The organism is Streptosporangium sp. G12, from assembly GCF_052983175.1.
This window is the reverse complement of the sequence record NZ_JBRIQO010000032.1, coordinates 1-106,005: the sequence shown is the minus strand read 5'-3', so window position 1 is coordinate 106,005 and position 106,005 is coordinate 1. Positions and strand designations below refer to the sequence as shown.

Here is a 106,005-nt window from a genome sequence, read left to right as displayed (position 1 = left end):
GCGAAGGCCGCCGAGAGGTCGCCGGGTGCCGGGCGGGGGTATGGCGTTTGTGCCCATGCCTGAGCCTCCATAACTGCGTCACGGGAAAGCGGGAACGCGGGGGACGGCCCCGCGAACTCGACGCCGCGCCCATTGCCGGGGAGGCACACCACCGGGGCGTCGCAGACGACGGCCCTGCTGCGTACCACCGGCCCGGCCGTAGGAGGACGCCTTGGGGACTCAGTGTGGAAACCTCCCCGAAATACGTCAAGGTCGCCCAGAAACTTTCGGTTGACCTATCGGGGCACGCAAACCCGGCACATGTCCCAACCTTTGTCCCTGCCTCCTGAAACCTTGCGGGATCATCGCACCGGGGCGAGCCATGCCCGATGTAAGTTTCAGCACCGTGCCCGCACCGATCAGGGGGTGGGGATCCCGACGGCACCGGATGGGCCGTGCTCGGCCGAACGCACTCTCAGCGTCCCGGGCGCCGGAGCCCTGACGGCACCCGCCGCCTCACAGCGGATCGGGAGAGGCGGGTCAGGAGCGGGTGCCGGCGAGCAGCCGTTCACAGGAGTCGAGCAGGCGCTGCCGCAGCGGCCTCGCCCGCTCGGCGAACCCCCGCTGCTCGGCGGCGTACTCGGCCCGCCCCTCGGGCGTCTCGATCCGGATCGCCCGTTGACCGAGCGAGCTCAGGTCGTACGGGCTGGCTCGCATGTCCACGGCACGGATGTCGCGGGCCAGCGTGAAGCAGTCGGCGACCAGCTCACCGCTCACCAGCGGTGACAGCTTGTACGCCCACTTGTACAGGTCCATGTTGGCGTGCAGGCAACCCGGCTGTTCCAGCTCCGGCTGCCGCTCCCGCGTCGGCTGCAGCACGTTGAGCGGGCGCGCCTCGGGGGTGAAGAAGCGGAACGCGTCGAAATGGCCGCATCGCACCCCCCGCTGCTCCACGACCTCCGCGATCTCCTCCCCGCTGAGCCGCAGCGGCCAGGCCTCGTGCCGCACCTCCTCGGCCTTGTAGACCATCGCCCACTCGTGCAGGCCGAAGCAGCCGAAATATCCCGGCCGTGCCGCGGTGGCGGCCAGCAACCGCATGATCCACTCGATGGAGGACCCGCGCCTGTCCAACAGCGCCGCGGTGTCGAGCGTGGCCCCCTCCGGAGTGTCGAGGTAGTCGCGGCCGAAGTCGCGCGCCCCTTTCAAGGTCACTCCGGCCCCCGGATGCCACTTCCGCAGCCGCGCCGGCCGGTGCCCGTAGTAGGTGAACAGGAAGTCCTCGATGGGGTGGGCCTCGCCCCGCGCCCTGCGCGCCAGGTGCGGCTCCGCCCACACCTCGACCCGGCGCCGGTGGGCCTCCGCCCGCGCCCGCCACTCCTCCGGTTCCAGAACCTCCACCGCTGAATGGTACGCGCGGGCCGGTGGTGCCCGGCGGGCGGCCCGCACGCCCGCTCCCGGAGGATCGCCTCGGTCCCGCCGCCCTCGGAGGGCCGTCGCCGGATGAGGAAAGGCCGTCGCCGGGCGGGAGGAGGTGAGAGAGCCGTCGGCGAATGTCGAGAACCCGGCGAGGGCTCCGACTCCCGGGTGACAGCGCGCTCCGAGAGCGCGAGAGATCCATAGAGACGGGACGTCATCATGGGCGAGCTCATCCACTTCGTACACCAGTCCCTTGACGGTTTCATCGAGGGGCCGAACGGCGAGTTCGACTGGCCGCGGATGAGTCCGGAGCTGTCCGCCTACTCGCGGGAGCTGACCGGCGGCGACACGGTTTTCCTCTACGGACGTGTGGTGTGGGAGATGATGTCGGACTTCTGGCCGCAGGCCGAGCAGCACACGACGCACGAGCATGACCTGGCCTTCGCCCCGGTATGGCGTGAGGCGTCCAAGATCGTGGTCTCCCGCACGGTGGAGAAGGCCGGCTGGAACACCCGGGTGATCTCCGAGAACGTCGTCGAGGAGCTGACCGCGCTCAAGGAGTCCGGCGCCACGCTGCTGCTGTTCGGCGGGTCCGTGCTGGCCTCCCACCTCACCGAGCACGGCGTGATCGACGAGTACCGGGTCTTCGTCCACCCTGTGATCCTGGGCGGCGGCAAGCCGCTCTTCCAGGAGCAGAGCCACCGGGTCGGTCTCGAACTCGTCGAGTCGCGGACGTTCGACTCCCAGGTTGTGCTGCTCCGGCACCGGCGCGCGGACGCGCGGGGGTGATCGCCGCCCGGCGCGGACGCGGGAAAATCCCCGCGCGTTCGCGGGAGAACTTTCGCGTCGCCTCCGGACCGGCCTCGACGGGTTCCCACCTGGGAGAACGGCGTTCCGGCCGGGCGGAGGACCGGGTCCTCGGGGTCTCCGAACGAACTGGGCGCTTGACTGCACCTTTCTCCGGGCGTAAAAGTGCGAAAAGAGTTGGATAGCGCTTTCCCACCCTTCGTCCCAGAGCGTCGTGACGGGTCTGCTCGGCGTACTCCGCCGCAGGTCAGCCATGCCCACAGTCCCCAGCCAGGGGATCGTGGGCGGGCTCGCACGCCGCCCGACGGACATCGTTCGCCGGGACCCCGGCGACGTCGGCGCGTGACCGCGGAACGCGGCACGCTCGCGTCGCCGGTCCGGTCCCGGCGCGAGGCCATGGCCGACCGGACCGGGAGCACGGCCGGTCGGTACTGACGGAACTTGGAGGTTCCACGGTGCGAAGAAGGAAAGGGCTCGGCGGCTCGCCGTTCACCGCGCTCGCGACGACGCTCGCTCTCGCGGTGATCGGGGCGCTGGTGCTCGTGGCGATGCCCAGCGCGCTCGCCGCGTCGTTGTTCGGCGACAACTTCGAGGACGGCAACTCCAACGGCTGGTCGAAGTCCGGGGGAAGCTGGTCGGTGGTGGCCGACGGCTCCCAGGTGTACCGGCAGTCCGGCACCGGCGCGGACGCCAGGACGGTGGCCGGTACCGGCTGGTCGGGCCAGGCGGTGCAGGCGCGGGTGAAGCCGATCGCGTTCAACGGCGGCGGGCGGTACGTCGCGGTGCTGGCCAGGGCGCAGAGCACCAGCAACTACTACTTCCTCGGGCTGAGCAACTCGGGCTCGGTCGTCCTGGGCAAGCGGACCGGCGGCGCCCCCACGACCCTCGGCTCGGCCGCGGCGACGGTGACCCCGGGCACCTGGTACACCCTCAGGCTCGAGGCGTTCGGCACGACGCTGCGCGGCTTCGTGAACAACGTGGAGGTCGTGTCGGCGACGGACTCCACCTTCTCCTCCGGCAAAGTGGGCCTCGCCGGTTACTACGCGAGCGCGTCGTTCGACGACGTGCAGGTGACCGACGTCGGCGGGCCGAGCGAGCCGCCGGTCACGCCCACGGTCACCCCCACCGTGTCACCGCCCCCGGGCTCCTGCCCCACCTCGGGGACGCCCGTCGGGTTCGCCTCGGTGAACGCCTGGGGCCGTAACGGGACCACGGGCGGGGCGGGCGGGCCGACCGTCGAGGTCGACACCGCGAGCGAGCTGATCTCCGCCATCGGCCAGAGCGGGCCCCTGAACATCTGCGTACGCGGGATGATCACGGTTCCGGCCGGTATGCACAACGTCACCTCGAACAAGTCGATCGTGGGCATCGGCTCCACCGGCGGCATCAGCGGCGGCGGCCTCAACATCGGCCTCCCCCTCGACAACTCGGTCACCTCGCCGCCCGCGAACGCCGTGAACAACGTCATCATCCGCAACCTGTCGTTCCGGAACGCCAGCGACGACTCGATCAACGTGCAGATGTTCTCCCACCACGTCTGGATCGACCACAACGACCTGGCCGACGGGTACGACGGGCTCATCGACATCAAGCGCGGCTCGTCGTACGTCACCGTGTCGTGGAACCACACGCACGACCACACCAAGAACATGCTGCTCGGCCACGACGACGGCAACAGCGCACAGGACGTCGGACGGCTGAAGGTGAGCTATCACCACAACTGGTTCAACCAGACCCCGCAGCGCAACCCGCGGGTGCGGTTCGGCGAGCCGGTGCACGTGTTCAACAACTACTACGTCTACAACACCGACGTCGGGGTGGCCTGCCAGCTGAACGCCGGGTGCCTGATCGAGGGCAACTACTTCGAGCGGGTCGAGGTCCCGGCGACGAACACCTACGCCGGCACCGCCGGCAGGTGCGTCGCGCGGAACAACGTGCTCGACGACTCCGGCCCGCCCGAGTGCAGCGGCAGCGTGCAGGAGGCGAGCTCGTATTACGGCTACACCTTGGACGACCCGAACTCCGTGAAGGCGATCGTCAGCGCGGGGGCCGGGGTCGGCAAGATCGGCGGCTGATCTCCCGGAGTCCCTGGAAAACCCCTGGGCCGGGTTCCGGCGGGCGGCTCACTCCGTCGCCCGCCGGGACCCGGCCCCCGTCCCGTGTGGCGTGCTGGAAATCTCCGCCGGAACGCCGGTGGGAGGCGTCGCTCCTTCCGCCTCCCACCGGCCGGCGTCGAACTCGTGACGTTCACCGGCGGGGGCGCGACCCGCCTCCCGCGTCCCCGCCGCGGAACAGGACCTGGCCGAGGCGTACGGTGACCGTGTTCGAGCCGCCGCCCCGGCCCGCCAGACGTCCGAAGGTGAGCGTGAGGCCCGCGCCGGTCGTGGCGCCCGACAGGAGGGGATGCCCGCGGAGCACCTCGGTCACCGGCCGGTTCCAGGTGACGGTCAGCTCGTCCAGGTCGCGCCGGGGATCCGACACGGTCAACGTGGCCGTACCGTCGCCGCCCTCCCTGACGAGGACCGCGCACGGGGCGGAGGCGGCGAGGTCCCCGGCGGCTCCGTCGTTCCAGAAGTTGACGGCGGTGATCCCGAGTGACGGTACCCGGACACCCTGCTGCCGGGCGGTGTTGGCGAGCACGCGCGCCCAGCCGGGGTCGGCGGCGCGGGCCCGGGTCTCCGCGAGGCTCGCGCCCGGCAGCAGCAGGTAGACGTAGCCCGCCGAGACGGGATCGACACCGTGGTCGAGCCAGAGGGTCACGTAGCTCCGGGTCACCGGGTCCCGTCCGCCGGCGCGTTCCTCGCGCAGCGTGCGCAGGCGGGTGCCGCAGGGCAGGACGTAGCCGCCGTGCCCCTCCAGGTGCGCCCAGCCCTTCCCGTCGTCCACGGTGAGAAGCGCGCCGGTCCTGCGGTTGTCCACGATGGTCTCGACGGGTACGCCGTCCTCGGCGGTGATCCCGGCACCGAGGCAGACCACCGCGTCGTCGAGGAAGAACCACGACTTGAAGGCGTCCAGGGTGCTCTCGAAGCCGTTCAGGTGCTGGCCGGCCGTCGCGTACACGCCGTCGGTGGCGCCACCCACCCAGCGGCACGGCGGGCAGGTGTCGCCCCACGCCTCACCGGCGCCGTCGGCCAGCCGCCGGGTGGAGACGGTCGTGCCCGGCAGGCGGTAGGGGTCGACGGTGGTCCAGAAGGAGTCGGAGTACTGGTCGCCGTGGCCGCCGGCCCACCAGTAGAGCATCCCCGAGCCGGTGTGCCAGCCGCGGAGGTTCTCGCCGTTGCCGTGCTCGTAGTGGCCGACGCGGTGGGAGGCCATGCTGAGGCCCGCGCACCAGCCCGGCCCGCGGTGCACGGCGCGGGCGCTCATCGCCAGCAGCCGGTGCCCGGCGGGTTCCTCGGCCGCGGGTACGGCGTCGTCGTCCAGGATCGCGGCGAGGCGGGCGTGGAATCCCAGGTCGTCGTCCTCGGCCGCGTCGAGCATGGGCCGGTGGGTGTCCCGCAGCGCCCACCCCTTGACCATGCCCTGCCAGCGGGACCGCTCGGCGGCGGAGGCCGTCTCCCCGAGCAGCAGGATCGCGGAGGCGATCGCGCGCCCCCTCCGGTGGTCGCCGTACGGCTGCCTGCCGATCGCCCGGCCGCTGACCAGGTCCATGCAGAAGCCGTCGTGGACGACCGGCGCGAACGTCCTCTCGACGCTGTCGAGGACGACCTGCCGGTTCGGATCGGTGACCTCCCACGGCGAGCCGCGCAACACCGCGAACAGCGTCGCGAGACCGGACAGCAGCGTCGCTCCGTACGTGCCCTGGTAGGGGACGGTCGTGTGCTGGACGAAGGAGCCGTCCCGGTAGAACCCGTCGCCCTCGGAGACATGGGGGAAGACCGGGGAGAGCGCGGAGACGGCCAGCGCGGCCTTCGCCGGGTCGGAGCCGAGGATCGCCCGCAGCAGTGTCACCACGCACAGGTCCACCCGGTTGGCCCCGGTGCTGGTCCCGCTGTAGTCGTCCAGGCGGCACTCGGGCAGGAAGTGGTCCACCGCCTCCCGCAGCGCCCCGCTCTGCCGCTCCGTCAGGTGCGGGCCGATCAGCAGGGCCGCGTCGAGGAGGTTCCTGGGGGTGCCGATCTGCCAGTACCACCAGTTGCCGACCTCGTCGGCGTCCGCGGCGTACACCCGCCGCCGGTAGTGGTCGATGCCACCCGCGACGGCCGCGGCCAGGCTCGCGTCGCCGGTCAGGCCGGTCCCCGGCAGGGCGTACGCGCGGGCCATGGTCCGCAGCCGGGCCGGGGTGGCGCCGAGCGAGGGGAACGCCAGGTCGGGCCAGAGCGACGCGTCGGCCGGCGCCATGGCGTCCCGGTACCCGGCCGCCCTCCTCCCCAGCATCGCCAGCCGGGTCCGGTACGGCTCGGCCGTCGCGTCGAACCCCGACCCCGCCGTCACGTCCCGCCACCGGTGGCGCAGCGGGGCGAGGGGGTCGGCCGGCGTGCGCGGCGTGGTTTCCGGGTGTGCGGTTCCGATGTGCGCCTCCGCCTGCGCGGTCTGCGTATACGCGACATGCGCCGGGATCAGCGCCCCCGTCGCGGCGACACCGCCGAGCTGAAGAAACGATCTCCGGGAATGTCGGTTCACGCCTAGATTGTCAGGTGGAAATCGTCCTCACCGCGGATACCACGCCGCATCGCTCCCGTGTGACCGGCCCGCCGCGGCCGCCGGGGAGGCCGGCTTCCCCGGCCGGGCGGGAGCGGCGACCGTCCTCGGGGATCAGAGATCCACGTCGCGGGAGGCGACCACGCGGACCCCCTCGGGCTCGTGACCCGCCGGGGTGACCACGACCCGCCTTCCCTCGTCCTCGTAGCCGTGCTCGGTCAGCCACAGCAGGGTGTACGGGTCGAGCCGGCTGAAGTCGACCGGGGAGGCGGGCGAGAAGATGTCGTCGCCGGACGAGACGTCATCGGTGTCGCCTTCGACGATCGACAGGGTGTACGCGGTCATGGCAGCCTCCGGGCCGTGGTCTTCCTCGGAGACGTCCATACCCCCGGGGACGACCGCACTCCCCTGACCTGGCGATACCCGCAGGCGCACGCCGTCGCCCGGCCCGGCCTCCGGAACGATCAAGGGGGTCCGGCCTCCCGGGGGCGGGGAGCCGTGCGGGCTCCCGTCCGTCCTCTCCGCGGGCGCCGGCCTCCTCCCCGGGAATCCGGCCGGCACCGCATGTGCCAAAAGTCATTGTGCCGGCGGCAACGTCTTCCTAATCTCGGATGCATGGCTCAGGGCGGCGTGCCGGACGGTCGACGCATTCATGAGATCGACGCGGTGCGCGGATTCGCTCTCGCGGGCATCCTGGCCGTGAACATCGAGTTCTTCGGCGACCCCGGGCTGCTGGCGGCGATGGGCGGCGAGGGCGGGGTCGGGGGCGGGGAGCACGGGCCGGTGCGGTTCGTCGTGCAGGCCCTGCTCGAGCTGAAGTTCTACGTCATCTTCTCCTTCCTCTTCGGTTACTCCTTCACCCTGCAGATGCGCTCGGCGGAACGCGCCGGGGCGAGTGTCAGGGCGAGGACCCTCAGGAGATGCCTGGGCCTGTTCGTGATCGGCGTGCTGCACGGGCTGCTGCTGTGGGTGGGTGACATCCTCACCCTGTACGCCGCGCTGGGCCTGGTGCTGCTGGCGGCACGGAACATCGGCGCGCGGGCCGCCACGATCGCCGCGATCGTGCTCATCTCTCTGACGTCGGCCGTCTTCCTGCTTCTGGCCGGTCTGACCGTCCTCCTCCCCGGGGCACCCGCCGCGGGCACGGGCACGGGTACGGACACCGCGGAGGCCGCGGAGGCCGCGCGGATCCTCGCCGCCACCACCGGCGGTCCTCTCGACTACCTGAGTCTGCACCTGACGCAGTACCCGCGGATAGCGATCATGATCTGGCTGCTGCAGGGGCCGATGGCGATGGCCCTGTTCCTGCTCGGCCTGGCGGCCGGCAAGGCGCGGCTGTTCGAAGAGCCGGACCGGTGGGCCCACCTGCTCGCGAGGGTTCAGTGGATCGGCTTCGGCCTCGGCCTGCCCGCGGGAGTGTTCTACGCGGTGACCTCCGGCCGGCGCAACACGGCGGAGCTGGTGGCGGTGGCGCTCACCATCGCGACCTCGGTGCTTCTCGGCGCCGCCTACGTGGCCACCCTGCTCCGCCTGATCAGGCGGTTTCCCTCGGTGGCGGGCGTGCTCGCTCCCGCCGGCCGGATGGCGGCGTCCAACTACGTCGGCCAGTCCGTGCTGCTCTGCCTGGTCTTCACCGGTTACGGCCTGGGCTTGATGGGCCGGATCCCGCCCCTCGGGGTGATGGGCATCGCCGTCGTGATCTACGCGGCGCTGCTCGCGCTGAGCGCGTGGTGGCTGCGCGGCCACCGTTACGGTCCCGTGGAGTACGGTCTGCGCCGCCTGACGAACTGGAGATGACGACCAGGGGTCGTCCGGGACGCGGCCCGGCCCGTTCACAGGGAACGGCTCGGCGATGCGGGGAAAGGCGCGGTGAGGGCGTACCGGCCGGCGGCTGCCTGTAACACGCATCACACAGAAATACGACGAAAGCCGCATAAGGTATGTAGCGGACAAATCTCCCCAATGAAGGGCTTCCTCCCAAGGCGCGTACGGCCGGTCGCGAAGAGCGGCTCGTCCCCGGCGGAGGCGAGTCCCTCCCCGGTACCGCCCGGAGGCCCCGCCTTCTCTCCGGGCCCCCTCTCCGGCGCGCCCGCCGGCCGACCGGAAAGTCATGCGATGAACCAGGACGGCACCAGCCCGCACACCGACTTCGAGATCGACCTCACCCTTGAGGAGACTCGCCGCCGCGCCGCGGTCATCGCGGCGCTGGAGCCGGGCTGGGACCCGGTGGCGGTCATGCGGGGCGAGGAGGAGGCGTACGACCTCCTCTACTCCGGTCTCGACGAGCGGCAGCAGGAGACCTACGACATGCTCGTGGCCGCCGGCGTGCTCCCCCGGAGGAGGCCCGGCCGTGCTGCCACTTGATCCACACGCCGACCTCGGGCGCAGGGCGTGGGTGCCCTGTCCCTCCTGCCGGGACCACCGCGACTGCGACGACTGCCTCGGCGGGCGCAACTGCGGGGAGCACTGGCGCTACCTCCTGGGCAACGCCGGAAGCCTGCTGCACCTGCAGTGCCCGGGATGCGCCCACCTGTGGAACCACGAGACGGGTTTCGGCGCGGGCGGCGGAGCCGCGCCCCACTGACTTCCCGAAGGCGCCGACCGGGCGCGCCGGCCCGCCGAAGGCGCCGACCGGACGAGTCCCGGCGGGGATCGCCTCGGACGCCCCGCGGCCCCTGGACGGCGGCGTACCCGTTCGTCCTCGTCCCGGGCGATCGCGCGCCCGCACGTCCCGCCGGGCGGCTCCCCGAGGGCGGAAGGCCGCCGTCCGCGCACCCCTGGAAAAGCGGGGGTTCCAATTACCCGAACGCGGGCCGGGAGCCGAACCGCCAAACAGAGGAAACGCATACATATCAAGTTGCTATGACGGCTTGCACCAATCCGGAGTGGGAAACGGTATCGCGATCTTCCTGTGCGCGACGAGGGCGCGGGCGACCGCCGGAAAACCGAACAGGAGACGAACGCCCGGCCCGCGTCAGGGAAATGGCAGTTCAACAAGAAACGTGAAGGATCATCCGAAACCTCGGTGAGGCCGTACTTCTCTAGAGAACCGGTGGCACGGTCCACCCGCAGGATGGCAGCAGGTGGGGGCATTGCCGGTTTCGGACGGGCCGTATATCTACTTAGGTGTTATTTATAATCCAATAACCATAAGTGGCAATTACTGAGCCCTTTACCTTCCAAATAGATCACGGTCAGTCTAATATTTGGACCTATGTCATGGCGTGCATCAGATTTCCCAGATGGACAGGCTGGGTCCTCTGGCCGTGGCAGTGGTTCCTCTAGGCACGATTCCGAACACGCATCCGACTGGCATCCCGAACGCCTCCTGTCATTCGATTGGCGGAAGGTTATTCTGTTCACGGCCGTATTAGCGATCATCGCCGTGGCGGTGTTCTGGCTCGCGACCAGAGCACCCTCCGGTTCGTCCCTGGCGGCGAACCCCACCCCCGACCCTTCGGACACCGGCTGGGAGAAGGCTCCTTCCTCGCCTTCACCGACGCCGACCCCCGCCCGCTCCACTCCCAAATCGACCCCGAAACCCGCCGGAAGCGGCACGGCCACGTCCCCCCGCCCCGAGGCCACCCCCACGAGGCGGCCACGGACCGAGACCAGGACCACCCCGCCGCCCGCCGACCCGCCGGCCGGATCCCGCTCGCCCCAGCTCACCGCCAAGGAGGCGTACGGCATCCACGGCCGCTACCAGCGGGGGTTGTCGGTGGCCCAGGCCAGGAAGGACCAGGCGGCCATGGCGAAGCTGGAGCACGGGCTCGCGCTGGAGATGACGAGGGCGGGTTTCAAGACCGCCGAGATGCAGGGAACCTCACTCGCGACGGGGATATGGCCCAACCCCCAGGTGTGGATCCCGCGTCATGTCGAGGGCGCCGCCGACTGGTTCGTGGCGGTCTCGTACGAGCCCGGCGTCGCGCGGATCGTCGACGTGATGAGCTCGGCCCCCGGCGGCTGGCGGCTCGTCGCCTCGGCCGCCGACACGCGCGCCACCCCGGCGCGGTTCCCCAAGATAGCGACCGACGGCGAGGGGTACGCGACGAGCCTCCCGGAGAACGCCACCGGGCTGAGCTCGACCCCTCGCCAGATCGCCCGCGCGCATCTGGCGAGCCTGGAGAACGCCGAGGTCGACCCGCGGTTCGACGAGGGGCCGTGGACCAGCGAGGCCGCGTTGTTCTGGCAGCAGGAACGCGTCCGGCTTGAGCAGGCCGACTGGAAGATCACGCTGTCGTACCGGCTTGAGGGACCGGTACGCGCGCTCAGAACCAGTGACGGGGGCGCTCTGGTCTGGTACGGAGCCCGATCCACCGAGCTCCGCGAGGCGGTTCGGGAAGGGGCGAAGGTCAAGCTGAAGGGCTCGGCCGCCGTCCGCACCCGCGACAAGGCCTTCGCCCACTCGGTGAGCGCCACATACGGCCGCATGTATGTGACACATGTCCCCCCCGCCGGCTCGAACGAGCCCGCTCGCGTGCTGGGCGAGTGGAGCGACGTCCTGGAGAGCCACGGCGACTGACGTTTTCACCGGAAGAAAAGGAACATTCTAATGACACCCTCACGTAAGCCATCGCGCGCGACGGTGATCACTGCGAGTGTCGCGATCGGTGTCTTCGGCGCCGGCGCCGGGCTGGGAACCGTCATCGCCATGCGCCCCGATCCCGGCGAAGGGCAGGTGATGCGGCTGGCCGCGGGCACGTACCTCCTCGACGACCAGGCGGGAGCCTGGACGTCGAGCGCGGCACCCGGCGGCGACCAGCCGCTCCCGCTCTCCGGCGCCGACGCGGGCAGCACGATCGCGGACGGTGCCAGGCGGGCCGCCGCCGCCGGGGACCAGCGGGTCTGCCTGACCGCCACCACCGACGGGCACGCGCTCGGGGGCTCCGCGGAGGGCTGTGTCGCCCTCCCCGTCCTGGGCGTGGCAGCCGCCGCGGTGGCGCCCCTTCAGCGGCCGGGAAACCCCAAGAGCACGCCGACCCCGCCTTCGGCTCCCAAGACGACCGCGCCGACGAAACCCTCGACGCCCAAGAAGGCCGACCCGCCGCCCAAGCCCGATCCGGCACCGGTGCAGCCCGCTCCCAACCCCGGGCCGGTGCAACCCCCCGCTCAGCCCCCGCCGGCGAACAACCAGCCCGTCCAGCCTCCCCCTCCACCGCCTCCGACCCCGACGAAGAAGATCAGCGGCAACATCTCGGAGAGCGAGAACGAGAGCGGCAGCGTCATCCAGCGCCCCGTGGAGAAGAAGATCGAGCTCGTCCCGCCGCCCAAGCCGGCTCCCGAGTCCGGCGGGACGAGGTCCTCGGGCCCGTCGCGGCCGTCGCAGCCCAACGGGGGGAACGGGCGGTCGCAGCCCCCGGCCACCAACGGCGACAGGCAGCAGCCTCCGGCGACCAACGGCGACAGGCAGCAGCAGCCCCGGCCCACCGGCGGTCTCAAGCCCACGCAGCCCCAGCCCACCGGCGGGAACAGGCAGCAGCCCCAGCCCACCGGTGACGTCAGGCCCCCGCAGCCCGGGGACGACGCCAGGAACCCCCGGCCGACGGGCACCCTGAAGCCGGCGATCCGGTCGGGCCCCGGCCGGCCGCTCGTGCCCTCGGGCGAGATCATCCTCCCCACGGCGCCTCCCGAGATCAGGCCGACCGGCGACGCGCCCTCGGCGCCGCCGGCCTCGGTGGCACCGACCGCGCGCGGCGGCCAGGGTCCGGCCCAGCCGCCCGGTGGCCAGAAGCGCTCGCAGGCGCCCAGCCCGTCGCGGAGACTTCCCTCGGCCGGGCCGTCCCGGCCCGTCCAGCCGCAGCCGTCCGTCGGCCCCGGTGAGAACGCGTCGCAGGGTCCCGACGGGACCGTGCTCATGCCGGCCGACCCGCGGCTTCCCGGCGGCGGCCCGGACGGCGGCGTCTCGCTGCCGGTCTTCGAGAACCCCGAGCTCCTGCGGCGCGCCTACGAGGCCCTCGGGCTGGACAGGGGCATGCGCTACACGGACGAGAACGGCGTGTGGGACCTCAACATCGCCCCGCCCGGCACCCCGCCGTGCCGCAACTACACCACCGAGGAGATCCAGGCGCTCAGCGCGTCCCAGGGCCCGAGCCCGTCCCCGGGCGCCCAGGCGATGATCCCCCGCGACTCGTGCCTGTGGCCCGCCTTCATCCGCTGGCTCTACGCGGAGCCCGCACCCGGTCAGATCAGCAACTGGACCAAGTTCACCGGGCTGCCCCAGCGGAACCTGGAGCTCGTGGTGACCGATGCCCCGCCCGTCCCGCTTCCCAGCCCGATCCCCAGCGAGAGCGTCGTCCCGCAGCCCGACCAGGGACGGCCCGACCAGCGGCAGGGCGTCCCCGGCGAGGAGGAGCCCTGGCAGCCGGACACGGGCGGGCTGGACCCCGCCCAGCCGGGACCCGAGGACGCCGTGGCCCCCAGAGACCCCGGAGACGGCGGAGACGACGTCCCCGAGCAGTGGCCGGGCGAGAACACCGCGCCCTCCCAGTCCGACCAGGGCCGGCCCGACCAAGGCCAGGTCGAGCCGGACCCGGTCGAGTACGACGGCCGATGAGCACACCCACCGGAACCGGGCGTCTCACGCCCGGCCCCGGCCAGGGGGCGGCCTGGGTGCGCGAGCACGGCGCGCACCTGATGGACTACGCCGCCTCCCACCTCGAATCCGGCCGGGCGCGCGCGGCGGTCGTCGCCGCGCTGGCGGCCGGCCGGGTCGAGGCCGCTCCCGGGGACGTCACGGCCCGGGGGCGGCTGCTGGCCGCACTGCGACGTGACTGCCGCACCTCTCCGGGGTACCGGGAGCGGTACGTGCCGGGTTCGGGGCCCGGCATGCCCGACGCCTCGCTGATCGAGCGGGTGTGGACGATCGTCGACCCCCTGGGCACGGAGACGCTCAGGCTGACGTACCGCCACGCGCTCGGCATGGAGGACCTCTCCCATGTGCTGGCGATGCCCGTCGACGAGGTCGGCAGGCTCGCCACCCGCACCCAGGACCTGATCGAGACCCTGGTGAGCGGGCTGGACGCGCTCGCCCACGGGCGGCGTACCTGCCCGGAGCTCGCCCCGCTGGTGGAGACCGTCTTTCCCGGCGTCTTCCCCGCCGGTCTCCCCGAGGGCCCGGCGGGCGGGCGGGCGGCGTCCCCTCCCGCCGACCCGGAGAGCGCCCAGGCGCGCCTGCTCTCCCACATGATCAGGTGTTCCGTGTGCACGCGGCCGATCAACATCCGCTACACGGTGCCGCAGATGATCTCCCATCCCCCGGTCGCGCCGCTCTCCGCGGAGGAGCGGCAGCGGCTCACGGACGCGCTGCCTCCCGAGGTCTCCGCCGAGGCGTCCGCGGAGGCGGCCCCCGAGGCGGCCCCCGAGGCGGCCCCCGAGGTGATCCCGCCCGCGCGTCCGGCCCGGGACGGGTCTCCTCTCCTGTCCGCTCCTCCGGGCGGGGGGCGGTCCCCGGTCCTTCCCGCGCCCCCGCCGGGGGGCCGGACCCCCGCCCCACCCGGGCACCGGTCCATCGCCCCACCCGGGCACCGGTCTCCCGCCTCGCCCGCCTCGCCCGCCTCCCCGCCACCGTCGGCCGCGGCGGCGTCCACGCCCACGCCCAGGGTCCGCATGCCTCCCTACCCGCCGGTGGCCTCGAAGCCGTCCGCGAAGCCACCGGCCGCGACGCCGTCGAGTACGGCGCCGGGTGCGGCGTCACCGGTCACGGCACCGGGAGACGGGCCCGCGACGGGCTCCTCCGATCCCGCCAACCCCTCGGGACTGCCCCCGCTGCCCGCCCTGCCGCCTCGCAGGACCCGGCCGGCCCGCCCGCCGTCCGCGCCACCCGTACCCGGGCACGACACCCCGCTCTACGACGCCCTGCTCACCCAGGCGTGGGCGCGCGAGGTCCTCGCCCAGAGCGAGGAGCTCACCGGCACCATCCCCAGGCAGGCGCCGCCCGCTCCCGAACCCGTCGTCAAGCCCGAACCCGTCGTCATCGCCGGGCAGGCCTCCGTCGAGATGCGCGACACCGCGACACGCGAGATCGCGAGACGCGAGACCGGTGTACGCGAGACCGGCGTACGCGACGCCGCGACACGCGAGATCGGGGTGCGCAACCGCGAGACCGGGCTGCGCGACGACGCCCAGGTTCCCGCGCTGCGCTTCCACACCGAACCCGACGACCGCCCCGACGAGGAGCGGATCGAGATGGGGATCCGCGTGCTGGAGGCGCTCAGCTGGGCGGGCGCCCGGATCAGGAACACCACGATCAAGCTCGTCATCATCGTCGTGGCGGGCGCGGCGGGCACCCTGACCGGGATGAACCTGCTCGGCCCCGCGATCGAGTCCGAGGAGCCCGCGAGCTCGCTGCAGGCGTCCACCAGCCAGGCCACCCGGTCTCCGCCTCCCACGGCCGGCGCGCCGGCGCGGCAGGACGGGCTCGCCTCGCGCCTGCGGGTCCCGCCCGTGGTGACGCTGGACGAGTTCGGCCTGGGAAGCATGGTCCTCACCATCTCGGGAGAGCCGCTGAAATGGCGGATATCGGCTCCCGGCCTGGCGGTGACCCCTTCCAGCGGCACGCTGCGGGAAGGGGTCACGCAGGTGATCAACCTGCGCGCCCACCGGGTCCGCAACTGGTGCGGCGCCCCCGCCTCGGTCACCGCCCCGATGACCGTTCACGGCCTCGACGACTCGGTCAGCACGACGGTGCGCTGGCGGACCTGCTGACCTTCCATCCCCCCAAGATCGCTTTTCGAGAAAGGACCAGGGCAATGACGGATACCTCTCCCCACATCCAGACATCGCCGCCCACCCCGCCCGAGCAGTTCCACGAAACGGTCCCGCTCACCGCGGAGCACCTGCTCACCAACCGCCGCCCCGAGCCCGCCGGAGGATGGCGCCGTCTGGTCTGGCAGCTCTCCGGCAAGCGCATCATCCCCGCGGAGTCGGCGGCGGAACTGGAACGGCGCACGCTGATGGCGCAGGCGCAGACCCCTGTCGCGAGCGGTCACCACCGGATCGCGGTCATGAGCCTCAAGGGCGGGGTCGGCAAGACCACGACGACCGTCGCCCTCGGCAACACGCTCGCCTCCCTGCGCGGCGACCGGGTGATCGCGATCGACGCCAACCCCGACCGCGGGACCCTCGGCATCAAGGTGAAGTCCGAGACGGCCGCGACCATCCGCACCATGCTGGCCGAGGCCCCCCACATCCTGCGCTACGCCGACGCCCGCGCCTTCACCTCCCAGTCGCCGGCCCGGCTGGAGGTCCTCGCCTCCGACACCGACCCGGCCGTGAGCGAGGCGTTCAACGCCGAGGACTACCGCACGGTCGCCGGGCTCATCGAGCGCTACTACTCCATCTGCATCACCGACTGCGGGACCGGCCTGCTCCACGGGGCCATGGGCGCGACGCTCGAACTGGCCGACCAGATCGTGCTGGTCAGCCTGGTCGCGGTGGACGGGGCGAGTTCGGCCGCCGCGACGCTGGACTGGCTGACCGCCCACGGCCACGCCGACCTCGTCAAGAACGCCATCGTCGTGCTGAACGCCGTGGAACCCAAGTCCGACGTGGACCTGGGCCTGCTGGAGCGCCACTTCACCTCCCGCTGCCGCGCGGTGATCCGCATTCCCTACGACCCGCACCTCAAGGAGGGCGCCGAGGTGGACCTGGTCCGCCTGCGGCCCACGACGCGGGGCGCGTATCTCCGCCTGGCCGCGGCGGCCGGGCAGACCTTCGGGCAGCGTCCCGACCGGAGCCACTAGTGCGGCCGGTCGCCGACGATCCCACGTTGAACTGGGATCTGGGCCCGCCGCCGAGCGCCCGGCGGCGGATGCTCATCGTGGTCGTCTCGATCGTGGGGACGATCCTGCTGGCGGCCGGGGCATGGCAGCTCCTTCGAACCGACTCCACCCCCGTGAACGTCTCCGCGCCGAAGGCCGTCGGGGACACCGTTCTCCTCGCCCCGCCCTCCGGCTACGAGGGCGCGGCCGGTTACCCCGTCGGGTTCCCCCGCACCGAGCTGGGCGCGGCCTCGGCCGCCGCCGCGGCGCTGGAGGCGGCGTGGACCCTGGACGCCGAGCAGGCCGAGCAGGCCGCGGTGCTGTACGCGCGGCCCGAGCAGCACGACGCGGCACGGGCCGGCGCCCGCGAGGCCGTCGCGGGATGGCGGGAGATCCTCGGCCTTCCCAAGGACGGGGCACTCCCCGACGGCGCCGCCATGCGGACGCGGACGATCGGCGTCCAGTGGAAAGCCCGCGCCCAGGATCAGGTGCTGGTCTCGGTCCTGGTCCAGGTGACCGCGACCAAGGGCGTCGGCGACACCGATCCCACCTATGCGAGCCCGTACGCCATGAGCCTGCTCATGGTCTGGCAGCCCGGCATGCGCGGTGCGAACCAGGGGGACTGGGTCAACGTCCCCGACCCCCTCGCCACCTCCGTGCCGCAGGTCGCCCTCCCGGGCACCCCGGAATTCACCGCCGCGGGCTGGAAACCCATCTCCGGCCCAGAGCCCACCCCATAGATCCAGGAAGAGCGATCAATGCCCCCACGCAGCTCGTCCCGGCGTGTCACCTTACTCTCCGGCCTTCTGCTGGCCGCGGTATCCGCGACGACAAGCGCGGTCATCGCCCAGCCGTGGGCCGCCCTGGCGGATCCCGGCGTGAGTTCGGGCTCACCGTCGCAGGAGTTCGCCGTCCCCCCCGCTCCCCCCGCCGCCCCGCCCCCCGCACGAGAGGAGTCCCCTCCGGAGACCACCGTCCCCGAGACCGGGAACACCTCCGGGCCGGACGAGAGGCCTCCCTCGAACCACGACTCCGGCTCGACGCCGGACGGGAACCCGCCCGCGGAGGGCGGCTCCCCCTCCGGCCCCGACCGGAGCCCGCCCGCGGAGAACGCGTCACCTCCCGAGACCCGCAGTTCCCCTCCCGCGTCCCGTAGCCGTCCCGGCCAGCGAACCACCGCCCCCCGCACGGAGGAGAACGTTCCCGCCGAACAGTTCTCCGCGCCTTCGCGGGAGAACGTGCGGACCAGGAACGCGGTGCCGACGAACCCGCCGTCGAGGAGGGCACGCCCCACCGAGGAACCGCCCGTGAACACCAGGTCCACCCAGGCCCCACCCGCGGCCCCGAGGAACACCGAGCCCACCGCCGAAGCGCCTCCGGAGACCAGGAGGGCCACCGAGGCACCCCGGAAGAACACGGCGCCCACGAACGCGCCCCCGGAGACCAGGAAGGCCACCCAGGCACCGCCCGAGAACACGGCGCCCGCCCCGGCGCCGCCCGGTAACACGAAGCCGTCGGCGACCTCCGCCCCGAACACCCCGGCGCCGTCGGCCAGCGCCACCGCCTCGTCCACGGCGACCGGGAGGCCGCAACCGCCGAAGGCGACGCCCAAACCCCCCGGCCCCGAACCCTCCGACAGGGCCACCAAGCCCGCGCCGAACCCGGCGCCCACGCACCCGGGTCCCAGGCCCCCGGCCCCCCGCGCGACGGCGACGGCGACCAAGCCGGCGCCGACCACCACCGCCGCGCCCAAGCCCACCCGGTCGACGTCCCAGAGGCCCACCACCCCTCAGAAGGGGACGCCGAAGCCCCCGGCGAGCCCGACCTCCAGCCTCACCGCCCCGCCGCGCACCGGTCCGCCGAGCTGGGCGACCAACGCGCCACGGCCCGCGCCCACGCGGACCGGCGCCTACGAGCCCTCCCTCCTGACCGAACCGGTCCAGAGCACCCGATCCCCGATGGCCGCCCCGTCCCCGGCGCCCTCGATCCCCACCGTCCTGCCCCTGCCCCCGCTCAAGCGCTCCACCTCCGACTTCTGTAAGCCGGAGGACATCGCCTCGTGCTGGAGCCTCGCGCCCTGGCGGGGCCGTACCTCGGAATCCCCCGTCCTGCTGATCGCGAACCAGGAGCCGGCGGGCGCACCGCGCTGGGTGTTCGGGCCGCCGGCCTCACCCGCCCAGCCGCTGCCGAGCCCGACCGCGTCGTCGATCCCCAGCCCGACGAGCACCGGCTGCTGGAGCTTCAGCCCCTCCACACTCTGCGCCAGATCCTGGGAGGAGTAATCATGATCACCAGATCCCACGTGCGGGTGGCCGTACTCAGCATGGTGGCCGCGCTGACGGTGAGCACTCTCAGCGCGGCCCAGGGAGAGGTGGTCTCGGCGGCACCCTGCGCCCCCGCCGCCACCGGCGAGGCCAGCGCCGCGCAAGCCCTCAACTGGGGCGCACCGTCCTGGTGCGCGGAGTTCGACGACTACCTCGACGAGTCCGACTGGGTGTTCTACGACTCGGCCGGGCACGCCGGCAACGGCCGCCGCTCCCCGCAGCAGCTCTACCTCGGCAACGGGGCGCTCTACCTGTACGGCCGCGAGGACGGGACCACGGCCGGTCTGGCCGCCCGTCACGACCAGGCCTACGGGCGCTGGGAGACGCGTATCCGCCTGTACCCGGGCGCCGGGTCGTACCACCCCGTCGCCCTGCTGTGGCCGAAGGAGGGCGGCGGCAACGTGCGGAGCTCCACCGGTGAGGAGATCGACTTCCTCGAGGTCATCGACGATCCGCAGAGGCAGCGGCCGAACTTCTTCCTGCACACCCCTCAGGGGCAGGAGCAGGCCCACGCCAACATCGACATGACCACCTGGCACACCTACGCCGTGGAGGTCACCCCCGACAGCGTCGTCGGCTACATCGACGGGCAGGAGTGGTTCCGCTCCGGCAACGCCACCCGCAGCTCGATGTCGGTCTGCCTGCAGCTGGACTGGTTCCCCGGCCAGGGCAGCTCGGGAGAGGCGTGGATGGAGGTCGACTGGCTCCGCATCTACCCGGCCTCGACGGGCACCGCGGGCTGAGTCCACCCGGCAGGACAGGAGGGTGCGGGATCCGTGGGAACGGGTCCCGCACCCTCCTCGCGTCTCCGGCTTCCGAGGCTTCCTCGGTCGGAGAAATCAGCCTGGGAACCCGGCCTGGGACCTCCTTCAGGCGAGCTGGGCGCCCTGCAGTCCGGCGTAGGCGCCGCGCAGCCGCATCAGCTCCTCGTGGGTGCCCACCTCCTCGATCCCGCCGTCGCGCATGACCACGATGCGGTCGGCGCCTCGGATGGTCGACAGCCTGTGGGCGACGACGAGGACCGTACGCCCGGCGACCAGGCGGGTCAGCGCCTCCTGGATGAGCGCCTCGGAGCGGGTGTCCAGGGCGGAGGTGGCCTCGTCCAGGATCAGCACGCGCGGGTCGCGGATCAGGGCGCGGGCGATGGCCAGGCGCTGGCGCTGCCCGCCCGACAGCCGGGCGCCCCGCTCCCCGACGACCGTGTCGAGGCCGTCGGGGAGCCGGTCGATGAACTCCAGCGCGTTGGCGTCCCTGAGCGCCCGCCGTACCCGCTCCTCGGAGACGTCGGCCATGCCGTAGGTGACGTTCTCCCTGATGCTGCCCTCGAACAGGATCGACTCCTGCGGCACGACGGACAGGAACCTGCGGTAGGTCCGCAGGTCCAGCGTCTCCATGTCGCGCCCGTCCAGCAGGATCCGGCCGGAGGTGGGCCGAAGGAAACCGATGACGAGGTTGAGCACGGTCGACTTACCGGCTCCCGAGGGGCCGACCAGCGCGATCGTCTCGCCGGGGGTCACCGTGAGGTCGAACCCGGTGATCGCGGCCTCCTCGCCGTAGGAGAACCCGACGTCGCGGAACGCGATCTCGCCGCGGACGGAGGCGACCTCCTCCTTGCCCGCGTTGTGCTCCAGGTCCGGCGCCTGGAGCACCTCCCCGATGGACCGTACGGACGCCAGCCCCTTGCTGATCATCGGAGTGAGGGTGAGCAGGGAGGTGACGGCGGCGGTGAGGGTGGCGAAGAAACTCGTGAGCATGACCACGTCGCCCGCGGTGATGGGGATGACCTGGTAGTAGGCGACGAGCGCGGAACCGGTGAGGAAGGCGACGCCGAGCGCGTTGAGCAGGATCCAGGCCAGCGAGCCGAAGCTGCCGTTGAGCAGGTCGAGCCGGAGACCCTTGCGCAGGACCTTGGTCAGCGTGCCGTCGACGCGGTGCAGGGCGTCCTGCTCCAGGCCGTGCGCGCGGGTGATCGGGATGAGCGTGGTCATCTCGCTGACCCGGCTGGACAGCTGCTCGACCTCGCGGCGGAAGCTCTCGTTGTCGTCGCGCAGCCGGGTGCGCATGTGCATCACGAGCAGGGCCGCGGCGGGTACGACCACCAGGAAGACGGGGATCGCGGCGGATACCTGCACGGCGATCACCACCAGACCTCCGGCCAGCATGGTGAGCGCGGACAGTCCCATGTCGGCCGCCTGCTGGCTGGTCTGCTCCACGCTCTCGACGTCCCGGATGACCTTGGTCTGGAGTACGGCGGCGCTGACCCGCGCGTGGTAGCCGATGGAGAGCTGCTGCATGCGGCGGCAGAGCGCGGAACGCAGGTTCGTCCCCATCCGGCGGATGGCGCCGTGCGTGCAGCGGACGTAGAGCAGGTGGAGGGGGTAGTTGAGGAGCAGCAGGGCGAGCAGCACACCCGCGTTGACCCACAGGTGGGCGATCGGGGCGCGGGTGACCACGATGTCGACGACGTTGGCGGTGATCAGCGGCAACAGCCAGGTCGGGCTGTGCTTGACCAGGAAGGCGAGCATCCCCGCGAACAGCCTGAGACGGTCCTCCCGGAAAAGGTAGGCGAGCGTGCGGACCGGGTGCTCACCGCGATAGCGGTGATCGAGAGCGCCAACCACAAATCCCCCAAACAGCGGCAAATCTCCGGCAATACTCTCGTACCAAGATTTCGCGCGCGTGACGTGCCCCGGTGAATCGACACGTGACGCCCCGCCGCGTGACCGCTCCCGGCACGACCCGCTCGACACGGGCCACGCGGCACGGCACCGCTCGGCACGGGCCGCGTAGCACGGGCCGCCCGGCGCGGATCGTTCAGCCCGTGGCGGCGGGAAGCCTCGCCTCCAGGATCTGGCCCGGCCAGTCTCCGACCTTGAAACTCTCGGTCCTGGTGAAGCCCCGGCTCTCGTAGTACGCCACCAGCCGGCCGTCGTCGCCGGCGTAGCAGTCGACCCGCACCAGCGCGACCCCCAGCCAGGCGGCCTCCGCGCGGGCGCGCTCCAGCAGGACGGCCCCGACCCCCCGGCCGTGGTGCCTCCGGTCGACGACCAGCCCCTGGACGTACAGTTCCGGCTCGGAGGCGGGAGGGACGTAGGGCATCGCGGTCCCCACCACCAGGCAGCCCGCGGGCCGGCCGTCGAGTTCGGCGATGCGCATCCCGCCGGACATCGCCCACGCGGTGATCCCCTCGACGCGGGCCGCGTTGAGGGAGAACGGTTCGCTGCCCCACTGGCCGGTGCGGCCCAGGGAGGACAGCCACGCCACCGCGCCGTCGAACATCGCCAGAACGGCCGGTACGTCGCCGAGATACCCGTGACGGATAATCACCGGCGGATCGTAACAGGGATGCGTACCTCCACACAGGACAGGTGTATGTACCCTCACGCAGGGCAGACCCGCCCCGGACCAGCCGTACCGGGAGGTTAGTAAACTCTGCGACGGCCGGAATACGGCTCCTCGGTCACGGGCGCACGCCGTGGCCGCTTTCCCCCCCGGGAGTCACGTGAGCAGCGGGTTGATCGACGCGTTCCCCGAACCGCCCCCCGAGCCGCCGGCACCGCCCGCCCGGCGCTCGTGGCGGCCGGGCCGCAGGTGGTTGTGGTGGCTGGTGGCCGCCGTCACCGCCGTGGTGCTCGTGGCCGCGGGGACGGTGGCCGGCGCGTACGTCAAGCTGAGCGGCAACGTCAAGCACGTCGAGGTCTCGGCGGAGGACCTCGGGCGGCGCCCGGTCAAGGCGGCGGGCAAGGCGATGAACGTCCTGGTCGTCGGCTCGGACCAGCGGGGCGGCAAGAACGCGCGGTACGGCCGGGTGGCGGGCGAGCGGACCGACACGATCATGCTCGCGCACATCTCGCCGAAGCGGGACAACGCGATGGTCGTCAGCTTCCCGCGCGACTCGATGGTCCAGCTTCCCGCCTGCCGGGCCAAGCAGGGGCTGCCCGGGCAGCGACCGCACGTGGGCATGATCAACGAGTCGTTCAACTCCGGCGGCATCACCTGCACCTGGAAGACCGTCGAGTCGCTCACCGGCATCCACATCGACCACTTCGTGAAGGTCGACTTCACCGGCTTCAAGGGCATGGTCGACGCGGTCGGCGGCGTGGAGGTCTGCGTACCGGAGGCGATCAACGACAAGAAGGCCCTGCTCCACCTGGCCGCCGGGCGCCAGAACCTCGGGGGCGAGCAGGCCCTGGGCTACGTCCGGGCCCGCTACAGCCTGGGCGACGGATCGGACATCGGGCGCATCCAGCGCCAGCAGATGTTCATCGCCTCCATGGTCAAGAAGGTCATGAGCGGCGAGACGCTCACCGACCCCACCCGGCTCTTCGGCTTCCTCGACGCGGCGACGAAGTCGGTCACCACCGATCCCGGCCTCACTCCGGGCGTCATGCGGGACCTGGCGACCAGCGCGCAGGGACTCGCCGCGGGGCAGATCCACTTCATCACCACCCCGTGGCGCTACTCGCTGGTCCACCCCGGCCGGGTGGAGTGGGTCCAGCCGCAGAGCGGCAGGCTGTTCAAGATCGTCGCGACGGACCGGGCGATCAGCGGCTCCGGGGTCAAGGGCGGCCAGAGCAGGGTGCCCCGGTCGAAGATCCAGGTCGAGGTGCGCAACGGGACCCTGCGGTCCGGCCTGGCCACCCTGGTGGCCGTCCAGCTGGAGGAGCGCGGCTACCACGTCGCCAGGATCGGCGACGCGTCGCGCAAGCCGTACCCGACGACCACGATCGCCTACTCGCCGAACGGCGCCGCCAAGGCGCCCACCCTCAGCCGCGACCTGCTCGCCGCCAGGCCGCTGCCCGTCCGCCGGGCGACCACGGGCAGGCTCGTCCTGACGATCGGCGACGACTGGAAAGGTCTGAAGCCGCTTCCCCGCGACGACAACGAGAGCCTGAAGGGATTCGACGCGACCCACGACTCGTGCGCCGGCGCCTGATCGTCCTGCCGGGAGACTTCGCGGCGACCAGCGGAGGAACGGGCGGCCTGCCGCGGGGCCGGAGGCCGCGACGGTACCTTCCCGGCCCCGGGCTCGTGGAAACCATTGCCTTCGCCGCCGAACGGGCATGAGAACTTGGCCGCGTTTTGCTTCGGGATTAATACTTGCCACCTATAAATGGTTAAAAACGTCTTTAGGGAAGGAAAGCCGCTTTTTTGGGGGGTATACGTATTGCGACGTCCGCGTTCGATCCGGGGTCGGGTGACCCTCATAGCGATCGTCGTGTTCGCCCTGGCCCTGGGAACGGGCGCGTTCGCGACGTGGCAGATCGCGCAGAACAGGCTGGTGGCCGACCTCGTCGGCGCGACGGCCGTGGCGGCCAGGAAGACGGGCCTGGACATCCAGAGGGGACGCCCGAACACCGTCGTCCTCCCGATCAACCGCATCGACCGCATCCAGGTCGTCGCGAACGACGGCCGGGTGGTCGCCGCCAGTCCCGCCATGCTCGGCTCGCCCCCGATCAGCCGGATGCGCCCGGTCGGCGGCGACATCCGCGTGGACGGGACGTCGTGCGTGGGCTCCTCGGCGGTGAAACGGGAGTGCTACATCACCGTGGGTCTCCGGATGGCCCACACCGTCTACGGCGACGTCATGGTCTACGCGGCGGCACCGGAGCCCCCGGTCCTCCGCACCAACTCCCTTGAGATCGCGCTGGCACTCTTCTCCCTGGGGCTTCTCGCGCTTCTCGGCTGGGGCGCCTGGCATCTCGCCGGCCGTACGCTCGCGCCGGTGGGACGGATCCGTGCCGAGATGGCCGAGATCACCGCCTCCGACCTCAGCCGCCGGATGCCCGTTCCCGCCTCCGGGGACGAGATGGCGCAGCTCACCGAGACCATCAACGCGACCCTCGAAAGGCTGGAGCGGGCCGTGGAGAACCAGCGCCGCTTCGCCTCCGACGCCTCCCACGAACTTCGCACCCCCCTGACCGGGCTGCGCACCAAACTCGAACTGGCGATCTCCGATCCCGAGGCGGAGAACCCGGTGGAGACGATGCGCTCCACGCTGGCGGACGTGGAACGGCTCCAGGCCATCATCGAGGACCTGCTGCTGCTCGCCCGCCTCAACGCCGGCGTACCAGGCCCGCCGGAGCCGGTCGACCTCGCCGAGCTGGTCACCTGCGAGGTGAAGCGCCATTCGTCCCGGCACGAGCTGCTGCTGGAGCGCGACCCCGGCGTCATGGTGTGGGGCAGCAGGCTCCAGCTGGGCCGGCTGCTGACCAACCTGCTGGCCAACGCCGACCGGCACGCGGTGAGCGAGGTGCGGGTCCGGGTCCGGAGCGAGCGGGGCGAGGCCGTTCTGGAGGTCACCGACGACGGGCTCGGCATCCCTGCGGAAGAGCGGGAGCGGGTCTTCCAGCGGTTCACCCGCCTGGACCCGGCGCGCAGCCGCGACGCCGGGGGAACCGGCCTGGGCCTGCCCATCGCCAGGGACATCGCCGTGGCGCACTACGGCCGGCTCTACGCCGCCGACAGCACCACCGGCCGCGGCGCCCGGCTCGTCCTCCGCCTGCCGCTGTCGACCGCGACCCACTCCTGAGCCCGCCGCACGGCGGGGGCGGACACACCGCGACGACCCGCGGAAGGCGGTCCTGACGAAGATGGCCTTTATCTTTCATGTGTAAGAATCGGGCCATGCACAGGATCGTCACGCTCGCCCTGGACGGTGTGATCCCCTTCGAGCTGGGCATCCCGCCGCGCATCTTCGGCGGCGCCGAGGGCCCGGACGGCAGACCGCTCTACGAGGTGCTCACCTGCACCGTCGACGGCGCCCCCGTACGCACCGACGCCGACTTCTCGATCGCGGTGGAGCACGGGGCGGAGGCCCTGGAGGGCGCGGACACCGTGGTGATCCCGGCCACCCACGCCCTCGGCACGACCTCCGGCGAGGGACGGCTCCCCGAGCCCCTGGCCGCGGCGATCGCGCGTATCCGGCCGGGCACCCGCCTGGTCTCGATCTGCACCGCCGCCTACGTGCTCGCGGCGGCCGGGCTGCTCGACGGTCGTCCCGCGACCACCCACTGGAGCAGCGCCGACCACTTCCAGAAGCTGTTCCCCAAGGTCAAGGTGAACCCGAGCGTGCTGTTCGTGGACGACGGGGACGTGCTCACCTCGGCCGGGGTGGCCGCGGGAATCGATCTCTGCCTGCACATCGTCCGGCGTGACCACGGCACCGAGGTGGCCAACCGCGTGGCCAGGCGATGCGTCGTCCCTCCGTGGCGCGACGGCGGCCAGGCCCAGTTCATCGAGCACCCGCTTCCCGCCCCGACCGCCGCGACGACCGCGGCGACCAGGGCCTGGGCGCTGGAGCGGCTGCACGAGCCGCTCCCCCTCAGCGAGCTCGCCGCCCACGCCCGGATGAGCCGCCGTACCTTCACCCGGCGTTTCCGCGACGAGATGGGCCTCAGCCCGGGGCAGTGGCTCATCCTGCAGCGGATCGAGCTGGCCCGGCGGCTCCTGGAGACCAGCGACCTGCCGGTGGACGGCGTCGCCCTGCGCTCGGGGTTCGGCACCGCCGCCTCGCTCCGCCAGCACCTGCAGGTGGCCATCGGTGTCTCACCGATGGCCTACCGCCGCACCTTCCGGCTCGTGGACGCCTGATCCGGCCACTGCGGGAGAGCCACGGAAGAGAGGCCGTCGCCGGCCGTACCGGGAAACCGTCACTGGCCGCGGGCCCACTCCTTCTGCAGGCGGTCGGCCGCCTTCTTCGCGGTGGTCCGGCCATGGGCGACATCGAGGATGACATCACCCTCGGCGCGCTCCAGGAAGACCTCGTCGGGGACGTTCAGGGAACCGCCGTCCCTGATGAGGTCCTGGATCGCGGCGTAGCCGTCCTTGCCCTCCGGGGTGGCGAAGGCGGACGAGTTCATCCGGAAGTCCTCGCGGGAGGGGACCATCGTCAGGTCTCCGGCCCAGCCGGAGACGCCCTCGCCCGCGGTCAGGAACTCGATCAGCGTGGCCGCCTCGGCCACGTGCTTGGAACTCCTGGGGACGGCCAGGCCCACTTCGACCGTGCTGCGGACGGCGGGCTCGGCACCGGGCAGGATGGTCGGGAAGGGACCCGCGCCGACCTTCTTGACGGAGGCCTTCGTGGTCTCGCGGTAGGACGCGGACAGCATGGGGCTCCGGTCCGAGCCGTCCACCAGGAACAGGGCCTTGCCGGCGCGGAAGAGCTCGGCCGGGCGGTCGCCCTCGAGGGTCAGCGCCGACCTCGCCAGCACGCCCCGGTCGAACAACGATCTGTAGGCCGTCAGGGCCGAGACCGTCTCGGGGCCGTTCCACGGCTTGTCACCGGCCAGCAGGTCGTCGGAGAGGGTCGGCTGGGTCTGGCCCGCGATGGTGAACAGCAGTTCCTCCTGCCGGCGCGGCTCCCCGGAGAAGACGACCGGCCGGAGGCCGGGGATCTCCTTCTTGACCCGCATGACGATGGACTCCAGATCGGCGGCCGTCTCGGGGAAGGACTCCCCGAGCTCGAACAGGAGGTTGGCGTTGTAGTACATGACCGCGCCGCCGCTGGACCCCATCGGGACGGAGTAGAGCTCGCCGTTCTTGGCGGCCTTCCTCGTCTGCTCCACCGCGCTCTCGTCGAGCTCCTCGACCCAGCCGCCGGAGACCTTGTCCTTCCAGTCGTCGACCGGGCGAAGCCGGTCGGCGATCGCGCGGGTCATCGTCGGGACCTGGACGCCGACGACGTCGAGTGCCTCGTCACCGTCGAGCGCCTTGGGCAGCCGCTTGCGGTAGTCGGCCTCGTCGAAGGTGCGCAGCTCGACCTCGATGCCGGGGTTCGCCCGCTCGAACGCGGTGATCGCCCTCTTCAGCGCGGCCGCGGGCGGGGCGAAGGTCCAGTACTTCAGGGTGACGGGTCCGGCCGGCTTCCCGGGTTTCCCGGTCTCCTCACCGGCCTTGGGGACGGACTGCGCGACCGGCCGGCCGTCGACCGGCCCGCCCGCGCTACAGGCGGTCAGCCCGAGGGCGAGGGCCGCGGTGGTCATGGCGAACGCACGAGCTGTACCACGCATGCATACCTCCAGCAGAATCACGGTGCGGGTGACGGTGTTCAGCCCGGCGAGGTCGATCACGGTCAATCCGGTCGATCACGAAAAATGATCTTATGTGGCCCTCTGCCGCGACAGAGAGCCGCCAAACTCCCCCGACAGAGCAGCGTCCCTCGGTCGGCCGCGATCCTCAGCCGACCGCGATCCTCAGCCGGCCGCGATCCTCAGCCGACCGCGGTGCTCAGGCGGAGACGGTCCTCAGTCGGCCGCGGTGCTCAGTGGCTCGGCGATGTCCTCCAGGCCCCTGCCCTCGGCCTTGACCCCGAGGAAGAGCTCCACCAGCCCGGCGGCGACCATGAGAGTCGCGCCGATGCAGAAGGCCAGCGCGGTGTCACCGGGCCTGCCGCTCTCGACGAGGCCGGCGAAGATCAGTGGCCCGGACACGCCGCCGACGAAGGTGCCGATCGCGTAGAAGAACGCGATCGCCATGGCCCGGGTCTCCATCGGGAAGATCTCGCTGACGGTCAGGTAGGCCGAGCTCGCCCCGGCGGAGGCGAAGAAGAGCACGACGCACCAGCAGGCGGTGAGCGTGGTCGCGGTCAGCACCTCCTGGTTGAACAGCCAGGCCGTGCCGAAAAGGAGCACCCCGGACAGGATGTAGGTGCCGGAGATCATCGGGATGCGGCCGATCGTGTCGAAGAACCGCCCGAGCAGGAGCGGACCGAGGAAGTTGCCGATCGCGATGACGGCGAAGTAGTAGCCGGTCTCGGTCTCGATGCCGAAGAAGGTCGACAGGATCTGCGCGTACCCGAAGGTGACGGCGTTGTAGAGGAACGCCTGGCCGATGAAGAGCGACAGGCCGAGGACGGTGCGCTTGGGATAGCGGGCGACCATGGTGTGCGCGATCCGGCCGAACCCGATGGACTTGCGCTGGTGGATGGTCATCGACCGCTCGGGCTCGTCGAGCTTGACGCCCTTCTCCCGCTCGATCTGCTTCTCCACCCCGTCGACCAGCCCCTCGGCCTCCTCGTCACGGCCGTGGATGAACAGCCAGCGTGGACTTTCCGGCACGTTCCTGCGCACCAGCAGGATGGCCAGGCCGAGCACCACGCCCATGCCGAACGCGACGCGCCAGCCGATGTTCAGCGGCAGGTTGTTGAGCAGCGGCACCGTCAGCAGCGCGCCGCCCGCGGCGCCGAGCCAGAAGCTGCCGTTGATGATGATGTCGATCCTGCCCCGGTGCCGGCTCGGGATGAGCTCGTCGATGGCCGAGTTGATGGCGGCGTACTCGCCGCCGATGCCGAACCCGGTCAGGAACCGGAACAGGAAGAACCACCAGGCGGAGAACGAGAACGCCGTCGCGGCGGTGGCGACCAGGTAGACGACCATCGTGATGATGAACATCTTCTTGCGGCCGAACCTGTCGGTGAGCCAGCCGAAGAACAGCGCCCCCAGGCACGCTCCGGCCACGTAGAGGGCGGCGGCGGTACCCGCGACCTGGGCCTGGGTGATCGCCAGGCCGCTGCCCTCCTTGGCCAGCTGGGCGGAGAGGTTTCCGACGATCGTCACTTCGAGACCGTCGAGGATCCAGACGGTGCCGAGTCCGATGACGACCATCCAGTGCCACCGTGACCATGGCAACCGGTCCAACCGCGCGGGGACCTTCGTGGTCACCGGTCCCGTTCGAACGTCGCTCATGGCGGCACCTGCTACCCCCTCACGGCCGGCTCATACCGGAGTGAGTTCCGTCGTTTTGGTGTTCTCCTCCCTCCCATTTGCCCGCTTCACCTCCCCGCGATCAGGACAAATCACCGTGTTTTAGATACATTGCGCGAGCATGGGGAGACTTGACGCTGTTCAGGGAGATCAATGAAAGCCCGGATCACGGGCGTCGCGACGTATCTGCCGGAGCGGACCGTGTCCAGCGCGGACGTCGAACGGCGGATCGAGGGCTACGTGCCCCACGGAGGCGTCGTCGAGCGGCTGACGGGAATCCGGCGCCGTCACGTGGCCCGCGACGACCAGCAGGCGTCGGACCTCGCCGCGGAGGCGGCCCGTGAGCTCGACCACTCCGACGTCGACCTGCTCGTCTTCGCGTCGGCCTCCCAGGACATGGTCGAGCCCGCCACCGCGCACATCGTCGCGGCCAAGCTGGGACTCTCGTGCCCGGTGTTCGACGTCAAGAACGCCTGCAACAGCATGCTCAACGGGATCCAGATCGCCGAGGCGCTGATCCTGACCGGCGCGCACCGCAAGGTGCTGGTCTGCTCGGGTGAGATCCCGTCGCGGGCGATCCGGTGGCGGGTCAGGGACCGCGCGCAGTTCGTCGACTCGTTCGCGGGCTACACGCTGTCGGACACCGGGGCCGCGGTCACGGTCGCCGCCGACATGGAACGTGGCATTTTCTACCGCGACTTCGCGGCCGACTCCACGGCCTGGGCGGTCGGCACCCTGCCCGGAGGCGGTTCGGCGCACCCCCGCGACCCCGAGTACTCCTACTTCCGCGGCGACGGGCGCCGGCTGAAGGAGGCCTTCGAGGCGATCGGCCCGGACATCTTCCTCAACGCGCTCAAGCGCACCGGCCTGACCTGGGACGACTTCGCCATCGTGGCGGTGCACCAGGTGGCGATGCCCTACCTGCGCTTCCTGGCCGAGGTGCTCGACATCCCCGAGGACAGGCTCGTGGTCAGCCTGCCCGAGCACGGCAACTGCGCCTCGACGACGCTGCCGCTCCAGCTCGCGCTGGGCGGCTGGCGGCCGGGTGACCGGGTGGCGCTGCTCGGGCTGGGCGGCGGGATCAGCACCGGCGTGATGCTGGCGGAGATGTGATGGACCTCTGGGTGATCGTCCCCGCCTACAACGAGGCCCCCGGCATCGAGGCGACGCTGCGGGCGCTGGCCGAGCAGGACGACCGGGACTTCACGCTGCTCGTGGTGGACAACGCGAGCACCGACGGCACCGCCGAGGTCGTACGGCGGCACGGCGTCCGGGTGGTCGTCGAGACGAGGAAGGGCACGGGCGCCGCCTCCGACACCGGCATGCGCCACGCCATCGCGCACGGGGCGACCCACCTGGCCAGGACCGACGCGGACTGCCTGCCCCGCCCCGACTGGGTGCGCAACATCCGGCGGGCCTTCGGCGACGGGCTGGAGATGGTCGGCGGGCAGTTGCGGCCCCGGACCGACGAGTTCCGGCTGAAGTTCTGGGAGCGCCACCTCATCCCGTTCGTGGTGGAGGTGGCGGCGACCTTCGGCCGGTTCCGGCCCGGCAACAGGGACCCGCGCTACCGCGGCCCGTACGTGATGATGCCCGGCGCCACCCTGGCCATCACCGCGGACCTCTACGAGCGCGCGGGCGGCTTCCCCAGGACCGCGATCGAGGAGGTCCACGAGGACCGCGCCCTGGTCAACCGGGTGCGTACCCTCACCCCCGCGTACGCCTCGCGTCGCGACGTGGTGGTCTTCGGCTCCGTGCGCAGGCTGCGGGCCTACGGTCTCGCGGGCACCCTCGCCTGGTACGCCGACCACCACTACCGGCCCGAAGTGATCGACGTCCGGTGAGGCACGAGACCCGCCTCCACCTGGCCGCCCACCCCTTCGCCTACCCGCTCATGCGGCTGCTGGCCCGGCTCGGGCCCGTGGTGCGCGTCCCCGGGCTGGGTGTCGTGGTCAACGACGCCGCCGTCGCGCGGGCCGTGCTGATGGACGAGCGGTTCCGCAAGGACGGCCCCGGATCCCCCGGCGACCTGTGGACACCCGTGCTCGGCCCCTCCGTGCTGCTCAACATGGAGGGACCCGGCCATCTCGCGCTCCGCAGGAAACTGATGCCGCTGTTCACCACCGGCTACGTGTCCGCGCTGGTAGACGACGTGCTCCGCGGGCCGCTCGACGATCTCTCCGCGCGCCTGGAGCGGGGCGAGACGGTCGACCTGGTGGACGCCATGCGGCTGATGGCCGGGGCGGTGATCTGCCGGGTGATCGGGCTGGGCGAGGTCTCCGAGGCGCGGGCCAGGGAGCTGTTCGCGGACGGGGAGCGGGTCGTCTCGATGGTCTCGTTGCGCTCGCGGCGGCTGTCGGACCGGCAGGTGGCCGTCGCCAGGCGGGTGCTCGACCGGATCGGGGACATCGCGCAGGCCGCCTACGAGGCCGGGGACGAGTCCACGGTCATGGGCCGGATGCGGGCGCAGGGGCTGTCCGCGGCCGAGGCCAGGGGCGCGGCCGGGGCGTTCTTCCTGACCGGTACCGAGACCGTCGCCACGTTCGTCCCCCGGCTCGTCGCCCTCCTGCACGACCACCGGACTCCGGTCGGCGACCTGGACGTGGTCATCGAGGAGGCCATGCGGGTCACCACGCCGACCCCGCTGATGCTGCGCTCGGTGGCCGCTCCGGCGCGCGTCGGCGGGACGCGGGTGCGCCCCGGCGACCGGGTGCTGATCGTCACCCACAACTGCGCCAGGGCGTACGGCCCGTTCGACCCCTCCCGCGCCCACCCGCCCGAGCTGCGCAGGCTCTGGTTCGGCGCGGGGCCGCACTTCTGCATCGGCTACCCGCTGGCCCTGGCGGAGATCCGGGCGGTGGCCTCGGTCCTGCTCTCCCACCCGCTTCGCGTCGTACGGCGACGCGCGGCCAGGGGGGTCCTCATCCCGACCTACGAGCACCTGTGGGTCGGCCGGGCCGGTGCCGCGTGAACGACATCGTCAGCGGGATCATGGCGGTCGCCGCCCGGGAGCCGGGGCGGACCGCCATCGTCGACGGCCGGAGCCGCGAGATCACCTACGGTGAGCTGGCCCGCCGGGTGTCGGCGGTCCGCGACGCGATGGGCGGGCCGGCGCCGGAGGGCCGAGGACGTCCGGGAGCCGGGGCGGGCCCGGAGGGCGGGGCGCGGGTGGAGGGCCGGACGCTGCGGGGAGCCGGGGCGGGTCCGGAGAGCGGGGAGCGAGCGGAGGGCCGGACGCGTCCGGGAGCCGGGATGCGGCCGGGGGACGGGGTGCTGTTCGCGGTGCGGCCCGGGGTCGACGCGGTGGCGCTGGCACTGGGGGCGGTGGCGGCGGGCGGGACGCTCGTCCTCGCGGACCCCGGCCTGGCGCCCGACGTGCTCGCGGCCCGGATGGCCGCGACCCGGCCCACGTGGGTGGTCAGCGAGTCCCTGCTCTACACCCTGAGCGGTCCGCTCAGAAGTCTGGCCCGCCGCCGGGGCCTGCTCCTTCCGGACCTCGCGAACCCGCTTCCCGGCCACCCCGTCCGCCACCTGTACGCGGGCCCGTGGCTGCCGGGAGTTCCCCGGGGGGCGCTGCGGCTCTCCCGGATCCTCCGGTCGTCCGGCGGCCCCACCGGCCCGGCCGGTCGGGACGGCGAGGCCGTCCGCCGGGAGACCGCTCCCGCGACCGGTCCGGCGGCGTACGGGACAGACCCGGACCAACCAGCGGCAGTGATCTTCACTTCGGGCACCACGGCACGCCCCCGAGGGGTGGTGCACACCCGGGGGTCCCTCGCGGCCGGGCTGGAGATGTTCCGGAGCGTGTTCCCGCTGGGTCCCGGTGACGTCGTGCACACCGACCAGCTGATGCTCGGACTCCCCGCCCTGCTCGCCGGGGCGACCTGGTCCCTGCCCGGGGGCGGTGACCTCGCCGCGGAACTGGCCGCGCGGCGGGCCACCCACACCTTCGCCGTCCCGGTCCACCTGGACAGGCTGCTGCGCGAGACCCCCAGGCTCCCCGCGACCCTCCGCTACCTCCTGCTCGGCGCCGCCCCGGCCCCGCCGGGCGTGCTCCGCCGGGCGATCGAGGCCGGGCCCGAGGTCCTGTCGGTCTACGCGATGACCGAGGCGCTCCCCATCGCGATCGCGTCCGCCCGGGAGAAGCTGGCCCAGACCGGGGGAGATCTGCTCGGGGCGCCCCTGCCGGGCGTCGGCGTCCGGATCGCCGAGGACGGCGAGCTGTTCGTCTCCGGCCCCCACCTCGCCCGGCGCTATCTCGGCGAGGAGCCGCTGCGGGAGATCGCCACCGGCGACCTGGTCCGGCTCGAGGGAGACCGGCTGGTGCTGCTCGGCCGGAAGAAGGACATGATCCTCCGCGACGGGGTCAACATCTACCCGGGCCTGTACGAGTCCGGTGTCGCGGCGCTGCCCGGGGTGGCCGAGGCCGCGATCGTCGGGCTCCCCGACCCCGAGACCGGGGACGAGGAGGTCGTGCTGGCCGTCGTTCCCGCGGACGGCTACGACGAGGGCCTGCTGCGCAGGGCGCTTCCCGAGATCGTGGACGCCGCGGCCCTGCCCGACCGGATCGAGCCGCTCGACGCCTTCCCCCGCTCGGGCCGGGCCGACAAACTCGACCGGGCCGCCCTGCGTGACCTGGTCGCCCGCCGTGCCTGAGCGGGCCGTGCCTGAGCGGCCCGCCGGGCCCGCCGTGCCTGGCGGGCCCACCGGCCGGGGACCGAGGATCGCGGTGACGGGCGCCTCCGGATTCGTGGGGGGCGCGGTCTGCCGCGCGGCCGTGGCACGGGGCTGGACGGTGTCGGCCTTCGGCAGGCGGCCCCGGGTGGGCGGCGGGCACGTCGGCGGCGCTCCGTACACGTCGTGGGATCTTCTCGGCCCCCGGCCCGTGACGTTCCCGGGGGAGGTGGACGTGGTGATCCACTGCGCCGGGAGCGTCACGGACTGGGGGCCGCCGCGTGACATCTGGGCCGCCAACGTGGACGGCACCCGCAACGCCGCCGCCGCCTTCCCCGGCGCCAGGTTCGTGCACGTCAGCACGGCGAGCGTCTACGACCCGTTCCTGCCGACCGTGATGGCCGCCGAGGACGCCGCCCCGGTCGGGCGGTACGCCAACGCGTACGGCGCCTCGAAGGCCGCCGCGGAGCGGTGCCTGGAGCGGGCGGTCATCCTGCGGCCGCACGCGGTCTACGGCAGGGGGGACACCACGCTGCTCCCCCGGGTCCTCGGCGCGGTCCGGGGCGGCAGGCTGCTCGCGGTGGGCGACGGACGCCAGCGGGTCAGCCTGACCTCGGTGGACAACCTGGTCCAGGCCTGTCTGCTCGCCGCCGAGGGCCCGGTCGACCACGGCGTCTTCAACGTGACCGACGCCGAGCCCGTCGTGCTCGACGACGCCCTGCGCGCGATCCTCGGGCAACGCGGCATCGACGCCGAACCGTACTACCTGCCGCTCACGCTGGTGGACCCCCTCGCCGCCGTCGCCGAGACCGTGTCACGGCTGCTCCGGCGCCCGCGCCCGCCCCGGCTGACCCGCTACGCCGCGGGCCACCTGGCCGTCGAGCGGACCCTCGACATCACCGCCGCGCGCACCCGGCTCGGCTATCACCCCTCGGGAACGTCCTTCGAGGGTTCCGCGGCCTGGTGAGCGCGGGCCTCGAACGCCGCCGCCGCGAGCCTGGAACGGACGAGCCTGCCCCTGACGAAGAAGGTCGCCGCCGCCATGAGCAGGCCCAGCGTGAAGATCATCCGAAGGCCGTTCCTCAGGAAGGCGGTCAGCGCGTCGAATATCGCGACCACGGCGGCGTACGACAGGCCACCGGCGACGACACCGGGCAGGTAGACGTTGCGAACCGCGGACATGGCGATCGCCAGCGCGAGCATGCTCGCGGCCAGGCCGAGCCCGGCGCCGATCAGCGCGGTGCACCGGTCACGGGCCAGGGCCACCCCCGCGACGATCAGGGCCGGCGACAGGCCCAGCAGGACCCATCTCAGCGAGATGAGCTCGTCGTAGACCTTGTCGATCGTGATCATGGCGGAGGCGGGCAGCAGCAGGGTGACGGGGTGCGCCTCGGGCAGGCGCGAGGCGTCCCCCATGCCGGCGACCTGCAACCTCCGCTTGACCAGCTCGTACACCGGGGCCAGGTCGTAGCCGACACCGTCTTCCTGCACGCCGGCATTCGGGGAGTGACCCAGGATCGCGAGGAACCGGCGGTGCGTCAGCTTGTTGATGTCCACCCAGGCGACGGCGAAGTCGTCGTTGACGCCGGCCTTCACCGTCTCGCGGATGAGCTCCCCGCCGACCGAGAGCCCCAGCCCGCGCAACCGCACGACGATCTCGTCGGTGACGCGATTCGTGACGGCGCTCTTGACGGCCGGGTGAGCGGCCAGCGGGGTCACGTTGCGGAGGTAACGGTCGGGGTCCGCGATCTCGTTCGCCGCCCAGTGGGCGGTGAGGGCGAAGGGAGCGAGGAGGCATCCGAGCGCGATCAAAATCGAACCGATCACTCTACGCACGGGGCCCCCTAACCGCTTTACCTGGGAATCCCCGCGTTTGCCGGGCAAAACCGGTTACGGACTCTTTTTGACGCGAACTTGGGGATCAGCGTCATCGCGACGGCGAGATCTGGTTTACAAACCTTGACCCACCACCCCCAGCGCGTCGAACAACCACATAGCCGATTCAACCGAAAACCGTTACTAACCTGCGACGTATTGGGCTGACGGACAGGAGATGTCACGGCTATGGCAGGCAATACGGGGCGAACAGGCGTCGGATCGAGCCTGGCACTGACGCTGGGATCGGCCGTTCTCTGGGGCCTGGCCCACATCTGGGTGGGCCGCCGCCTGACCGGCGCCTTCCTGATGGGCATCGAGCTCACCCTCGCCGGAGCCGCCGCGACCGCCGTGCTGACCGCCGGCCCCTCCCTGCTCTCCCTCGCCGTGCAACCGGCCTGGCTCTGGGTCTTCGCGCTCACCGCGATGCTGGTCGCCACGGTGGCCGTCGCCGTGATCATCCGTTCCTACCTGCTGGTACGGCCGGAGACGGCGCCCCCCGCGGCCAAGTACCTCTCGGCCGCCGCCATCGGCGTGCTGTGCGTGCTGGTGATCTCTCCCATGGTCTACGCGGCCCGGCTGGCCTACGTCTCCCACAACGTGGTGACCTCGGTGTTCGCCGAAAGCGCCACGCCGATCTCGGTGGAGGACCCGTGGAAGGGCATGGACCGGCTCAACATCCTGCTCGTCGGCGCGGACGCGGCGGCCAACCGGGTCGGCGTACGCACCGACAGCATGACCGTGGCCAGCGTCGACACCCGGACCGGCGACACCGTGCTGTTCGGCCTGCCCAGGAACCTGGAGGACGTCCCGATGCCGCCCGGCCCGGCCCGCGACCGCTTCCCCTACGGCTTCCAGGGCGAGCCGCCGTACACGCCGGGCCTGCTCAACGAGGTCTACCAGTACGCCGAGGACTACCCCGAGATGGTTCCCCGGCAGAACAAGCGGCACCGCGGCCCGACACTCCTGAAAAGGACGATCAGCGGCATCCTCGGGCTCGACATCCCCTATTACGCGATGGTCGACATGAGGGGTTTCGTGGAAATCGTCGACGCGATAGGCGGCGTGCGGGTCCGCATCAAGGACCCCATCGTGTACGGCAGGCAGAACGAGGGCCTCATCGAGGCGGGCAGGCGGAAACTCTCGGGCGAGGAGGCGCTCTGGTACGGCAGGTCCCGCACCGACAGCGACGACTACGTGCGGATGGGCCGCCAGAAGTGCCTGCTGAACGCCGTCGCCAAACAGGCCGATCCGATGGCGGTCTTCCAGAGCTTCGAGAAACTGGCCACCGCCGCCGTCGACGCGATCTCCACCGACATCCCGCGGCAGCTGCTGCCCGACCTGGTCGAGCTGGCGGAGAAGGTGAAGGACTCCAGGATCAGGAGTCTCCAGTTCGTCCCCCCGCTGATCTACTCGGGTGCGCCCGACTACCACCTGATCAGACGCGAGGTCATCTCCACTCTGGCGGCGCCGCCCGCCCCACCCCGCTCCGTGCCCGCGCTGCAGGCCGGAAACCGGAGGAACGCGGGCGAACGCGCCGAGACGAACGCCGTCATCCTCGACTCCGCCTGCCACTGACGACCCGGCGGGCCGACGAACCGACGGGCTGACGACCCGACAGGCCGGTGAACCGGCGGACCGGCGGACCGGCGGACAACACGCTCGGCGCGTCCGGCGCGTTGAGAGCGCCCACGAGGGTCGGAATGCTGTTATGGAGTGATTACTTAGCGTCATCATGGAGGTTCGAGGATGAAACGTCATCTGGCGAGCGTGGGTCTGCTCGCCGCAATCGCCGCACCCACTCTTGGATGGCCCCTCGCCTGGGCCGATCCGGTCCCCTCGGTCTCCATCTCCCTCGACGACGGGGCGAGGGAGACCGCTCCGGGCGCGGAGAACACGTACACACTCCGCATCAGCAACCAGGGGACCGCCCAGCTGAGGCGCGTCCTCCTGGTGCAGTCCCTGCCGCCGTCGATGACCTTCGTGAAGGCCGACGCCGGAGGGCGGGTGAAGCAGGGCAAGGTGGCGTGGACGGTGAACGTCCCGCCCCAGAAGGACGCCGTCGTCCATGTGAGCGCCCGGGTCGGCGCGGTCGCGGGAGCAGCGGTGCAGAACCTGGCGACGACGGCCTGCGCCCGCAGGAGCGCCACCGGACCTGTGCTGGTCTGCGCCACGGACATCAACACCGTGGCCGCGCCGGAGAAGACGGCCGACTGGGTCCTGCCGGTCTCGCTGGCCTCCGCCGTCGTCGCGGGACTGGTCACCGGCGCGTTCCTGCTCCGTCGTCGCCGTCGGGTCCGGCCGGTCTGATCCGCCCGCGCCGAGAGCCCGGCTATGGCCTCCCTCGCCGGGCACGCAGCCGCGGGGCCAGACCGAGGCCGAAGAGCAGGAGTCCCGCCAGGACCGGCCAGAACGGCAGGCCCGTGAACGGCAGCGAGGGGCCGGCCTGTTCCACGCGAGACCAACCGGCGGGGCAGGGGACCGAGAAGGACCGTCCCCGCCCCGGCACGCACGACGGGTCGGAGGGCGGCTCCGGCACCCGCGCGGGCACCGGCGTCCGCTCCGGGCCGGGAGCAGGCGTTCCCTCCGAGGGGGAGGCGGACGCCTGTGCCGGACCGGGAACCGGGGCGGGCTCGGGTACCGAGCCGGGAGCGGGAATCGGCGCGGAATCCGGGTCGGACGCCGTGTCGGATGCCGGGCCGGGGACGGTCTCGGATGCCGGGGAGGAGCCGTCGGCGGTCGCCGGGGCGGGGGCGGTCTCCACCGGCCGCCTCTCGCAGCCGGGGCCGGACGACCCCGCCGGGCAGTCGGATCCGGGCTTCGCGTCCACCGCGACGTCACCCGGCTCGGACGCCTCGGGTGCGAGCGCCCCGGTGTTCGTCGTCCCCTCGACGGCGACCCGCTGCGCGCAGCCGAGACCCGCGCCGGGAACGGGAGCGGCGAGCCTGGCGGACCACGGTGCCGGGTGCGGGCAGTTCGTCCCGCCCCCGGGGGCCTGGACGGCGCTGTCCAACACCCCGTCCCCGGTGGCCGGGGCGCCGACGGTCACGCTGTAGGTGATCGTGACCGTCTCGGCCACCGGGATGTCGCCGGTCCAGGCCAGCCTCGGCGCGCCGTACGAGATCGTGCCTCTCGTGACCCGCGCGTCGCCGTTGTAGGCCGCGTCGTCGAGGACCCGGGAGAGTTCCCCGGTGAGCGTGGCCCCCGGATAGACGGCGTTGCCGACGTTGCCGACGGTGATCGTGTAGGTGACCACCTGGCCGGGAGCCGCGGTCTCCCTGTCGGCGGTCATGAGGACGTACAGCAGCGGCAGGCCGGGCGCGCCGAGGTTCCCGCAGGCGGGATCGGCGGAACCGGCCGCGCAGTTGGACCCCTCGGGGCCGACCAGCTCGCCGGAGAGGCGCAGGTCTCCCGCCGGAGGGTCGTCCACCGTGACGCCGTAGGTGACCGTCACCGTCTGACCGGCGGCCACGTCACCGGTCCAGGTCACCTCGGGCGCGGTGAAGGACACCGTCCCCGAGGTGGCCGACTGGTCGTGGTCGAAGCGCGCGTCGTCGAGCAGGCCCGACAGGTCGTCGGTGAAGGTGAAGTTCGATCGACCGGTATCACCGGCGTTGCGAAGTCTGACGGTGTAGGTGACCTTCTGGCCGGGTTTGGCGAGGACGGGCGAGGCCGTCTTGGTGATCTCGACCTCCGACTCACCACCCGCCGGCTCCTCGACCTCCGACTCACCACCCGCCGATTCCTCGACCTCCGACTCACCACCCGCCGATTCCTCGACCTCCGACTCACCACCCGCCGATTCCTCGACCTCCGAGTCCCCGGCCCTTGCCGTCGCGCGGCTCTCGTCGTCGGCGGCGCCCCGCGCGACCCGTTTTCCCGTCATGGACGCGGGCGAGGGCTTCCCCTTTTTCGTCACCGTCGTCGTCACCGCCGAAGGCTTCCCCCTGACCACCGCCGTGGGCGAAGACCTCCCCCTCACCACCGGAACCGACGGGGACTTTCCGTCCGCGGCCGTCGTCGAGGGAGTTTCGGCCTTCGTCCGGACGGACGGCGAGGACGGCGAGGACGGCGAGGACGCCTCCGCCCCACCCGTCCCGGATGCGGCGAGAACGGGCGCCGGCGTCACGAGCACCGCGAGCGCGACCCCGCACGCGGCGAACCCACCGGCTCGCCGTCCGGAGACCAACCACCAGGAAAGCCGCCGATCGGGGACCCACCGCGCGGGAAACCGCCGTCCGGAGACCCTTCGCCCGGAAAACCGCTGTTCAGGAACCCGCCGCGCGAAAACGCGACGCGACCAGGTACCGATACGTACCACCAAAGCCCCTTGCTGACCCTTGTCCACGATCTTGCAGGGGGAGTCAAGATCAACCGACTCGGGGTGGGATACCCGGATCGGCCGGATCTCACCGGCGCCGACGGTAAACATCCACCCCGCCGATCCCCAAGAGGATTGCCGAGTCCGCACAGGAGACCTCGAAGCGGTAACAGCGGATCTTTGGCACCGGTCATGACATGGCAGGTGTTTTCCCTCGCCCCTTTCACCCCTATCTGTCATGGGAGATCACTCTCATCCGCGTTCGCAACGCAAGAGCGTCTGCTCTTCTCCTCGCGATACGCACCCCGCACCCCCGCCCTCCGTGGCATGATGGGCCCCCAGAAGGCTTGAAATGATTTTCATAATCAGATTGGATCGTCGTTATGAGGGTGGCGTTCGTTGGCAAGGGCGGCAGCGGCAAGACGACCCTGTCGGCTCTTTTCGCGAGATACACCGCGAGCCGGGGCGGCCCCGTCGTGGCCGTCGACGCCGACATCAACCAGCACCTGGGCATGGCGCTGGGGATGAGCGAGGGTGCGCTGCCGAGGCCGATGGGCTCGCACCTGACCGAGATCAAGGAATACCTGCGGGGCGACAACCCCCGCATCTCATCGGCTTCCGCGATGGTCAAGACCACCCCGCCGGGGTCCGGCTCGCGGCTGCTCCGCCTCGACGAGCAGGACGACCCGATCCACACCCGATTCTCCGCCGCCACGCCCGAGGGGCCCCGGCTCATGGTCACCGGGCCGTTCAGCGAGGACGACCTGGGAGTGGCGTGCTACCACTCCAAGGTCGGCGCCGTGGAGCTCTATCTGAACCACCTGCTCGACGGCGCGGGCGAGTACGTCGTGGTCGACATGACGGCCGGGGCCGACTCCTTCGCCTCGGGGTTGTTCACCCGCTTCGACATGACCTTCCTGGTGGCCGAGCCGACCCGCCAGGGCGTGAGCGTCTACCGGCAGTACCGCGACTACGCCGCCGACTACGGCGTGCCGGTCGCGGTGGTCGGCAACAAGATCCACGGTCCGGGAGACGTGGCATTCCTGCGCGACCAGGTCGGCGACGACCTGCTGGTCTGCCTGGAGCACTCCGCGGCGATCCGCGCGATGGAGCAGGGCCGTCCCTTCACCCTCCAGGACCTCGAACCGGCCAACTCCCGGGCTCTGAGCATGATTCTCGACCATCTCGACGCCCAGGAGAAGGACTGGTTCCGCTTCGGGCGCCAGGCCGTGCAGTTCCACCTCCGCAACGCGGAGGCCTGGGCGAACAGGGCCACCGGTGAGGATCTGGCGGCCCAGATCGATCCCGGCTTCGTCTTCGGGCCAACGCGAGTGTCGCTCTCCCGCTAGATGGAGCGATCCGTAGGCCCGACCTAGTGTCTGATGAATCCCCTTCTGTGAGGAGAACGCAGCATGTCGCTGACCGTTTCGAACGATCTTCTCGACCAGGCCAAGGCCGGTGAGGTGGAAGACGCGGCATTCGTCACCTGTGTCAGAGACTCCCTTCCATACGCCTGGTCGCTCATCAGCGACCTGGTCAAGGAGCGCGAGCACACCGGTGCCGAGTTCGCCGACAACACGGTGCCCCCGCCGGACGAGGCCGCTCGTGGCCAACTCCTGCGCGCTCTCGCCAGCGACGCCATGCGCGGTGCCCTGGAGCGCCACTTCGGGGTGAGGCTGGCCTTCCAGAACTGCCACCGGGTCGCCGTCTTCGACCCGTCCGCCACCGGCGCCCACGCGGAGTTCGTCACCGCCAGGTCGCAGATCCTCAACCAGACGCCCGAGCTGGTCGACTGCTGACGGCCTCGTTCCGAGGCGGATCACCTCCCCGGCCGGACGTTCCCGGAGAGCAGGGCGCCCCGCTCCCGGAGAGCGGAGCGCCCCGTTCCCGGAGAGCGGGGCGCCCCCCGAAGAAAGGCGTGTCTACCCGAAGAGCCCGAGCTGACCCTCTCCGGCCAGCGGGTTGCGATGCCTCTTGAGGTGGCGCCACCGGGGGAGGTCGTCCAGATAGGACCAGGACAGGCGGTGATGCTCCGTCGGGCCGAGGGCGGCCAGCGCCGCCTGATGGACCGGTGAGGGGTAGCCCGCGTTGTCGGCGAACCCGTACTCCTCGAAACCCAGCGAGGCCATGTAGGTGTCCCGCCGAACCTTGGCGATCACGGAGGCCGCGGCCACCGAGACGCAGGAAAGATCGCCCTTGACCTCGCACCTGACCGGCCAGGGCGCGCCCAGATAGTCGTGTTTCCCGTCCAGAACGACCACGTCGGGCCGGACGGGAAGCCCGGCCAGCGCCCTCCTGGCCGCCCGGCGCAGGGCCTCGGTCATCCCGAGCGCGTCGATCTCCTCGTGGGACGCCTCGCCGTACCCGATCCCGGCCGCCCAGGCGGTGATCTCGGAGACCATGGCGGCGCGGCGGGCGGGGGTGAGCAGTTTCGAGTCGGTGAGCCCGGCGGGCGGTTCCGACAGGTCGGTGACCACGGCGCAGACCGCCACCGGACCGGCCCAGGCCCCGCGCCCGACCTCGTCCACCCCGGCGACCAGTTTGGAACCGCCGTCGTTCAGCAACCGCTCGAGCGCGTAGGTGGGAGGCACGTGCCGACGTTACCGGGCCGCGAGCCTCCGGACGCCATCCCGATGGAACACCACCCCGGTCAGGCGTCGTCATCCCGATGCGGGCCTTCGGCCGTCACCTCATCCGGGGCTTCGAGCCCCGGCTGGGCCTCCGGGCGTTCCCGGGAGGCCGGTTCGACCCCCTCCAGGTCGGCGGCGAGGAGCCGGGCGGCGACGTGGACGGCCCGGAGGGTGACGGAGACGGCGGGGCGGTGGACGCTGGACGATCGGGCGACGGCGTACACGACCCGGCCCACCGGTGGCCCGGGGAACCGGCGGACGGCGATGCCGCGGACCCCGCTGGCCAGTGCCAGGGCGGGGACGGCCGCGATGCCGATGCCCTTGGCGACCAGGCCGATGATCGTGCCCAGTCCCTCGAACTCCCAGGGCACCGGCCGGTGACCGCCGACGTCGGCCATCAGCCGGTCCACCGCCAGCCGGGAGGGCTCGCCGTCCGGGGTGGCCATCCAGGGCTCGTCGCGTAGCTCCCACAGGTCGACCGGGACGTCGGGGGAGGCGAGCCGGTGCCTGCGCGGCACCACGAGCACCAGCGGGTCGTGCAGCAGCGGGAAGACCCGCACGGTGTCGGGCTCGCGCATCCGGCCGTACCAGTCGTCGACCAGGGCGATGTCCACCTCGCCCGACTGCACCTCGCGCATCCCGCGTCCCGAGCGGCCCTGTCCCATCCGCAGGGTGAGCTCACCGTGCCGGCGCAGCGTCCTGGCCAGCGCGGGCGCGAAGGCCACCGCGGCGGTCGGGAAGGCGGTCACGGTGACCCGCCCCGAGGGGGTCGCGGCCTGGGCCGACAGGTCGGACTCGGCGCTCTCCACCATGGCCAGGATGCGCTCGGCGTGCTCGACCAGGCGCCGCCCCGCGTCGGTCAGCTCCGCGCTCCTGGAGGTCCTGTCGATCAGCACGGCGCCCGCCTGGCGCTCCAGCGCGGCCAGCTGCTGCGAGACCGCCGAGGGGCTGTAACCGAGGGAGGTCGCGGTGGCCGCGATGCTGCCCCGGCGAGCGAACTCACAGATCAGGACGAGTCTCCGTAAATCAAGCATCAGTTTTCCTTACGCCCACCCACGACAACCGAAGCTTGTCCTGATGCCTCCATCCCACCAGGCTGGAAGGCGTTCCACAACGGCCCGCACCGTTCCGTGGCGGTCCGTCCCGCCCGCGAACGGTCCGCACTTCTCCCCGGCACGTTCCGCACCTCCCCACAGCACATTCCGCACTTTCCACGACGAGGTAGGGATCCCGCGATGAGCGTCACACTCTCCGCCACCCTGGCGGCCAACGAGGACATCGAGCGAAGACGGCGCGCCGGTGAGCGCGTGCTGCACCTGGCCTTCGGCGAGGCCGGCCTGCCCGTGCATCCGGCCCTGAGCGAGCGACTGGGCGCGGCGTCCGGGCTCAACGGCTACGGACCCGTCGCCGGCGCGCCCGCGCTGCGCGAGGCGGCCTCCGGCTACTGGTCGCGGCGCGACCTGCCCACCGACCCCGACCTGGTGGTCTGCGGCCCCGGGAGCAAACCTCTGCTGTACGGCCTGCTGCCGGCGATCGGCGGCGACATCGTGCTGCCGATGCCGAGCTGGGTCAGCTACGCCGCCCAGGCCGAGCTGGTCGGGGCGCGCTCCCTGCTCGTTCCGACGCCCCCCGGCGAGGGTGGGGTGCCGGATCCCGAGCGCGTGGTGGCGACGGTCAGGCGCGCCCGCGCCCAGGGGCGCGACGTGCGCTCGCTGCTGGTCACGCTTCCCGACAACCCCAGCGGCACGCTGGCCGGGGCGGCCACGATCCGGCGGATCGCCGAGGTCGCCCGTGAACTCGACCTGACGATCATCTCCGATGAGATCTACCGCGACCTGGTCCACTCCCCGGACACCGGTTTCCTCAGTCCCGCCGACGTGGCTCCCGAGCGAACCGTGATCACCAGCGGGCTCAGCAAGAGCCTCGCCCTGGGCGGCTGGCGGATCGGCGTGGCCCGGCTCCCGTCGCCGGCCCTGCGCGACCGGCTCCTGGCGGTGGCGAGCGAGATCTGGTCCAGCCCCGCCGCGCCGGTCCAGCAGGCGGCGGCGTACGCCTACACCGAGCCGCCGGAGCTCGTCGAGCGGGTGAGCCGGAGCCGCGAGCTGCACGGTGCGGTGGCGCGGGCGGTGTACGAGCGATTCGTTCGCGCGGGCGTGCGGGTGGACGCGCCGCGGGGTGGTTTCTACCTCTACCCCGACTTCACCGGGCTCGGCTTCGCGTCCTCCGCCGACCTGACCGCCTGCCTGCTCGACCGGCACGGCGTCGGGGTGCTCCCCGGCCACGCCTTCGGCGACGACCCGGCGGCCCTGCGGGTGCGGGTGGCGACCAGCCTCCTGTACGGCGAGACGACGCGGCTGCGGCTGGCCGCGCTCGACGCTCCCGACCCCCTGGCGCTGCCCTGGATCTCGGCCTCGCTGGACCATCTGAGCGAGGCGCTGACCGGCCTGCTCGCGGAGCGGTGAGCACCCGCGGCCCCCGCACGCGTCCCGCCCGTCGCGGGCCCTGCGGCGGGGTGATCGCACCCCGTGGGGCCCGCTCGGGCGATGGAGGTCTCCGGGGTGGCGCCAACGGCCCTGACCTGGTATTTCTTACCCCGAAGACCCACGGGCCACCTGCGTTCCTCGATGCTCACCAAGATGTCTCGTGTCGTTTGGTATCAAGCAGGGGAAAGAGCCCTCATTATGTGCTCATGCCCGCTTTTGTCACCCTGTCCGGGCGCCTCGTGCGCCTGGAACCGCTCAGCCTCGCGGTCGTCGACGATCTCGTCGCCGCGGCGAGTGAAGACCGTTCTACCTACGCCTTCACTCGCGTCCCCCATGGCCGGGACGAGATGGTCTCCTACGTGGAGGCCGCTCTGGCTGAGCAGGCGGAGGGCCGCACGATGCCCTTCGCCATCCGGTGGCTTCACACCGATCGCGTGGTCGGTGCCACCCGTCTCATGAACCTGGAGTACTGGCAGGGCCCCATGCCCTGGCCGCCGGGCGCCCGTGGGGCGGTGGGCGATGTCCCGTCCGTGGCGGACATCGGTTACACCTGGCTCTCCGCCTCCGCGCAGGGAACCGGCGTCAACCGCGAGAGCAAGTATCTGATGCTCTCCCTCGCCTTCGAGACCTGGCAGGTCCACCGCATCACCCTCAAGGCCGATATACGGAACGTACGCTCCCGGGCCGCCATCGAAGCCCTCGGCGCACACCTCGACGGTGTGCGGCGGGCGGAGAGCCGAGGCGCCGACGACACGGTCCGAGATACCGCGTACTACTCCATCCTGAGTGACGAATGGCCGGTCGTCCGAGAACGGATGCACGCGCGGATGGGCCTGGTCGAGGCCGCGTGAGACGGACACCCTACGTGCGGTAATACGAGGAGCGGTGAACGACCAAAAGGATAAATAGCTAGAAATTACACAGAAAGCACATAGCGTCAAAAACGGTATTTTAATTACTTAATGGAACAAAAGGCCCGCCCGAAATTTCGGGCGGGCCCGGTGTTCGTCCGATGTCGCACGCGAATCGCGGCTCGCGTGGTCAGCGGGTCGAACGGAGATCGCGGGTGAGGGGAGGGTGTTCGTCCACCGGCACAACCGGTACGGCTGCCGGACGGATCCACCGGGACCCGGGGTCACTCCTCGTCGGACTCGACCTCGTAGATGTAGCGCCACTTGCCGCACAGCGTCTTCTTGGCGTGGTGCCTGTCCCAGTAGCAGACCCTGACCTGCAGGTTGTCGATCTCGTCCGCGACGTAGTGGAAGCGCTGGTAGCCGCTGGTGCCGCACTTGCGGGCCCAGGTGTAGTCCTCGTCGCCGTCGTGGGTCTCGAACTTGAACTGGACGTAGCCGCAGAGCCGGCCCGGCGAGTACTTGTCGTAGAGCCTGCCCTGGACGTGGAGGCGGTCGTCCTCGTCGAGTGACACGGTGCCCCTGGCAGCGGCGCGGGAGTCGTCGTAGTACTTGGAGTAGTAGTAGCCCCAGGGCTCCTCGTCGTACCCGCTCGAGGCGGTGAGGGTGGCGGCGGAGGCGGGAGTGGCGAGGGCGGGGACACCGATCGCGATGACGGCGGTGGCGGCGGCGAGACCGAGAAGTTTGGTGATCGAGCGGCGCATGGTGGTTCTCTCCTTGAGGGGTGCGGCTCCCGGCTTCCGAAGGAGCCATGGCTCATTGATAGGCCCGGGTGCCTGCATCACACTTACCGCGCCTTTATCCACGCCTGCAATCCACTGACATGTCGGGCATGGCCGCCCCCGTATGGGGCCATGCCCGACGACACCAGCATTGGGGGCACGGCTCAACAGCCGATTGACGTGCAATCAACGTCTCGGCGAACAAGCAAGCCTCTACCTACGGGGTAAGCAAGGGAGGATCTATCATTTGGCCATAAAACTTCCCATTGGGCGGAGATTCAAGAAATGGCTGTTCAGGGCAGCGAAGACGGACTGCGGTTCGCGGTGCTCGGTCCTGTCCAGGCATGGCGCGACGGTTCCGAGCTCGATCTGGGCACTCCGCTGCAACGTTCAATCCTGGCGATGCTCCTGCTGAGGGAGGGCCGGGCGGTCACGCCGGCCGAGATGATCGACGCGATCTGGGGGGAGGACGCCCCGCCCCGCGCGCTCGGCGCCCTGCGTACCTACGTCTCCCGGCTGCGCGCCGTGCTGGAGCCCGGCAGGTCGCCGCGCACCCGTCCCGAGCTGCTCACCTCCGTGGGCAGGGGGTACGCGCTGCGGCTGAACGGCGGCTCCCTCGACCTGCTTGTCTTCGAGCGCGGCCTTCAGGAGGCGGAGACCGCGCGCCGCGAGGGCGATCTGGCCCGGGCCGCGGAGAGCCTGCGCGCGAGCCTGGCGCTCCACACCGGCGAGCCGCTCGCCGGGGCCGTCGGCCCGTACGCCGAACACCAGCGCGGGCGGCTCGCCGAGCGCCGGATGAGCGTGATCGAGGTCCTGATGGACCTGGACCTGGAGCTGGGCAGGCACGCCGACGTCCTGTCCGAGCTGATCGCGCTGACCGGCGACCACCCGCTGCGCGAGCGGCTCCGAGCCCAGCTGATGCTGGCCTACTACCGGTGCGGGCGCAGGGCGGAGGCGCTGGCGGCCTTCGCCGACACCCGCGCCACGCTGATCGAGGAGCTGGGCATCGAGCCGGGCTCCGACCTGACGAGCATGCACCAGCGCATCCTCACCGGCGACCCGGCCCTCACGCCGGCCCCGGTCGGCCCACCGTCGCGGCCCGCGCCCGCCGCGCCCGCCGGGGTCGGCAGGGCCGCCGAGGCCGCGGAGACGGCCGCGCGGGAGGGCTCCGAGGCGAAACCGCCCCCGGAGGCGGACCCGGAGGCCGCGAGGGCGCCGGAGGCGCGGGCGACGGCGACGAGCCCGGAGCTGCCGCGACCGGCGCAGCTTCCCGCCGCCGTGAACGACTTCACCGGCCGCCGCCAGATCATCGCGCGGCTGCGCACGCTGCTGTCGGCCCAGGACGGCTCCGAGGGCGTGCCGGTGGCGGCCATCTCCGGTATCGGCGGCGTGGGCAAGACGGCCCTGGCCGTACACGTCGCCCATGCCATGCACGACCTGTTCCCCGACGGCCAGCTCTACGCCGACCTGCGCGGGTACGGCGAGGAACCGACCGCGCCCGAGTCGGCGCTGGCGGCCTTCCTGCGCGGTCTCGGCCTGCCCGCCGACGCCATCCCCGACGGCCTGGCCGAGCGGTCGGCGCTGTTCCGCTCGCTCCTGGCCGACCGGCGGATGCTCGTGCTGCTGGACAACGCCCGCGACGCCGCCCAGGTGAGCCAGCTGCTCCCCGGCTCGGCCGGGTGCGCGGCGATCGTGACCAGCCGGGGCAAGCTCGCCGACCTGGCCTCGGCCAGGCTGATCGACCTGGACGTGATGGAGCCGGACGAGGCCCTCGTGCTGTTCGGCATCGTCGCCGGAGTGGAGAGGGTGGAGGCCGAGCGCGCCGCCGCCATGGACGTGGTCGCCGCCTGCGGTTTCCTGCCGCTCGCGGTGCGGATCGTGGCGGCGCGCCTGGCCGCCAGGCCGGCCTGGACGGTCGCCTCCCTGGTGCCCCGGCTGGCCGACGAGCGCCGCCGCCTGGACGAGATGCGCGTGGGCAACCTCGCGGTGGAGGCGACCTTCGCCCTCGGGTACGGCCAGCTCAACCCCGCCCAGGCCCGCGCGTTCCGGCTGCTCTCCCTGCCCGGGGGTCCGGACATCTCGATCGGGGCCGCCGCCGCGCTGCTCGCGCTGGACCCGATGGACACCGAGGACGTCCTCGAGTCCCTGGTGGACACCAGCCTGCTCGAAGCCCCCGCTCCCGGCCGTTACCGCTTCCACGACCTGCTCAAGCTCTTCGCCCGCCGTGTCGCGGAACGGACCGAGAACGCGACGGAGGAGAGCTGCGCCGAGGGCGAGACGAAGCGGGGAGAGCGGCGCGGGTCCGGTGTGAGCGTGACCATCGGCGGGGAGGGCGAGGCGGCACTGCGCCGGTTGCTCGACTTCTACCTGGCGTCCGCGCGCTCGGCGCACCGCCTCGCCTACGAGGGCAGCACGATGGCCGACCGGCTGGGAGTCACCGGGACCGGTCACACCTTCGCCTCCGCCGACGAGGCGGTGGCCTGGCTCTCGGTGGAGGCGGAGTCGCTGTTCGCGTCGATCGCCCAGGTGACCTGCGCGGACAAGGCCGACGAGCTGCTGCCGGGAGCCGACCTGCTGCTCGCCATGGAGCCGCTGCTGGAGTCGGGGAGCCACGTCCGCGAGTTCGAGAGCCGGACGCGGGAGATGCTGGCCGTCGCGCGGCGGATCGGCGCCGTCTCCAGCGAGCTGCGCTGCCGCTACGTGCTCGGGCGGGTGCTGTTCGGCGCCAACCGGCTGGCCGAGGCGGAGGAGGAGTTCCGTACGTCGCTGGAGCTGTCGGCCGGAGGCGACCGCATCGTCACCGGCGAGGTGCTCAACGCGCTGGCCGTCGTGGCCGGGCGGCGGCGCCGCCACGAGGAGGCCCTGGCCTGGTTCGGCGCGGCGCGCGAGGCGTTCAGGGAGGTCGGGGCGCGGGGCGGGGAGGCCCTGACGCTCAGCTACTCCGCCCGCGACCACCTGTTCCTGGAGCAGCCGAAGGAGGCGATCGCCGCCGCCGAGCAGGGGCTGGCCCTGTTCATCGAGATGGGCTCCAGCGCGGGAACCGCCAGGGCCCGCTACCACTTGGGGATGATCCTGTCGCGGGTCGGCCGGTTGAACGAGGCGGTCCACCACCACGCCGAGTGCCTCGCCTTCTTCAGGGCGAGCAGGCAGCGGGTCTGGGAGCAGCGGGTCTGCTCCCGGCTGGCCGAGACGTTCATCAACGCGGGACGCTTCACGGACGCGGCCCGTCACGCGGAACAGGCTCTCACCGTGAGCCGGGAGATCAGCCACCCGTACGGCGAGGCGCAGGCGCTGTGGGTGTTAGGCAAGGCGCTCAACGGTCTCGGCAGGGTCGGGCGTGGCAGGGACTGCCTCGAGCGTGCCCACGACCTGTTCGGCAGGCTCGGAGCGCCCGAGGCCGAGGATCTGCGTCTTCTGCTGGAGCGCGACCAGGTCGACAGCTGATCCCAGGCCGTCGTACAGGTCGTCGTCGAGACGCGTCATCCAGACGTGGTTGATCACCGGCGTTCCCCTCGAAGTCGGGCCCCGTGGCTCGGGATGGGTGTGGAGGTCCGGCCGGCCGTCTGACCCGGGCGACGCGTAGGGGGCCCGGTCATCCGGTGCGTCGCCCGCGGGTCGGCCGCCTCACTGTGACGGCCGGCCGGACGTGGCACGGACCCTTCACCCCCCGGGTCCGTGCCCCACGACCAGAGCTTCTCCCGCGGCGTTTGCCATCCGATTGACAAGCGATAGCGGCGATATCCACAGCCTGTGGACGATCACCCTGTGGATATGTGGAAAAACCCTTCCGCGATCAGCGGGCGGAGGGCGGCGGGAGCCTTCGTCCGCAGGTCATCGTGGTCCTCACCGGTCAGCTCCGCAATCGCGGCGAGCAGCGGGTCCAGTGGATAATCGCCGTCGCAGACCCCCGCGAGGGCGGCTTCCACGGTCCCGACCGCCGCGCTGCGGCGCAGCCCCCCGGTCTGCCGCAGCACGATGCGCGCCGGGTCCTCGGCGCCCGGCGGGCCGACCCGCTCCTCCAGCACCCCCTCGGCCACCACGAGCCTGGAGCCGAGCAGCTCGGCGTCGGTCAGCCGGTGCGCCGTGGTGATCGAGCCGAGTACCTCGTCCACGTATCCGCCGACCGGCAGCTCCACCGGCCGCCCGTACTCCTCCACCCGCACGACGGGGTCGAGGCTCCCGGAGTCGTTCAGCGTGATCCAGCCGAAGCCGATCCCGGTGACGTTCGCCGCCTCGAACCAGCCGAGCCAGTCGTCGTAGAGCTCGCGGTGGCGCGGGGTGCCCTGCTCGGCGGCGTCCCGCAGCCACAGCTCGACGTACTCGGCGGGATCCTGGACGTCGCGCTGCACCACCCAGCCGTCGCAGCCGGTCCCGGCGAGCCAGCCGCCCACCCGGTCGCGCCAGTCCTCGCCGCCGACGTGCAGCCAGTTGGCCAGCAGGTGGCAGGTGCCGCCGGGCGCGAGGTGACGGGGCGCCCGGCGTACGAGGTCACGGCAGAAGTCGTCGGCGTGGAAGCCCGACTCGCGGTAGGTGAACCGGCCGGCCGGGGAGATCACGAACGGCGGGTTGGCGACGATCAGGTCGAAGCGGTCGTCCTCGACGGGATCGAACAGCGAGCCCAGCCGGGCGTCGACGCCGGTGATCCCGGACAGCGCCCAGCTGAGACGGGACAGCTCCAGGGCGCGCGGGTTGACGTCGGTGGCCGTGATCTCCTCGGCCCTGCCGGCCAGGTGGAGGACCTGCACCCCGCACCCGGTACCGATGTCCAGGGCACGCCCGACGGGGCGACGGGAGGCCAGCTGGGCCAGGTTCGCCGAGGCGCCGCCCGCGCCGACGACGTGGTCCGGGCGCAGGGCCGGGTCACCCGGCCTGACCTTGCGGTCGGAGACGACATAGCCAACGGAGCCACCGGCGCCGTCGGTCTCCCAGGGCTGCAGGTGGACCGTGGAGGTGATCCGGCCGCCCTCGACGGTCACCAGGCCCGCGGCGGCCAGTTCCTCCACGGGAAGGCCCGCCGGCACCCCGCGCGCCTCCACGGGAGCGCCGAGCCACCACAGCCGGATCAGGGCCGCGAGCGGGTCGCCCTCCGCGGTGGCGCGCAGCGCGGGGACCGTCTCCTCACGGGAGAGCGCGGTGGCGGCGACGTCGCCGAGGCGCTCGCGGACGCCGTCGATGGTGTAGCCGGTGTCGAGCAGGAGTCCCCTGAGCCGGCCGAGCAGATCGTTCACCGGGCAATCCTCGCACCGGGCACGTCCGGATGCTCCCGGTGATGAGACTGTTACCCATCGGGGTAAGCGTTCTGCAAGCGGACTTCAAGTGGAAAGCGGTACTTCTTGGTAACCGCACCACCCGCTCCAAAGGATCCATGATGCTGATCCCCTGTTTCGCCTGCGAGTCCCGTTTTCATCCTGACGAATATTTCCGCGCTTGCCACGACTACCACCGTGGCAAGGATCTGGTCGCATGGACCTGCCCGCGGTGCGGCAACCAGGATGAGTTACGGGTCTTCCCGGGGGAGCTGGGATTCGGCTACGCCCTGCGCGGCAGGTTCGACGTCTCCGACCGGGTGCGGGTGCCCGGCCTGCGGCGCAGGCGTCAGGACCTGCGGTTGGACATCTCGCTGGACGAGGACGTCTGGCGGGTGGCGACGCGGACCCGCCAGCTGGTGGGAGCACACTGAGACCGCTCCGGCCCGGAAAAGCCCCCGTGATCCGGGCCGGAGTATCGGTGACACCCGCCGGACAGGCGGCGCTCGCGGCGGTCGGACGGGGACGACGGCGGGCGAGCGGCGGTCTCAGGAGGTCTGCTGGGGGGCCTGCTGCCGCAGGCTCTGCCAGGCCGCCTCGCGGAGGCCGCCGATCTCCTCGGGGGTGGGCTGGTGCGCGCCGGCGAACCACAGGCGGCACATCTCGGTGGCCGGTCCCAGCCAGAGCACGTAGCACATCGTCGGGTGGACGGGCTGGAGCAGGCCGTCCTTCATGTGCGGGCGCCACCAGTCGGAGACCTTCCTGAAGAACGCCCTGCGCGACTCCGAAACCTCTGTGCCGCCCGGCTCGTCGCGCCTGGGCGGCCGCTCGCTGATCAGCAGGTGGGCACGTTCGCGGTGCTCGCCGCACCAGGACATGTGCAGCGCGACGATGGCCTCGATGCCGCCCCGCGCGCTCTCGTGGCGCTGGAGCTCGGCGAGGAACGCGTCCTGGTACATGCGCAGGGTCTCGGCGTACAGGACGCCGAAGACGTGTTCCTTGCTGGCGAAGTGGTGGTAGAAACTGCCGACGCTGACGCCGCTCTCCTCACGGAGGCTGGCCAGCGTGGTGGCCGAGACCCCGTCCTGGCTGAATCGGCGCAGGGCACCCTCGACGATCCTGGTGCGGCCGTCGCGTCCGCTCTTGGCAGTCTTCACGGATCCCATGGTGGAGCAACAGAACCTTGTTCCGCAAACTGCTCGGGAAACAGCTTGGACCACGTCGATCGTACCGCCTTGATCCGGGAGCCCGTATCGCCACCCCGGATGACCGGTCCGCCCGGTACGGCGGCGCCGCCCTCCGGGCTCCCGGCCCGGAGCCTCCCCCCGGTACGCCCCCGGTGAGACCGCTCGGCGAGCTCGGGCGGGGCCGCGCGGGAACCGGCCCGGACGGCGCTAGCGGAGAATCCTCGCGGTCACCTCGACCGTGCCGGAGGAGATGCGCATGGTCGCCTCCGGCCACGTCCTGCGGACCATGGCCAGGACCGTGCGGTTGTCCCCGAGCACGTCCATCCCCACGGTCCTGGCCCCCCTGGCCTCCGCGCGGCGCATCAGCGTGCGGACGAGCCGGGAGCCCAGCCCCATTCCCTGCCACTCGTCGCCCACCACCACGGCGATCTCGACGTCGGCCTCCTCACCTCGGTAGCTCATCGCGTGCCCGACGAGAAGGTTCCCGTGCACGGCGAGCAGGGCGTCGCGCCGCTCGTCCACCGTGAGCAGCGTTCTGACGAAGCTCGCGCTCGGACGGCCCATCCCGGTGAAGAACCTCCGCGCCTGGGTGCGGGGTGACAGTCCCCCGAGGAAGCGGCGGATCCCCTCCTCGTCGTCCGGTCGCGCGGGCCGGATGTCGACGGCCCCTCCGGGCACGGTCGCGACGTCCCCCGGCCTGGCCGCGACGTCCCCGGACGTCCGCGTGAGGTCCCCGTACACGGCAGAGGTGTCCGCGCACGCGGCCGGGGCGCCCCCGGGCGCCTGGACACCACCCGGCGACACCACCTGAGTTCGCATCATGGACTCAGAGTCTCGTGAGACAGCTGAGTATGTCAACTAGACTTAGGTGAACGTTGGAGGTGCTGCGATGGCGACTTACGATTCGCACATGAACGAGGCGGCTCCCGGCAACCTGCCCTTGCGATTGGACAACTGCTCCATCGAACGCGCCCTGGGCGTCGTCGGCGAGAAGTGGACGTTCCTGGTGCTGCGCGAGGCGTTCGGCGGCGTGCGGCGCTTCGCCGACATGCAGACCGCCACGGGTGCGCCCCGGCAGGTGCTCAGCGCCCGGCTGACCCGGCTGGTGGAGGAGGGACTGCTGCGCAAGGTCCCCTACCGCGAGCCCGGCCAGCGGCAGCGCGACGAATACCGGCTGACCCAGATGGGCCTCGACCTCTATCCGACCCTGGTGGCCCTGATGCAGTGGGGCGACCGGTATCTCAGCGACCACGAGGGACCGCCGGTGCTCATCACCCACCGCGGCTGCGGCGCCACGGTCGAGCAGCACTTCCGCTGCGCGGAAGGGCACGAGGTCGCCGGCCCGAGAGAGGTCACCCCGCTGCCCGGCCCCGGAGCGCGCCTTCGCCCTACGGCCTCCGCGTCTCCGGGCTCTCCGTCCCTCGCGTCTCCAGCCTCAGCAGGCAGTGCCTGAGGCTGAGCACCGAGACCAGCGCCACGCCGCCGAGCAGCACCGCGACGGCGGAGGTGCGTACGAGAAGGTAGGTCTCCAGGGTCTGGCTGAGCAGCAGCCAGAGGCTCAGCGCCCCGTTCAGCAGTTGCGCGCAGCCCCACAGCACCGACTGCGACACGAAGAAGCGACGCATCCGCGGGTGCTCCATCACCTGGTCGGGCAGCGGCACGAGATCGGCCACCACCCGCCGGATCAGCGGCCTCTGCAGCGGCGCGGTGAGCAGGAAGCCCATGCTCACGCAGAACACCCCGAGGCAGGGCTGCAGGAAGAACACGATGGGGTTGCCCGTCGCCACCGTCAGCACCACCCTGACGGTGATCGTGCCCGCCGCCAGCAGCAGCGTGCCGGGCGCCTCGCCGCCCCTGACCAGCCGCCAGGCGACGCCGCCGTAGACCCAGGCCGCCGCCACCGCCAGCGCGACGTTCGCGTCGGTGAAGACCAGCGCGACGTAGAAGACGAGAACGGGAAGGATCATGCTCTCGAACACCCTGGGGGCGGCGTGCCGCAGCAGGGTCCCGATACGGGGGAGTACGAGCGGAGCCGGGGGGGCGGGCATGAGCACAGTCATCAGGGGCGGGCTCCGGAGGTGGTGGAACATCCCGGGGGAAATCTCACCCGACCGTACGCGATGTCCGGAGTGTCCGGCGAGCTTTTCCATGACATCCGAGGATCGGGCGGTCCCGGGCACCTTACTACGCTCAAAGACGCACCCGGCCCCTCCCAAAGGCGCACTCGAAGGACGGGGCGGTGCCCCCGGTGCCTACCCTTGATGACGTGTACCGGTTCCTGCTGACTCCCCGATGGCTGGCCCTCCACGTGGTGGTGCTGCTGGTCATCCCCGCTTTCGTGCTGCTCGGCCAGTGGCAGTTCGGACGCTTCGAGGAGAGGTCCACCAGTAGCGACCAGATCACCGGCAACCTCCACGCCGCCCCCGTCGCGGTGGAGAAGCTCACCTCACCCGGCGGCACCGTCTCCACGCAGGACAAATACCGCACCGTTCTCGCCAAGGGAACATACGACGCGAACGCCCAGCTCCTGGTCCGGCGCCGCGTCCAGGACAGGGCGGTCGGCTTCTACGTGCTGACCCCGCTGGTCACGGCGGACGGCACCGGCGTGCTGGTGAACCGGGGCTGGGTCAAGGCGGGCAGTACCGCCGACGCCCTCCCCGAGGTCCCGGCGCCCTCCTCGGGTGAGGTGACTGTCACCGGTAGGTTACGTCCCACCGAGACCGAGGAGAGCTCGGGCATCCGTGACCGGGCGGGCCTGCCCGCGGGACAGGTCCTGCTGATCAACACCGAGGCGATCGGGCGCCGCCTGCCGTACAAGCTCCTCGGCGGGTACGTCGAGCTGATCGAGCAGTCGCCGGCGGCGGCCGCCGCGCCCGCGCCCGTCCCCACGCCGGACGTCGGCGAGGGAGGCGGCCTCAATCTGGCCTACGGCGTGCAGTGGTGGCTGTTCATCGGCGTCGCGATCGGCGGCTGGGCGCTGCTGATCCGCAGGGAGGCCGCCGACCTCAGGGCTGCGGCCTCGGCACCGGCCGGGCCCGGCGACCCCGCACCCGGTGACCCGGGGCCCGAACCCGGGCCCGGCGAACCCGCCACGCCGGGGAAGCCCTCCGCGTCCGACGAGTCGTCCACGCCCGGCGACCCCGCCGACCTCCGCGCCTAGTTCCTGAGGAGGTTCAGGAGATAGCCGGCGGCCACCAGCAGGCCGTAGGAGAGCAGGCCCAGCCCGATCGCCGCCAGGAAACCCCATCCTCCGCTCAGCCGCCCGCGCGGCGCGGGACGCCGCCCGGCCGCGAACCAGAGCGGGCGGGGTTCGAGCAGCAGGAACAGGAGCGCGCCGACCTGCCCGACGGTGAAGAGCCAGAGCCAGGCCCACCGGTTGCCCAGCCGGGGCGTCGAGCCGAGCATGATCAGGAAGGCGAGTATCCAGCCACCCATCAGCCACGGGCCGCCGACGGGCCCCGGCATGTCGGCGACCCAGACGGGTATCCACCCCGTCCTGTCGAAGCGGTCGCGCTCGATCACCCTGACCTGGCTCCGCCCCAGGTCCTTCCTCAACTCCGCCCACACGTAGGCGGGCGAGCCCTCCGCGGGCGGCGACAGCCTGAACTCGCGCCAGAGCAACGGGCCCTGGGCCCATCGGACGTAGTAGATGACGCCGTTCTGCCCGTTCTGCCCGTCCGGTCCGCCGTATCCCCATCCCCTGTACTCGTCGTACTCGACGAAGGAGACGCGGTCGGCCGCGGCCGCGGCGCGGAGCTCGGCCCGCGTCCCCTGCAGGGGCGTGACGCTCAGCGTGAAGACCAGGACCCCGAAGGTCAGGCAGAGCAGGAGAACCGACCGGATGGTGATCCCGACGATCCGCCAGCCACGACGCACCTCGACCGCTTCGGGAGCCATGCCCCCTTTACTACCCGACGATCACGCGTTGACCATCGCCATGCCGAAAAGAAGCGCCACCGCGATCGCGAAACCGCGCGTCCCGTCGAGTTTGGCCGGTGCGGGCAGCGCCTCGTACGGGTCCCGCCACAGGGGTCTCGGCTCCAGCAGGACGTAGAGCAGCGAGCCGCCGGTGAGGAACATCCAGAACCACGCCCAGCGGCTGGCGTAGCGGGGGTTCGGCCGGGCCAGCATGAGCAGCCAGGCCAGGATCTCCGCCGCCACCGCCACCGGGCCGAACGGCCCCCACCACCGCGCGTAGGCGGGCGAGCCCGCCAGGGCCCCGAAGCCCTCGGTGCGCACGATCTCCACGGAGGGGTCGGCGGCGGCGCGCACCTGGGCCAGGAAGGCCTCCTGACGGCGCTCCAGGGCCTCGGGGACCAGCCGGGTGGTCCGGGGATCCCAGACGTCGTCGGGCTGGTCGAAACGGGCCTGGCTCCAGGAGAGCGGCCCGTGGGACCACGTCAGCGTGCCGTAGGCGGGCCAGTTGCGGTCGTAGACGACCTTGGTCACCTCGCCCGCCCGCAGGTCCGCCACGAGCTCCGCGGCGGGCCGCAGGGGAGGCGCCTGGTTGATGTGGACGATGACCGTGGACAGCGCGAGCACGAACAGCAGTGCCACCCGCACGGCGTACGGGATGTCATCCCGTGCCGGAATCACCACTCGCATCCCTGCCCCCATTACGCGAGACCCACCGCTGGATAGGTTAGAGGGCGTGATCCGGCATATCGAGTTCGCGCGGCTGTACAACTTCCGCGACGTGGGCGGCTACCGGACGGACGGCGGGATGGAGGTGCGCTGGCGGCGGCTCTACCGCTCCGCCTCGCTGCACATGCTCGCCGACGACGACCTCGACCGTTTCCACGCGCTCGGCGTACGCACCGTGATCGACCTGCGCCATCCCGACGAGGTGGCGTACCGCGGCCGTGCCCCGGAGGGGCCGAGCTACCACAACCTCCCGGTCGAGCACCGCAGGTGGGACACCGCAGGCGACTACCACCCCGGCGCCGGGGTCGCCAGGTTCTTCGCCGACCGCTACCTGGAGGTGGCCCAGGACGGTCACGCCGAGCTCAGGAGCGCGCTGGAGGTGATCGCCGAGACGGACAACGCGCCCGTGGTGGTCCACTGCGCGGCGGGCAAGGACCGCACGGGGCTGCTGGTCGCCCTGGTCCTGCGGCTGCTGGGGGTGTCCGAGGAGGACGTGATCGCCGACTACGCGCTGACCGGGCTGGCCAGGCCCCAGATGGTCGCGTACTGGGAGAGGGAACATCCGGGCGAGCCCCGGTGGGCGGGGTTCGGACAGGCGCCCGCCGAGGCGATGCGCCTCTTCCTGGGCGAGCTGGGCCCGGTACGGGACTACTGCCTGCGGACCCTGGGCGTGGACGAGAACGTTATGTCCGCTCTTAAGAATCATCTTTTGAAAAATCCTGATATTGAGGCGATCTCTGGGTAGGCGCTCTCGCAGGGCCCGCCATGGGCAGCACCCTCCGGCGGGCCCGCCCCCCGGGGCCGCCTCACCCCCCTCCGGTGGCCCCGGGGCCCGCCCGGCCGCCTGCCGAAGACGTCACGGCGAGCATCCCGGGAGACGTCGCGAAAGATGTCGTGGGAGACGTCGTGGGAGACAGAGATACCAAGCGGAGACCTTGCGGCTTGATGAGTGTTATTCCAGCGGAATACGGTTGACCGTGTGACTACGCCGCTGCTCCCCGACCCCGAGCCCAGGCGGCGGGACTATGTGATCATCTCAGCCGACGACCACCTGATCGAGCCGCCCGACATGTTCGACGACCGGCTCCCGGAGAAATACGCCGACAAGGCGCCCAAGGTGGTCGAGACCGACTCCGGTCACCAGGTCTGGCGTTATGGCGGGGCCACCTACCCCTGTGCCGGGCTCGACGTGGGCGCCGGCCTGCCCCGCGAGCAGTGGACGCTCGACCCGGTGCGGTTCGAGCACATGCGTCCCGGATGCCACGACGTCGAGGCCCGGATCGAGGACATGGACCGCGCCGGCGTCTGGGCCGCGCTCTGCTTCCCCGGCATGCTGGCCGGGCAGTCGGGCATGGTCTTCGCCAAGACCCGCGACCAGGAGCTGGGCCTGGCGGTGCTGCGCGCGTGGAACGACTGGCACGTGGAGGTCTGGGCGGGCACCTACCCGGAGCGGATCATCGCCCTGCAGCTGCCCTGGCTGACCGACCCCGAGGTGGCCGCCAAGGAGATCCGTGACAACGCGGCGCGCGGCTTCAAGGCGGTGCTCTTCCCCGAGTTCCCCACCCGGCTGCGCCTGCCGTCCATCCACAGCGACCACTGGGACCCGTTCTTCCAGGCGTGCGAGGAGACCGGCACCGTCGTCTGCCTGCACGCCGGTGCCGGTTCCTGGGCCCCGGTCCCGTCTCCGGACACCCCGATCGAGGCGATCACCACCTTGATGCCGGCGAGCGCCATGTTCGCCTGTGCCGACTGGCTCTGGTCGGGCATCCCACTGCGCTTCCCCGCGCTGCGGATCCTGATCGTGGAGGGCGGCGTGGGCTGGCTGCCGATGCTGGCCGAGCGGGCCGACTACGCGCTCGACCACCCGGTGGCGGGGGAGGCCTCGTGGGAGGGCGGCCTGAAGCCCAGCGAGGTGCTGCGGAGAAACTTCTTCTTCGGCACGCTCAACGACCACGCCCTCTCCGGGGTGCGGCTCGCCGTCGGGCTGGAGCACGTGCTTCTGGAGAGCGGCTACCCGCACTCCGACTCCACCTGGCCCGACACCCAGCAGGCCGTCGCGACGAACCTGGGCAGCCTGCCGCCCGCCGACATCGCCCGGGTGGCCTACGGCAACGCCGCCCGCCTGTTCGGCCACCCGCTGCCCTCGCGCGCCTGGCTCAGGATGGAACAGATCTGACCGTTCGCGCGTCCGGCTCAGGAGGGGGCCGAGGCGGACTCGCTCGAACTCCCCGCCGGGGACGGAGCAACCTCGACCCGCTCGCGCCCTCGGCTCAGGGCTGAACGGACCTGACCCGCTCGCGCTCCCAGTCGACGTAACGCCCGCCCTCGCCGAGCAGGGAGCCCATCAGCCAGAGGAACACGCCGAAGTCGTCGGCCACCCCGAGAAGAAGCAGGAAGTCGGGGACGACGTCGATCGGCGAGATGATGTAGAGCACGCCGAGCCCCATCATCGCCAGCTTGCCCTTGCCCATGCCGGAATACTCCCCGCGCATGACCGCGCCGACCATCCTGGGGAGGGCGCGCAGACGAGCGCCGAGACCGGGCGAGCCCGGCTTCGTCACGTCCTTGTACGTCCGCCACGCCTGCGCCGCGCGCGCCGCCTTCGCCATGGAATCCTCCTCGGAACCACGTTCGCCTGGCGGCGTACTACCCCACCGCCTCACGATATAACGCGTGACTTCCGGGCAGGGTTCCCGAAAGCCACACCGGAGCGGCGTGCGGCGCTAGCGCATCGCCGCGTGCCGGAAGGGGCGTTCCTCCTCGATCTGGGCGGCCACCCGGATGAGCAGGTCCTCCCGCCCCGCGGCGGCGACCAGCTGCACTCCCACCGGCAGCCCGTCCGCGGTGTGGTGCAGCGGCAGGGAGATCGCGGGTTGCCCGGTGGCGTTGACGGGCGAGGTGAACGCCACCGCCCGGTTGGTGCGGCCCCGCGAGGTGCTGACGTCGTCGGGAGGCAGCCAGCCGAGCGGGAAGGGCGCCACCCCCAGGGACGGCATGAGCAGCAGGTCGTGCGACTCCCACCAGTCGGCCATCCGCCGCCTGAACCCGTCGATCCAGTCGCGCGAGGTCACGTAGCCGACCGCGCCGAGCTCACGGCCCGCCTTCGCCAGGATGCGGTTGCGCGTCTCCAGCTCGCCCGGCTCGACGGGCCTGCCACGCCAGCGCCCGATGTCCTCCACGTCGGCGGCCACGTGGGCGGCGACGATCGTGCCGAAGTGCGAGGCGAAGCCGTCCTCGGCGAGCGCGGAAGGCCCTCCGGGCTCGACGTCGTGACCCAGCGCCTCCAGCAGCCCGGCGGCCCCGGTGACCGCGGCCACCAGGTCCGGGTCGGACGGGACGCCCCCGCCAGGGTGCTCGGTGAGGAAACCGATCCGCAGCCGCCCGGGGTCCGCCCCGACCTCCTCGGCGAGCGGGCGCCTCCAGGCGGGCGCGCCGTACGGGTCGCCCGGCATCGTCCCGGCGACCACGTCGAGGGTCGCCGCGCTGTCCCTGACCGTACGGCAGAGCAGGCCCGCGGCCGAGAAGCCCGCCCAGGGCTCGCCTCCGGAGGGGCCGGAGCTGACCCTGCCCCTGCCGGGCTTCAGCCCGACCAGCCCGCACATGCTCGCCGGGATCCGGATCGACCCGCCGCCGTCGCTGGCCGAGGCCACCGCGACCATGCCCGCCGCCACCGCCGCCGCCGACCCGCCGCTCGATCCTCCACTGCTGTAGCGGAGGTCGTACGGGTTGCGGGTGGGACCGCACGTCACCGGTTCTGTGGTGATCGCGGTGCCGAACTCCGGGGTGTTGGTCCGGCCCAGGATCGTGAACCCCGCCCGGCGCAGCTTGGTCACCGCGTAGCCGTCGCGCTCGGCGAAGATCCCCTCGAGGGTGCGCGACCCCGCGCGGTACGGCTCCCCCGCCATGCTCCAGCCCAGGTCCTTCAACAGCGTCGGCACGCCCGCGAAGGGCGCCTCGGGGTCGGCCTCGCCCGCCTCCGCCAGTGCCCGCTCGAACCGGCGGTGGACGACCGCGTTGATCGCGCCGTCGCACGCCTCGATCCGCGCGATCGCCGCCTCGGCGAGCTCCCTCGAGGAGATCTCTCCCTTTTTCACGGCCTGCGCCTGTCCGAGCGCGTCGAGCTTCAACAGGTCGTGCAAGGGTCACTCCTCGACGGGGGCCAGTTCTCGTACGGCCTGGGCGATCGGGATCCCGCCCCCGGGGATGGGGGCGAGGACCGGCGTGTTCAGGCCGTTGCGCACATACTCCCGGATCCTGGCCCGGCACGTGGCGGCGTCGCCGTGCACGATGAGCTCGTCCACGACCTCGTCGGGGATGGCCTTGAGCGCCGCCTGCCGGTCTCCGGCCGCCCAGGCCTCGTGCATCGGCCGCAGCACCTCGCCACGTCCCAGCCAGTCGTGGAAGGCGGCGTAGACCGGGACGGTCAGGTAGCCCGCGAGCATCCGGCGGCCGAGTTCGCGAACCTTCTCCGCGTCCTCGCTGACGCACACGAACAGCCGGGCGATCAGCTCGGTCTCCTCGCCGACCTCGGCCCTGACCTTCCGCACGTCCAACGGCGAGAGCCAGTTGGTGATCGCGCCGTCGGCCTCCTCGGCGGCCAGGCGCAGCATGCGGGGACGCAGCGCGGCGAGCACGATCTTCGGCGGGATCTTGGGGGCTCGCTCCAGCTTGAAGCCCTTGACCTCGAACGTCTCGTAGCGCTCGCTGACCTTCTCGCCCGCCAGGGCCTTGCGCAGGAAGCGCAGGGTGTCTCTGGTCCTGGCGAACGGCTTGACGAACTCCCCTGCGTTCCAGCGTTCCACGATGGCCGGGGAGGAGGCCCCGATGCCCAGGACGAAGCGCTCGGGGGCGAGGTCGGCGAGCGTGGCGGCGGACATGGCGAGCAGGCCGGGACCCCGGGTGGAGACCGGGACGATCGCGCTGCCGAGCCGCAGCTCCGGGGCCCATTCCGAGGCCATCGCCAGGGGTACGAAGCCGTCGACGCCGTTGACCTCGGCGGACCAGGCGTCGGTGTAGCCGAGTCCGGGGAGCTCGGCGATCAGATCCCTGGAAGCGGCCAGCGAACGGTCGTAGAGGGGGATCGTCATACCCCAGCGTGGGCCCGTGGTCATGTGCCGCCTCCGTGTCGGTGCTCGCCGCCGGGGACCTTTCCCCAGAACGATGTTCTGATGTAGCTTGCCGCACCCGCTCGGGGCGCCGTCAATAGCTTGACCGTACCAACCGGACGGTATGTAAGAAAAGAATGATCTCCACCGACCGGCCGCTTACCGCCTCATCACTTTCCGTATGATGTTAGAAACTTTACGTGACGAAGCATCGGCGGAGGAACCAACGACGGGGCCCGCTCGGCGTGGCGGTCCTCGCGACCTGCATGGCGGCCCCCGTTCTGGCCGGAACACATCCCCTCGCGGCGGAAGGCGGCTCTGGGCCGCCCCCACCCCGCGGAGGCTCACACGCGGCCCTGAGCCTGGTCTCCGGCCGATCGGCGCTCCCTGAGCCCGAGCCGTCATCCCCGGCTCCCCTGCCCCCGGCGCCGGAACACCGGCCGAAGCCGGACACCGGCCACTCGGCCGCGCTGAAACCCGAACCGGACCATCCGACCGTGCCCCCGCCGGGGGTGGACGACCGGAAGATCCCGTGGTGGCACTGGTGGAACTGGTGGAAGCCCACATCGGACCATCCGGCGGACCTCCCGGCCAGACCGAAAACGGAGCCGAAGCCGGAACCGAAGCCCGAGCCGAAGCCCGAGCCGGAACCGAAGCCTGCGCCCGAGCCTGAGCGGCCGACGCCCACCGTGTCAGCTCATCCCGTCCCTCCCGTCCCTCCCGCCCCGGAGCCTTCCGTACCCCCCAGGCCCCGCGCCCCCGCGCCCCCACCCCTTCCCGTTCCCGTCCCCGAAGTCGTCGCCACGCCGACGCCGACACCGACACCGAGCCGCACTCCCCGGCCCAAGGCGACGCCCTCCAGCGCGCCCCCTCTCCTGCGGCAGCGACTGGTGCTCGATCGCTACGCCGAGCGGCGCAAGGGCACCGACAGAAAGCTGGTCCTCCTGGTGATGTTCACCGGCGTGATCTCGGTCGCCGCGGTCACCGCCCTCAACCGCAGAGGCCGCGGATGATCCGGGCGGCGATGATCCGGTCGGCACGGACGGCGAAGCCCGCCGGTGGGACATCCACCGGCGGGCTTCCGGGCCGCCGTGCGCGCCGGGCCAAGGCCCGATCGCCGATGAGGGCTACGGCTGGGCGGGGAAGTGGCCGTCGATCTGGTCGTACTGCCGCTGCGCGGCCCGGAACGCTTCGGGCTCGACGGCGCCGAGCCCGCTGAACGGGTGGCTGATCAGGATGATGAAGCACACGCCGATGACGACCACGCCCACCCGGACCAGGTCGGCGATGATCGACGAGGTCGTGGGCCGTGCCCCGGTCGTCCAGGGCAGCGCGATCACCAGCAGCCCGGAGATGATCAACAAGATCACGAAGGTGCTCTCCAGGCCGGTGCTCGCGTCGTCGTTCCGCACGATGCGGGCATGGAAGACCTCGGAGATCCGGTCGAGCGTGGCCTGCTGGAGGTTCTTGCTGTCGTCGCCGACCGGACGGAGCCTGAGCACCGTGGCCCGCATGTCCGCGAGGGTCTGGCCGGGCAGCGGGGACATCTCGCGCCCGGCCATGAGCGGCCAGTCGAGGTCGATGGTCTGCGCGGTGTACTGCCGGATCTGGGACCGGACGGGTGCCGCCTCGGGGATGGGCGCCACCGACCAGTACATCTCGGTGAGACTCTCGGCCTCGGCCTGGACGTCGGCCCCCGACACCGACAACCCGTCCCGGCACAGCACCGCGGCATAGGCCAGCACCAGCAGGTAGACGGCGAGGGCGAGATTGGCGGAGAAGTCGACGGCCGACGAGCCGTGGTCACCGTCCTCCCGCCCCTTCCTCCTGAGGACGCGGAACGCGATCAGCACGATCGCGACGGACACCACCACCAGCACGGCTACCCAGCCCATGGGACTCCCTTGAATCCGTCATCGAATCAGCTACTCAGGGTAATCAGATCGATACGGTTGTTCATGGGGTTCCGCCGGGATTCACTCGCGAAGTTCGTGAACCCCCGCGATGAAGTCACGGGCGACCCCGCGCAGGCCGGGCAGGTGTGAGAGCCCCACCAGGCGGTCCACCAGCGGCACGGTGAGGTCGATGAACCGGTGTGTCCTCCGGCATCCCTCCGATTCGTCGTGCACCCAGAACAGGACGACGCCCATCGACATCAGCCAGAGCAGCTCGGGCAGCTCGGCCCGCAGCTCGCTGTCCATGCGGTCGGAGGACCCCTCCACGACCCGCCGGTAGATCGCGATCGACGCCTCCCTGGAGGGCGAGGACTCGGCGCTGAACGGGTTGAGCGGGTTGTTCGGCTCGGCCGCGTGCTTGAAGAACTTCACCGCGAACTCGTGGTACGGCTCGGAGACCCGCACCCATTCCCGCAACACCCCCGCCAGCCGCGCGGCGAACCGGTGCTCGGTGGCCAGCAGTTTCTCGCACGCCGCCTCGTGCTCGGTCTGGGCCCGGTCGTAGTACGCCTGGACCAGGATCTCCTTCGAGGCGAAGTAGTAGTAGGCGTTGCCCACCGACACCCCGGCCTCGGCGGCGATGGCCCGCATGGTGGTCGCCTCGTACCCCCGCTCGCGAAAAAGCCGCAGGGCCGTCTCCACGATGGCCTCACGGGTCTTGTCCGATCCACGGGTTCTCGGGGGCGGCTCGGTCATGGGGTGCTCGTCACCTGTCAATCGGAGCTGGGAGAACGGGCTCATCTGGTCTTTCTCCACTGGACGAACCCTAGATCATCCGTCCCGCACCACCGGGGATGAGCCTCAGTGAACGACCCTAAGCGCGCCACATTGCCCTCGCCACTCATATCCGTGATTGCTCCGCCGCTCTCGATGCCGCCCCGCCCCGCGTCACCCGTCGAGGACGTGACGATGGTGCCGTAAGCGGCAAATACCGACATGTCGCCTATCTCTGGAACTGCCGTCTCAGCAGGTCATCAGGCCGCCCGATCATTCCCACTACCGGGCAAAAATCACTCTTCGTGAGGGATCATCCGGGTTCGGGGGTGGGATTGATCCTTTTGGCGGAAGGGCTCCCACGACAAGGGATACATAAATGGGGACATGTCCCTGTAGACAGCGGGCTGCCCGGTTTACCGCCGGAGCACTGCTCGCTCTGCAGCTATCTTTCATCGCGTCGGCTCCGCACCACAGCGCGACCGCGGAAAGCGGTAACGCGTCGGCCGGTGCCGCGATCGTGAGCCGGCCCGTCGCGGCCGGCCCGGCGGAAGGACGCCGGTCCACGATCATCGGAGTGTACGACATCGGCACCCTGGAAACCGCCGGGCGCTACATGCGGGAACTGTGTCACCCGGCGGCCGCCCAGCGGGGCCGGGAAACCGCGTTTCCCCTCTGGCCGGAGGACGCCGCTCCCGCGGACACGCCGCCGCGGCCCGCCGAGATCACCGCGACCACCGCGCGAACACGGACCGCCACCCTGCCGAGCGAACACCGTGAACAGGCCGCCACCCAACCGCCCGAGAACACCGCGCGAACACGGACCGCCGCCCTGGCGGGCGCACCCCGCAAGCCCGCGGCCCCCCGGATCCCGCAAACCACCTCTCGGACCCCCGAGAAGACACGGGCGTTCCAGGCCCAGGGAAGCGTGCAGGCCCCTCCGGCCGCCGTCGCCTCAGGGGAGCAGGCTCCCGCCGCCCTCGAAAAGCCGGCCGAGGCCAACCCTCCTCAGGCACAGCAGGCCCGGCACCCCACGCGGCTCCAGCAGACGGACGCCAAGCGGCTCCTGCGGGCGGCGGGCCTGCGCTGGACCTCCTCGGGTAAGTGCGCGAACCGCCAGGGGCGGAACTGCACCTCGCTGGAGGCCGTACGGTCCGCGACCGTCTCCAGCGCCATCGAGCTGAAGCGGCGCAGCGGCTGTCCCCTCGTCGTCACCGGCGGCACCGAGGTGGGCCACGCCCCCGGGCCCTACAGCCACTACGCGGGCTACAAGCTGGACATAAAGCCCAACGCCTGCATCAACCGCTACATCATGAAGAACTATCCGTCGCAGGGGGTACGGGGGGACGGAGCCCGCCTGTACGGCCAGTCGGCGACGTCGGGCCCCCTCTTCGCCCGCGAGGCGGACCACTGGGACATCCTCTTCCGCTGACCCCGTGGATCGCCCGGCCGCGCGAGGGCACGGGCCCTCGATCCACGACCAGGCGAGATCGCCGGCCCGCGGTCCGGGAGCGCACGGGGCCGGCGATCCTCGATCCCACTACCACGCGGGATCGCCGATCCTCGAAGTGCCCGTCCTGGCCTTCTCCCCGCCCGGCGTTCACGCCCCCCGCGACCGCGAGGGCCGTACGGCGGCGTGGCGTCATCGGACACCACGCCGCCGTACGGCCCTGGAGAAACCCCGGAGAACCCCGGAGAAACTACGCGAACTCGGCCGCGACCAGTTCGGCGATCTCCGCCGCGTTCAGGGCCGCGCCCTTGCGGAGGTTGTCACCGCAGACGAACAGGTCGAGGGTGTTGGGGAAGTCGAGCGCCTGGCGGACCCGGCCCACGTAGGTGGGGTCGGTTCCGACGACGTCCGCCGGGGTCGGGAAGACGCCGTTGGCCGGGTCGTCCATGACGACCACGGTCGGAGCGGCCTCAAGGATCCGGTGGGCGTCGGCGACGGTGATCTCGCGCTCGAAGGTCGCGTGCACGGCCAGCGAGTGGGTGGTGATCACCGGGACGCGGACGCAGGTCGCGGAGACCTTCAGGTCGTGGATCCCGAGGATCTTCCGCGACTCGTTGCGGAGCTTGATCTCCTCGGAGGCCCAGCCGCCGTCCTTGAGCGAACCCGCCCACGGCACGACGTTGAACGCCACCGGCGCCGGGAACGGCGACTCCTCGTCCCCGAGCTTGTTCTGCAGGACCTTGCGCACGTCACCGGCGGTCTGCCCGACCGTACGGTCACCCGCCAGGGCCTCGATCTCGTCGTAGAGGCGGGCCGAGCCCGCCACGCCCGCGCCGGAGACCGCCTGGTACGAGGCGACCACCAGCTCGCGCAGGCCGTACTCCTCGTGCAGGGCGCCCATCGCGGCCATCATCGACAGGGTCGTGCAGTTGGGGGTGGAGATGATCCCCAGCGGCCTGGTGCGCGCGTCCTGCGGGTTGACCTCCGGCACGACCAGCGGAACCTCGGGGTTCATCCGGAAGGTGCCCGACTTGTCGATGACGACGGCACCGCGCTCGGCGGCGATCGGCACCCAGGTCGCGGAGACCTCGTCCGGCACGTCGAAGATCGCGATGTCGACGCCGTCGAAGACCTCGGGGGTCAGCTCCTGGACGACGAGGTCCTCGCCGCGGACCCGCAGGACCTTGCCGGCCGAGCGGGCGGACGCGACGAGCTTGATGTCGCCGTAGACGTCCTCACGGTTGGAGATGATGTCGCGCATCACGGTGCCGACGGCACCGGTCGCGCCGATCAGGGCAAGGGTGGGCTTGCGGCTCATCGCCCGCTACCTCCGTAGATCACGGCTTCAACCTGGTCCGCGTCGAGATCGAACGCGCGGTGCGCGGCGCTGACCGCCGTGTCCACCTCGTCCTGCCCGACGATCACCGAGATGCGGATCTCCGAGGTGGAGATCATCTCGATGTTCACCCCCGCGTCGGCGAGGGCGGCGAAGAACGTCGCGGTGACGCCGGGGTGCGAGCGCATGCCCGCCCCGATCAGCGAGATCTTGCCGATCTGGTCGTCGAAGAGCAGCGACTCGAAGCCGATGCGCTCCTGGATCTTCTTCAGCGCGGTGAGCGCGGCCGAGGCGTCACTCGTGGGCAGCGTGAAGGAGATGTCCGTCCGCCCGGTCGTCGCCGCCGACACGTTCTGCACGATCATGTCGATGTTGATCTCGGCGTCGGCGAGTGTTTTGAAGATCGTCGCAGCCTCGCCGACCTTGTCGGGCACCCCGACAACGGTGATCTTGGCCTCGCTCCGGTCGTGCGCGACGCCGGAGATGATCGGCTGCTCCATCTCTGTTCCTTCGCTGTCGGGGTCGGAGACGACCCACGTGCCTTCCTTGGTGCTGAACGAGCTTCTGACGTGGATCGGCAGGCTGAAACGGCGAGCGTACTCGACACAGCGCAGGTGCAGGATCTTCGCACCGCACGCCGCCATCTCCATCATCTCGTCGTACGAGATCTTGGGGATCTTGCGGGCGGCCGGGACGATGCGGGGGTCGGCGGTGAAGACGCCGTCCACGTCGGTGTAGATCTCGCACACGTCGGCGTTCAGGGCGGCGGCGAGCGCGACCGCCGTGGTGTCGGAGCCGCCCCTGCCGAGCGTGGTGATGTCCTTGGTGTCCTGCGAGACGCCCTGGAAACCGGCCACGATCGCGATCTGGCCGCCGTCGAGCGCCCCGCGGATCCGGCCGGGCGTCACGTCGATGATGCGCGCGCGGCCGTGCGAGGAGTCGGTGATCACGCCGGCCTGGGATCCGGTGAACGAGCGCGCCTCCTGACCCAGGTTGGCGATCGCCATCGCCAGCAGCGCCATCGAGATGCGCTCACCCGAGGTGAGCAGCATGTCGAGCTCGCGGCCCGGTGGAAGCGGCGAGACCTGCTGGGCGAGGTCGAGCAGCTCGTCCGTCGTGTCGCCCATGGCCGAAACGATCACCACGACGTCGTTGCCGGCTTTTTTCGTCGCGACGATCCGCTGCGCGACCCGCTTGATGCAGGACGCGTCGGCGACGGACGAACCACCATACTTCTGAACAACGAGCGCCACGAGATGTCTCCGAAGCAATCTAGGGCTGTGGAGCTCACAGTCTACTGGCGCCCTCGCTGAGGCCTTCTGATCAAACCAGTATGTGGACGATCACACCGTTGTGCGCTCCTCGGCGACATCGAGTCGCGTGTGGGCGACGAGCGCCTGAAGTGCCCGCATCGCCGCGCCGGCGTGGTTGCCCCAGGTGTTGAAGTAGGAGTACTGCCACCACCAGAGCGCCTCCAGGGGGCGCCCCGCCCTGTGGTGCCGCAGGCCGTGCAGAAGGTCGGCGGCCACCGCCGTCAAGTCGTCCGACAGGCGGTACGGGGTGACCGCGGTGTCCTTGTAGGGGTCGAAGACCTCGGCGTAGTCGTCGACCGGCCCCAGCCGCTCGGCGAGGGCCGTACGGACGACGTCGACGTCCGGGTCCTCGCCCAGGTGCGGCTCCCAGTTGCCCGACAGGATCACGTCCTGGCTCGCGCCGAGCTGCGCGCCGGCCGAGCTGACCTGCGCGACCTCCACCAGCAGCAGCGGCAGGATGGCGTCGCCGCCCTCACCGCCCGCCAGGCGGGTCAGGCCGTCGATGTAGTTCTTGGCGTGCTCCGCGATCCGTTCCGCGAGAGCGCTCCACGCATCGTCAGACATCAAGGAGCCTTCTTCCTTCGAACGCGCGGCCCAAGGTGACCTCGTCCGCGTACTCGAGGTCACCGCCTACCGGCAGACCGCTGGCCAGTCGTGTCACTTTCAGTCCCATCGGCTTGACCAGACGGGCGAGATAGGTCGCCGTCGCCTCCCCCTCGAGGTTGGGGTCGGTGGCGAGGATCAGCTCGGTGACCTGGCCGTCCGCCAGGCGGGTCATGAGCTCTCGGATGTTCAGGTCGTCGGGGCCGACGCCGTCGATCGGGCTGATCGCCCCGCCGAGCACGTGGTATCGGCCCCGGAACTCGCGGGTCTTCTCGATGGCCACGACGTCCTTCGACTCCTCGACGACGCAGATCACGTGGAGATCGCGCCTGGTGTCGCGGCAGATCCGGCACTCCTCCTCCGCGGCGACGTTGCCGCAGACCCGGCAGAAGCGGACCTTCTCCTTGACCTCCAGCAGAGCGTGCGCGAGCCGCTTCACATCGGCCGGCTCCGCGGCCAGCAGGTGGAACGCGATGCGCTGCGCGCTCTTGGGACCGACTCCGGGAAGCATCCCCAGCTCGTCGATCAGGTTCTGGACGACCCCTTCGTACATGACCTAGAACCCGGGAAGCTGGCCGAGCCCGCCCCCGCCGCCCAGCCCCTGCGCGAGGGGACCGAGCTTCTCCTGCTGCAGGTCGGCGGCGGCGCGCACGGCGTCGCGAATGGCGGCGATGACCAGGTCGGCGATGGTGTCGGCCGTCTCCTGGGGGTCGCCGGGGTCCACGGCCTCGGGACTGATCTTGAGTTCGAGCAGCTCGCCCCCGCCGTTGACCGTGGCCACGACAAGTCCGCCGCCCGCGGAGCCCTCGACTTCCGCGTCGTTCAGCTCCTGCTGGGCGCTCACAAGCTGCTGCTGCATGAGCTGTGCCTGCTCCAGCAGCTGCTGCAGGTTGACATCCCCTGGGTTCACCGTCGTTGTGCTCCTCGTCCGTGACATCGGTCGTCACGAGCCTACGGGGTTCGGGCCGGGTGTTGTACTGCAGCGAGCACGCGTTCCCCCAGTATGGGGATTAAACCCCCGTCGGGCCCCGGGCCCCCCTCCAGACGTCCGAGACCCGACGTGACACGCACCGGAGCGGCCGCACACGGCAGCGTGTGATCGGAAGGTAGCCCTCCGAAGGTTGCACACACGTTGCGATCGTTCACTCACCCTTCGCACACCCTCTTTGGCCGAACGGGTTGCGGGCGGGGGTCTCGACCGTTGATGCTTCGGCCATCGGCTCTATTCCGGGGGGATATGTGCGCGACAGCCACCGGGGAGCTGTCCAGGCGGCCGATCTCGACCCCTACTCGTCACGACTGCGACGCCTGCACGAGGCGCTGATCAGGGGTGAGCGGCCGGCGGGCGAGGGCCCCAGGAGCGTGATCTCCGCGTCGTGGCGGCGGTCCCTGGACGCCGGGGTCGACCCCGACGCCAGGTCGGCCCCCCTCGCCTTCGAGGGCGAGGACATCCGCGAGGTCCGCTCGGCGCACCCGATGAGCAGGCTTCTGCCGATCATCACCGGGACCCTCCTGGAGGCCGTCGACGCGGACGACCAGATCCTGCTCGTCACCGACGCCCGCGGCAGGGTGCTCTGGCGCGACGGCAACCACCGGACGATGGAGAGCGCCGACGAGGTGGGGCTGGCCGACGGCTTCGACTGGAGCGAGGACGCGTTCGGGACCAACGGGCCGGGCACCGCGCTCGCCACCCGGCGGCCCCTGCACGTCTTCTCCGCCGAACACCTGGTCAGGGCGCTCCACCTCTGGTCGTGCTCCGCCGCGCCGATCGTCGACCCCGACAGCGGCGACCTGCTGGGCTGTGTCGACATCAGCGGCAGGACGCGCTCCATGCACCCGGCGAGCGTCGCCCTCGTCGAGGCCGCGGCACGGCTGGCGGAGAGCCACCTCACGCTGCGCATGCTCGAACGCGACGAGCGGCTCAGACGCCGTCACGAGCGGCACCTGAGCGCGCTGCGCGGCGAGCCGGGCGCCCTGGTCACCACGACCGGGCGGATCATCGCCGGCGACGACGCGCGCCAGTGGGCTCCGCGCATCCGGCTGCCGGAGGCGGGCGACCGGGTGATCCTGCCCGACGGGCGGAGCGCCTTCCTGGAGGTCCTCGGCGACGACGGCTTCCTGCTCCGCCTCGCGGGCCCGGCCAGGGGCCCGGTGCTCGCCCTGTCCTTCCTCGGCGCCGAGCACCCCTCGGCGCACCTCGACGGGGCCCGCCTGGCGCTCTCCCTGCGCCACGCCGAGATCCTCGCGATGCTCGCCCTCAACCCCCGCGGGATGACCGCCGCCCAGCTCTCCTTCCACCTGTACGGCGACGCGGGGAACCCGGTGACCATCCGCGCCGAGATCCACCGCCTCCGCACCCAGCTCGGCCGTACGATCGCCGCCAAGCCGTACCGCCTGGCCTGCGTGGTGGAGGCCGACTTCCTGGAGCTCAAGCGGCTGCTCGCGGGCGACGAGGCCGCCCCGGTCGCCCGCGCCTACCGCGGTCCCCTGCTGCCCCGCTCCGAGGCGCCCGCCCTGCGCCTCGAACGCGAGGAGCTGGAGGGACAGGTGCGGGCCCGGCTGCTGTTGCGGGGAGGTCCCGAGGACCTGTGGGCCTACGCGGAGACCGAGCACGGCAGGAACGACATCCAGATCCTCGAACGCCTCGTCACGGCGCTGCCCCGCCACGACCACCGCGCGGTGGCCGCCCGGATCCGCCTCAGCGGCGTCGACCTGCCCTGAGCCGACCGTACCGGCGGGCCTGGAACCTCGCCGGGCGCGGCCTCGTCGGGTGACGCCTTGTCAGGCGAGACCTGTCAGGTGAGGTCTTCCAGGTGGTGCCGGCCGTCAGGTGTGGTCGATCTCGCCGATGACCTGGCCGCCCAGCTCCCGCTGGAGGAGGGCCATGCCGGTGAGCGCGTCGACGTCGGCGTCCGCGTCGTTGAGCGGGTCGACCTCGTCGGTGTCGGGGGTGGTGCCGCGGGCGGGGATCGCGTCAGGCCAGGCCGCCGCCTTGGCGCCGGTCTTGACCGCGGCCTTGGGCCCGGCCTGGGCCGCCGCCCTGGCCGCCGAGCGGGCCGCGGCCAGACCGGGGCTCGGCATGGAGCTCGGCGGGGGAGGCGAGCCGGGGTCCTCGGGCAGGGGGGCGTCCGGCCAGGATTCGTCCGTCGCGGGCGGCGCCTGCTTGGGCGCGGCCTCCCGCGAGTCCGCGGGCGCGGGCGACGGCCCGGGAGCGGGTGCCTGGCGGGCGGGCGCCTGGGACGGAGACTGCGGGGCCTGCGCCTGCGGGGCCTGGTTCTGGGACGCCTGGTTCTGGGACGCCTGGTTCTGGGACGCCTGGTTCTGGGACGCCTGGTTCTGGGACGCGGGGTGCTGGGACGCGGGGTGCTGCGGCGCCGGGGGCTGCCTCGGAGCCGGGGGGCGGCTCCCGCCCGAGGGAGCGGGCCCGCCGCCGACGACGGCCTCGACCTTCCAGGTGCCGCCCAGGACCTCCTGCAGCACCGCCGCGACGACCGCGTCCTTGCCTCCACCGGTGAAGTTCTTCATCGCGCCGACCTGGGCGAACCCGAGAGTGACGATCTTGCCTTCGACCCCGACGACCTGGGCGTTGGTGTTGACGTTGGCCCACACGACGATGCTGCGCCGCTTGAGCGCCGCGAGCACCTGGGGCCACGCCTGCTGCACGGCCCCGGCACCCGAACCGGACGCCGGCGCCGTGTCGACCGGCGTGGACGTGCCGGGAGCCTGCTGGACCGGGGCCGGTGCCCGCTCTCCCCGTGCCTGCTGTTCCTGAGCCGGTGCGCCGGGCCTGACCGCCACGGGCCAGTCGTCGCCCTGGCCGCCGGACCGCTCGGCGGGCGCGACGGGCTCGACGGCGGGTGCCTCCGCCTGCGGCGGAGGGGCCGCGTGGACCACGGGCGCGGGGGCGGGAGCCTGGTGCGGGAGGGACGCGGGAGCCGCGACGACTCCCCCCTTCTCCAGCCGCTCCAGGCGGGTGAGCAGCGCCGCCTCACCCTGGGCGGCGCCGGGAAGGAGGATCCTGGCGCACATCAGTTCGAGCAACAGCCGGGGCGAGGCCGCCCCGCGCATCTCGGTCAGACCGGCGTTGAGGATCTCCGCCGCGCGGGTCAGCTCGGCCGGGCCCATCGAGGCCGCCTGGACCTGGAGCCGTTCCAGCTCGTCGGCGGGCCTGTCGAGCAGCCCGCTGGTGGCCGCCTCCGGCACGTTGGCCAGGATCACCAGGTCGCGGAAGCGCTCCAGCAGGTCCATCGCGAACCGCCGGGGGTCGTGGCCGCCCTCGATCACCCGGTTCACGACCTGGAACACCTTCGCCCCGTCACGACCGGCGAAGGCCGCGACCACGTCGTCGAGCAGGTCCCCGTCGGTGTAGCCGAGAAGGGAGACCGCGCGGGCGTACGTGATGCCCGCCTCGTCGGAACCGGCGAACAGCTGGTCGAGGATCGACAGCGAGTCGCGGGCCGAACCCGCGCCCGCCCTGACCACCAGCGGCAGCGCGGCGGGCTCGAACGGGACCTTCTCCGAGGTGAGGATCTCCTCCATGAGCGCGCGCAGCGCGGCCGGGGGGATCAGCCGGAACGGGTAGTGGTGGGTCCGGGACTTGATCGTCCCGATGACCTTCTCCGGCTCGGTGGTCGCGAAGACGAACTTCAGGTGCGGGGGAGGCTCCTCGACGAGCTTGAGCAGCGCGTTGAAACCCTCGCGGGTCACCATGTGCGCCTCGTCGATGATGTAGATCTTGAAGCGCGACGACACCGGCGCGAAGAAGGCCCGCTCGCGCAGGTCGCGGGCGTCGTCCACGCCACCGTGCGAGGCGGCGTCGATCTCGATGACGTCGAGGTGGCCCGGGCCGGTGGGCGCCAGTGCCACGCAGGACTCGCACTCCCCGCACGGGTCGGGGGTCGGGCCCTTCTCGCAGTTCAGGGAGCGGGCCAGGATGCGCGCGCTGGACGTCTTGCCGCATCCCCTGGGCCCGCTGAACAGGTAGGCGTGGTTGATGCGCCCGCTGCGCAGCGCCTGGCGCAGCGGATCGGTGACGTGCTCCTGACCCTTGACCTCGGCGAAGGTCCCGGGCCGGTACTTGCGGTACAGCGCAAGACTCATGCGGCGATCCCACCTGCGAGGGGTCTCAAACGAAGAGACCCCTCGCACACCCGCCAGAGCCCGCTTATCCTTGCTGCCTTCCGGCCCTGGGGAGGTTCACAGGATGACGCCGCGCGAGGGGTCGGCCCCCAGTCTAGCCTCAGATCCGAGTGGTCGGTATCGGAAAAGATCCGAGTGGTCGGTGTCGGAAATTGATGGTCCGTGCCGCTCCGAAAGTTAGGTAAGCTTCTCCACGGAGGATTCGCCTAGTTGGCCTAGGGCGCACGCTTGGAAAGCGTGTTGGGGGCAACCCCTCAGGAGTTCGAATCTCCTATCCTCCGCCAGCTTCACCGGTCGTAACACGAAAGCCCGCTCCGCCTCGGAGCGGGCTTTCGTGCGTCAGGGTCTCAGCTGGCCTGTTCGGAGGGGTTCTCTCCCCCGTCCGGCGCGTCCTCGTCGGGTTGGCCTGGGCGGTGATCCACTGATCCAGGTGCGGGATCCCGAACCAGGACTGGTCGCGCTCCTCGGGCCTCGGCATGTTCGGGACATGTAATCCCCAGCCATGGCAGGAGCAAGATATGACGATCGACGGCTCGTGGCTCTCCTGCACGAACATGCTGCTCAAGGGCTAGGGCAGCCACCTATGACGTCTCTTTTCCCCGCAGCGGCCTCAGTTGAGGGCTTGGTACCTTTCGGCCGCGCCCATATCAGCCATCTCTCATGCGGTTCGGCTTCCTCTTGCGAGTGAGCCGCCTCGACCGAACGCCCCAGCCGCGACAGGGAGATGCCGAGCAATCGAGCCCCGTTCGACCCCGGTCCGGAGGGATCGGCTGCACCTGTCGGTCCAGGAGGCGGTACGCATGGTCATCGTTCAGAGCAGCCGAACGGGGCCGGCGTCGATCGGTGTGCGAAACAGCGCGTAGGGGTAGCGGCGCAGGTCTTGCCCGTTCTGGTAAGCCGCCTGCCGGTGGAGCTGGTTGGAGGTGACGTAAAGATGACTCTGGGTGACCGACATGGTGTCGGGCCACAGCAGCCTCGGGTCGTGCACGAGAGTCTCGAAGGTTCCGTCCGGGAGGCGGCGCATGATGGCGTTGTGCTCCCAGTTCGTGATGTAGACGCGTCCGGCGTCGTCGGTTTCCAGGCCATCGGCCGAGCCGCCCTTGTCTCCTTCGTCCGTGACTGTGACCGCCACCTCCTCCTCGCTGATCGCTCGGTCGGCCAGGGCGTCAGCCGACACGCTGTACAGGTGTCGTGACATGAGCGGGCAGTAGAACAGCCGTTTGCCGTCGGCCGAGATGGCGATGCCGTCGGCGCCCATCAGGACCGGCTTGGGCGGGCCGTCCTTCGGGCGTTCTACGAAGACGCGGCCCTCAACGATCGGCAGGTAGCCGGGCGGCCTTTCCGCCTTGGTGCTGGGATGATCGTCCAGTCGCCGCCATGCCTGTCCGGTCGCCAGGTCCACCACGACGATGGCGTTGGGACCGTTGCCGGAGGAGTCGGTGATGTAGGCGACGCCCTCGGTCGCCTTGCGCAGGTCGAAGCGGACGTCGTTGAGATAGGAGGTGCTCAGCGCCACGTCGGGTTCGAAGGCGATGACCCGAACCACGGTGTCGCTCCGCAGGTCCACGCAGACCAGCTTGGGGCCGCCCGGTTCGGTCGGCTCGAACAGCGGACTGCCGGTGTCCAGGATCCACAGACGGTCGGCTGGATCGACCACCACGCTCTGCACCGACACCAGCCGCTCGAACAGGTCGCCGGACCTGGCGTTCCATGCCCGGTCCGGGAACGGCACGGCCTTGCCGTCACGCAGCTCGGCCACGGTGGCGGCGACGTCGTCGCCCCACAGCGGGTAGTTGATGAAGATCCGGCCAGTGTGGGACACGGTGACGCCGGTCGGCATGGGGCCTTCCTTGAAGGCGTGTACCAGTTCCAGCATGCCGAGCGGCCGGTCGGTCTGCTCCCTGATGTTTTCATGGTCGTTTGCCGTCATGTCTTCTGCCGTCATGACACCGTTCCCCTTACTCAGGATTAGTTGTTCTCCCCACGGAGCGTCACGGAGTCCTGGGAGCGACACCGCGGCGCGGAAGGTGACCCATGCCCCTCGGGTGAGATGTGGATGACGGTCTTGCCCCTGACGTAAAGCAAGATCCAGAGATACACGGGGGCCTCCCCTCCCCATCAGAGATCACACAGGTTCGCAGCGGGTCATTGCACTCACCAGGCGAGGAAATGGCGATCCACTCCCAACCCGGCGGCCGCAGGTTCGAACCTCCTGTCCTCCGGCCCCTCCGGCGTTGCCCTCCCCTGGCGTGGCGGCCCCGCCTCCGGTCCTGGTCGAGAGAGTCTCCGGCCCAGGCCCGGAGAGGTGGCCTCACCTCCGGTCCCGGCTGAGAGCCGTCGAGGTCGCGCGGTCTGGTGCGGACCCGCTCGGCGTCGGAGTGGCCGAGGTCATCGAGCGGGGAACGTCCAAGACAGCGAAGGGAGAAGCCCGCTCCGCCCGGTCGCCCGATCGCGGCCCGGCGGACGAGACGGGACCCGCGGGCGCCTCGCCCCGGTCGCCTGATCACCCGAGCCACGGCGCCTTCCCCGAGGGGTGTCCGGCCCCGTCGGCATGGCCGGCCCTCCCTGGGGCAGTCGGAGGGTCCCAAGCGGATCGAAGGGACGTCGGCGATGGACTTCAAGGATGACGCCCAGCTGGACAGCTCGCAGGTCGAGAGTCGCGGCGGTGGGGGGAGGATCCCCGGTGGTGGGCTCGCGGTCGGCGGCGGCGCGGCGGGAATCATCGCGCTCATCGTGGCCCTGGTATTCGGGATCAACCCCGGGGACATCACCGGAGGCTCCTCTCAACCGGCCCCGGTGGGTCCGAGTTCCGATCTCACCGCCCAGTGCAAGACAGGGCAGGACGCCGACCAGAACGAGGAGTGCCGGGTGGTCGGCGTCGTCAACAGCATCCAGGACTACTGGCCGAAGGCGGTCCAGGGGTACGAGCCGGCCAAGACCGTCATGTTCTCCGGCCAGGTCGACACCGCGTGCGGTGCCGCCGACGCGTCCGTCGGGCCGTTCTACTGCCCGGCCGACCGCCAGGTCTACCTGGATCTCAGCTTCTTCAAGGAGCTGGAGAGCAAGTTCGGCGCCAAGGGCGGTCCCTTCGCCCAGGCTTACGTGATCGGCCACGAGTACGGTCACCACGTCCAGAACCTTCTCGGTACCAACGCCAAGGCCCAGGAGGGTCCGGAGCAGGGCCCGGAGAGCGGCTCGGTCCGGCTGGAGCTGCAGGCCGACTGCTACTCGGGCGCCTGGGCCAAGAACGCGTACGAGACCGGCCTGTTCGAGAAGCCGTTCACGAAGACGGACATCGAGGAGGCGCTCAGCGCGGCCTCGGCCGTGGGCGACGACAGCATCCAGGAGCGGACCCAGGGCCGGGTCAATCCCGAGGGCTTCACCCACGGGACGTCGGCGCAGCGTGTCAAGTGGTTCACCACCGGTTACCAGAGCGGCGACCCCGCCAAGTGCGACACTTTCGCCGGGAGCATCTGAAAACGGCCGGTGAGCTGCGACGAGAGAAACCCGCCGGGCAGGAGGCGGGTTTCTCTCCTAAACTACATACCGTGATCTTTAAGTTGGTCGGCGACGAACGGCCCTATCCCGAACACGGCCTCTCGCATCGCGAGTGGGCGCAGATACCGCCGCGACAGGTCCGGCTCGACACCCTGATCACCACGAAAGCGGTGCTCGACCTGCACTCCCTGCTCGCCAAGGACTCCACCTTCTACGGCGACCTGTTCCCGCACGTGGTCCAGTGGCGCGGCGACCTCTATCTGGAGGACGGCCTGCACCGGGCGCTGCGCTCGGCCCTTCACCAGCGCTCGGTCCTGCACGCGCGGATCCTGGAACTGCCCGCGGAAAGCTGAACCCTCCCGCGGGCGGATCCTGGACCCGCCCGCAGAGAACCGGCTCTTCCACGAGGCGGCCGGCGACAACCCGTCCCGCACATACTCGCCCGAAATCAAGATCGGGATCAGGGCCGGGACCAGGGCCGGGATCGGTGCCGCCCGAGCATGGTGGTGATACGCGAAGAGCCCCTGACCGCGTACGCGGTCAGGGGCTCTTTCGGTGGCGGTGGAGGTGGGATTTGAACCCACGGATAGGTTGCCCCATCACACGCTTTCGAGGCGTGCGCCCTCGGCCACTAGGCGACTCCACCGCGGAGCAGCTTACCGGATAACCGCTATTGCTCGCGCATCCGGCGAGCGGTGAAGAACTCGGTGAGAACCGCCGCGCATTCGCCGGCCAGGACTCCTCCGAGGACCTCGGGACGATGGTTGAGGCGGCGGTCCCTCAGCACGTCCCAGAGTGACCCCGCGGCGCCGCCCTTGGGGTCCGCCGCACCGTAGACGACGCGATCGACCCGGGCGAGCACGGCGGCCCCCGCGCACATGGTGCAGGGCTCCAGGGTGACCACCAGCGTGCAGCCGCTCAACCGCCACTGGCCGCGCGCTCTCGCGGCCTGCCGCAGGGCGAGCATCTCGGCGTGCGCGGTGGGGTCGGCCGAGACCTCCCTGTCGTTTCCCGCGTGCGCCAGCACGGAGCCGTCGGGACCGAGGACGACCGCGCCGACGGGCACCTCTCCACGGGCTCCGGCCTCGACGGCCTGCGCCAGGGCAAGCCTCATCTCCCGGACGTAACCCACGGGCACCGAGCCGGTCACCGTACGCCCACCGGCGCCGGGCCGTTCAGCGTGCATCCGCCGACATCGAGCTGGTCACGGCGCGTCCGTCAGCGCAGCCGGTCGAGCTCGTCGGCGAAGGCCAGCCGCTCGGCGATCACCGAGAGCGTGTCCGCGGGGAGGGCGCCCTCCTCCATGCTGAGCTCGATGAGCTCCTCGGAGCTCACCCCGAGGTCGTTCAGCAGCTCGAAGTCGCCCGCCGGCCGCACGCCCAGGTCCGGGGTGTCCTTGTCGACCGCCACCCCGGCGAGCTCGGTGAAGAGCTCACCCAGGTCGTCGGAGAGACCCGCGTGGGCGTCGGACAGGAACGTGCGCGGTTCCAGGTCGCCCTGATAGCGAACGATCGCGAACCACTCGTCCTCCACCTCCACGCACAACAGGGCCAGCTCGTCACCGGTGAGTCCCAGATGCTCCTGGACGGCGTCGCCGAGATCGTCGGCGATCTCCGCCTCGCTGAGGTCGACCTCCGCACCGTTCCAACCGTCCGTCGTACGGACGAAGGCGGCGGAGAACACACTGCTGGATGGTCTGGAGGGCATGGCCGATCTCCCGAGGTCAGCCGAACACAGAGTCGATGGCGCGTTCGAACGGCTCGGAGAACCCCAGCCGCGCGGCGATGCTTGAGAGGACGTCCTCGGGGAGGAGGTCGATATCCCCTGACAGGATGCCGAGCTCCATCTCGTCGAGGCCCAGGTCGGCGAAGATGGACAGGTCGCCCGCGGGGAGCGCCGTCTCCTCGTCCTGGAGGATCGCGTCGAGTTCGTCCTCGTCGGGAACCGGCACGTCCAGGTATTCCAGCGCCTGCTGCGCGAGCGGAAAATCCCAGGACGCGGCGATGTCGGAGAGGAACACCTCGACCCTCTCCCCGAACACCCGTAGCGCCACGAAGAACTCATCCCCAACGGCGACCAGGCCAATCGTGCCGTTCATGCTCGGCTGCTGGCGCAGGGCGTGGATGAGACCCTCGAGGTCGGAGGTGAGCGACACCGGGAGCATCTCCGCCTCCCAGCGGTCGTCCTCGCGGTAGATCACGATGGCAAAGTCCAGCGAGTCTTCGTCTGACATGGCCATCCCCACCGAATGCTTTCTCTACGGAGGTCAATGCTTTCAGAAGCGAAGCACCGACGTGGGCCTCTCCGACCAAATTGTGATCAAATCCGAGTGAGCGGGCGATGTCGAACAGGTGTGGCCCGTCTTCCCCCCGGCTCATCGCCGCCCACCGGCCCAGGATACCTTTGACCACCATGGAAACCCTGGTCGTCGACCATCCCCTGGTGGCCCACAAGCTGACCGCGCTGCGGGACGTGAACACCGACTCCCCCACTTTCCGGCGTCTCGCCGACGAGCTGGTGACCCTGCTGGCCTACGAGGCGACCAGGCAGGTCCGTGTCACTGAGTGGTCGGTGGAGACCCCGGTGGCTCCCGCCAGGGGCGTGCGGCTGGCGCACCCGTATCCGCTGGTGGTCCCGATCCTGCGCGCGGGGCTGGGGATGCTGGAGGGCATGACCCGGCTGCTGCCGACGGCCGAGGTGGGTTTCCTCGGGATGATCCGCAACGAGTCCACGCTGGAGGCGGAGACCTACGCCACCCGCCTGCCCGAGGACCTCTCGGGCCGCCAGGTCTACGTGGTCGACCCGATGCTGGCCACCGGCGGCACCCTCGCGGCCGCGATCCAGTTCCTCTTCGACCGGGGCGCCGACGACGTGACCGCGCTGTGCCTGCTGGCCGCGCCCGAGGGGATCGCCCACCTCGACGAGGCCTTCGCCGGCACCGGCAGGCCGATCCGCCTGGTGACCGCGGCCCTGGACGAGCGGCTGAACGAGAACGGCTACATCGTCCCCGGGCTGGGCGACGCGGGAGACCGCCTCTACGGCGTCGTCTGAAGCGCTCCCGGCATCCCCGTCCAGACGCCGAGGTTCCCGCCTCCGAGATTCCAGCACCATCCTTTTCCCTTAAAGGATGGTTCTTCTACCCACCGACCGTTACATAATGCGGTTCCCCGGGTACTAAGCGTGGCGAAGACATCTCTTCTGTGTCCCCGGTCCGCCGAGGCCGCGGGCGCACACCAGGGAGAACCATGAGCGAGCGAATCATCCCGGACACCGAGCCGGACCCGTACGCGGACTTCAGCGCCGCGCTCAGGGACGAGTTCTCGGAGATCCATCCGGCGACCACGGTGACCCGTTGCATAGAGGCGGCCCACTACGGAGCGCTGGAGGTCGTCGGCCACGCCCATCCGGCACTGGTCGAGCGGATCGCCCGCAAGCACCTCGAGGTCCTCGCGCTGGTCGCGAGCGAGCGCGGGTGACGCAGGCGGCGGACTGAGGGCGGGCGCGCCGGCGGAAAGTGCCCCGCGAGGACCTCGGACAGGATTCTCGCGACGCGCACGAGACCGAATCGGCCGATGCGCTTTACCTCGGCATGGCCCTGGGTAATGTATATGGCGGGTGCAGTGGGTGAGCGGTAGTAGGAGGCCAAGGTGCAGGTCAAAAAGGTGCTGACGTACGGCGCTGTCGGATTCGTGGCGTTTTTCCTGTTCACACGACCAGGTGACGCGGCCAACGCTGTGAAGGGTGCCATGGACACGGTTTACACGGCGGCCGATTCTCTGGCCCAATTCGTCTCACATCTGTCATGAGGCTCGTGACCCACGGGGACTCCGCTCCCTCGTCGGTCAACCGCTACCTGCTCCCCCACGAACACCAGGTCATCATGGTGCGGCGCCACCCGGCCGTGCTGCTTCGCGCGGTCGCCGAGGTCTTCGGCGGCCTGATCCTCGCCGGACTGCTGAGCAAGTGGTTCGGCGACCAGGGCGGCGGCGGCGCGCTCGTCGTCGTCTGGTGGGCCTGGCTGCTGTTGCTGATCCGCTTCGTCTGGAAGGTCGCCGAGTGGTCCGTCGACTACTTCGTCGTCACCTCCAAGCGAATGCTGCTCACCACGGGGCTCATCACCCGCAAGGTCGACATGATGCCGCTCGGCAAGGTCACCGACATGAGTTTCCAGCGCTCGATTCTCGGCCGCATGCTGGGCTACGGCGAGTTCGTCCTGGAGTCGGCCGGCCAGGACCAGGCCCTGTCGAGGGTCAATTACATTCCGTACCCGGAGACCCTCTATCTGGAGGTCTGCCAGATGCTCTTCCCCGGGGGTAACGATTCAGATGATTAGCGTCCTGTGTCCGCAATGGCACAGGAATCACGGATCCGCAGGGCATGAGGGCTGTTGACACTTTCCGGTGAAGATTTTTCACTCGGGGTTACCTGATTCGACCGCTTCATGCAATCATGGCGAGAACATTGACCATCCCCCGCCCTGAGAGATCAGATGCCGAGTCAGGGAACCATCGGTGACCGCGTCCGCGGACTGCGCCTGAGCAGGCGCATGTCCCAGGCCCAGCTCGCAGGGCCGGACCTTTCCGACAGCTACGTCTCCCTCATCGAGTCCGGCAAGCGGACCCCGACCCCCGTGGTCGCCCGCCTGCTGGCCGAGCGCCTGGGATGCACCACCGAGTTCCTGCTGCACGGGATCGAGCCGCGCCAGCGCATCGACACCGAACTCGGCCTGCGCCACGCGGAGCTGGAGCTCCTTCACGGGAATCCGTCCGTCGCGGCGGATCGCTTCGGCGAGATCGTCAAGGTCGCCGGCGAGGAGAACGCCATGCTGGCCGCGCACGCGCGGTTCGGCCGTGCCCGCGCCCTGGAGGTCCAGGGCAAGGTCGGCTCGGCGGTGAAGGCGTTCGAGCGCCTCCGCCGCGAGGCGGCCACCCATCCCGAGCGTCTGGCCGACCTGCCGCTGGCGGTGGCGCTGAGCCGCTGCTACCAGCGCGCCGGAGACATCCTTCGCGCCCGCGACCTGGCCGTCCACGCGCTCGGGGAGGTCAACCGGCTGCCCCTGGCGCAGGGAGAGATCGCCATCGAGCTGGCCGCCGCCCTGGTGGGGATCGGCGGCACCCGCGGGTCCGGTTCGCCGAGCATGTCCTACGTCCGCAACATCCTGTCGGTCAACGGCGTTCCCGCCGTGGTCAACCGCACCGCGGAGATCCACGCCCTCTGGCAGGCGAGCATCACCGCCGCCGACGGCGAGGACTCGGCGCTGGCCGTCCGCCTCGCCGACGACGCGATCGCGACCGGCCGCCCGGCGCGGATGGCCTCGCAGCTCGCCCTCATCGCGACGGACTGGGCCCGTCTCGCCGCCGGCGGTGACGAGCCGCTCGACGAGGCCCGCGAGCTCGCGACCGCCGCGAGCGAGGTCTTCGCCGTGTTCCCCGAGCACGTCCACGAGTACGTCAGGAGTCTCGTCGTACGCGCCCACGTCCAGCTGGGGGCCGGAGACGCGCTGGGCGCCATCGCCCTGGCCGGTACCGCCCTCGACACGCTGGGCGACCAGGCGGGCGCCGTCGGGGCCGGCGTGCAGCTGGTTCTCGCCCGTGCCGCGCTCACCCGCGGCCAGGACGACGCCGCCACGACGGCCCTGAACGCCGCCAGGCAGATGCTGAGCGGCGTCCGGCACGAGCTTTCCGGTCCCGACCGGGAGGCCGCGCGGACCTGGCGTGACCTGGGAGACCTGTATGGCCAGGTCGGTGTGGTCGACGAGCAGACCAGTGCGTATCGTAGGGCTCTTGAGACTGCCGGAGTGCGCGATGCGATGGTGGGCATGACAGTCGATTCGGCTCTGGTCCGTTAAGACGGTCCCACTTCTGGAGTTCCAGATTTGTTTTTGCACCTCCGGAATAACTAGGGTCTACCAGTCATTGATTCGTAGGATGATTGGTTTCTCCGGAGGAGGCGGACGGTGAGTCTGCGTACGGCGCAGCGAGCATCCCTCGTCGACCAAGTGATCGATCAACTCAAGGAGCAGATCACTTCTAACTCCTGGCAGATGCACGCGAAGATTCCTACTGAGACCGTGCTCGCCGAGCAGCTCGGGGTGGGGCGCAACACCGTGCGCGAGGCGGTGCGTGCCCTCACACACGCCGGGTTGCTGGAATGTCGCCAGGGCGACGGGACGTACGTCCGTGCCACGAGCGAGCTCTCCGGGGCCATGCTGCGGCGGCTGCGCACCGCCGAGCAGCTCGAGATCCTGGAGGTGCGGCGCGCGCTGGAGGTGGAGGCCGCCAGACTGGCCGCCACCCGGCGCACCGACGCCGACATCACCGGGATCGAGGCGGCGCTGGCCGAGCGGGAGCGGGCCTGGGAGAGGGGAGAGCCCGACGCGTTCGTCGAGGCCGACCTCGCCTTCCACATGGCGGTCGTCCGCGCCACCCACAACCTCGTGCTGATCGATCTCTACGAGGACTTCTCGGCGGCGCTGCGCGCCAGCATCACCGCCGCGGGCACCTCACTGAACAGCACCCTGAACAGCACGTACATCCCGCACGAGGCGATCGCCCGCGCGATCGCCGTCGGTGACGCCGCCGCCGCCGAGCGCGCGGGTCACGCGTGCATGGAGCACATCCTGATCGCCCTGACGGAGGAGCAGGAGCTCTCTCTCTGACCCTGTCCTCCTTCGCCTTCTCATGATGTGGGCCCCCTCACCGCCGGTGAGGGGGCCCACATCGTGAGAAGCGCCGTCCTGGGCACGGCGGCGGGCGTGGCCTCGCGCCCCGGGCATCGGGCGATCAGGTCAGGCGCAGGGACATCACGAGGTAGCGGAAGGAGGGGGCGGCGTCGCCGGGAACCTCCGTGATGAGGGCCGGGCGGCTCGGCGACTCCATGTTGAGCCGGACGAGCTCGGTCTCGACCCCGCTCAGGCCGTCGAGCAGGAACTGGGACTGGAAGGCGATCTGGATGTCGGCGCCGGACAGCTCGGCGTCGACGACCTCGGTGCCCCGGCCGATGTCACCGCCGCCCGCCTGGATGAGGACCTGCCCCTGGACGAAGGAGAGCCGGATCGCGGTGTGGCGCTCGGCGACCAGCGCCACCCGCTTGATCGCGTCGATGAACGGCGCCACCGGCAGGTCGGCCCGGATCGACCAGTCGCCGGTCAGCCGCGAGCGGTAGTCGATGAACTGCTCGTCGAGCAGGCGGACCGTGGTGGCCCGGCCGACGCTCTCGAAACCGGCCACGCCGTCGCCCAGCGCCACCGACACCTCGCCGCCGCGCAGCGACCTGGCCACGTCGACGAGCACCCGCGCGGGCACCATCGCGGCGGCCGTGGCACCGGCCGCCTCGGGACGCCAGCCGAACTCCCTGGCCGCGATGCGGTAGCGGTCGGTGGCGGCCATGGTCACGTCTTCGCCGGAGATGTCGATCCGGACGCCGGTCAGCATGGGAAGGCTCTCGTCGCGGCTGGCGGCCGGAGCCACCTGGCCGACCGCGCTCGCGAAGACCACGCCGCCGACCGCGCCGATCTTCGGCGGCATCTCGGGGAGGGAGGGGAAGTCCTCGACCGGCATGGTCAGCAGGCCGAACTCCGCGCTGCCGCAGGTGAGAATCGCTTCGGAGCCGCTGGTGAGGACCTCCACCACCTCGCCGGTCAGGCTGCGGGTGATCTCCGCGAGGATCCGGCCCGGGATCAGCACCCGGCCGGGCTCCGCCACGACCGCGTCGATCGAGACACGGGCGGAGACGTCGTAGTCGAAGGCCGACAGCACGAGGTCTCCGTCGTCGGCCTCCAGGAGCAGACCGGAGAGCACGGGAATGGCCGGCCGGTTCGGCAGCACCCGGGCCACCCAGGCCACCGCGTCGGCCAGGACATCACGGTTAACCCGGAACTTCACCTGATCATCCCTTCGTCCCGAACGGCACTCCCACACGCGGAAGCCGTACTTCAACAGCACGTTATCCGCTGAGACCGACAGAACCGCTACCCGGTCGGGGAAAAGGGAACGGGGAGCCTCAGCCGCGGGCGGCGTTGAGGTAGGTCAGGACGGCGAGCACGCGGCGGTTGTCGTCGTCGGAGGGGGCGAGGTCGAGCTTGGCGAAGATGCTGGCCGTGTGCTTGCCGACCGCGCTCTCGCTGAGGAACAGGCGCTGGGAGATGGCCGCGTTGGATCGGCCCTCGGCCATCAGCTCCAGCACCTCGCGCTCGCGCGGGGTCAGCGCGCCGAGCGGCTGGTGCCGGGCGGTGCTGGCCAGCAACTTGGCGATCACCTCGGGGTCCATCGCGGTGCCCCCCGCGGCGACCCGCCGGACCGCGTCGACGAACTGCTCGGCGTTGAAGACCCGGTCCTTGAGGAGGTAGCCGATCGCCCCCGAGCCGTCGGCCAGGAGCTCTCGCGCGTACAGCTGCTCGACGTGCTGGGACAGCACGAGCACCGGCAGGCCGGGGACGGCCCGGCGCGCCGCCAGCGCGGCCTGGAGCCCCTCGTCGGTGAACGTGGGCGGCAGGCGCACGTCGACCACCGCCACGTCGGGCCGCAACCCGGTCAGCGCCCCCAGCAGCTCGGGTCCCGACTCCACGGCGGCCACCACCTCGAAGTCGTGTGCCTGGAGCAGGTGGACCAGGCCGTCCCGCAGGAGGTACAGGTCTTCGGCGATGACGACTCTCAGGCTCACCGGCCCAACCATAGGCGGACCGGCAGGACCTCCGCCAGCCGCTGCTGGCGGGCGTGCATGACGGGGATGAGCATGCCCGCGGCGTACATGGACAGGCCCAGGAGGATGTTGAAGACGATCAGCGGCCACTGCAGGGCCTCGGGCAGGTAGAGCGCGAGGAACCAGCTGCGGTTGTCGGTGTCGATGAGCTTCATGATCATCGTCACCAGTCCCTGCGGGAAGAGCGGGAGCCAGCCGATCCCCCAGCAGACCCCGACGATGGCGGCCTTGCCGCGGGGCAGGGACGGCTTGCAGTCCGGCCCCTTCTCGCTCAGAAGGGCGTAGGGCAGGTCGAACGTGGCCGTGGTCGGGCCGCCCCGCGGGCTGCTGACCGCGAGCACCCCGTCGAAGGCCGCCAGCCTGCGCTCGATACCGCGCAGACCGCTGCCCAGGGACGGGTCGGCGCCCCCCGAGCCGTCGTCGGTGACGACCACGCGCAGCGCGTGGTCGTTGCTGCTGATGTCGATCCACACCCGCTCGGCGCCGCCGTGGCGGGCCGCGTTGGTGAGGAGCTCGCTGATCGAGAAGTAGGCGGCCGACTCCACGGGCGAGTCGGGGCGGATGTCCAGGTCCACGGTGACCGTGACCTTCAGCGGGCTGTCCAGCGCCAGGGCGCGCACGGCGTCGCCGAGGCCGCGCTCGGCCAGGACCGGCGGGTGGATGCCCTTGACGAGGTCGCGCAGCTCGACGAGCGCCGTGGAGGAGGCCTCCCTGACCTTGGCGAGCAGTGCCTTGGCCGCGGCGGGGTCCTTGTCCATCAGCTCCTCGACCGCGCCGAGCGTCATGCCCATCGCGACGAGCCTCGCCTGCGCCCCGTCGTGCAGGTCGCGCTCGATCCGCCGCAGCTCGGAGGCCTGGGAGTCGACCGTCGCCAGCCGTGCCTGGTCGAGTCGCTGGATCCGCGCCGCGAGCACGGACCTGTCCGTGGGAGACAGCAGTTGCTGGTTCCACCACGCGTACCCCCGCAGCAGGAGCGGCGTCGCGGCCAGCGCGACGGCCGAGGCGCATCCCAGAACCAGGGGCAGCGCCGCGGGGGCCGCGGACCACGCCGCCAGGACGGCGCATCCGGCCAGGGTGAGGGGCAGCAGCGGGAGGGCGCAGACGACCACCGGGTTGAGGTAGAGCCAGAGCCCGTCCCGCCAGGTGGCCGGGTCGCCGACGATCCACTTCCAGCGGTTGTTCCAGTCGGGCCACCGCGGCGTCTTGTAGAGCTGGCGCTCGTGGCGGTACCAGCCGTCGGGCTGGGGCCGTGTCGGCAGCGGCGGAGGCAGGTAGGGCACCGGCACGGCGGTCCCGAGCCACGTGCCGTTCAGCCTCCTGGCGAGCGCGGTGCGGTGCCTGATCAGCTGGGCCGCCGGAGGGAACATGAAGACCATCCCCAGGCCGAACGCCAGCACGAAAGCGGCCAGGGTCACGACGACCAGGACCGTGTCCAGCAGCGCCATCGCTCCCAGGGCCAGTGCCCTGCCGACCGTCACCGCGTACGTCTTCATGGGTCAAGTGTCGGTGATCCGGCCGGGCGTGCCCAGTGGTGGCGAGTGCCGTGAGGGGGTGGAGGTAGCCACACCTCCCTCGGGTGCCTGGCCCGTCCCCGCCGGGGGTGTAGACGGATTCTCCGGGCGCGGCGCGGCTCGTAGCGTCGGTGAGCATGAAGGTCATCGAGGTCAGCAACCTCCGCAAGCAGTACCGCGACCAGCTGGCGGTGGACGACGTCTCGTTCACCGTGGAAGAGGGCGAGATCTTCGGCGTTCTCGGCCCCAACGGCGCCGGCAAGACGACCACCGTGGAGTGCGTCGCCGGCCTGCGCGTCCCCGACTCCGGCACCGTCAGCGTGCTCGGAGGTCTGCACCGCGCCGAGCTCAAGGAACAGCTGGGGGTCCAGCTGCAGAGCTCCACGCTGCCGGAGAAGCTCAAGGTGCGGGAGGCGCTCGACCTGTACGCCTCCTTCTACCGGTCCCCGGCGAACTGGGGGGAGCTGCTGGAGCGCGTCGGGCTCGCCGACAAGCGCGACACCCCCTACGGCAAGCTCTCCGGTGGCCAGCAGCAGCGGCTCTCGATCGCGCTGGCGCTGATCGGCAACCCCCGCGTGGCGATCCTGGACGAGCTCACCACCGGCCTGGACCCCCAGGCCCGCCGCGACACCTGGGAGCTCATCGAGCGGGTCCGCGAGGACGGTGTGACGATCCTGCTCGTCACCCACTTCATGGAGGAGGCCGAGCGGCTCTGCGACCGGCTCGCGCTGATCGACTCCGGCCGGGTGGTCGCGATGGACAGCCCGTCCGGCCTGATCGCCCGGGTCGGCGGGCGGCAGACCATCAGGTTCCGGCCGTCCGGACCGCTCGACGACTCCCGGCTCGAAGCCCTGCCCGAGGTCACCGGGGTGAGCCGCAGCGGCGGGCAGGTCGCGGTCACCGGCACCGGCAACCTGCTCCTCGCGGTCACGACCGTCCTCTCCGCCATGGGTGTCGTGCCCACCGACCTGCGCATGGAGCAGGCGACCCTCGACGACGCCTTCCTCAACCTCACCGGAAAGAAGATCTCCTCATGAACAAGATGCTCCTGACCGAGGCCAAGCTCTTCCTGCGGGATCCGGGCGGCCCGATCTTCTCGATAATGCTGCCTCTCGTCCTCCTGCTCGCGCTCGGGCAGATCCCCACCCACCAGAAGGCGATCCCCGAAATGGGTGGGGAGCGGATCATCGACACCCAGCTGCCCGCCATGATGGTGATCCTGGCGGTGGTGACGATGGCGCTGACCGTCCTGCCGGCGACGCTGGTGACCTACCGGGAGAGCGGCGTGCTGCGCCGGATGTCCACCACCCCGGTCAACCCGGTCCGGCTGCTGGTCGCCCAGCTCGCCAACAACCTCGCGACGGCGATCGTCGCCACCCTCCTCCTGATCGGCCTGGGCTATCTCGTCCTCGGCTCGGTCCCGCCCAAGAGCCCGCTCGCCTTCGCGGGGGTGTTCGTGCTCGGCACGGCGTCGATGCTGGGCCTGGGGTTGCTGATCGCCGCGTTGGCGCCCAACGCGAAGGTGGCGCCGGGCATCGGCTCGCTGCTGATGTTCCCGCTGATGTTCATGGCGGGGATGTGGATCCCCCGGGACCTCATGCCCGACCTGGTGCAGCGGATCGGGGACTTCCTGCCGATGGCGCCGTTCGCCGACGCGCTCCGTGACACGTGGGCCGGGCAGGCTCCGCAGCCGCTGCACCTGGTGGTGATGGCGGTGACCGTGCTGGTCACGGTCGGACTGGCCACGCGGCTCTTCCGTTGGGAGTAGCCGGTGGGTACGGCCTCCGATCCGCTGTGGCCCGTCTCTTACCAGGGGCAGAGACGGGCCACAGCTTGTTTGACCGATCATTCTGGATTGTTCTACGTTTCCTTCATGGTGCGGACGAAGGAGTTCGATCCGGACGCCGCCCTCCGGGCGGCGCTCGACCTGTTCTGGGAGCGCGGCTACGAGGCGACGTCGATGAGCGACCTGGTGGAGCGCCTGGGAATCGGCCGGGCCAGCCTGTACGCCACGTTCGGTGGCAAGCACGAGCTCTACCTCCGGGCGCTGCGGCGCTACCGGGAGATCCGCCGCCCGTTGTACATGGAGACGCTCTCGCGTCCGGGACCCGCGCTTCCCGCCGTACGGGAGTTGGTGGAGGGCTACGTCCGCGACTCCGTCGGGGACGCGGGGCGGCGGGGCTGCATGATCGGGAACGCGGCGGCGGAGATGCTCCCCGGCGACGAGCAGGTGGCCCGGTGCGTGGACGGCGAGTGGACCGCGCTGGAGACCGCGCTGGCGTCGGCGCTGATCCGGGCGCGGGCGCAGGGGGAGCTGCCCGCCGACCGCGACCCGCGGGCGCTGGCGGGCTTCCTGCTGGTCTTCCTCCAGGGGTTGCGGCTCACGGCCAAGGGGACGTCGGACCCGGTACGGCTGCGTGACGCCGCCGCTCAGGCACTCACCATTCTGGACTGATCGATCTACTATGAAGGCGTCATGAAATTTCAGGACAAGGTGGTTCTGGTGACCCGGGGGCGGCACCGGCATCGGCAGGGCCGTTCCACCGCCTGACCCGGCGCCCCCCGATACGGCGTGCACCCGGCCGCCCGGCGTCGCCGTCCGACTCGCGTCGTCCCCCGTTCCGCCGGCTCTCTCACACCGGCTTTCCTCGCCCGGTGCGTTCCCGGCCTCCGTTCCGGATGCCCGGCGACAGGAAGCCGGATATGTCACTCTTGATTGATGCTGATCCTGGCGCACGTAAGTGACGTCCACATCGACGGTTCCCCCCGCAGCATCGACAGGACCCGATCCGTCATGCGGCACCTGGAGAACCTGCCCGGCCCCCTGGACGCGGTCATGGTGACCGGCGACATCGCCGACAACGGCCTGATCGAGGAGTACGAGATCGCGCGCGAGCTGCTGACCACGCGCCATCCGACGATCATCTGCCCGGGTAACCACGACGTCCGTTCGGCGTTCCGCAAGGCGCTGCTCGACCTCGACGAGGACGGCGACGGGCCGATCAACCAGGTCCTCAGGCTCGACGGGCTCACCGTCGTGCTGTGCGACTCCAGCGTCCCCGGGCGGCCGGAGGGCTTCCTGGAGGACGAGACGGTCACCTGGTTGAACGGCGTGCTCGCCGAGACCCCGGACACCCCGGTCATCGTCGGCATGCACCACCCGCCGGTGTCGCTGGGCACCCCGTACGTGGACTCGATCCGGCTGCGGAACCCGGAGCGGCTGGAGGCGGTCGTGCGGCGGCACCCGCAGGTGGTGGCCGTCATCACCGGTCACGCCCACACCGCGGCGAGCACCACCTTCGCGGGTCTGCCGCTGTCGGTCGCCCCGGGGGTCATCTCCACGCTGCGGCTCAACCAGGAGCTCGACGCCCCGGTCCCCGTCGACTACGACCTGCCGCCGCAGATCGCCATGCACGTCTTCGACGGCGGCCGCCTCATCACCCACGTCCGCCCGGTCCTGTGACATCGCCGCGGCCCGCCCTCACGGCGTGCCGCGGCCCGAGCGGCACGCCGCACGAGACCGGCCACCCGATGTCCGCACGACCGGCCCCGCCCCCATCCCGCACGCCGCATGACGACCGGCGGGCGCCGTACCCCGTACCGGAAGGCCGCACGACGATCTGTCGCGCCCCGTACGAAGGCCGGTCCCGCACTCCGTACCCGCCGTGTCCGGCCGGGAGGCCCCATGGTGGCTCACCGGTTCGAAGAGATGCCTTTGCCGGGAATTAACCGATTTTTCCTCTTATGAGAGGCTAGTTCGGCTAATAATCGAAAATCCACGCGATCCGTTGAACCTCCTGGGATCCGGCGCCGTACTGCCTGCCGACACCGGAAATCGTCCGGCGGCCGACCCCCGGAGGGCACAGCGTGATCGTGAACGCCCTGCGGCGGCCCGCTCCAGCGGGCACCGCCGTGATCGCGGAACCGCCGTCCGGCATCCGCGCCCACGATGAGGCAGGCGATACCGCCCCGTGCACCCGTCACGATCCCCCGGCGCGAACCGCGGGGCGCGCGTGATGACGCGGCAGGACGCCTGCCCCTCCCCGCCGGCCGATTTCTCCGGAGAGAACCTCGACGTGAAAGCCTCTTCCTGGCCCGGTGACCGGCGGAACCGGTCCCGCCATCTGCGACCGGTCGACGCCCCCGACGACGAGCTGATCGTCGCGGAGCTGTACCGGGTGTACCACCGGCCGCTGCTCTCCTTCGTCGTACGGCTCACCCGCGGCGACGTGCAGTGGGCCGAGGACGTGGTGCAGGAGACCATGGTCCGGGCGTGGCGCAGCGCGGACCGGTTCGACGCCGACGCGTCGTCCCTGATGCCTTGGCTTGCGACGGTCGCCAGACATATCGTGATCGACGACCAACGCCGTAAGGACGCGCGTCCCCACGAGGCGGGTGAGGGACCACTGGAGAGTGTGCTCATGCCCGATCAGATGGAAGATCTTTTGCGACAGGTCGTCGTGTCGGACGCGCTCGACTCGCTGTCTCCCGCCCACCGCGAGATCCTCAAAGAGACGGTCCTGCGTGACCGGTCGGTGAACGAGGCCGCCGAGACGCTCGGCATCCCGGTGGGCACGGTGAAGTCGAGGGCGTACTACGCCCTCCGCGCGCTGCGCGTCGCCCTTGAGGAGAGAGGGGTGACGGCATGACCTCGCAGGTGGAGCACACCGACGTGGGCGCGTACGCCCTGGGCATCCTCGAAGAGCCCGACCGGACGGCTTTCTCGAACCACCTGGCCGCGTGCCCGTCCTGCACCGCCGAGCTTCAGGAGCTGTCCGGAGTGGCGGGCGCCCTCGCCGGCATCGGACCCCTGGGAGACGAGCACGACGACGCCGATGCCGGCGACCGGGGTCCCGCCGAGGTGGTCAACCTGCTGCGCCGCCGCAAGGCGGCCGACCGGCGCGCCCGCAGGGGCACGTTCGTGATCGGCGCCGCCGCGGCCGTCACCCTGGTCGCCGGCGGGATCGCGGTGGGCACCTCGATCTCCGGCGAGAGCGGGAGCGCCCCCGTCGGCCATTCCGCGCACGGCCCCGCCGAGGACGCCTACCGGTCCGGCACGCCGCTCGCGGGCACGGGTGCCTCCGGTGTCACCGGCGGCCTGGTGCTGGAGACGAAGGGCTGGGGCACCCACGCCGCCCTGGAGCTCAGGGGCGTCAAGGGGCCGCTGGAGTGCGAGCTGGTCGCGGTCTCCCGGAGCGGCGAGCGGCGCGTGGTCACCGGATGGGCAGTGCCCGAGCGGGGCTACGGGGTGGCCGGCTCTCCCGAACCGCTCTACGTGCACGGCGGGGTCGCCTGGGGGCCGGCCGGGATCGACCGCTTCGAGGTACGCACGACCGGCGGCGACACGCTGCTCACCGTCATGGTCTGAGCGGGGCATCCTAGCCCTTCCCCGGAACGGGAGCGCCTTTCTGGAGCCGTTTCCTCATGTGCTTTTTTACGTATTTGAAGATTGAACCGTATGTGGCCGTGGCGCCGTACAACCGGCAGAAGAACGCAGCAGCCCCTACAGCTACAAGAGGTTCACGATGTCCAAGCGCACCCTCACCGTCTCCGGCGTGGCCATCGCCGCGGCCCTGCTCGCCTCGGCTCTCGCCCCGGCCGCGCAGGCCGCGCAGGCCGCGCAGGCCGGCACAGCCTCGGCCACGCAGTCCGATACCGCGAGCACAGCGGACGCCTACTTCGCGGGCACCCTGCTCGGTAAGAACGAGGTGCCGGTCAGCGGCGGTCCCGCCGTCGGCGACAAGGACGGCAAGGCCATCGCCATCGTCCGCATCCGCGGCAACGAGGTCTCCTACGCCGTACGGTGGGAGGGGACGGCCACCCCCACCGCGTTCCACATCCACCAGGGCAAGGCCGGTAAGAACGGCGACGTGAAGGTCGGCTTCTTCATGGAGGCCCTGCCGGGCGGCAGCAAGGCCATCCTCGGCAGCGTCAAGATCAACGACGGCGGCCTGCTGTCCGGGATCAAGAAGAACCCGAAGAACTGGTACCTCAACCTGCACACCGCCGAGTTCCCGGGTGGCGCGGTGCGCGCCCAGATGCACCGGATCCACCCGACCAACCTGGCCAACGTGCTGGCCAGCGGCGTGCACCCCAGCTACCACTCCAACGCCGACGGCCGCCAGGAGGTCCCGGCCCCCGGCAAGAAGGTCGGCGACCCGAACGGCCGCGCCGAGTGGCTCGTCGGCATCAAGGGCTCGAAGGTCTACTACGCCACCATCTGGGAGAAGCTCGCCGCCCCCACCAACGGGCACATCCACCGTGGCAAGAAGGGCCAGAACGGCGATGTCGTGATCGACTTCTTCGCCGACACGAACGGTCTGCCCAAGGGCGTCACCGGCATCGCCGGCACCGCGTCGGTGAAGTCCGACATCGCCCGGGGCATCAAGAAGAACCCGAAGAACTGGTACACCAACCTGCACACCACCGAGTTCGGCGGCGGCGCGGTGCGCGGCCAGCTCTACCGGTCCGGCAGCGGCTGGTAGAACGACGTCCGGGGATCACGCGGCGGTCGTGAGCGTCCGGACGCGGAGGGGATCCACGGCGGCCACGAGCCACCCGTGACCCCGGAGACGACGGCGCCCGCCGCCCGGAACACGATTCCGGGCGGCGGGCGCCGTCGCGCGTGGCGGCCGATGACGCGCTCGGGTCCGCTCAGCCCATTTGGACGGGCCTGGGTTCCTCGGCCACGCGGAGGTCGTAGAGCTCGCGAGCGGCCATGATCTCGGCCACGTGCTTCTCCGACCAGCTCTTGACGCCCTCCATCAGCGTGACCACGCTCCGTCCCAGTGCGCTGAGCTCGTACTCCACCCGGGGCGGGATCGTCGGGTAGACGGTGCGGGTCACCATCCCGTCGCGTTCCATGTTCCGCAGCGTCTGGGTGAGGCTCTTCTGGGTGATCCCGTCGATCCTGCGGCGGAGCACGCCGAACCGGATCGGGCCGTCCCGCAGGGCGTCCACCAGCAGGCACGTCCACTTGTTGGCGATCGCCTCCAGGACTTTCCGCGAGCCGCACTCCCGAAGGTACGCGTTCGCGGCGCCGTGCTCTCGCAGGCCAGAAGTAGTTTCCATAAGGTACCTATATCTCCAAAAGGTGCCTTCTTTCAATGAGATACCGGTGTCGCCGACGATTGATCCCGAAGAACTTCCCTTCAGAGGAGATCACGATGCGCGTCATCACCCAGTCCGCCGTCGGCGACCCTTCCGTGCTCGGTGTCGCCGAGGTCGACCGGCCGGAGCCGGATCACGGGCAGGTCCTGATCAAGGTCAGGGCCGCCGGGGTCAACCCGGTCGACGGAGCGGTCCGCTCCGGCCTCTTCCCGCTGCTCGGCCCGCCGCCCTTCACCCTCGGCTGGGACGTCGCGGGCACGGTCGAGTCCACCGGGCCCGGCGTGTCCGCGTTCGCCCCCGGTGACGAGGTGCTGGGCCTGCTCGCCTTTCCCGGCGCCGGCAACGCCTACGCCGACTACGTGCTCGCCTCGCCCAACGAGATCGCCCACCGGCCCGCCGCGCTGCCCGTGGAGCAGGCGGGAGGGCTCCCGCTGGCCGGGCTGACCGCCTGGCAGGCGCTGGTCGGCATCGCCCGTGTCGCCGAGGGACAGCGGGTTCTCGTGCACGCCGCCGGAGGAGGGGTCGGTCACCTCGCCGTCCAGGTCGCCGCGTCTTTCGGGGCGCACGTCACCGGTACCGCTCGAACCGCCAAGCACGACCTCCTGCGCGAGCTCGGCGCGGACACCCTGGTCGATCACACCACTGCGGACTTCGTCGCGGAGACCGCACCGGTGGACGTGGTGCTCGATCTGGTGGGCGGCGAGTACGGGGAACGTTCCGCCGCCGCGCTCAAGCCCGGCGGCCTGCTCGTCGGAGCGCTGGGGGGCAACCTCGGCATCACGCGGGAACGCGCGGCCGAGTTGGGCGTACGGCTGGCGGTGGTGAGCGTGCGCCCCTCGGCGGCCGACCTGTCACGGCTGACGGCCCTGGCGGAGTCGGGCCGGCTCAGGGTCCACCTGGATCAGGTGCTGCCACTGGCCGAGGTGGCCAAGGCACACGAGCTCCTGTCGACCCGCCGCACCACCGGGAAAATCGTCCTGATCCCCTGAGCCGCGGCGACCAGGTGGCCCCGCGGAGTCTTCCCACAGACGTGACCGCGGTCGAGCCGGGCGGTGTGGGCCTCGCCTTTCTCGCGGTGATCCACCGATGGGCGGACGGGGCGGGTGCCGGCCGATCCGTCGATTCAGACGCGAACACCGGGGTAGAGCGTAGCGCTGCTGGTTGCGGGGGCTCTGACCTGCGTCATCAGCGCGCGTTGCGCACAGGCGGATTCGGTTCTCGGTGGCGGCGGGTGCTTCGCCACCGTCACGATCTAGGGGGATAAACGATGGAAGAGTCCCACCCGGTGAAGGAAACGGTCGGCAAGATCGTTGACGCGGTGGCCGACGCGGTGGCCGGCGGCGAGCCGTCCGGCGTGATCCCCGGCCGGCCGGGCGGCGAGACACCGTCGCTGCGGGAGCCGACCGAGCCTCGGGCGCCCCTGCCCCCCAAGCCCGACCAGAGCGGGCCGGAGGCGTTCTCCCCGACCGGGCAGCCCACCGACGTGCCGGCGGCGGCGCGGGCACAGGGCGGGGCGTACCTGACGACCGCTCAGGGCGCACGGCTGCCCGACACCGACCACTCGCTCAAGGCCGGTCCTCGGGGTCCGGTGCTGCTGCAGGATCACCATCTGCGCGAGAAGATCATGCATTTCGATCACGAGCGCATCCCCGAGCGCGTCGTGCACGCCCGTGGGGCCGCCGCGCACGGCGTCTTTCGCGCGTACGGCACCGCCTCGACGGTGACCAAGGCGGCCTTCCTCGCCAAGGACGTCGAGACCCCGGTCTTCGTGCGGTTCTCGACCGTGCTCGGATCACGGGGGTCGGCCGACACGGTGCGTGACACCCGGGGGTTCGCGACGAAGTTCTACACCGGTGAGGGCGTCTTCGACCTGGTGGGCAACAACATCCCGGTGTTCTTCATCCAGGACGCCATCAAGTTCCCCGACATCATCCACGCGGCCAAGCCGCACCCGGATCGGGAGATTCCCCAGGCCCAGAGCGCGCACGACACGTTCTGGGACTTCGTCTCCCTCCACACCGAGGCCACCCACCACACGTTGTGGAACATGTCCGACCGCGGCATTCCCCGCTCCTACCGGACGATGGAGGGCTTCGGCGTCCACACCTTCCGGCTCGTCGACGCCGAAGGGGCGACGTCGCTGGTGAAGTTCCACTGGAAGCCCACGGCCGGGGTGCACTCGCTGGTGTGGGAGGAGGCGCAGCTGATCAACGGCGCGGATCCGGACTTCCACCGCCGTGATCTGGCCGACGCGATCGAGGCGGGCGCCTATCCGCAGTGGGAGCTGGGCATCCAGGTCTTCCCCGACACCCCCGAGCAGACCTTCGAGGGCATCGACCTGCTGGACGCCACGAAGATCGTGCCCGAGGAACTGGCGCCGGTCCAGCCGATCGGCCTGCTCACCCTCAACGCCAACCCGACCAACTACTTCGCCGAGACCGAGCAGGTCGCCTTCCACCCCGGTCACCTGGTGCCCGGCATCGACGTCACCGACGACCCGCTGCTCGCGGGGCGGCTGTTCTCGTACCTGGACACCCAGATCAGCCGGTTGGGGGGCCCCAACTTCGGGCAGATCCCGATCAATCGCACGCACGCCCCGGTCAACGACATGCTGCGTGACGGCTTCCACCAGACGGCGGTGCACGCCGGTGCCGCCCCGTACAAGCCCAACTCCCTGGACGGCGGCTGTCCCTTCTTCGCGGGGCAGCAGGAGGGCGGCTACCGGGAGACGCCCGTGCAGGTGCCGGCGGCGAGCAAGGTGCGTGAGGCTCCGGCGTCGTTCGCCGACCACTTCAGCCAGCCCCGCCGGTTCTGGCTGAGTCTGACCCCGCTGGAGCGCGAGCACGTCATCGCCGCGTACACCTTCGAGCTCGGCAAGGTCTACGAGCAGCCGATCAAGGAACGTACCCTGCGGGTGCTGGCCGAGATCGACCCCTACCTGTGCGCGCAGGTGGCCGAGGGGCTGGGCCTGCCGGTTCCGGCGCCGGCGGGCCCGCTGCCGTCGGTCGAGCCCAGCCCCGCGCTCTCCCAGCTCGGGCGGACCTGGCCCGTCACCGGCCGGGTCATCGGCATCGTCGCCGGCGAGAACAGCGATCTGGAAGCGGTCCGCGCCGTCCGCCGGGCCGTCCTGGACGGCGGCATGGTGCCGCTGGTCATCGCACCGGCGGGCGGCCTGCTCGGAGCGGGCGGCGACGATCCCGTCCCCGTGCAGCGCACGTTCGCCACCGCCCGGTCCGTCGAGTTCGACGCCGTGGTGCTGGCCGGTGCGCCCGCGCCGGGCAAGGACGCCTACGGCGCCCGGGACGCCAAGGCCGGCAACGGCGTGCCCGCCACCGCGGACGTCGACCCGCGGGTGCTGCTGATGCTCGGCGAGGCGTTCCGCCACGCCAAGCCGCTCGGCGGGTGGGGGGACGCCGGCCAGGCACTCGCCGCCGCGGGAATCGACACCGCCGCACCCGGCGTACTCGTCGCCGACGGCGGCGAGGCGGTGCTGGAGGAGATCGTCCGGCTGCTGGGGCGGCACCGGGTCTGGGACCGCTTCCCCGCCGCGGCCGACATCGTCTGACCCCTGCTGATCCACTGTCCGGCTCGGGCCCCGGCCTCGGAAAGAAGGGCCGGGGCCCGAGCCGGACTGCGAGGGAGGCGATCGGTGTTTTTTCGCGGACGCGTCGGGCACAAGCCCTCATATGGCGCCAAAAATGGATGATTCGGTCAGCATCACCCCGTGTGAGGATGGGCCGCTACTGATCCGGGGGCCGTTCACCCTGCTCACTCAGGACGGGACCGTCATCGATCCCGGCCGGGCGACGGTGGCGCTGTGCCGCTGCGGCCGATCCTCGGCCAAGCCGTTTTGTGACGGCTCGCACAAGCGGTCCGGTTTCCGGGCCGCGAGCGAGCCCGACGCGGTGGCCTGAGCTCGCGTTCTGAGCCGGCGGGACGAGTGCGCGGCGAGCGATATCCGGCGCCCGGCATAGAAGATCCCGCCGCGCAGGAACCGGGCCGCCAGGGCCGGCCAGCTGCAGACGGCCCGCTCCAGCAGCCACACCGGGGCGAACAGGGTGGTGGTGAAGGGAAAGACCCGCCGCCCGCCCGCGCGGCGGCGGCCGAGCTCGGCCAGGCCCATCGCCATCCCCGCACCGGCCAGGACCGGCCCCGGGCGCCGCCGCAGCAGCGCGGCGGCCAGCGCGGGCACGATGGCGAGAAAGAACGCCATGCGGGCCGGTTGCGCGAGGTCGTCGTAGGCCTGCCGCACCCGCTGGGACCAGAAGTGGCGCGGATCGGGCGGCAGGCGGCGGACGTAGAGATCGAGGGGGCGCTCCTCGCGGCCGCCGTGAGCACGGACGGTGCGGATGAGTTCGAGGTTCTCGAACATCACGTTCCCGTCGTAGCCGCCCATCGCCAGGAAGGTCGAGCGGCGCACCCCGAACGTACCGGGGTAGTCGGCGCCGAACCCGCGGTTGAGCAGGGTGCGGGCGCTGTCCCAGCGAGCATGCCACGGCATCGGGTCGAAGTGGTTTTGCGGGCGGACCAGGTCCGCTCTTCCCAGCAGGGCGTCGAGGCGGGCCAGTTCGCTCTCGCCGTAGCGGACGTCGTCGTCGGCGATGATCACGTGCTCGGCACGGGCCAGGCGCATCCCGGTGATCACTCCGTTGACCTTGCCGTTGGCGAAGTCGAGGTCGCCGTCGGGTCGTACGTGCAGCGCGAGGCCGTCCCAGCGGGCGGCGTGCCGGGCGAACAGCCCGGCCGGGGAGTTGTCGACGACGATGACACGGACACTGGAGCGCAGCCGGCGCAGGTAGGCGGTCAGCTCCGCCAGCCCGGCGTCGTCACTCCAGCGCAGCGGCAGCACGTAGTCCATGTCGAGATCCGTCTCCCGGCCCGTGTCCAGGCCTGTCACCGGGTCCCTGCCATCAGGTCCGCCTCGCGCAGTGAGGAGACGCCGCACCGCCAGCTGTCCATGACGTGCTCGGCGAAGAGCCGGTCCAGGGCCAGGGCGCAGGCCGCGCCGTACAGGACGTCGCCGGCCCGCGAGGCGTGCTGCGCCACGAAGCCGCCGCACATGTCGTGCGCCGCCACCTGCTCGTGAACGGCGTCGGCCTGCACGTGCTCGTCGTAGAAACGCCGCGCCGTCTCGTCCCCGCCCAGCCTGCGCAGGCCCAGGGAGTAGCGGTGGTTGGGCACCGAGGAGGTCATCTCGAACGCCGCCAGGTGGCCCAGCAGCGCTCCGAGGTGACGCCGGTGCAGCCCGAACAGCGACATGGTGTTGGAGATCGCCAGCGTGATCGCCGGAACCCGATCCAGGTAGGCGCCGTAGGAGTCGTCCAGGCCCAGCCCGCGCATGGTGGCTCGGAACAGCTCCGAATGCATCCGCTCGACGCGCCCGCCGCCGTACTCGTCGGCCTGGATCTCCACCAGCGCCGCCTTGGGACGGCCGCTCAGCCGGGGAATCGCCCAGGTGTGCGGGTCGGCCTCCTTGAGGTGGTAGATCGACCGGTGCGTGACGAACTCGCGGAACTGCTCCAGGTCGGCCTGCCTGGCCAGGAACGCCGACAGGCGGGGCCCCTCGTCGGCGGCCACCAGCTCGGCCAGGGCGCGCCGCATGGGCACACCCGGCATGAGCGGCGGACGCGGCACGGCCCGCGCCAGGCCCTCCTCCCATCGCCGCTCCAGCGCCTTCCTGGCCGCCAGCAGCGACGGCTCCCACTCCCACTCCTGCCGCACCTCCTCGAAGCCCTGGTAGTGCAGTTCGTAGCAGGCGAAGAGCGCCAGCTGGAGATCCTCACCCTCGACGGCCGGCCCTCCGGCCGGTACCGGTGGCGGATCGAAGGTGTGCGGCGGGCGCCTCAGCCGTTCGAAGAGCGCGGCGGTGAGAGGGCCTCGGGGCGTGGGAAGCTGCATCACGATCTCCCATGGCGACGAAAGGCTCAGGTGAAGGACTCGGGGAGAAACTCGGCGGTCTCATCTTCCGGAAGGGCGTCTCGCCGTGAGGTCGCGTCGCCGGTTCGCTCCCAACCCGATGGAGGTGCATGCCACGGTGACGGCGCGACCGTCGGTGCCGATGTAGCCATATACGGTCATATATGGACTTATCGAACACGCGTACCATACGCCCCTGATGCCCTCGTCTTTCCCGCCCTAACCTCCCGGCCGTACGCATGGTGAGAAAAATCGTGATCGACAACGAGAGACGGCGTGAGCGCGGCCTGTCATCCCAGGCACCGGTCTGCGGGCAGGAGGTCGGCGCGCATGTTGCGCTCCATCATCCGCAGTGACGCCTCGGCGAGGTCGGGATGGATGTGGGCCACGCAGTCGGAGGCCACCCGGACGGAGAACTCGCGCACGTAGGCGTCCAGCGCGCTGTAGAGCACGCACTGCTCGGTGACCTGGCCGGCCAGCACGACGGTGTCGATCTCCTCGCGGCGCAGCAGGTACTCCAGCGGCGTGCCGAAGAACGCGCTGTGGCGCACCTTGGGCAGGAAGGCGCAGTCGTCCGGGGGAAGCACCGGCTCGACCAGGTCGGGGCGCCGGCCCTCCAGGGCGCGCCGCCGCAGGTCCTCGGTCGTGGCGGTGAAGTCGCCGTGGTTGTCGTTGACGACTATCAGCCGGGCGTCTCGATGCCGGTGGGCGCGTCGCATCAGCCCCGCCAGGGGCTCCACGATCTGCTCGACGCTCTTTTCTAGGGTGTCGGCGTCCTCGTGGTCGTAGGGATTCAGCATGTCCACCACGATCACCGCAACAGCACCCATACCCCTCACCCCTCGCCCCTCATGATCGGGCCGCGGGTGATCACGGCCACCCGTACGGGAAACCGTGATCACCCGCGGGTCTCAGCCCTGTCCCGTCTCTTCCTTGCCGTAACCGAGCGTCTGCGCCACCTCCGCCAGAGTGGCGAAGGTCTGCTCCGGCAGTGACCGCACCGCCTCGAGCACCGCGTCGGGCGCGCCCTGCTCCTCGGCTCGGGCCAGCAAGGCGGCACGGTCGGCGGGAAAGACGCCGGCGCCGCTGATCCACCGGGCCAGCTCGCTGCGGGCCTCCACACCCTGCGGGCCGATGCCCTGCGGCGTGCCGGGCTCATGGCCGGGCGGCCGCGATGTCGATGTCATGTGTTCTCCCTCGATGTGACCACAGAGCTCGTTCTTTGCCTCAGATCTCGCAGATAGGGAGCCGAGCCCCGGGTGAGCCTCTCGTGCCGGTGTCGCTCCCCCAGGTGCGCCACGACCTCTCGGGCCACGACGCCTCGCTTCCACCCGCGAGTTTTCTGCCTGCGAGCGGGCCCTTACCCGCTCCCCGGTGGACAAACATCCACGTGAGTGGCACAGACCCGCCGATCCGGCGGGCGCGGCGAAGACGTGGAGGGCAGGGGAAGGGAGAACAAGGAGAACAAGGAGAACAGGGCCGGGCGGCGGCCGGGTGAGCTCCAACCGGAACTCGTGGATCACCGAACCGCGGGCGGTGGCCCAGCCGCGGGAAACGAGAACCCGCGTCACGCCTGCAGGGTCCGGGATTCGGTGAGCATCGGCTCCTGCGGAAACACCAAAAATCCGGAGAACGTGAGCACCCGGATTTTCCAGGCCGATGAGCAATCGGCCTGGTTTGAGCCTCGGCTCTGGTTACTTAGCGTGTGCTTCCAGGAGCCTCAGAAGGAGGGGTCCAGTAGGAACAGAACGGTAGGCCTGGCTTGGTGTCACATTCGTTGACGTGATCATCGTGAGTCGGTGTATTGCCAGGCACAGCGAGCGGAGTTCGAAAGCCGGCGGCCGTGTTCTGTCGCGCGTGTCGGTGGTGTCGGCTGTCAGCGGTGGTGGTCGGCTCTGCGCCACCATGCCGTGGTGGCGAGCACGCCCGTGGCTCCGACCGCGAGGACCAGCAGGAAGCCGATCGGGCCGGGCCGGTCCTGGTCGGGGCCGGCGATTCCGGCGTACAGGCCGGGAACCGACCAGGGGAAGTGGTGGCCGAAGCCGAGGGCGGCGATGACCTGGGCGCAAAACAGTGCGGCGAACATGGCGCCCACGGCGGCCAGGTAGCCGCGTCCCAGGCTGGCGGCCAGGGACAGCGGGGTGGTGAGCAGGGCGGTCAGCGCGGCGGTGACCAGGAGGCGACCGATCCCTTCCAGGGCGATCTGGGCCGACCAGCCGGGCAGGGTGAGCAGTGCGCCGATCAGCACGCCGAACGCGGCCACCTGCACGGCCAGGAGCATCGCCCATCCGGCGGCGAGGATGAATTTGGCGCCCACGATGGCGGTGCGGGAGGTGGGCAGGGCGAGCAGGTCTTTGGCGGTGTGGTCGCTGAACTCGCGACCGAACAGCCAGATGGCGATCATCCCGTAGATCAGGAATCCGCCCACGCCGACTGCCTGGGCCAGCAGGGCCAGGTAGCCGGGCCAGTCGGCGACGGCGCCGGACAGCTGGGCCTTGCCGCCCAGGAGCCCGAGGGCGCGGGCGCGGGCGGGGTCGGCCAGGATGAACATGAACAACCCGCAGACCAGTGCGGCGAGGGTGAAGGCCAGGGCGGTAAGCCAAGGCAGGCGACTGCGTCGCGCTTTGAGCAGCTCGGCCCACAGCGCCTCACGCATTGTCGGCTCCGACCATGCGCAGGAAGTAGGCCTCCAGATCCTCTTCCTGCACGAGGAGCTTGGTGGGGGGCACGCCGGCCTCGACCAGCACGGTGGCCACCTCTTCGGGCCGGGCCACAGCGCGTTCGCCGGTGAGGACGAGCCCCGCGCCGCGGTCGTGAGCGGCCTCGTAGCCGCGGGCGTGCAGGACCGCGTGGGCTGTGGTGTCGTCGCGGGTGGTCACGGTCAGGCGGCGGCGCAGGCGCTCGTCCAGGGCGGCGGTGTGGAGTTCCTGGATCAGGCGGCCCTGGTGAATGATGCCCACGCGGGTGGCCAGGCGCGCGACCTCGGCCAGCAGGTGGCTGGACAAGAACACCGTGACGCCGTGTTCGCGGGCCAGGCCGGCCAGCAGGGTACGGATCTCCACGACGCCGGCGGGGTCCAGGCCGTTGACGGGCTCGTCTCCGCCGGCTCGACCCGCAAGGAGATCTCGTCGACCGCGAGCACCCGGCCGTAGCGTTTGGTCAGGCCAGCCGCCTCGATGGTGGACACCGGCCCACCCTCTCTCGAATCGGCGATCATTGATAAGGTCCGTCGAAGGTGAGCCAGCAAGCCTGCGTCGGTGGTTCTGTCGCCGATCCCGGAAGGGCCCTCATGCGTGCTCGTGACCTGCTCGTCGATTTTCCCACCGTCACCCTCGGC

At 71.1% G+C, this 106,005-nt stretch carries 96 protein-coding genes, 2 tRNA genes, 1 other RNA gene and 1 pseudogene; 53 read left to right on the top strand and 47 right to left on the bottom strand.

Annotated features, from left to right (window positions below; all coding sequences use genetic code 11):
• Positions 1-519: 519 nt before the first annotated feature.
• Complete coding sequence (locus tag ACVCAG_RS38340; RefSeq protein ID WP_440087889.1) at positions 520-1,377, bottom strand: 3-methyladenine DNA glycosylase; 858 nt, start codon at positions 1,375-1,377, stop codon at positions 520-522.
• Positions 1,378-1,614: 237 nt separating this feature from the next.
• Here ACVCAG_RS38340 and ACVCAG_RS38335 point away from each other — a divergent pair, with 237 nt between their 5' ends.
• Positions 1,615-2,184, top strand: a complete 570-nt coding sequence (locus ACVCAG_RS38335) for a dihydrofolate reductase family protein (RefSeq protein ID WP_440087888.1) — start codon at positions 1,615-1,617, stop codon at positions 2,182-2,184.
• A 473-nt stretch (positions 2,185-2,657) separates the two neighbouring features.
• Positions 2,658-4,277: a pectate lyase family protein gene (locus tag ACVCAG_RS38330; RefSeq protein ID WP_440087887.1), complete on the top strand. Its 1,620-nt coding sequence runs from the start codon at positions 2,658-2,660 to the stop codon at positions 4,275-4,277.
• 172 nt (positions 4,278-4,449) lie between these two features.
• Here ACVCAG_RS38330 and ACVCAG_RS38325 read toward each other — a convergent pair whose 3' ends face one another.
• Together ACVCAG_RS38325 and ACVCAG_RS38320 are read right to left on the bottom strand one after the other, a co-directional pair.
• Positions 4,450-6,825, bottom strand: coding sequence for a polysaccharide lyase 8 family protein (locus ACVCAG_RS38325; protein WP_440087886.1), 2,376 nt, complete (start codon positions 6,823-6,825; stop codon positions 4,450-4,452).
• A 132-nt stretch (positions 6,826-6,957) separates the two neighbouring features.
• Positions 6,958-7,188 (bottom strand): hypothetical protein, encoded by a 231-nt coding sequence (locus ACVCAG_RS38320; protein WP_440070578.1) that lies wholly within the window; start codon positions 7,186-7,188, stop codon positions 6,958-6,960.
• Positions 7,189-7,509: 321 nt separating this feature from the next.
• On the opposite strand from ACVCAG_RS38320, the gene ACVCAG_RS38315 reads away from it, so the two are divergent.
• From ACVCAG_RS38315 to ACVCAG_RS38285, 7 genes are all read left to right on the top strand, one after another.
• Positions 7,510-8,640, top strand: a complete 1,131-nt coding sequence (locus tag ACVCAG_RS38315) for a DUF418 domain-containing protein (protein ID WP_440087885.1) — start codon at positions 7,510-7,512, stop codon at positions 8,638-8,640.
• A gap of 318 nt (positions 8,641-8,958) precedes the next feature.
• Entirely contained in the window at positions 8,959-9,207 is a 249-nt protein-coding gene (locus tag ACVCAG_RS38310) for a DUF6400 family protein (protein WP_440087884.1), read from the top strand.
• A complete protein-coding gene (locus ACVCAG_RS38305; protein WP_440087883.1) occupies positions 9,194-9,427 on the top strand; it encodes a hypothetical protein in 234 nt (77 codons plus the stop codon). Before ACVCAG_RS38310 ends, ACVCAG_RS38305 begins: the two co-directional genes overlap by 14 nt.
• Before the next feature lie 807 nt (positions 9,428-10,234).
• Positions 10,235-11,365, top strand: coding sequence for a hypothetical protein (locus ACVCAG_RS38300; RefSeq protein WP_440087882.1), 1,131 nt, complete (start codon positions 10,235-10,237; stop codon positions 11,363-11,365).
• A gap of 63 nt (positions 11,366-11,428) precedes the next feature.
• Positions 11,429-13,396 carry a hypothetical protein gene (locus ACVCAG_RS38295; RefSeq protein WP_440087881.1) on the top strand — a complete coding sequence of 656 codons (1,968 nt, stop codon included), beginning with the start codon at positions 11,429-11,431 and terminating at the stop codon, positions 13,394-13,396.
• Positions 13,393-15,546, top strand: coding sequence for a hypothetical protein (locus ACVCAG_RS38290; protein WP_447191322.1), 2,154 nt, complete (start codon positions 13,393-13,395; stop codon positions 15,544-15,546). Before ACVCAG_RS38295 ends, ACVCAG_RS38290 begins: the two co-directional genes overlap by 4 nt.
• 44 nt (positions 15,547-15,590) lie before the next feature.
• Entirely contained in the window at positions 15,591-16,583 is a 993-nt protein-coding gene (locus tag ACVCAG_RS38285) for a nucleotide-binding protein (protein ID WP_440087879.1), read from the top strand.
• Positions 16,584-17,151: 568 nt separating this feature from the next.
• On the opposite strand, the gene ACVCAG_RS38280 is transcribed toward ACVCAG_RS38285, so the two are convergent.
• Together ACVCAG_RS38280 and ACVCAG_RS38275 are read right to left on the bottom strand one after the other, a co-directional pair.
• Complete coding sequence (locus tag ACVCAG_RS38280) at positions 17,152-18,387, bottom strand: hypothetical protein (RefSeq protein ID WP_440087878.1); 1,236 nt, start codon at positions 18,385-18,387, stop codon at positions 17,152-17,154.
• A 123-nt stretch (positions 18,388-18,510) separates the two neighbouring features.
• A complete protein-coding gene (locus ACVCAG_RS38275) occupies positions 18,511-18,855 on the bottom strand; it encodes a hypothetical protein (protein WP_440087877.1) in 345 nt (114 codons plus the stop codon).
• Between the two features lie 30 nt (positions 18,856-18,885).
• Here ACVCAG_RS38275 and ACVCAG_RS38270 point away from each other — a divergent pair, with 30 nt between their 5' ends.
• Complete coding sequence (locus tag ACVCAG_RS38270) at positions 18,886-19,668, top strand: family 16 glycosylhydrolase (protein ID WP_440070587.1); 783 nt, start codon at positions 18,886-18,888, stop codon at positions 19,666-19,668.
• Positions 19,669-19,794: 126 nt separating this feature from the next.
• Here the strand turns inward: ACVCAG_RS38270 and ACVCAG_RS38265 are convergent, their stop codons facing one another.
• Together ACVCAG_RS38265 and ACVCAG_RS38260 are read right to left on the bottom strand one after the other, a co-directional pair.
• On the bottom strand, positions 19,795-21,546 hold the full coding sequence (locus ACVCAG_RS38265; protein ID WP_447191321.1) for an ABC transporter ATP-binding protein: 1,752 nt from the start codon (positions 21,544-21,546) through the stop codon (positions 19,795-19,797).
• 193 nt (positions 21,547-21,739) lie between these two features.
• Positions 21,740-22,252 (bottom strand): GNAT family N-acetyltransferase, encoded by a 513-nt coding sequence (locus tag ACVCAG_RS38260; protein ID WP_440087875.1) that lies wholly within the window; start codon positions 22,250-22,252, stop codon positions 21,740-21,742.
• A 175-nt stretch (positions 22,253-22,427) separates the two neighbouring features.
• On the opposite strand from ACVCAG_RS38260, the gene ACVCAG_RS38255 reads away from it, so the two are divergent.
• The 3 genes from ACVCAG_RS38255 (at position 22,428) to ACVCAG_RS38245 (ending at position 26,518) form a co-directional block, all read left to right on the top strand.
• Positions 22,428-23,861, top strand: coding sequence for an LCP family glycopolymer transferase (locus ACVCAG_RS38255; protein ID WP_440087874.1), 1,434 nt, complete (start codon positions 22,428-22,430; stop codon positions 23,859-23,861).
• Positions 23,862-24,122: 261 nt separating this feature from the next.
• Positions 24,123-25,457: a sensor histidine kinase gene (locus tag ACVCAG_RS38250; RefSeq protein ID WP_447191320.1), complete on the top strand. Its 1,335-nt coding sequence runs from the start codon at positions 24,123-24,125 to the stop codon at positions 25,455-25,457.
• Between the two features lie 95 nt (positions 25,458-25,552).
• Complete coding sequence (locus ACVCAG_RS38245) at positions 25,553-26,518, top strand: helix-turn-helix domain-containing protein (protein ID WP_440087872.1); 966 nt, start codon at positions 25,553-25,555, stop codon at positions 26,516-26,518.
• Positions 26,519-26,577: 59 nt separating this feature from the next.
• On the opposite strand, the gene ACVCAG_RS38240 is transcribed toward ACVCAG_RS38245, so the two are convergent.
• The gene (locus ACVCAG_RS38240; RefSeq protein WP_440087871.1) at positions 26,578-27,996 is read right to left on the bottom strand and encodes an extracellular solute-binding protein; all 1,419 of its coding nucleotides are present in this window, start codon (positions 27,994-27,996) and stop codon (positions 26,578-26,580) included.
• A 174-nt stretch (positions 27,997-28,170) separates the two neighbouring features.
• On the bottom strand, positions 28,171-29,610 hold the full coding sequence (locus tag ACVCAG_RS38235; protein WP_440087869.1) for an MFS transporter: 1,440 nt from the start codon (positions 29,608-29,610) through the stop codon (positions 28,171-28,173).
• Between the two features lie 171 nt (positions 29,611-29,781).
• Between ACVCAG_RS38235 and ACVCAG_RS38230 the strand changes: the two genes are divergently transcribed.
• The 5 genes from ACVCAG_RS38230 (at position 29,782) to ACVCAG_RS38210 (ending at position 35,266) form a co-directional block, all read left to right on the top strand.
• The gene (locus tag ACVCAG_RS38230; RefSeq protein ID WP_440087868.1) at positions 29,782-30,741 is read left to right on the top strand and encodes a 3-oxoacyl-[acyl-carrier-protein] synthase III C-terminal domain-containing protein; all 960 of its coding nucleotides are present in this window, start codon (positions 29,782-29,784) and stop codon (positions 30,739-30,741) included.
• Positions 30,741-31,472 carry a glycosyltransferase gene (locus ACVCAG_RS38225; RefSeq protein ID WP_440087867.1) on the top strand — a complete coding sequence of 244 codons (732 nt, stop codon included), beginning with the start codon at positions 30,741-30,743 and terminating at the stop codon, positions 31,470-31,472. Before ACVCAG_RS38230 ends, ACVCAG_RS38225 begins: the two co-directional genes overlap by 1 nt.
• Positions 31,469-32,599 carry a cytochrome P450 gene (locus tag ACVCAG_RS38220; protein WP_440087866.1) on the top strand — a complete coding sequence of 377 codons (1,131 nt, stop codon included), beginning with the start codon at positions 31,469-31,471 and terminating at the stop codon, positions 32,597-32,599. Before ACVCAG_RS38225 ends, ACVCAG_RS38220 begins: the two co-directional genes overlap by 4 nt.
• The gene (locus ACVCAG_RS38215) at positions 32,596-34,281 is read left to right on the top strand and encodes an AMP-binding protein (protein WP_447191319.1); all 1,686 of its coding nucleotides are present in this window, start codon (positions 32,596-32,598) and stop codon (positions 34,279-34,281) included. The genes ACVCAG_RS38220 and ACVCAG_RS38215 overlap by 4 nt, the downstream gene beginning before the upstream one ends.
• A 73-nt stretch (positions 34,282-34,354) precedes the next feature.
• Entirely contained in the window at positions 34,355-35,266 is a 912-nt protein-coding gene (locus ACVCAG_RS38210; protein WP_440087864.1) for an NAD-dependent epimerase/dehydratase family protein, read from the top strand.
• On the opposite strand, the gene ACVCAG_RS38205 is transcribed toward ACVCAG_RS38210, so the two are convergent.
• On the bottom strand, positions 35,224-36,135 hold the full coding sequence (locus ACVCAG_RS38205) for a hypothetical protein (protein ID WP_447191318.1): 912 nt from the start codon (positions 36,133-36,135) through the stop codon (positions 35,224-35,226). The genes ACVCAG_RS38210 and ACVCAG_RS38205 overlap by 43 nt on opposite strands.
• A gap of 228 nt (positions 36,136-36,363) precedes the next feature.
• Here ACVCAG_RS38205 and ACVCAG_RS38200 point away from each other — a divergent pair, with 228 nt between their 5' ends.
• Together ACVCAG_RS38200 and ACVCAG_RS38195 are read left to right on the top strand one after the other, a co-directional pair.
• Positions 36,364-37,752, top strand: a complete 1,389-nt coding sequence (locus ACVCAG_RS38200; protein ID WP_447191317.1) for an LCP family protein — start codon at positions 36,364-36,366, stop codon at positions 37,750-37,752.
• Positions 37,753-37,923: 171 nt separating this feature from the next.
• Positions 37,924-38,484 (top strand): hypothetical protein, encoded by a 561-nt coding sequence (locus ACVCAG_RS38195; protein ID WP_440087861.1) that lies wholly within the window; start codon positions 37,924-37,926, stop codon positions 38,482-38,484.
• A 22-nt stretch (positions 38,485-38,506) separates the two neighbouring features.
• Here the strand turns inward: ACVCAG_RS38195 and ACVCAG_RS38190 are convergent, their stop codons facing one another.
• Complete coding sequence (locus ACVCAG_RS38190) at positions 38,507-40,060, bottom strand: DUF7927 domain-containing protein (RefSeq protein WP_447191316.1); 1,554 nt, start codon at positions 40,058-40,060, stop codon at positions 38,507-38,509.
• On the opposite strand from ACVCAG_RS38190, the gene ACVCAG_RS38185 reads away from it, so the two are divergent.
• From ACVCAG_RS38185 to ACVCAG_RS38175, 3 genes are all read left to right on the top strand, one after another.
• Positions 40,059-40,511, top strand: a complete 453-nt coding sequence (locus ACVCAG_RS38185; RefSeq protein WP_447191315.1) for a hypothetical protein — start codon at positions 40,059-40,061, stop codon at positions 40,509-40,511. The genes ACVCAG_RS38190 and ACVCAG_RS38185 overlap by 2 nt on opposite strands.
• Positions 40,512-40,878: 367 nt before the next feature.
• On the top strand, positions 40,879-41,844 hold the full coding sequence (locus ACVCAG_RS38180) for a nucleotide-binding protein (RefSeq protein WP_440087859.1): 966 nt from the start codon (positions 40,879-40,881) through the stop codon (positions 41,842-41,844).
• 63 nt (positions 41,845-41,907) lie between these two features.
• Entirely contained in the window at positions 41,908-42,294 is a 387-nt protein-coding gene (locus tag ACVCAG_RS38175; RefSeq protein ID WP_362687966.1) for an SCO5389 family protein, read from the top strand.
• A gap of 123 nt (positions 42,295-42,417) precedes the next feature.
• Here ACVCAG_RS38175 and ACVCAG_RS38170 read toward each other — a convergent pair whose 3' ends face one another.
• Both ACVCAG_RS38170 and ACVCAG_RS38165 read right to left on the bottom strand, forming a co-directional pair.
• Positions 42,418-43,086: a ribonuclease HII gene (locus ACVCAG_RS38170; protein WP_440087858.1), complete on the bottom strand. Its 669-nt coding sequence runs from the start codon at positions 43,084-43,086 to the stop codon at positions 42,418-42,420.
• A 59-nt stretch (positions 43,087-43,145) separates the two neighbouring features.
• On the bottom strand, positions 43,146-44,159 hold the full coding sequence (locus tag ACVCAG_RS38165) for a LysR family transcriptional regulator (RefSeq protein WP_447191314.1): 1,014 nt from the start codon (positions 44,157-44,159) through the stop codon (positions 43,146-43,148).
• 201 nt (positions 44,160-44,360) lie between these two features.
• On the opposite strand from ACVCAG_RS38165, the gene ACVCAG_RS38160 reads away from it, so the two are divergent.
• Both ACVCAG_RS38160 and ACVCAG_RS38155 read left to right on the top strand, forming a co-directional pair.
• A complete protein-coding gene (locus ACVCAG_RS38160; protein ID WP_447191313.1) occupies positions 44,361-45,587 on the top strand; it encodes a pyridoxal phosphate-dependent aminotransferase in 1,227 nt (408 codons plus the stop codon).
• Positions 45,588-45,814: 227 nt separating this feature from the next.
• The gene (locus ACVCAG_RS38155; protein WP_440087855.1) at positions 45,815-46,459 is read left to right on the top strand and encodes a GNAT family N-acetyltransferase; all 645 of its coding nucleotides are present in this window, start codon (positions 45,815-45,817) and stop codon (positions 46,457-46,459) included.
• 284 nt (positions 46,460-46,743) lie between these two features.
• On the opposite strand, the gene ACVCAG_RS38150 is transcribed toward ACVCAG_RS38155, so the two are convergent.
• Complete coding sequence (locus ACVCAG_RS38150) at positions 46,744-47,223, bottom strand: hypothetical protein (protein WP_440087854.1); 480 nt, start codon at positions 47,221-47,223, stop codon at positions 46,744-46,746.
• Between the two features lie 303 nt (positions 47,224-47,526).
• On the opposite strand from ACVCAG_RS38150, the gene ACVCAG_RS38145 reads away from it, so the two are divergent.
• The gene (locus ACVCAG_RS38145) at positions 47,527-50,685 is read left to right on the top strand and encodes an AfsR/SARP family transcriptional regulator (protein WP_447191312.1); all 3,159 of its coding nucleotides are present in this window, start codon (positions 47,527-47,529) and stop codon (positions 50,683-50,685) included.
• A gap of 314 nt (positions 50,686-50,999) precedes the next feature.
• On the opposite strand, the gene ACVCAG_RS38140 is transcribed toward ACVCAG_RS38145, so the two are convergent.
• A complete protein-coding gene (locus ACVCAG_RS38140) occupies positions 51,000-52,469 on the bottom strand; it encodes a DUF7059 domain-containing protein (protein WP_447191311.1) in 1,470 nt (489 codons plus the stop codon).
• 140 nt (positions 52,470-52,609) lie between these two features.
• Between ACVCAG_RS38140 and ACVCAG_RS38135 the strand changes: the two genes are divergently transcribed.
• Positions 52,610-52,921, top strand: coding sequence for a hypothetical protein (locus ACVCAG_RS38135; RefSeq protein ID WP_440087851.1), 312 nt, complete (start codon positions 52,610-52,612; stop codon positions 52,919-52,921).
• 114 nt (positions 52,922-53,035) lie between these two features.
• Here ACVCAG_RS38135 and ACVCAG_RS38130 read toward each other — a convergent pair whose 3' ends face one another.
• Both ACVCAG_RS38130 and ACVCAG_RS38125 read right to left on the bottom strand, forming a co-directional pair.
• On the bottom strand, positions 53,036-53,644 hold the full coding sequence (locus tag ACVCAG_RS38130) for a TetR family transcriptional regulator (RefSeq protein WP_440087850.1): 609 nt from the start codon (positions 53,642-53,644) through the stop codon (positions 53,036-53,038).
• Between the two features lie 237 nt (positions 53,645-53,881).
• Positions 53,882-54,496, bottom strand: coding sequence for an N-acetyltransferase family protein (locus tag ACVCAG_RS38125; protein WP_447191310.1), 615 nt, complete (start codon positions 54,494-54,496; stop codon positions 53,882-53,884).
• A gap of 67 nt (positions 54,497-54,563) precedes the next feature.
• On the opposite strand from ACVCAG_RS38125, the gene ACVCAG_RS38120 reads away from it, so the two are divergent.
• Positions 54,564-55,127: a winged helix-turn-helix transcriptional regulator gene (locus ACVCAG_RS38120; protein ID WP_440087848.1), complete on the top strand. Its 564-nt coding sequence runs from the start codon at positions 54,564-54,566 to the stop codon at positions 55,125-55,127.
• On the opposite strand, the gene ACVCAG_RS38115 is transcribed toward ACVCAG_RS38120, so the two are convergent.
• Positions 55,063-55,734 (bottom strand): VC0807 family protein, encoded by a 672-nt coding sequence (locus ACVCAG_RS38115; protein ID WP_440087847.1) that lies wholly within the window; start codon positions 55,732-55,734, stop codon positions 55,063-55,065. The two genes, ACVCAG_RS38120 and ACVCAG_RS38115, sit on opposite strands and share 65 nt — an antisense overlap.
• 188 nt (positions 55,735-55,922) lie before the next feature.
• On the opposite strand from ACVCAG_RS38115, the gene ACVCAG_RS38110 reads away from it, so the two are divergent.
• Positions 55,923-56,834: an SURF1 family cytochrome oxidase biogenesis protein gene (locus ACVCAG_RS38110; protein WP_440087846.1), complete on the top strand. Its 912-nt coding sequence runs from the start codon at positions 55,923-55,925 to the stop codon at positions 56,832-56,834.
• Here the strand turns inward: ACVCAG_RS38110 and ACVCAG_RS38105 are convergent.
• Together ACVCAG_RS38105 and ACVCAG_RS38100 are read right to left on the bottom strand one after the other, a co-directional pair.
• The gene (locus ACVCAG_RS38105) at positions 56,831-57,571 is read right to left on the bottom strand and encodes a hypothetical protein (protein ID WP_440087845.1); all 741 of its coding nucleotides are present in this window, start codon (positions 57,569-57,571) and stop codon (positions 56,831-56,833) included. The two genes, ACVCAG_RS38110 and ACVCAG_RS38105, sit on opposite strands and share 4 nt — an antisense overlap.
• Positions 57,572-57,592: 21 nt before the next feature.
• The gene (locus ACVCAG_RS38100) at positions 57,593-58,270 is read right to left on the bottom strand and encodes a hypothetical protein (protein ID WP_440087844.1); all 678 of its coding nucleotides are present in this window, start codon (positions 58,268-58,270) and stop codon (positions 57,593-57,595) included.
• A 55-nt stretch (positions 58,271-58,325) separates the two neighbouring features.
• Between ACVCAG_RS38100 and ACVCAG_RS38095 the strand changes: the two genes are divergently transcribed.
• Positions 58,326-59,063 (top strand): tyrosine-protein phosphatase, encoded by a 738-nt coding sequence (locus ACVCAG_RS38095; RefSeq protein ID WP_447191309.1) that lies wholly within the window; start codon positions 58,326-58,328, stop codon positions 59,061-59,063.
• A 234-nt stretch (positions 59,064-59,297) separates the two neighbouring features.
• Positions 59,298-60,494, top strand: a complete 1,197-nt coding sequence (locus ACVCAG_RS38090; protein WP_440087842.1) for an amidohydrolase family protein — start codon at positions 59,298-59,300, stop codon at positions 60,492-60,494.
• 94 nt (positions 60,495-60,588) lie between these two features.
• Here ACVCAG_RS38090 and ACVCAG_RS38085 read toward each other — a convergent pair whose 3' ends face one another.
• The 3 genes from ACVCAG_RS38085 to ACVCAG_RS38075 form a co-directional block, all read right to left on the bottom strand.
• A complete protein-coding gene (locus ACVCAG_RS38085) occupies positions 60,589-60,927 on the bottom strand; it encodes a DUF1232 domain-containing protein (RefSeq protein WP_440070620.1) in 339 nt (112 codons plus the stop codon).
• A gap of 114 nt (positions 60,928-61,041) precedes the next feature.
• Positions 61,042-62,457, bottom strand: a complete 1,416-nt coding sequence (locus ACVCAG_RS38080) for an amidase family protein (protein ID WP_440087841.1) — start codon at positions 62,455-62,457, stop codon at positions 61,042-61,044.
• Positions 62,458-62,460: 3 nt separating this feature from the next.
• Positions 62,461-63,429 carry an LLM class F420-dependent oxidoreductase gene (locus ACVCAG_RS38075; RefSeq protein WP_440087840.1) on the bottom strand — a complete coding sequence of 323 codons (969 nt, stop codon included), beginning with the start codon at positions 63,427-63,429 and terminating at the stop codon, positions 62,461-62,463.
• Between the two features lie 884 nt (positions 63,430-64,313).
• On the opposite strand from ACVCAG_RS38075, the gene ACVCAG_RS38070 reads away from it, so the two are divergent.
• Complete coding sequence (locus ACVCAG_RS38070; RefSeq protein WP_440087839.1) at positions 64,314-64,436, top strand: hypothetical protein; 123 nt, start codon at positions 64,314-64,316, stop codon at positions 64,434-64,436.
• A gap of 114 nt (positions 64,437-64,550) precedes the next feature.
• On the opposite strand, the gene ACVCAG_RS38065 is transcribed toward ACVCAG_RS38070, so the two are convergent.
• Both ACVCAG_RS38065 and ACVCAG_RS38060 read right to left on the bottom strand, forming a co-directional pair.
• On the bottom strand, positions 64,551-65,318 hold the full coding sequence (locus ACVCAG_RS38065; protein WP_440087838.1) for a bestrophin-like domain: 768 nt from the start codon (positions 65,316-65,318) through the stop codon (positions 64,551-64,553).
• Positions 65,319-65,399: 81 nt separating this feature from the next.
• On the bottom strand, positions 65,400-66,134 hold the full coding sequence (locus ACVCAG_RS38060) for a TetR/AcrR family transcriptional regulator (RefSeq protein ID WP_440087837.1): 735 nt from the start codon (positions 66,132-66,134) through the stop codon (positions 65,400-65,402).
• A 535-nt stretch (positions 66,135-66,669) separates the two neighbouring features.
• On the opposite strand from ACVCAG_RS38060, the gene ACVCAG_RS38055 reads away from it, so the two are divergent.
• Positions 66,670-67,524: a hypothetical protein gene (locus ACVCAG_RS38055; protein WP_440087836.1), complete on the top strand. Its 855-nt coding sequence runs from the start codon at positions 66,670-66,672 to the stop codon at positions 67,522-67,524.
• Positions 67,525-67,792: 268 nt separating this feature from the next.
• Here the strand turns inward: ACVCAG_RS38055 and ACVCAG_RS38050 are convergent, their stop codons facing one another.
• The 5 genes from ACVCAG_RS38050 to ACVCAG_RS38030 all read right to left on the bottom strand — a co-directional run bounded on the left by ACVCAG_RS38050 (position 67,793) and on the right by ACVCAG_RS38030 (position 71,704).
• Positions 67,793-68,860 (bottom strand): aspartate-semialdehyde dehydrogenase, encoded by a 1,068-nt coding sequence (locus ACVCAG_RS38050; protein ID WP_440087835.1) that lies wholly within the window; start codon positions 68,858-68,860, stop codon positions 67,793-67,795.
• Entirely contained in the window at positions 68,857-70,131 is a 1,275-nt protein-coding gene (locus tag ACVCAG_RS38045) for an aspartate kinase (RefSeq protein WP_362688044.1), read from the bottom strand. Before ACVCAG_RS38045 ends, ACVCAG_RS38050 begins: the two co-directional genes overlap by 4 nt.
• A gap of 90 nt (positions 70,132-70,221) precedes the next feature.
• The gene (locus ACVCAG_RS38040; RefSeq protein ID WP_440070628.1) at positions 70,222-70,755 is read right to left on the bottom strand and encodes a DUF5063 domain-containing protein; all 534 of its coding nucleotides are present in this window, start codon (positions 70,753-70,755) and stop codon (positions 70,222-70,224) included.
• Complete coding sequence (gene recR / locus ACVCAG_RS38035) at positions 70,748-71,347, bottom strand: recombination mediator RecR (protein WP_362688050.1); 600 nt, start codon at positions 71,345-71,347, stop codon at positions 70,748-70,750. Before recR ends, ACVCAG_RS38040 begins: the two co-directional genes overlap by 8 nt.
• A gap of 3 nt (positions 71,348-71,350) precedes the next feature.
• Positions 71,351-71,704: a YbaB/EbfC family nucleoid-associated protein gene (locus ACVCAG_RS38030; RefSeq protein WP_329087916.1), complete on the bottom strand. Its 354-nt coding sequence runs from the start codon at positions 71,702-71,704 to the stop codon at positions 71,351-71,353.
• Positions 71,705-72,033: 329 nt separating this feature from the next.
• Here ACVCAG_RS38030 and ACVCAG_RS38025 point away from each other — a divergent pair, with 329 nt between their 5' ends.
• On the top strand, positions 72,034-73,515 hold the full coding sequence (locus tag ACVCAG_RS38025) for a GAF domain-containing protein (protein WP_440087834.1): 1,482 nt from the start codon (positions 72,034-72,036) through the stop codon (positions 73,513-73,515).
• Positions 73,516-73,620: 105 nt separating this feature from the next.
• On the opposite strand, the gene ACVCAG_RS38020 is transcribed toward ACVCAG_RS38025, so the two are convergent.
• Both ACVCAG_RS38020 and ffs read right to left on the bottom strand, forming a co-directional pair.
• Positions 73,621-75,894 (bottom strand): DNA polymerase III subunit gamma and tau, encoded by a 2,274-nt coding sequence (locus tag ACVCAG_RS38020; protein WP_440087833.1) that lies wholly within the window; start codon positions 75,892-75,894, stop codon positions 73,621-73,623.
• A 30-nt stretch (positions 75,895-75,924) separates the two neighbouring features.
• Positions 75,925-76,020, bottom strand: an RNA gene (ffs, locus tag ACVCAG_RS38015) — signal recognition particle sRNA small type.
• Positions 76,021-76,128: 108 nt separating this feature from the next.
• On the opposite strand from ffs, the gene ACVCAG_RS38010 reads away from it, so the two are divergent.
• Positions 76,129-76,217: transfer RNA gene (locus ACVCAG_RS38010), tRNA-Ser, on the top strand.
• A 527-nt stretch (positions 76,218-76,744) separates the two neighbouring features.
• On the opposite strand, the gene ACVCAG_RS38005 is transcribed toward ACVCAG_RS38010, so the two are convergent.
• Positions 76,745-77,878: an L-dopachrome tautomerase-related protein gene (locus tag ACVCAG_RS38005; RefSeq protein WP_447191308.1), complete on the bottom strand. Its 1,134-nt coding sequence runs from the start codon at positions 77,876-77,878 to the stop codon at positions 76,745-76,747.
• Positions 77,879-78,543: 665 nt separating this feature from the next.
• Between ACVCAG_RS38005 and ypfJ the strand changes: the two genes are divergently transcribed.
• Both ypfJ and ACVCAG_RS37995 read left to right on the top strand, forming a co-directional pair.
• Positions 78,544-79,410, top strand: coding sequence for a KPN_02809 family neutral zinc metallopeptidase (gene ypfJ, locus ACVCAG_RS38000; RefSeq protein ID WP_440087831.1), 867 nt, complete (start codon positions 78,544-78,546; stop codon positions 79,408-79,410).
• Positions 79,411-79,481: 71 nt separating this feature from the next.
• Positions 79,482-79,784, top strand: coding sequence for a type II toxin-antitoxin system VapB family antitoxin (locus ACVCAG_RS37995; RefSeq protein WP_440087830.1), 303 nt, complete (start codon positions 79,482-79,484; stop codon positions 79,782-79,784).
• A gap of 203 nt (positions 79,785-79,987) precedes the next feature.
• On the opposite strand, the gene ACVCAG_RS37990 is transcribed toward ACVCAG_RS37995, so the two are convergent.
• From ACVCAG_RS37990 to ACVCAG_RS37975, 4 genes are all read right to left on the bottom strand, one after another.
• Positions 79,988-80,077, bottom strand: a tRNA-Ser gene (locus ACVCAG_RS37990).
• A gap of 24 nt (positions 80,078-80,101) precedes the next feature.
• Positions 80,102-80,545 (bottom strand): tRNA adenosine(34) deaminase TadA, encoded by a 444-nt coding sequence (gene tadA, locus ACVCAG_RS37985; protein ID WP_440087829.1) that lies wholly within the window; start codon positions 80,543-80,545, stop codon positions 80,102-80,104.
• Between the two features lie 104 nt (positions 80,546-80,649).
• On the bottom strand, positions 80,650-81,138 hold the full coding sequence (locus ACVCAG_RS37980; protein ID WP_440087828.1) for a tRNA adenosine deaminase-associated protein: 489 nt from the start codon (positions 81,136-81,138) through the stop codon (positions 80,650-80,652).
• A 16-nt stretch (positions 81,139-81,154) separates the two neighbouring features.
• Positions 81,155-81,670 (bottom strand): tRNA adenosine deaminase-associated protein, encoded by a 516-nt coding sequence (locus ACVCAG_RS37975; RefSeq protein WP_440087891.1) that lies wholly within the window; start codon positions 81,668-81,670, stop codon positions 81,155-81,157.
• A 173-nt stretch (positions 81,671-81,843) separates the two neighbouring features.
• On the opposite strand from ACVCAG_RS37975, the gene upp reads away from it, so the two are divergent.
• The 6 genes from upp (at position 81,844) to ACVCAG_RS37945 (ending at position 86,089) form a co-directional block, all read left to right on the top strand.
• Positions 81,844-82,482, top strand: coding sequence for a uracil phosphoribosyltransferase (gene upp / locus ACVCAG_RS37970; RefSeq protein ID WP_440087827.1), 639 nt, complete (start codon positions 81,844-81,846; stop codon positions 82,480-82,482).
• A 194-nt stretch (positions 82,483-82,676) separates the two neighbouring features.
• Positions 82,677-82,907, top strand: a complete 231-nt coding sequence (locus tag ACVCAG_RS37965; protein ID WP_329087977.1) for a hypothetical protein — start codon at positions 82,677-82,679, stop codon at positions 82,905-82,907.
• A 171-nt stretch (positions 82,908-83,078) separates the two neighbouring features.
• Positions 83,079-83,237 carry a hypothetical protein gene (locus ACVCAG_RS37960; RefSeq protein ID WP_362688081.1) on the top strand — a complete coding sequence of 53 codons (159 nt, stop codon included), beginning with the start codon at positions 83,079-83,081 and terminating at the stop codon, positions 83,235-83,237.
• Positions 83,234-83,764 carry a PH domain-containing protein gene (locus ACVCAG_RS37955; RefSeq protein WP_329087979.1) on the top strand — a complete coding sequence of 177 codons (531 nt, stop codon included), beginning with the start codon at positions 83,234-83,236 and terminating at the stop codon, positions 83,762-83,764. The genes ACVCAG_RS37960 and ACVCAG_RS37955 overlap by 4 nt, the downstream gene beginning before the upstream one ends.
• 156 nt (positions 83,765-83,920) lie before the next feature.
• The gene (locus ACVCAG_RS37950; RefSeq protein ID WP_440087826.1) at positions 83,921-85,279 is read left to right on the top strand and encodes a helix-turn-helix domain-containing protein; all 1,359 of its coding nucleotides are present in this window, start codon (positions 83,921-83,923) and stop codon (positions 85,277-85,279) included.
• 108 nt (positions 85,280-85,387) lie between these two features.
• Entirely contained in the window at positions 85,388-86,089 is a 702-nt protein-coding gene (locus tag ACVCAG_RS37945) for a FadR/GntR family transcriptional regulator (protein ID WP_344742921.1), read from the top strand.
• Positions 86,090-86,213: 124 nt separating this feature from the next.
• Here the strand turns inward: ACVCAG_RS37945 and dnaN are convergent, their stop codons facing one another.
• From dnaN to ACVCAG_RS37930, 3 genes are all read right to left on the bottom strand, one after another.
• Positions 86,214-87,314 (bottom strand): DNA polymerase III subunit beta, encoded by a 1,101-nt coding sequence (gene dnaN / locus ACVCAG_RS37940; RefSeq protein WP_440087825.1) that lies wholly within the window; start codon positions 87,312-87,314, stop codon positions 86,214-86,216.
• A gap of 118 nt (positions 87,315-87,432) precedes the next feature.
• Positions 87,433-88,086, bottom strand: a complete 654-nt coding sequence (locus tag ACVCAG_RS37935; protein ID WP_329093772.1) for a response regulator transcription factor — start codon at positions 88,084-88,086, stop codon at positions 87,433-87,435.
• A gap of 2 nt (positions 88,087-88,088) precedes the next feature.
• Positions 88,089-89,624, bottom strand: a complete 1,536-nt coding sequence (locus ACVCAG_RS37930) for a histidine kinase (RefSeq protein WP_440087824.1) — start codon at positions 89,622-89,624, stop codon at positions 88,089-88,091.
• Between the two features lie 155 nt (positions 89,625-89,779).
• Here ACVCAG_RS37930 and ACVCAG_RS37925 point away from each other — a divergent pair, with 155 nt between their 5' ends.
• From ACVCAG_RS37925 to ACVCAG_RS37895, 7 genes are all read left to right on the top strand, one after another.
• Positions 89,780-90,679: an ATP-binding cassette domain-containing protein gene (locus ACVCAG_RS37925; RefSeq protein WP_440087823.1), complete on the top strand. Its 900-nt coding sequence runs from the start codon at positions 89,780-89,782 to the stop codon at positions 90,677-90,679.
• Entirely contained in the window at positions 90,676-91,410 is a 735-nt protein-coding gene (locus ACVCAG_RS37920) for an ABC transporter permease (RefSeq protein WP_440087822.1), read from the top strand. Before ACVCAG_RS37925 ends, ACVCAG_RS37920 begins: the two co-directional genes overlap by 4 nt.
• Positions 91,411-91,515: 105 nt before the next feature.
• Positions 91,516-92,097, top strand: coding sequence for a TetR family transcriptional regulator (locus tag ACVCAG_RS37915; RefSeq protein WP_440087821.1), 582 nt, complete (start codon positions 91,516-91,518; stop codon positions 92,095-92,097).
• Positions 92,098-92,361: 264 nt separating this feature from the next.
• Positions 92,362-93,105, top strand: a complete 744-nt coding sequence (locus ACVCAG_RS37910; RefSeq protein ID WP_440087820.1) for a metallophosphoesterase — start codon at positions 92,362-92,364, stop codon at positions 93,103-93,105.
• A gap of 553 nt (positions 93,106-93,658) precedes the next feature.
• The gene (locus tag ACVCAG_RS37905; protein WP_440087819.1) at positions 93,659-94,291 is read left to right on the top strand and encodes a sigma-70 family RNA polymerase sigma factor; all 633 of its coding nucleotides are present in this window, start codon (positions 93,659-93,661) and stop codon (positions 94,289-94,291) included.
• The gene (locus ACVCAG_RS37900; RefSeq protein WP_447191307.1) at positions 94,288-95,010 is read left to right on the top strand and encodes an anti-sigma factor family protein; all 723 of its coding nucleotides are present in this window, start codon (positions 94,288-94,290) and stop codon (positions 95,008-95,010) included. The genes ACVCAG_RS37905 and ACVCAG_RS37900 overlap by 4 nt, the downstream gene beginning before the upstream one ends.
• Before the next feature lie 157 nt (positions 95,011-95,167).
• Positions 95,168-96,127 carry a CHRD domain-containing protein gene (locus ACVCAG_RS37895; RefSeq protein ID WP_447191306.1) on the top strand — a complete coding sequence of 320 codons (960 nt, stop codon included), beginning with the start codon at positions 95,168-95,170 and terminating at the stop codon, positions 96,125-96,127.
• Between the two features lie 169 nt (positions 96,128-96,296).
• Here the strand turns inward: ACVCAG_RS37895 and ACVCAG_RS37890 are convergent, their stop codons facing one another.
• Positions 96,297-96,713 carry a winged helix-turn-helix transcriptional regulator gene (locus ACVCAG_RS37890; RefSeq protein ID WP_447191305.1) on the bottom strand — a complete coding sequence of 139 codons (417 nt, stop codon included), beginning with the start codon at positions 96,711-96,713 and terminating at the stop codon, positions 96,297-96,299.
• A 95-nt stretch (positions 96,714-96,808) separates the two neighbouring features.
• Between ACVCAG_RS37890 and ACVCAG_RS37885 the strand changes: the two genes are divergently transcribed.
• The 3 genes and pseudogenes from ACVCAG_RS37885 to ACVCAG_RS37875 form a co-directional block, all read left to right on the top strand.
• Complete coding sequence (locus ACVCAG_RS37885) at positions 96,809-97,741, top strand: NADP-dependent oxidoreductase (protein WP_447191304.1); 933 nt, start codon at positions 96,809-96,811, stop codon at positions 97,739-97,741.
• 278 nt (positions 97,742-98,019) lie between these two features.
• Complete coding sequence (locus ACVCAG_RS37880; protein WP_447191303.1) at positions 98,020-100,317, top strand: catalase; 2,298 nt, start codon at positions 98,020-98,022, stop codon at positions 100,315-100,317.
• Positions 100,318-100,438: 121 nt separating this feature from the next.
• Positions 100,439-100,561 (top strand): annotated as a pseudogene (locus tag ACVCAG_RS37875) (hypothetical protein); the annotation flags it as partial.
• Here the strand turns inward: ACVCAG_RS37875 and ACVCAG_RS37870 are convergent.
• From ACVCAG_RS37870 to ACVCAG_RS37845, 6 genes are all read right to left on the bottom strand, one after another.
• Positions 100,525-101,649, bottom strand: a complete 1,125-nt coding sequence (locus tag ACVCAG_RS37870) for a glycosyltransferase (RefSeq protein WP_440087813.1) — start codon at positions 101,647-101,649, stop codon at positions 100,525-100,527. The pseudogene ACVCAG_RS37875 and the gene ACVCAG_RS37870 overlap by 37 nt on opposite strands.
• On the bottom strand, positions 101,646-102,650 hold the full coding sequence (locus tag ACVCAG_RS37865) for an iron-containing redox enzyme family protein (RefSeq protein ID WP_447191302.1): 1,005 nt from the start codon (positions 102,648-102,650) through the stop codon (positions 101,646-101,648). Before ACVCAG_RS37865 ends, ACVCAG_RS37870 begins: the two co-directional genes overlap by 4 nt.
• Positions 102,651-102,958: 308 nt before the next feature.
• Positions 102,959-103,498: an isochorismatase family protein gene (locus tag ACVCAG_RS37860; protein WP_440087811.1), complete on the bottom strand. Its 540-nt coding sequence runs from the start codon at positions 103,496-103,498 to the stop codon at positions 102,959-102,961.
• Positions 103,499-103,579: 81 nt separating this feature from the next.
• On the bottom strand, positions 103,580-103,855 hold the full coding sequence (locus ACVCAG_RS37855; protein ID WP_440087810.1) for a DUF2795 domain-containing protein: 276 nt from the start codon (positions 103,853-103,855) through the stop codon (positions 103,580-103,582).
• Between the two features lie 689 nt (positions 103,856-104,544).
• Positions 104,545-105,324, bottom strand: a complete 780-nt coding sequence (locus tag ACVCAG_RS37850) for an ABC transporter permease (protein ID WP_447191301.1) — start codon at positions 105,322-105,324, stop codon at positions 104,545-104,547.
• Positions 105,317-105,730: a hypothetical protein gene (locus tag ACVCAG_RS37845; protein ID WP_440087808.1), complete on the bottom strand. Its 414-nt coding sequence runs from the start codon at positions 105,728-105,730 to the stop codon at positions 105,317-105,319. Before ACVCAG_RS37845 ends, ACVCAG_RS37850 begins: the two co-directional genes overlap by 8 nt.
• Positions 105,731-106,005: the final 275 nt, after the last annotated feature.

Bases quoted from the DNA above. Each gene is read 5' to 3' on its own strand.
- ACVCAG_RS38335 (WP_440087888.1), top strand. From the start codon at position 1,615: ATGGGCGAGCTCATCCACTTCGTACACCAGTCCCTTGACGGTTTCATC.
- ACVCAG_RS38320 (WP_440070578.1), bottom strand. From the start codon at position 7,188: ATGACCGCGTACACCCTGTCGATCGTCGAAGGCGACACCGATGACGTC.
- ACVCAG_RS38310 (WP_440087884.1), top strand. From the start codon at position 8,959: ATGAACCAGGACGGCACCAGCCCGCACACCGACTTCGAGATCGACCTC.
- ACVCAG_RS38290 (WP_447191322.1), top strand. From the start codon at position 13,393: ATGAGCACACCCACCGGAACCGGGCGTCTCACGCCCGGCCCCGGCCAG.
- ACVCAG_RS38285 (WP_440087879.1), top strand. From the start codon at position 15,591: ATGACGGATACCTCTCCCCACATCCAGACATCGCCGCCCACCCCGCCC.
- ACVCAG_RS38270 (WP_440070587.1), top strand. From the start codon at position 18,886: ATGATCACCAGATCCCACGTGCGGGTGGCCGTACTCAGCATGGTGGCC.
- ACVCAG_RS38245 (WP_440087872.1), top strand. From the start codon at position 25,553: ATGCACAGGATCGTCACGCTCGCCCTGGACGGTGTGATCCCCTTCGAG.
- ACVCAG_RS38235 (WP_440087869.1), bottom strand. From the start codon at position 29,610: ATGAGCGACGTTCGAACGGGACCGGTGACCACGAAGGTCCCCGCGCGG.
- ACVCAG_RS38230 (WP_440087868.1), top strand. From the start codon at position 29,782: ATGAAAGCCCGGATCACGGGCGTCGCGACGTATCTGCCGGAGCGGACC.
- ACVCAG_RS38225 (WP_440087867.1), top strand. From the start codon at position 30,741: ATGGACCTCTGGGTGATCGTCCCCGCCTACAACGAGGCCCCCGGCATC.
- ACVCAG_RS38200 (WP_447191317.1), top strand. From the start codon at position 36,364: ATGGCAGGCAATACGGGGCGAACAGGCGTCGGATCGAGCCTGGCACTG.
- ACVCAG_RS38195 (WP_440087861.1), top strand. From the start codon at position 37,924: ATGAAACGTCATCTGGCGAGCGTGGGTCTGCTCGCCGCAATCGCCGCA.
- ACVCAG_RS38185 (WP_447191315.1), top strand. From the start codon at position 40,059: ATGGACGCGGGCGAGGGCTTCCCCTTTTTCGTCACCGTCGTCGTCACC.
- ACVCAG_RS38190 (WP_447191316.1), bottom strand. From the start codon at position 40,060: ATGACGGGAAAACGGGTCGCGCGGGGCGCCGCCGACGACGAGAGCCGC.
- ACVCAG_RS38180 (WP_440087859.1), top strand. From the start codon at position 40,879: ATGAGGGTGGCGTTCGTTGGCAAGGGCGGCAGCGGCAAGACGACCCTG.
- ACVCAG_RS38175 (WP_362687966.1), top strand. From the start codon at position 41,908: ATGTCGCTGACCGTTTCGAACGATCTTCTCGACCAGGCCAAGGCCGGT.
- ACVCAG_RS38165 (WP_447191314.1), bottom strand. From the start codon at position 44,159: ATGCTTGATTTACGGAGACTCGTCCTGATCTGTGAGTTCGCTCGCCGG.
- ACVCAG_RS38160 (WP_447191313.1), top strand. From the start codon at position 44,361: ATGAGCGTCACACTCTCCGCCACCCTGGCGGCCAACGAGGACATCGAG.
- ACVCAG_RS38155 (WP_440087855.1), top strand. From the start codon at position 45,815: ATGCCCGCTTTTGTCACCCTGTCCGGGCGCCTCGTGCGCCTGGAACCG.
- ACVCAG_RS38150 (WP_440087854.1), bottom strand. From the start codon at position 47,223: ATGCGCCGCTCGATCACCAAACTTCTCGGTCTCGCCGCCGCCACCGCC.
- ACVCAG_RS38145 (WP_447191312.1), top strand. From the start codon at position 47,527: ATGGCTGTTCAGGGCAGCGAAGACGGACTGCGGTTCGCGGTGCTCGGT.
- ACVCAG_RS38135 (WP_440087851.1), top strand. From the start codon at position 52,610: ATGCTGATCCCCTGTTTCGCCTGCGAGTCCCGTTTTCATCCTGACGAA.
- ACVCAG_RS38125 (WP_447191310.1), bottom strand. From the start codon at position 54,496: ATGATGCGAACTCAGGTGGTGTCGCCGGGTGGTGTCCAGGCGCCCGGG.
- ACVCAG_RS38120 (WP_440087848.1), top strand. From the start codon at position 54,564: ATGGCGACTTACGATTCGCACATGAACGAGGCGGCTCCCGGCAACCTG.
- ACVCAG_RS38115 (WP_440087847.1), bottom strand. From the start codon at position 55,734: ATGACTGTGCTCATGCCCGCCCCCCCGGCTCCGCTCGTACTCCCCCGT.
- ACVCAG_RS38105 (WP_440087845.1), bottom strand. From the start codon at position 57,571: ATGGCTCCCGAAGCGGTCGAGGTGCGTCGTGGCTGGCGGATCGTCGGG.
- ACVCAG_RS38085 (WP_440070620.1), bottom strand. From the start codon at position 60,927: ATGGCGAAGGCGGCGCGCGCGGCGCAGGCGTGGCGGACGTACAAGGAC.
- ACVCAG_RS38075 (WP_440087840.1), bottom strand. From the start codon at position 63,429: ATGACCACGGGCCCACGCTGGGGTATGACGATCCCCCTCTACGACCGT.
- ACVCAG_RS38065 (WP_440087838.1), bottom strand. From the start codon at position 65,318: ATGGGCTGGGTAGCCGTGCTGGTGGTGGTGTCCGTCGCGATCGTGCTG.
- ACVCAG_RS38050 (WP_440087835.1), bottom strand. From the start codon at position 68,860: ATGAGCCGCAAGCCCACCCTTGCCCTGATCGGCGCGACCGGTGCCGTC.
- ACVCAG_RS38040 (WP_440070628.1), bottom strand. From the start codon at position 70,755: ATGTCTGACGATGCGTGGAGCGCTCTCGCGGAACGGATCGCGGAGCAC.
- recR (WP_362688050.1), bottom strand. From the start codon at position 71,347: ATGTACGAAGGGGTCGTCCAGAACCTGATCGACGAGCTGGGGATGCTT.
- ACVCAG_RS38020 (WP_440087833.1), bottom strand. From the start codon at position 75,894: ATGAGTCTTGCGCTGTACCGCAAGTACCGGCCCGGGACCTTCGCCGAG.
- ACVCAG_RS38005 (WP_447191308.1), bottom strand. From the start codon at position 77,878: ATGACGGCAGAAGACATGACGGCAAACGACCATGAAAACATCAGGGAG.
- ypfJ (WP_440087831.1), top strand. From the start codon at position 78,544: ATGGACTTCAAGGATGACGCCCAGCTGGACAGCTCGCAGGTCGAGAGT.
- tadA (WP_440087829.1), bottom strand. From the start codon at position 80,545: ATGAGGCTTGCCCTGGCGCAGGCCGTCGAGGCCGGAGCCCGTGGAGAG.
- ACVCAG_RS37980 (WP_440087828.1), bottom strand. From the start codon at position 81,138: ATGCCCTCCAGACCATCCAGCAGTGTGTTCTCCGCCGCCTTCGTCCGT.
- ACVCAG_RS37975 (WP_440087891.1), bottom strand. From the start codon at position 81,670: ATGGCCATGTCAGACGAAGACTCGCTGGACTTTGCCATCGTGATCTAC.
- upp (WP_440087827.1), top strand. From the start codon at position 81,844: ATGGAAACCCTGGTCGTCGACCATCCCCTGGTGGCCCACAAGCTGACC.
- ACVCAG_RS37965 (WP_329087977.1), top strand. From the start codon at position 82,677: ATGAGCGAGCGAATCATCCCGGACACCGAGCCGGACCCGTACGCGGAC.
- ACVCAG_RS37955 (WP_329087979.1), top strand. From the start codon at position 83,234: ATGAGGCTCGTGACCCACGGGGACTCCGCTCCCTCGTCGGTCAACCGC.
- ACVCAG_RS37950 (WP_440087826.1), top strand. From the start codon at position 83,921: ATGCCGAGTCAGGGAACCATCGGTGACCGCGTCCGCGGACTGCGCCTG.
- ACVCAG_RS37930 (WP_440087824.1), bottom strand. From the start codon at position 89,624: ATGAAGACGTACGCGGTGACGGTCGGCAGGGCACTGGCCCTGGGAGCG.
- ACVCAG_RS37925 (WP_440087823.1), top strand. From the start codon at position 89,780: ATGAAGGTCATCGAGGTCAGCAACCTCCGCAAGCAGTACCGCGACCAG.
- ACVCAG_RS37920 (WP_440087822.1), top strand. From the start codon at position 90,676: ATGAACAAGATGCTCCTGACCGAGGCCAAGCTCTTCCTGCGGGATCCG.
- ACVCAG_RS37915 (WP_440087821.1), top strand. From the start codon at position 91,516: ATGGTGCGGACGAAGGAGTTCGATCCGGACGCCGCCCTCCGGGCGGCG.
- ACVCAG_RS37910 (WP_440087820.1), top strand. From the start codon at position 92,362: ATGCTGATCCTGGCGCACGTAAGTGACGTCCACATCGACGGTTCCCCC.
- ACVCAG_RS37905 (WP_440087819.1), top strand. From the start codon at position 93,659: ATGACGCGGCAGGACGCCTGCCCCTCCCCGCCGGCCGATTTCTCCGGA.
- ACVCAG_RS37900 (WP_447191307.1), top strand. From the start codon at position 94,288: ATGACCTCGCAGGTGGAGCACACCGACGTGGGCGCGTACGCCCTGGGC.
- ACVCAG_RS37895 (WP_447191306.1), top strand. From the start codon at position 95,168: ATGTCCAAGCGCACCCTCACCGTCTCCGGCGTGGCCATCGCCGCGGCC.
- ACVCAG_RS37890 (WP_447191305.1), bottom strand. From the start codon at position 96,713: ATGGAAACTACTTCTGGCCTGCGAGAGCACGGCGCCGCGAACGCGTAC.
- ACVCAG_RS37885 (WP_447191304.1), top strand. From the start codon at position 96,809: ATGCGCGTCATCACCCAGTCCGCCGTCGGCGACCCTTCCGTGCTCGGT.
- ACVCAG_RS37880 (WP_447191303.1), top strand. From the start codon at position 98,020: ATGGAAGAGTCCCACCCGGTGAAGGAAACGGTCGGCAAGATCGTTGAC.
- ACVCAG_RS37865 (WP_447191302.1), bottom strand. From the start codon at position 102,650: ATGCAGCTTCCCACGCCCCGAGGCCCTCTCACCGCCGCGCTCTTCGAA.
- ACVCAG_RS37860 (WP_440087811.1), bottom strand. From the start codon at position 103,498: ATGGGTGCTGTTGCGGTGATCGTGGTGGACATGCTGAATCCCTACGAC.
- ACVCAG_RS37855 (WP_440087810.1), bottom strand. From the start codon at position 103,855: ATGACATCGACATCGCGGCCGCCCGGCCATGAGCCCGGCACGCCGCAG.
- ACVCAG_RS37850 (WP_447191301.1), bottom strand. From the start codon at position 105,324: ATGCGTGAGGCGCTGTGGGCCGAGCTGCTCAAAGCGCGACGCAGTCGC.